109 protein-coding genes, 9 tRNA genes, 3 rRNA genes and 13 pseudogenes (2 of these 134 cut by a window edge) are annotated in these 115,343 nt (G+C 26.2%); 69 read left to right on the top strand and 65 right to left on the bottom strand.

All coding sequences use genetic code 4. The features are described 5' to 3' along the window. Position 1 carries a 1-nt sliver of an IS256 family transposase gene (locus AACL02_RS05340; protein ID WP_339043606.1) on the top strand. 1,238 nt of this gene lie to the left of the window's left edge, so just 1 of its 1,239 coding nucleotides falls inside the window; its start codon lies beyond the left edge, outside the window; its stop codon straddles the left edge of the window (only 1 of its three bases is visible, at position 1). Positions 2 to 123: 122 nt separating this feature from the next. Next, entirely contained in the window at positions 124 to 291 is a 168-nt protein-coding gene (locus tag AACL02_RS05345; RefSeq protein WP_339043248.1) for a hypothetical protein, read from the top strand. Between the two features lie 65 nt (positions 292 to 356). Here the strand turns inward: AACL02_RS05345 and glyA are convergent, their stop codons facing one another. The 10 genes from glyA to AACL02_RS05395 form a co-directional block, all read right to left on the bottom strand. Beyond that, a complete protein-coding gene (glyA, locus tag AACL02_RS05350; protein WP_339043250.1) occupies positions 357 to 1,658 on the bottom strand; it encodes a serine hydroxymethyltransferase in 1,302 nt (433 codons plus the stop codon). A gap of 111 nt (positions 1,659 to 1,769) precedes the next feature. Next, positions 1,770 to 2,462 carry an IS1595 family transposase gene (locus AACL02_RS05355; protein ID WP_339043437.1) on the bottom strand — a complete coding sequence of 231 codons (693 nt, stop codon included), beginning with the start codon at positions 2,460 to 2,462 and terminating at the stop codon, positions 1,770 to 1,772. A 180-nt stretch (positions 2,463 to 2,642) separates the two neighbouring features. Next, positions 2,643 to 3,086 (bottom strand): ribose 5-phosphate isomerase B, encoded by a 444-nt coding sequence (gene rpiB, locus AACL02_RS05360; protein WP_339043252.1) that lies wholly within the window; start codon positions 3,084 to 3,086, stop codon positions 2,643 to 2,645. Positions 3,087 to 3,589: 503 nt separating this feature from the next. After that, entirely contained in the window at positions 3,590 to 4,282 is a 693-nt protein-coding gene (locus AACL02_RS05365; RefSeq protein ID WP_339043608.1) for an IS1595 family transposase, read from the bottom strand. A 474-nt stretch (positions 4,283 to 4,756) separates the two neighbouring features. Beyond that, on the bottom strand, positions 4,757 to 5,995 hold the full coding sequence (locus AACL02_RS05370) for an IS256 family transposase (RefSeq protein ID WP_339043610.1): 1,239 nt from the start codon (positions 5,993 to 5,995) through the stop codon (positions 4,757 to 4,759). Between the two features lie 414 nt (positions 5,996 to 6,409). Beyond that, a complete protein-coding gene (locus AACL02_RS05375; protein ID WP_338975273.1) occupies positions 6,410 to 7,132 on the bottom strand; it encodes a YebC/PmpR family DNA-binding transcriptional regulator in 723 nt (240 codons plus the stop codon). Between the two features lie 12 nt (positions 7,133 to 7,144). Further along, a complete protein-coding gene (nadE, locus tag AACL02_RS05380; protein ID WP_338977649.1) occupies positions 7,145 to 7,891 on the bottom strand; it encodes an NAD(+) synthase in 747 nt (248 codons plus the stop codon). Between the two features lie 2 nt (positions 7,892 to 7,893). After that, the gene (locus tag AACL02_RS05385) at positions 7,894 to 8,985 is read right to left on the bottom strand and encodes a DNA recombination protein RmuC (protein ID WP_338974852.1); all 1,092 of its coding nucleotides are present in this window, start codon (positions 8,983 to 8,985) and stop codon (positions 7,894 to 7,896) included. 32 nt (positions 8,986 to 9,017) lie between these two features. Next, positions 9,018 to 10,295 (bottom strand): GTPase ObgE, encoded by a 1,278-nt coding sequence (obgE, locus tag AACL02_RS05390; protein WP_339043255.1) that lies wholly within the window; start codon positions 10,293 to 10,295, stop codon positions 9,018 to 9,020. Positions 10,296 to 10,639: 344 nt separating this feature from the next. Beyond that, positions 10,640 to 11,431 carry an IS1595 family transposase gene (locus AACL02_RS05395; protein ID WP_339043612.1) on the bottom strand — a complete coding sequence of 264 codons (792 nt, stop codon included), beginning with the start codon at positions 11,429 to 11,431 and terminating at the stop codon, positions 10,640 to 10,642. 285 nt (positions 11,432 to 11,716) lie between these two features. Between AACL02_RS05395 and AACL02_RS05400 the strand changes: the two genes are divergently transcribed. From AACL02_RS05400 to AACL02_RS05415, 4 genes are all read left to right on the top strand, one after another. Further along, positions 11,717 to 12,226, top strand: a complete 510-nt coding sequence (locus AACL02_RS05400; RefSeq protein WP_339043257.1) for a hypothetical protein — start codon at positions 11,717 to 11,719, stop codon at positions 12,224 to 12,226. 82 nt (positions 12,227 to 12,308) lie between these two features. Beyond that, on the top strand, positions 12,309 to 13,547 hold the full coding sequence (locus AACL02_RS05405; protein WP_339043614.1) for an IS256 family transposase: 1,239 nt from the start codon (positions 12,309 to 12,311) through the stop codon (positions 13,545 to 13,547). A gap of 79 nt (positions 13,548 to 13,626) precedes the next feature. Then, positions 13,627 to 14,163 (top strand): IS1595 family transposase, encoded by a 537-nt coding sequence (locus tag AACL02_RS05410; protein ID WP_339043259.1) that lies wholly within the window; start codon positions 13,627 to 13,629, stop codon positions 14,161 to 14,163. Between the two features lie 332 nt (positions 14,164 to 14,495). After that, positions 14,496 to 16,556 carry a PTS transporter subunit EIIC gene (locus tag AACL02_RS05415; protein WP_339043261.1) on the top strand — a complete coding sequence of 687 codons (2,061 nt, stop codon included), beginning with the start codon at positions 14,496 to 14,498 and terminating at the stop codon, positions 16,554 to 16,556. A gap of 227 nt (positions 16,557 to 16,783) precedes the next feature. Here the strand turns inward: AACL02_RS05415 and AACL02_RS05420 are convergent. Continuing rightward, positions 16,784 to 17,901: pseudogene (locus tag AACL02_RS05420) on the bottom strand (IS3 family transposase). A 197-nt stretch (positions 17,902 to 18,098) separates the two neighbouring features. Here AACL02_RS05420 and AACL02_RS05425 point away from each other — a divergent pair. Together AACL02_RS05425 and AACL02_RS05430 are read left to right on the top strand one after the other, a co-directional pair. Continuing rightward, positions 18,099 to 18,659: a hypothetical protein gene (locus AACL02_RS05425; RefSeq protein WP_339043263.1), complete on the top strand. Its 561-nt coding sequence runs from the start codon at positions 18,099 to 18,101 to the stop codon at positions 18,657 to 18,659. 28 nt (positions 18,660 to 18,687) lie between these two features. Beyond that, entirely contained in the window at positions 18,688 to 19,368 is a 681-nt protein-coding gene (locus tag AACL02_RS05430; protein WP_339043265.1) for a DNA alkylation repair protein, read from the top strand. On the opposite strand, the gene AACL02_RS05435 is transcribed toward AACL02_RS05430, so the two are convergent. Then, positions 19,355 to 19,513, bottom strand: coding sequence for a hypothetical protein (locus AACL02_RS05435; protein WP_339043267.1), 159 nt, complete (start codon positions 19,511 to 19,513; stop codon positions 19,355 to 19,357). The genes AACL02_RS05430 and AACL02_RS05435 overlap by 14 nt on opposite strands. Here AACL02_RS05435 and AACL02_RS05440 point away from each other — a divergent pair. Next, complete coding sequence (locus AACL02_RS05440; protein WP_339043269.1) at positions 19,459 to 19,830, top strand: hypothetical protein; 372 nt, start codon at positions 19,459 to 19,461, stop codon at positions 19,828 to 19,830. The genes AACL02_RS05435 and AACL02_RS05440 overlap by 55 nt on opposite strands. Positions 19,831 to 19,877: 47 nt before the next feature. Then, positions 19,878 to 21,118: pseudogene (locus AACL02_RS05445) on the top strand (IS256 family transposase). A 56-nt stretch (positions 21,119 to 21,174) separates the two neighbouring features. Here the strand turns inward: AACL02_RS05445 and AACL02_RS05450 are convergent. The 8 genes from AACL02_RS05450 to AACL02_RS05485 all read right to left on the bottom strand — a co-directional run bounded on the left by AACL02_RS05450 (position 21,175) and on the right by AACL02_RS05485 (position 29,079). Then, the gene (locus tag AACL02_RS05450; RefSeq protein WP_339043271.1) at positions 21,175 to 21,660 is read right to left on the bottom strand and encodes a hypothetical protein; all 486 of its coding nucleotides are present in this window, start codon (positions 21,658 to 21,660) and stop codon (positions 21,175 to 21,177) included. Between the two features lie 204 nt (positions 21,661 to 21,864). Further along, on the bottom strand, positions 21,865 to 22,869 hold the full coding sequence (argF, locus tag AACL02_RS05455) for an ornithine carbamoyltransferase (RefSeq protein WP_338974627.1): 1,005 nt from the start codon (positions 22,867 to 22,869) through the stop codon (positions 21,865 to 21,867). 152 nt (positions 22,870 to 23,021) lie between these two features. After that, positions 23,022 to 23,300, bottom strand: a complete 279-nt coding sequence (locus tag AACL02_RS05460) for a hypothetical protein (protein ID WP_281748602.1) — start codon at positions 23,298 to 23,300, stop codon at positions 23,022 to 23,024. Between the two features lie 371 nt (positions 23,301 to 23,671). Then, positions 23,672 to 24,487 (bottom strand): hypothetical protein, encoded by an 816-nt coding sequence (locus AACL02_RS05465; RefSeq protein ID WP_339043273.1) that lies wholly within the window; start codon positions 24,485 to 24,487, stop codon positions 23,672 to 23,674. Positions 24,488 to 24,540: 53 nt separating this feature from the next. Continuing rightward, positions 24,541 to 26,199, bottom strand: coding sequence for a DAK2 domain-containing protein (locus AACL02_RS05470; protein ID WP_339043275.1), 1,659 nt, complete (start codon positions 26,197 to 26,199; stop codon positions 24,541 to 24,543). 23 nt (positions 26,200 to 26,222) lie between these two features. Next, positions 26,223 to 26,516: a hypothetical protein gene (locus tag AACL02_RS05475; RefSeq protein ID WP_174481144.1), complete on the bottom strand. Its 294-nt coding sequence runs from the start codon at positions 26,514 to 26,516 to the stop codon at positions 26,223 to 26,225. A gap of 381 nt (positions 26,517 to 26,897) precedes the next feature. Next, positions 26,898 to 27,848: an IS30 family transposase gene (locus AACL02_RS05480; RefSeq protein ID WP_339040235.1), complete on the bottom strand. Its 951-nt coding sequence runs from the start codon at positions 27,846 to 27,848 to the stop codon at positions 26,898 to 26,900. A gap of 322 nt (positions 27,849 to 28,170) precedes the next feature. After that, positions 28,171 to 29,079, bottom strand: a complete 909-nt coding sequence (locus AACL02_RS05485) for a hypothetical protein (protein ID WP_339043277.1) — start codon at positions 29,077 to 29,079, stop codon at positions 28,171 to 28,173. Here AACL02_RS05485 and AACL02_RS05490 point away from each other — a divergent pair. The 6 genes from AACL02_RS05490 (at position 29,025) to AACL02_RS05515 (ending at position 32,333) form a co-directional block, all read left to right on the top strand. Further along, positions 29,025 to 29,252 carry a hypothetical protein gene (locus tag AACL02_RS05490; RefSeq protein ID WP_339043279.1) on the top strand — a complete coding sequence of 76 codons (228 nt, stop codon included), beginning with the start codon at positions 29,025 to 29,027 and terminating at the stop codon, positions 29,250 to 29,252. The two genes, AACL02_RS05485 and AACL02_RS05490, sit on opposite strands and share 55 nt — an antisense overlap. Beyond that, positions 29,164 to 29,844 (top strand): IS1595 family transposase, encoded by a 681-nt coding sequence (locus tag AACL02_RS05495; protein ID WP_339043281.1) that lies wholly within the window; start codon positions 29,164 to 29,166, stop codon positions 29,842 to 29,844. The genes AACL02_RS05490 and AACL02_RS05495 overlap by 89 nt, the downstream gene beginning before the upstream one ends. A gap of 232 nt (positions 29,845 to 30,076) precedes the next feature. Beyond that, on the top strand, positions 30,077 to 30,793 hold the full coding sequence (locus AACL02_RS05500; RefSeq protein WP_339043283.1) for an IS1595 family transposase: 717 nt from the start codon (positions 30,077 to 30,079) through the stop codon (positions 30,791 to 30,793). 285 nt (positions 30,794 to 31,078) lie between these two features. Continuing rightward, the gene (locus tag AACL02_RS05505) at positions 31,079 to 31,357 is read left to right on the top strand and encodes a transposase (RefSeq protein ID WP_339043285.1); all 279 of its coding nucleotides are present in this window, start codon (positions 31,079 to 31,081) and stop codon (positions 31,355 to 31,357) included. 138 nt (positions 31,358 to 31,495) lie between these two features. Next, a complete protein-coding gene (locus tag AACL02_RS05510; protein WP_339043287.1) occupies positions 31,496 to 31,741 on the top strand; it encodes an IS3 family transposase in 246 nt (81 codons plus the stop codon). Between the two features lie 52 nt (positions 31,742 to 31,793). Further along, a complete protein-coding gene (locus AACL02_RS05515) occupies positions 31,794 to 32,333 on the top strand; it encodes a hypothetical protein (RefSeq protein ID WP_339043289.1) in 540 nt (179 codons plus the stop codon). Here AACL02_RS05515 and AACL02_RS05520 read toward each other — a convergent pair. The 3 pseudogenes from AACL02_RS05520 to AACL02_RS05530 all read right to left on the bottom strand — a co-directional run. Further along, positions 32,330 to 32,656 (bottom strand): annotated as a pseudogene (locus AACL02_RS05520) (transposase); the annotation flags it as partial. The gene AACL02_RS05515 and the pseudogene AACL02_RS05520 sit on opposite strands and share 4 nt — an antisense overlap. Before the next feature lie 21 nt (positions 32,657 to 32,677). Continuing rightward, positions 32,678 to 33,794 (bottom strand): annotated as a pseudogene (locus AACL02_RS05525) (IS3 family transposase). Positions 33,795 to 33,859: 65 nt separating this feature from the next. Beyond that, positions 33,860 to 34,777, bottom strand: a pseudogene (locus tag AACL02_RS05530) (IS256 family transposase); the annotation flags it as partial. Positions 34,778 to 34,904: 127 nt separating this feature from the next. Between AACL02_RS05530 and AACL02_RS05535 the strand changes: the two are divergent. After that, the gene (locus AACL02_RS05535) at positions 34,905 to 35,291 is read left to right on the top strand and encodes a hypothetical protein (protein WP_339043295.1); all 387 of its coding nucleotides are present in this window, start codon (positions 34,905 to 34,907) and stop codon (positions 35,289 to 35,291) included. Here AACL02_RS05535 and AACL02_RS05540 read toward each other — a convergent pair. The 5 genes from AACL02_RS05540 to AACL02_RS05560 all read right to left on the bottom strand — a co-directional run bounded on the left by AACL02_RS05540 (position 35,277) and on the right by AACL02_RS05560 (position 38,824). After that, entirely contained in the window at positions 35,277 to 36,092 is an 816-nt protein-coding gene (locus AACL02_RS05540; RefSeq protein WP_339043616.1) for an IS1595 family transposase, read from the bottom strand. The two genes, AACL02_RS05535 and AACL02_RS05540, sit on opposite strands and share 15 nt — an antisense overlap. Before the next feature lie 99 nt (positions 36,093 to 36,191). Continuing rightward, the gene (locus AACL02_RS05545) at positions 36,192 to 36,971 is read right to left on the bottom strand and encodes an alpha/beta hydrolase-fold protein (RefSeq protein WP_339043297.1); all 780 of its coding nucleotides are present in this window, start codon (positions 36,969 to 36,971) and stop codon (positions 36,192 to 36,194) included. A gap of 16 nt (positions 36,972 to 36,987) precedes the next feature. Beyond that, positions 36,988 to 37,731: a hypothetical protein gene (locus AACL02_RS05550; protein ID WP_339043299.1), complete on the bottom strand. Its 744-nt coding sequence runs from the start codon at positions 37,729 to 37,731 to the stop codon at positions 36,988 to 36,990. A 206-nt stretch (positions 37,732 to 37,937) separates the two neighbouring features. Further along, positions 37,938 to 38,312: a hypothetical protein gene (locus AACL02_RS05555; protein WP_281748264.1), complete on the bottom strand. Its 375-nt coding sequence runs from the start codon at positions 38,310 to 38,312 to the stop codon at positions 37,938 to 37,940. A 158-nt stretch (positions 38,313 to 38,470) separates the two neighbouring features. Beyond that, positions 38,471 to 38,824: a hypothetical protein gene (locus AACL02_RS05560; RefSeq protein WP_339043301.1), complete on the bottom strand. Its 354-nt coding sequence runs from the start codon at positions 38,822 to 38,824 to the stop codon at positions 38,471 to 38,473. Between AACL02_RS05560 and AACL02_RS05565 the strand changes: the two genes are divergently transcribed. Beyond that, positions 38,770 to 39,576 carry an IS1595 family transposase gene (locus AACL02_RS05565; RefSeq protein WP_339043303.1) on the top strand — a complete coding sequence of 269 codons (807 nt, stop codon included), beginning with the start codon at positions 38,770 to 38,772 and terminating at the stop codon, positions 39,574 to 39,576. The genes AACL02_RS05560 and AACL02_RS05565 overlap by 55 nt on opposite strands. On the opposite strand, the gene AACL02_RS05570 is transcribed toward AACL02_RS05565, so the two are convergent. The 9 genes from AACL02_RS05570 to AACL02_RS05610 form a co-directional block, all read right to left on the bottom strand. Further along, complete coding sequence (locus tag AACL02_RS05570; RefSeq protein WP_339043618.1) at positions 39,573 to 40,811, bottom strand: IS256 family transposase; 1,239 nt, start codon at positions 40,809 to 40,811, stop codon at positions 39,573 to 39,575. The genes AACL02_RS05565 and AACL02_RS05570 overlap by 4 nt on opposite strands. A gap of 366 nt (positions 40,812 to 41,177) precedes the next feature. Further along, positions 41,178 to 42,295 (bottom strand): IS3 family transposase gene (locus AACL02_RS05575; protein ID WP_422397807.1). Its coding sequence is split into 2 segments (ribosomal slippage): positions 41,178 to 42,025 and positions 42,025 to 42,295, totalling 1,119 coding nucleotides; the frame shifts between segments, so codons are not numbered across the junction. A gap of 389 nt (positions 42,296 to 42,684) precedes the next feature. Beyond that, positions 42,685 to 43,848 carry a hypothetical protein gene (locus tag AACL02_RS05580; protein WP_339043305.1) on the bottom strand — a complete coding sequence of 388 codons (1,164 nt, stop codon included), beginning with the start codon at positions 43,846 to 43,848 and terminating at the stop codon, positions 42,685 to 42,687. 247 nt (positions 43,849 to 44,095) lie between these two features. Continuing rightward, complete coding sequence (gene nusB / locus AACL02_RS05585) at positions 44,096 to 44,500, bottom strand: transcription antitermination factor NusB (RefSeq protein WP_339043307.1); 405 nt, start codon at positions 44,498 to 44,500, stop codon at positions 44,096 to 44,098. Beyond that, entirely contained in the window at positions 44,466 to 44,834 is a 369-nt protein-coding gene (locus AACL02_RS05590; RefSeq protein ID WP_339043309.1) for a hypothetical protein, read from the bottom strand. Before AACL02_RS05590 ends, nusB begins: the two co-directional genes overlap by 35 nt. Positions 44,835 to 44,848: 14 nt before the next feature. Next, positions 44,849 to 45,412 (bottom strand): elongation factor P, encoded by a 564-nt coding sequence (efp, locus tag AACL02_RS05595; protein WP_338975581.1) that lies wholly within the window; start codon positions 45,410 to 45,412, stop codon positions 44,849 to 44,851. 2 nt (positions 45,413 to 45,414) lie between these two features. After that, entirely contained in the window at positions 45,415 to 46,491 is a 1,077-nt protein-coding gene (locus tag AACL02_RS05600) for an aminopeptidase P family protein (RefSeq protein WP_339043313.1), read from the bottom strand. Between the two features lie 83 nt (positions 46,492 to 46,574). Beyond that, the gene (gene rpmG, locus AACL02_RS05605; RefSeq protein ID WP_339043315.1) at positions 46,575 to 46,724 is read right to left on the bottom strand and encodes a 50S ribosomal protein L33; all 150 of its coding nucleotides are present in this window, start codon (positions 46,722 to 46,724) and stop codon (positions 46,575 to 46,577) included. Positions 46,725 to 46,897: 173 nt separating this feature from the next. Continuing rightward, complete coding sequence (locus AACL02_RS05610; protein WP_339043317.1) at positions 46,898 to 47,671, bottom strand: hypothetical protein; 774 nt, start codon at positions 47,669 to 47,671, stop codon at positions 46,898 to 46,900. A 191-nt stretch (positions 47,672 to 47,862) separates the two neighbouring features. On the opposite strand from AACL02_RS05610, the gene AACL02_RS05615 reads away from it, so the two are divergent. The 4 genes from AACL02_RS05615 (at position 47,863) to AACL02_RS05630 (ending at position 50,879) form a co-directional block, all read left to right on the top strand. Beyond that, a protein-coding gene (locus tag AACL02_RS05615) for an IS3 family transposase (RefSeq protein WP_339040217.1) occupies positions 47,863 to 48,983 on the top strand; the annotation gives its coding sequence in 2 pieces (ribosomal slippage) (positions 47,863 to 48,106 and positions 48,106 to 48,983; 1,122 coding nt in all). Positions 48,984 to 49,288: 305 nt separating this feature from the next. Beyond that, complete coding sequence (locus AACL02_RS05620; RefSeq protein ID WP_339043319.1) at positions 49,289 to 49,432, top strand: hypothetical protein; 144 nt, start codon at positions 49,289 to 49,291, stop codon at positions 49,430 to 49,432. After that, positions 49,425 to 49,730, top strand: a complete 306-nt coding sequence (locus AACL02_RS05625; protein ID WP_174480526.1) for a hypothetical protein — start codon at positions 49,425 to 49,427, stop codon at positions 49,728 to 49,730. The genes AACL02_RS05620 and AACL02_RS05625 overlap by 8 nt, the downstream gene beginning before the upstream one ends. Before the next feature lie 333 nt (positions 49,731 to 50,063). After that, positions 50,064 to 50,879 carry an IS1595 family transposase gene (locus tag AACL02_RS05630; protein ID WP_339043620.1) on the top strand — a complete coding sequence of 272 codons (816 nt, stop codon included), beginning with the start codon at positions 50,064 to 50,066 and terminating at the stop codon, positions 50,877 to 50,879. On the opposite strand, the gene AACL02_RS05635 is transcribed toward AACL02_RS05630, so the two are convergent. Continuing rightward, complete coding sequence (locus tag AACL02_RS05635) at positions 50,865 to 51,065, bottom strand: hypothetical protein (RefSeq protein ID WP_339043321.1); 201 nt, start codon at positions 51,063 to 51,065, stop codon at positions 50,865 to 50,867. The two genes, AACL02_RS05630 and AACL02_RS05635, sit on opposite strands and share 15 nt — an antisense overlap. Before the next feature lie 65 nt (positions 51,066 to 51,130). Here AACL02_RS05635 and AACL02_RS05640 point away from each other — a divergent pair, with 65 nt between their 5' ends. The 4 genes from AACL02_RS05640 to AACL02_RS05655 all read left to right on the top strand — a co-directional run bounded on the left by AACL02_RS05640 (position 51,131) and on the right by AACL02_RS05655 (position 53,601). Next, positions 51,131 to 51,316: a hypothetical protein gene (locus AACL02_RS05640; protein ID WP_339042287.1), complete on the top strand. Its 186-nt coding sequence runs from the start codon at positions 51,131 to 51,133 to the stop codon at positions 51,314 to 51,316. Positions 51,317 to 51,474: 158 nt separating this feature from the next. Further along, positions 51,475 to 51,711 (top strand): hypothetical protein, encoded by a 237-nt coding sequence (locus tag AACL02_RS05645; RefSeq protein WP_339042285.1) that lies wholly within the window; start codon positions 51,475 to 51,477, stop codon positions 51,709 to 51,711. 16 nt (positions 51,712 to 51,727) lie between these two features. Further along, positions 51,728 to 52,927, top strand: coding sequence for a hypothetical protein (locus AACL02_RS05650; protein WP_339043324.1), 1,200 nt, complete (start codon positions 51,728 to 51,730; stop codon positions 52,925 to 52,927). Between the two features lie 14 nt (positions 52,928 to 52,941). After that, positions 52,942 to 53,601 (top strand): hypothetical protein, encoded by a 660-nt coding sequence (locus AACL02_RS05655; RefSeq protein WP_339043326.1) that lies wholly within the window; start codon positions 52,942 to 52,944, stop codon positions 53,599 to 53,601. A 324-nt stretch (positions 53,602 to 53,925) separates the two neighbouring features. On the opposite strand, the gene AACL02_RS05660 is transcribed toward AACL02_RS05655, so the two are convergent. Then, positions 53,926 to 55,164 (bottom strand): IS256 family transposase, encoded by a 1,239-nt coding sequence (locus AACL02_RS05660; RefSeq protein ID WP_339043622.1) that lies wholly within the window; start codon positions 55,162 to 55,164, stop codon positions 53,926 to 53,928. A gap of 177 nt (positions 55,165 to 55,341) precedes the next feature. On the opposite strand from AACL02_RS05660, the gene AACL02_RS05665 reads away from it, so the two are divergent. The 17 genes and pseudogenes from AACL02_RS05665 to AACL02_RS05745 all read left to right on the top strand — a co-directional run bounded on the left by AACL02_RS05665 (position 55,342) and on the right by AACL02_RS05745 (position 77,853). Further along, a tRNA-Phe gene (locus tag AACL02_RS05665) sits at positions 55,342 to 55,417 on the top strand. A 132-nt stretch (positions 55,418 to 55,549) separates the two neighbouring features. Further along, positions 55,550 to 56,743: an N-acetylglucosamine-6-phosphate deacetylase gene (nagA, locus tag AACL02_RS05670; RefSeq protein WP_339043328.1), complete on the top strand. Its 1,194-nt coding sequence runs from the start codon at positions 55,550 to 55,552 to the stop codon at positions 56,741 to 56,743. Positions 56,744 to 56,770: 27 nt separating this feature from the next. Next, complete coding sequence (gene nagB, locus AACL02_RS05675) at positions 56,771 to 57,529, top strand: glucosamine-6-phosphate deaminase (protein ID WP_339043329.1); 759 nt, start codon at positions 56,771 to 56,773, stop codon at positions 57,527 to 57,529. 11 nt (positions 57,530 to 57,540) lie between these two features. After that, positions 57,541 to 58,290 (top strand): triose-phosphate isomerase, encoded by a 750-nt coding sequence (tpiA, locus tag AACL02_RS05680; protein ID WP_339043331.1) that lies wholly within the window; start codon positions 57,541 to 57,543, stop codon positions 58,288 to 58,290. 41 nt (positions 58,291 to 58,331) lie between these two features. Further along, a complete protein-coding gene (locus tag AACL02_RS05685) occupies positions 58,332 to 59,708 on the top strand; it encodes a hypothetical protein (protein WP_339043333.1) in 1,377 nt (458 codons plus the stop codon). A gap of 17 nt (positions 59,709 to 59,725) precedes the next feature. Further along, on the top strand, positions 59,726 to 61,261 hold the full coding sequence (gene gpmI, locus AACL02_RS05690; protein ID WP_339043335.1) for a 2,3-bisphosphoglycerate-independent phosphoglycerate mutase: 1,536 nt from the start codon (positions 59,726 to 59,728) through the stop codon (positions 61,259 to 61,261). Between the two features lie 190 nt (positions 61,262 to 61,451). Next, the gene (locus tag AACL02_RS05695; RefSeq protein WP_339043337.1) at positions 61,452 to 62,378 is read left to right on the top strand and encodes a hypothetical protein; all 927 of its coding nucleotides are present in this window, start codon (positions 61,452 to 61,454) and stop codon (positions 62,376 to 62,378) included. A 37-nt stretch (positions 62,379 to 62,415) separates the two neighbouring features. Beyond that, complete coding sequence (locus tag AACL02_RS05700) at positions 62,416 to 64,773, top strand: hypothetical protein (protein WP_339043339.1); 2,358 nt, start codon at positions 62,416 to 62,418, stop codon at positions 64,771 to 64,773. A 119-nt stretch (positions 64,774 to 64,892) separates the two neighbouring features. Next, positions 64,893 to 66,197 carry a phosphopyruvate hydratase gene (gene eno, locus AACL02_RS05705; protein ID WP_338975897.1) on the top strand — a complete coding sequence of 435 codons (1,305 nt, stop codon included), beginning with the start codon at positions 64,893 to 64,895 and terminating at the stop codon, positions 66,195 to 66,197. A gap of 106 nt (positions 66,198 to 66,303) precedes the next feature. Then, positions 66,304 to 67,356, top strand: a complete 1,053-nt coding sequence (locus tag AACL02_RS05710; protein WP_339043341.1) for an ATP-dependent 6-phosphofructokinase — start codon at positions 66,304 to 66,306, stop codon at positions 67,354 to 67,356. 18 nt (positions 67,357 to 67,374) lie between these two features. Then, positions 67,375 to 68,781, top strand: a complete 1,407-nt coding sequence (gene pyk / locus AACL02_RS05715) for a pyruvate kinase (RefSeq protein ID WP_339043343.1) — start codon at positions 67,375 to 67,377, stop codon at positions 68,779 to 68,781. 43 nt (positions 68,782 to 68,824) lie between these two features. Continuing rightward, the gene (thrS, locus tag AACL02_RS05720) at positions 68,825 to 70,759 is read left to right on the top strand and encodes a threonine--tRNA ligase (RefSeq protein ID WP_339043345.1); all 1,935 of its coding nucleotides are present in this window, start codon (positions 68,825 to 68,827) and stop codon (positions 70,757 to 70,759) included. A gap of 310 nt (positions 70,760 to 71,069) precedes the next feature. Then, positions 71,070 to 72,590 (top strand): 16S ribosomal RNA (locus tag AACL02_RS05725). Positions 72,591 to 72,781: 191 nt separating this feature from the next. Further along, positions 72,782 to 75,719 (top strand): 23S ribosomal RNA (locus AACL02_RS05730). A gap of 82 nt (positions 75,720 to 75,801) precedes the next feature. Further along, positions 75,802 to 75,908, top strand: a 5S ribosomal RNA gene (gene rrf, locus AACL02_RS05735). The 16S, 23S and 5S rRNA genes sit together here, the layout of an rRNA operon. Before the next feature lie 161 nt (positions 75,909 to 76,069). After that, a pseudogene (locus AACL02_RS12495) lies at positions 76,070 to 76,799 on the top strand (DNA alkylation repair protein); the annotation flags it as partial. Positions 76,800 to 76,890: 91 nt separating this feature from the next. Continuing rightward, entirely contained in the window at positions 76,891 to 77,853 is a 963-nt protein-coding gene (locus AACL02_RS05745; RefSeq protein WP_339043349.1) for a hypothetical protein, read from the top strand. Positions 77,854 to 78,056: 203 nt separating this feature from the next. Here AACL02_RS05745 and AACL02_RS05750 read toward each other — a convergent pair whose 3' ends face one another. Beyond that, on the bottom strand, positions 78,057 to 78,878 hold the full coding sequence (locus AACL02_RS05750; protein ID WP_281747836.1) for an IS1595 family transposase: 822 nt from the start codon (positions 78,876 to 78,878) through the stop codon (positions 78,057 to 78,059). A 34-nt stretch (positions 78,879 to 78,912) separates the two neighbouring features. Continuing rightward, positions 78,913 to 80,043, bottom strand: a pseudogene (locus tag AACL02_RS05755) (IS256 family transposase); the annotation flags it as partial. A gap of 212 nt (positions 80,044 to 80,255) precedes the next feature. Here AACL02_RS05755 and AACL02_RS05760 point away from each other — a divergent pair. After that, positions 80,256 to 81,206, top strand: a complete 951-nt coding sequence (locus tag AACL02_RS05760; protein WP_339040235.1) for an IS30 family transposase — start codon at positions 80,256 to 80,258, stop codon at positions 81,204 to 81,206. A 409-nt stretch (positions 81,207 to 81,615) separates the two neighbouring features. On the opposite strand, the gene AACL02_RS05765 is transcribed toward AACL02_RS05760, so the two are convergent. The 10 genes and pseudogenes from AACL02_RS05765 to AACL02_RS05810 form a co-directional block, all read right to left on the bottom strand. Beyond that, positions 81,616 to 82,011, bottom strand: a complete 396-nt coding sequence (locus AACL02_RS05765; RefSeq protein ID WP_339043351.1) for an IS1595 family transposase — start codon at positions 82,009 to 82,011, stop codon at positions 81,616 to 81,618. Between the two features lie 179 nt (positions 82,012 to 82,190). Continuing rightward, on the bottom strand, positions 82,191 to 83,429 hold the full coding sequence (locus AACL02_RS05770; protein WP_339043624.1) for an IS256 family transposase: 1,239 nt from the start codon (positions 83,427 to 83,429) through the stop codon (positions 82,191 to 82,193). 98 nt (positions 83,430 to 83,527) lie between these two features. Then, a pseudogene (locus tag AACL02_RS05775) lies at positions 83,528 to 84,454 on the bottom strand (IS256 family transposase); the annotation flags it as partial. 61 nt (positions 84,455 to 84,515) lie between these two features. Next, a pseudogene (locus AACL02_RS05780) lies at positions 84,516 to 85,633 on the bottom strand (IS3 family transposase). A gap of 453 nt (positions 85,634 to 86,086) precedes the next feature. Further along, entirely contained in the window at positions 86,087 to 86,653 is a 567-nt protein-coding gene (locus AACL02_RS05785; protein WP_339043353.1) for a hypothetical protein, read from the bottom strand. A gap of 217 nt (positions 86,654 to 86,870) precedes the next feature. Further along, positions 86,871 to 86,993, bottom strand: coding sequence for a hypothetical protein (locus AACL02_RS05790; protein WP_256468302.1), 123 nt, complete (start codon positions 86,991 to 86,993; stop codon positions 86,871 to 86,873). Between the two features lie 266 nt (positions 86,994 to 87,259). Continuing rightward, the gene (locus AACL02_RS05795) at positions 87,260 to 87,622 is read right to left on the bottom strand and encodes a hypothetical protein (RefSeq protein WP_339043355.1); all 363 of its coding nucleotides are present in this window, start codon (positions 87,620 to 87,622) and stop codon (positions 87,260 to 87,262) included. 22 nt (positions 87,623 to 87,644) lie between these two features. Further along, positions 87,645 to 88,064: an HIT family protein gene (locus tag AACL02_RS05800; RefSeq protein ID WP_339043357.1), complete on the bottom strand. Its 420-nt coding sequence runs from the start codon at positions 88,062 to 88,064 to the stop codon at positions 87,645 to 87,647. A 51-nt stretch (positions 88,065 to 88,115) separates the two neighbouring features. Further along, entirely contained in the window at positions 88,116 to 89,828 is a 1,713-nt protein-coding gene (locus AACL02_RS05805) for a hypothetical protein (protein WP_339043359.1), read from the bottom strand. A 16-nt stretch (positions 89,829 to 89,844) separates the two neighbouring features. Next, the gene (locus AACL02_RS05810) at positions 89,845 to 91,887 is read right to left on the bottom strand and encodes a hypothetical protein (RefSeq protein WP_339043361.1); all 2,043 of its coding nucleotides are present in this window, start codon (positions 91,885 to 91,887) and stop codon (positions 89,845 to 89,847) included. A 186-nt stretch (positions 91,888 to 92,073) separates the two neighbouring features. Here AACL02_RS05810 and AACL02_RS05815 point away from each other — a divergent pair, with 186 nt between their 5' ends. From AACL02_RS05815 to AACL02_RS05830, 4 genes are all read left to right on the top strand, one after another. After that, positions 92,074 to 92,889 (top strand): IS1595 family transposase, encoded by an 816-nt coding sequence (locus AACL02_RS05815; protein WP_339043628.1) that lies wholly within the window; start codon positions 92,074 to 92,076, stop codon positions 92,887 to 92,889. 250 nt (positions 92,890 to 93,139) lie between these two features. Further along, complete coding sequence (locus AACL02_RS05820) at positions 93,140 to 94,423, top strand: aminotransferase class V-fold PLP-dependent enzyme (protein WP_339043363.1); 1,284 nt, start codon at positions 93,140 to 93,142, stop codon at positions 94,421 to 94,423. Beyond that, positions 94,410 to 94,868: a Fe-S cluster assembly sulfur transfer protein SufU gene (sufU, locus tag AACL02_RS05825; protein ID WP_339043365.1), complete on the top strand. Its 459-nt coding sequence runs from the start codon at positions 94,410 to 94,412 to the stop codon at positions 94,866 to 94,868. The genes AACL02_RS05820 and sufU overlap by 14 nt, the downstream gene beginning before the upstream one ends. Continuing rightward, a complete protein-coding gene (locus AACL02_RS05830; RefSeq protein ID WP_339043367.1) occupies positions 94,852 to 95,412 on the top strand; it encodes a 5-formyltetrahydrofolate cyclo-ligase in 561 nt (186 codons plus the stop codon). The genes sufU and AACL02_RS05830 overlap by 17 nt, the downstream gene beginning before the upstream one ends. A gap of 61 nt (positions 95,413 to 95,473) precedes the next feature. Here the strand turns inward: AACL02_RS05830 and AACL02_RS12500 are convergent, their stop codons facing one another. The 3 genes and pseudogenes from AACL02_RS12500 to AACL02_RS05840 all read right to left on the bottom strand — a co-directional run bounded on the left by AACL02_RS12500 (position 95,474) and on the right by AACL02_RS05840 (position 97,413). Continuing rightward, a complete protein-coding gene (locus AACL02_RS12500; RefSeq protein ID WP_422397846.1) occupies positions 95,474 to 95,734 on the bottom strand; it encodes a transposase in 261 nt (86 codons plus the stop codon). A 12-nt stretch (positions 95,735 to 95,746) separates the two neighbouring features. Continuing rightward, positions 95,747 to 96,280: a DDE-type integrase/transposase/recombinase gene (locus AACL02_RS05835; protein WP_339043369.1), complete on the bottom strand. Its 534-nt coding sequence runs from the start codon at positions 96,278 to 96,280 to the stop codon at positions 95,747 to 95,749. A gap of 12 nt (positions 96,281 to 96,292) precedes the next feature. Further along, a pseudogene (locus AACL02_RS05840) lies at positions 96,293 to 97,413 on the bottom strand (IS3 family transposase). A 66-nt stretch (positions 97,414 to 97,479) separates the two neighbouring features. Between AACL02_RS05840 and AACL02_RS12505 the strand changes: the two are divergent. The 5 genes and pseudogenes from AACL02_RS12505 to AACL02_RS05870 form a co-directional block, all read left to right on the top strand. After that, a pseudogene (locus AACL02_RS12505) lies at positions 97,480 to 97,605 on the top strand (oleate hydratase); the annotation flags it as partial. A 40-nt stretch (positions 97,606 to 97,645) separates the two neighbouring features. Next, positions 97,646 to 98,467, top strand: coding sequence for an IS1595 family transposase (locus AACL02_RS05850; RefSeq protein ID WP_339043373.1), 822 nt, complete (start codon positions 97,646 to 97,648; stop codon positions 98,465 to 98,467). Positions 98,468 to 98,554: 87 nt separating this feature from the next. Beyond that, a pseudogene (locus tag AACL02_RS12510) lies at positions 98,555 to 99,570 on the top strand (oleate hydratase); the annotation flags it as partial. Between the two features lie 322 nt (positions 99,571 to 99,892). Next, on the top strand, positions 99,893 to 100,270 hold the full coding sequence (locus AACL02_RS05865; protein ID WP_281748327.1) for a S1 RNA-binding domain-containing protein: 378 nt from the start codon (positions 99,893 to 99,895) through the stop codon (positions 100,268 to 100,270). Between the two features lie 170 nt (positions 100,271 to 100,440). Next, entirely contained in the window at positions 100,441 to 101,751 is a 1,311-nt protein-coding gene (locus AACL02_RS05870) for a glucose-6-phosphate isomerase (protein ID WP_339043376.1), read from the top strand. A gap of 160 nt (positions 101,752 to 101,911) precedes the next feature. Here the strand turns inward: AACL02_RS05870 and AACL02_RS05875 are convergent, their stop codons facing one another. The 4 genes from AACL02_RS05875 to AACL02_RS05890 all read right to left on the bottom strand — a co-directional run bounded on the left by AACL02_RS05875 (position 101,912) and on the right by AACL02_RS05890 (position 104,257). Continuing rightward, positions 101,912 to 102,346, bottom strand: a complete 435-nt coding sequence (locus AACL02_RS05875; protein ID WP_338974693.1) for a hypothetical protein — start codon at positions 102,344 to 102,346, stop codon at positions 101,912 to 101,914. Positions 102,347 to 102,539: 193 nt separating this feature from the next. Beyond that, on the bottom strand, positions 102,540 to 103,166 hold the full coding sequence (locus AACL02_RS05880) for an isochorismatase family cysteine hydrolase (RefSeq protein WP_339043378.1): 627 nt from the start codon (positions 103,164 to 103,166) through the stop codon (positions 102,540 to 102,542). Between the two features lie 269 nt (positions 103,167 to 103,435). Next, the gene (locus AACL02_RS05885; RefSeq protein ID WP_281748497.1) at positions 103,436 to 103,972 is read right to left on the bottom strand and encodes an IS1595 family transposase; all 537 of its coding nucleotides are present in this window, start codon (positions 103,970 to 103,972) and stop codon (positions 103,436 to 103,438) included. Between the two features lie 6 nt (positions 103,973 to 103,978). Further along, entirely contained in the window at positions 103,979 to 104,257 is a 279-nt protein-coding gene (locus AACL02_RS05890; protein WP_339043380.1) for a hypothetical protein, read from the bottom strand. Between AACL02_RS05890 and AACL02_RS05895 the strand changes: the two genes are divergently transcribed. After that, positions 104,238 to 104,387: a hypothetical protein gene (locus AACL02_RS05895; protein WP_339043382.1), complete on the top strand. Its 150-nt coding sequence runs from the start codon at positions 104,238 to 104,240 to the stop codon at positions 104,385 to 104,387. The genes AACL02_RS05890 and AACL02_RS05895 overlap by 20 nt on opposite strands. A gap of 53 nt (positions 104,388 to 104,440) precedes the next feature. Here AACL02_RS05895 and AACL02_RS05900 read toward each other — a convergent pair whose 3' ends face one another. After that, on the bottom strand, positions 104,441 to 105,133 hold the full coding sequence (locus AACL02_RS05900) for an IS1595 family transposase (RefSeq protein ID WP_339043631.1): 693 nt from the start codon (positions 105,131 to 105,133) through the stop codon (positions 104,441 to 104,443). Positions 105,134 to 105,280: 147 nt separating this feature from the next. Here AACL02_RS05900 and AACL02_RS05905 point away from each other — a divergent pair, with 147 nt between their 5' ends. Continuing rightward, positions 105,281 to 105,463, top strand: coding sequence for a hypothetical protein (locus tag AACL02_RS05905; RefSeq protein WP_339043384.1), 183 nt, complete (start codon positions 105,281 to 105,283; stop codon positions 105,461 to 105,463). 19 nt (positions 105,464 to 105,482) lie between these two features. Here the strand turns inward: AACL02_RS05905 and AACL02_RS05910 are convergent, their stop codons facing one another. Beyond that, positions 105,483 to 106,031: a hypothetical protein gene (locus tag AACL02_RS05910; RefSeq protein ID WP_339043386.1), complete on the bottom strand. Its 549-nt coding sequence runs from the start codon at positions 106,029 to 106,031 to the stop codon at positions 105,483 to 105,485. 164 nt (positions 106,032 to 106,195) lie between these two features. On the opposite strand from AACL02_RS05910, the gene AACL02_RS05915 reads away from it, so the two are divergent. The 7 genes from AACL02_RS05915 (at position 106,196) to AACL02_RS05945 (ending at position 106,868) form a co-directional block, all read left to right on the top strand. Then, positions 106,196 to 106,271: transfer RNA gene (locus AACL02_RS05915), tRNA-Val, on the top strand. Positions 106,272 to 106,278: 7 nt separating this feature from the next. Next, a tRNA-Thr gene (locus AACL02_RS05920) sits at positions 106,279 to 106,355 on the top strand. Between the two features lie 11 nt (positions 106,356 to 106,366). After that, a tRNA-Tyr gene (locus tag AACL02_RS05925) sits at positions 106,367 to 106,451 on the top strand. 10 nt (positions 106,452 to 106,461) lie between these two features. Then, positions 106,462 to 106,536 (top strand) — tRNA-Gln (locus AACL02_RS05930). A 16-nt stretch (positions 106,537 to 106,552) separates the two neighbouring features. Further along, positions 106,553 to 106,627, top strand: a tRNA-Lys gene (locus tag AACL02_RS05935). Between the two features lie 6 nt (positions 106,628 to 106,633). After that, positions 106,634 to 106,721 (top strand) — tRNA-Leu (locus AACL02_RS05940). 65 nt (positions 106,722 to 106,786) lie between these two features. Next, a tRNA-Leu gene (locus tag AACL02_RS05945) sits at positions 106,787 to 106,868 on the top strand. A 73-nt stretch (positions 106,869 to 106,941) separates the two neighbouring features. On the opposite strand, the gene AACL02_RS05950 is transcribed toward AACL02_RS05945, so the two are convergent. Then, on the bottom strand, positions 106,942 to 107,970 hold the full coding sequence (locus AACL02_RS05950) for a hypothetical protein (RefSeq protein ID WP_339043388.1): 1,029 nt from the start codon (positions 107,968 to 107,970) through the stop codon (positions 106,942 to 106,944). A 247-nt stretch (positions 107,971 to 108,217) separates the two neighbouring features. Here AACL02_RS05950 and AACL02_RS05955 point away from each other — a divergent pair, with 247 nt between their 5' ends. The 5 genes from AACL02_RS05955 (at position 108,218) to AACL02_RS05975 (ending at position 111,742) form a co-directional block, all read left to right on the top strand. After that, positions 108,218 to 109,033, top strand: coding sequence for an IS1595 family transposase (locus AACL02_RS05955; RefSeq protein ID WP_339043633.1), 816 nt, complete (start codon positions 108,218 to 108,220; stop codon positions 109,031 to 109,033). Positions 109,034 to 109,404: 371 nt separating this feature from the next. Continuing rightward, entirely contained in the window at positions 109,405 to 110,949 is a 1,545-nt protein-coding gene (locus tag AACL02_RS05960; protein ID WP_339043390.1) for a sodium-dependent transporter, read from the top strand. A gap of 5 nt (positions 110,950 to 110,954) precedes the next feature. Next, positions 110,955 to 111,083: a hypothetical protein gene (locus AACL02_RS05965; RefSeq protein WP_281749467.1), complete on the top strand. Its 129-nt coding sequence runs from the start codon at positions 110,955 to 110,957 to the stop codon at positions 111,081 to 111,083. A 47-nt stretch (positions 111,084 to 111,130) separates the two neighbouring features. Continuing rightward, the gene (locus AACL02_RS05970; protein ID WP_339043393.1) at positions 111,131 to 111,589 is read left to right on the top strand and encodes a hypothetical protein; all 459 of its coding nucleotides are present in this window, start codon (positions 111,131 to 111,133) and stop codon (positions 111,587 to 111,589) included. 79 nt (positions 111,590 to 111,668) lie between these two features. Then, positions 111,669 to 111,742, top strand: a tRNA-Gly gene (locus tag AACL02_RS05975). Positions 111,743 to 111,795: 53 nt separating this feature from the next. Here AACL02_RS05975 and AACL02_RS05980 read toward each other — a convergent pair. Beyond that, the gene (locus AACL02_RS05980) at positions 111,796 to 111,993 is read right to left on the bottom strand and encodes a hypothetical protein (protein WP_281749520.1); all 198 of its coding nucleotides are present in this window, start codon (positions 111,991 to 111,993) and stop codon (positions 111,796 to 111,798) included. Then, entirely contained in the window at positions 111,993 to 112,220 is a 228-nt protein-coding gene (locus AACL02_RS05985; protein ID WP_174481002.1) for a hypothetical protein, read from the bottom strand. The genes AACL02_RS05980 and AACL02_RS05985 overlap by 1 nt, the downstream gene beginning before the upstream one ends. 916 nt (positions 112,221 to 113,136) lie before the next feature. Between AACL02_RS05985 and AACL02_RS05990 the strand changes: the two genes are divergently transcribed. Continuing rightward, positions 113,137 to 113,385: a hypothetical protein gene (locus tag AACL02_RS05990; RefSeq protein ID WP_339043395.1), complete on the top strand. Its 249-nt coding sequence runs from the start codon at positions 113,137 to 113,139 to the stop codon at positions 113,383 to 113,385. Positions 113,386 to 113,449: 64 nt separating this feature from the next. Here the strand turns inward: AACL02_RS05990 and AACL02_RS05995 are convergent, their stop codons facing one another. Both AACL02_RS05995 and AACL02_RS06000 read right to left on the bottom strand, forming a co-directional pair. After that, on the bottom strand, positions 113,450 to 114,688 hold the full coding sequence (locus AACL02_RS05995) for an IS256 family transposase (RefSeq protein WP_339043635.1): 1,239 nt from the start codon (positions 114,686 to 114,688) through the stop codon (positions 113,450 to 113,452). A 111-nt stretch (positions 114,689 to 114,799) separates the two neighbouring features. Continuing rightward, positions 114,800 to 115,102, bottom strand: a pseudogene (locus AACL02_RS06000) (IS3 family transposase); the annotation flags it as partial. A gap of 36 nt (positions 115,103 to 115,138) precedes the next feature. Here AACL02_RS06000 and AACL02_RS06005 point away from each other — a divergent pair. Next, on the top strand, positions 115,139 to 115,343 hold the 5' end (the start) of the coding sequence (locus tag AACL02_RS06005; RefSeq protein WP_339043397.1) for an IS1595 family transposase. Its footprint extends 617 nt past the window's final position; only the first 205 of its 822 coding nucleotides appear in the window; its start codon is at positions 115,139 to 115,141; its stop codon lies off the right edge, out of view.

The following is a 115,343-nucleotide window of genomic DNA, read 5'->3' on the forward strand; positions in this document are numbered from 1 at the left end:
GTACTTTATAAAACAAAGATACACAGATTATTAAAAAGCCTCGCTTTTAAAGTTGCATCTTGAATTGATTCAAAAACAATCCTTGATACTGCTGGAGCAGAAAAATTATTAGGTAAAGGCGATATGTTATTTTTAGCTCCAGGACAAAATAATATCAATCGCTTACAAGCACCATGAATTAGTGATGAAGATGTTTCGGAATTAATAAAGTTTATTAAAGAACAATCTTCGGTTAAATATGATAATAATTTTATTGAAAAAATAAAAGAAATTAAAGATTCAAAAAAATAAAATAAGTTTTCTGTTAATTAACAGAAAACTTATTTTCATATTCCAAATTTAAAATAATTATTTTATTATTGAGGTAATTTTATATCTTCATAAATGGGAAATTTATTTAAAAGTATATCAACTTTTTTTATTAATTCATGTAAACCATCATCATTAATACCCTTAGGTAATTTTCAAGCACTAATAATAATCTTTCCTAATTCAATAAACTGCTCTTCTTTAAAACCTCTCGTTGTCATTGCTGGACTACCAAAACGAACACCACTAGTAATAACAGCTGGTAAAGGATCAAAGGGAACACCATTCTTATTAGCAACAATATTAATCTTTTCTAAAATATCAACAGCTTCTTTACCATTTAAACCGTTAATATTAGTAACATTAACAGTTAATAAATGATTATCAGTTCCACCCGCCACTACATGAAATTTTGCATCAAGAAAAGTTTTTGCTAATGCTTGCGCATTTTTAATTACTTGCATTTGATAAGTTTTAAATTCTGGTGTTAATGCTTCATAAAAAGCTTGTGCTTTTGCTGCAATAATATGTTCCAATGGTCCACCTTGATTACCAGGAAATACCGCAGTATCAATTTTCTTTTTTAATTCTTCAGTGCAAAGAATAGCACCACCACGTGGTCCTCTTAATGTTTTATGAGTTGTTGTTGTTGTAATATCAGCATAACAAATAGGATTTTGATGTAATCCAGCAGCAATTAATCCAGCAATATGCGCCATATCAACCATTAAATATGCTCCAACAGTATCAACAATTTTACGAAACTTTGATCAATCAATAAGTCTTGAATAAGCACTAGCTCCTGCTACAATAATTTTTGGTTTACATTCTTTAGCAATTTTTAAAATTTCATCATAATCTAAATATTCATCCTTTTTACTTACACCATAATTAACACCGTGATAAATTTTACCAGAAAAATTAATTTTATAACCATGAGTTAAATGACCACCAGCATCAAGTTCCATACCAAGAATAGTATCACCTGGACGTAATATAGCAGCATATGCTTCAGCATTAGCTTGACTACCAGAATGAGGTTGTACATTAGCATGAAAATTACCTTTTTTACATTGACCTGGTTTATGACTACAATTAAATAATTGTTTAAAACGCTCTATTGCCAAATTTTCAATTTTATCAACATTTTCGCAACCATTATAATATCTTCTGCCCGGATAACCTTCTGCATACTTATTAGTTAATATTGTTCCAGCGAGTGTAAGTACAGCTGGTGATACATAGTTTTCTGAAGCTATTAATTCAATATGATTTTGTTGACGTTGTCATTCATCTTTCACAATTTTTTTTAATTCTGGGTCAAGACCTTTATTAAAAGATTTATCCATTTTTAAACATCCTCTCTTTAATAATTTAAGGCTTTTCTCCCTTTATGTACTATTTTAATTTTATCACATAAATGCTGAGAAAAGCCTATCTACGGACTTCTCCCCACATTTTTAAATCAAACATAGAATTACAGTTTCAAAACTAGGTATCTTGTTGAATTTATATGCAGCTTCTTTAGCATATAAATGAACATGATGTTTTGCAACTTTGATATGTGTTTTAAATGTTCTTCTTATATGTTTTCAAACTGATTCAATTTGGTTGGTATTTACACCAATTTTTGAAACATAGCCATCTTGATGGTTAACTGTTTCATGCTTAGTGAAAACTGATTTAAAATCGCAATATCCTTTTCAAGAATCAGTATATACAAGACATTTTGAAGAAATGTGGTTTTTTGCAAACTGCAAAAGATTTTTACTCTTTGCGTTTTTCAATACTTTCACAATTAAATTATTGGTTGTTTTTTGATAAATGCCAACAATCAAGTTTTTATTCACCAAGGATCTTCCTTGTTTTTTAAAACCCATATGTGAAAGATACATTTCATCAATTTGCACTGTACCTTCAACAATAAATTGAGGTTTTTGTTTTGCAATACGTGTTCTGATTTTATGAGTCATTCTTCAAGCAGTTTTCAAAGTCACTCCCAATTCTTTTGCAATATCTGTTGATGGAATTCCATGTTTGGTGTTTATTCATCTAAAGATAAGATAAAACCAAGATGTTAAAGATGTTTGTGACCTTGAAAATATGGTGCCTGTGAGAATGCTAAATGTTTGATTACATTTTAAACATCTCATTCTTTTTAAATCAGAAGTATTCAAATTAAAATTAAAACACCTAATACATTTGTTTTCTTTCAAATTTGCTATATATGCAAGACATTGCTGTTCAGTTTGAAAAGCATTTTTGAATTCATTCAGTTTCATTATTCCCTCCACAAGTACATGTGGGGAGAAGTCCGTAATTTAATAGTAAAATTATTTTAGTTTTGCAACTCTTAATTGATGTCTTTTTTCATCACTTGTTTTAGTATTTAAAAATAATTTCACAAGTTCTACTGCTTTATAATCAGAAATAATTCTAGCACCTAGTCCTAAAACATTAGCGTCATTATGAAGTCTTGCCAATCTTACTGTTTCTTCCTCATAGCAAAGAGCACAACGAACACCATTAATACGATTGGTAGCAATGCTAATACCAATACCAGTACCACAAATTACAATACAAAAATCTGCTTTTTTACTAACAATAGCATTTGCAACATTAAAACCAAAATTAGGATAATCAACAGGTTCACTGCTATTTGTTCCTAAATCTAAAATTTGATAGCCTTCTGTATGTAAAAATTTAATAATTGGTTGTTTAAATTCATAAGCGGTATGATCATTACCAATAGCAATTACTAAACCATTAGTTTTCAACTTTATCACTTCCTTAGTTTAAATATTAGTTTTATTATACCTATTAATTTTAAAATTAATATATTTTCTTTTTAAAATAATTTTGGCTTTTCTCAGCATTTATGTGATAAAACTAAAATAGTACATAAAGGGAGAAAAGCCTAAATTTATTTGAAAAAGGTCAATATTATGAATTAATTCATTTTTTACAATCATTAACCTTACAATATAAAAAATTAAAAATTGGTTATTTTATTAATGCAAAAGATGGTGTATTAAACCAAGCATTAGTTGAAAATATTGGTTGCTTTACTGAAACTAATATTAAACAAATTTTAAAGCATATGATTGGTGATAGAACTTATAATATTGATATGTATACAAAAATGGTTAATTTTAAATGATATCAAATAAATACAGCCATCCAGTTATTATAAATTAAGGCTTTTCTCCCTTTATGTACTATTTTAGTTTTATCACATAAATGCTGAGAAAAGCCTATCTACGGACTTCTCCCCACATTTTTAAATCAAACATAGAATTACATTTTCAAAACTAGGTATCTTTTTGAATTTATATGCAGCTTCTTTAGCATATAAATGAACATGATGTTTTGCAACTTTGATATGTGTTTTAAATGTTCTTCTTATATGTTTTCAAACTGATTCAATTTGGTTAGTATTTACACCAATTTTTGAAACATAGCCATCTTGATGGTTAACTGTTTCATGCTTAGTGAAAACTGATTTAAAATCGCAATATCCTTTTCAAGAATCAGTATATACAAGACATTTTGAAGAAATGTGGTTTTTTGCAAACTGCAAAAGATTTTTACTCTTTGCGTTTTTCAATACTTTCACAATTAAATTATTGGTTGTTTTTTGATAAATGCCAACAATCAAGGTTTTATTCACCAAGGATCTTCCTTGTTTTTTAAAACCCATATGTGAAAGATAGATTTCATCAATTTGCACTGTACCTTCAACAATAAATTGATGTTTTTGTTTTGCAATACGTGTTCTGATTTTATGAGTCATTCTTCAAGCAGTTTTCAAAGTCACTCCCAATTCTTTTGCAATATCTGTTGATGGAATTCCATGTTTGGTGTTTATTCATCTAAAGATAAGATAAAACCAAGATGTTAAAGATGTTTGTGACCTTGAAAATATGGTGCCTGTGAGAATGCTAAATGTTTGATTACATTTTAAACATCTCATTCTTTTTAAATCAGAATTATTCAAATTAAAATTAAAACACCTAATACATTTGTTTTCTTTCAAATTTGCTATATATGCAAGACATTGCTGTTCAGTTTGAAAAGCATTGTTGAATTCATTCAGTTTCATTATTCCCTCCACAAGTACATGTGGGGAGAAGTCCGTAAATTAAAATTAAAATTTTAAAATAAATGAAAAATAAAATAAAACTTATTAAAGATGCTTTAATAAGAATTTTTGTGTTATAAAAGTAAGTATTATTGTTGACTAATATTTTTCAAGTGTTAAGATTAACATACAATTGCATATTGAAGTCAAAATTATTCTCGTCTAACTTTATAATTTTAAGACAAATTTGAATATTATTGACAACATCGGTACGCTCCCTATTAATATAATAAAAATAGAATTTGAGTATGTAATTAATTTGTAGAGGCTTTTTAATAATCTGTGTATCTTTGTTTTACAAAGTTACTAATTTAGATTAATTCTGTCTTCAAATTTTATCATAAAATGAGCAATTGCTGTATTTCGATTTTGAATAGGCAATGTTCATTTTTTTGTTATATTTTCAATTGCCAAGTAAAATATTTTGAAAACTGCCATATCATTAGGAAAAACTTTTTTATTTCTGATGATTTTTCGTAATTGACTATTAACAGATTCAATAGCATTTGTAGTATAAATCACTCTTTTGATTTCTACTGGATAACTAATAAAAACCATTAAATTATCTCAATTTTTATATCAAGATTTAGTAATTTGAGGATATTGTTTATTTCATTTACTTTCAAACGATTCTAAAGCTTGCATTGCTTGTTCTTCACTACATGCACTATAAATTGGTTTTAAATCTGCAACTAGACCTTTTCGATGTTTGTATGAAACATATTTTAAACTATTTCTAATTTGATGAACAATGCATAATTGATGTTCTGTTTTAGGATAAACTGATTGTATTGCTTCTGACATGCCTGTTAAATTATCACTACAAGCAATAAGAATATCATTTAAGCCACGATTTTTCATTTCTGTGAAATTAGATAATCAAAACTTAGAACCTTCATTTTCACTAATTCATAATCCTAAAACATCTTTTTTGCCTTCTAAATCAACTCCTAATGCTATATAAACTGATTTGTTAATAATCCGTTTATCTTGTCGTACTTTAACTACTATACAATCAAAATAAACAATAGGATAAATACTTTCTAATGGTCGATTTTGTCATGCTTTAACATCATCAATAACATCATCAGTAATTTGACTAATAACACTTTCACTAATATCAGCACCATGATATAACTCTTGCAACTGCATTCTAATGTCAGATAATGTCATTTCTTTTGCATACAAGGAAAGAACTTGTTGATCAAAACCATCAAATCTTCTTTGCCTTTTAGGAACTATTACAGGAGTAAAATTACTATTGCGATCTCTTGGTACATCAATTTCAATTTTACCTTGTTGAGTTATTAATTTTTTTGAACTTGTACCATTACGAGCATTTTCAGTAGTACTATGTTGATTTTTTTCATATCCTAAATAATTTTGCATTTCAGAATTCAACATTTTTTCAACTAATCTTTTTGTTAATTCTTTATATAAACCGCCAGGTTTAAAAACTGTTGTTAAATCTTCAGTATTTTCTAGTAATAAATCTACTGCTTTTGATATTGGATCATTATTATTAAAGTTATCTTTTTTAGCCATCTGTAACTCACTCTTTCTATTCATTTAATTATATTTACTAGAATTAATTAAACATAGTTATTTTTGTAAGTTACACAGATTACTAAACATTTCCTAATAATCTTAAAGCAGTTTTTGGTCCAATATTACTAATATTAAGTAAGTGAATAAAAAAGGTTTTTATTGGTTTTGATACAAAACCAAAAAATTGTTCATAAGTTGGTTTTTGATGAAAATAAACATAAATTTTTACTTTAATATTTAATGGTAATGTTTGTAAATTAACACCTTCAATAATATATCCATGATCATTACATTCAAAAATAATTTTATTTTCATAAAATTCTTTAATAATACCTAAAAATATTCATCCATAACTTATTCCTCCTTTTCTATTCTTACTATTAATTAGATGAAAAAGAAAAATAAACCTTTTTATTTTTTAAAATTATGTTCAATTGAAAGCACATCATCATCATTTTCAATTGTTTCTAACAATATATCAATTAATTTAATTTGTTGTTGATCAGTAATGGTAATCAATTCATGGGGAATATTAACAATTTCATTACTAATAAAATCATTAATATTATTTTTTTCTAATAAATTAGTTACAGCATTTAACTGTTTAGGATTAACTTCAATATCAATAATATCTTCATTTTTTTCAATATTAAAAATTTCAAAATCAATTATTAACTCCAATATTTCTTCAACTGATAATAAACTTGAAAATTGAATTACCCCCGTTGTTTGAAATAAATATTGAACAGAATTAGTAGCAGCTAAATGACCACCCAATTTATTAAAATAACTTCGAATATTACTTGCAGTTCGATTTTTATTATCAGTTAAACAATGAATAATTATGGCAATATTACTTGGTCCATATCCTTCATAAGTGACTGCTTCATAATTAGTTGTTTCATTTTTATTACTAGCTTTATTAATAGCACGATTAATATTATCCTTTGGCATATTTATACGTCGTGCTTTTTCTAACATTAATTTTAATCGTGGATTATTTTCAACATTTGCACCACCTAATTTAACAGCAACATAAATTTCTCTTGATAATTTTTGAAAAATTTTACCACGTTTGTTATCTTGGGCATCTTTACGATGTTTAATATTTGCATATTGTGAATGTCCAGCCATATTCTCATTCCTTTATTTTTTTCTTGTTCATTTTGGAGCTTGCGGTACAGGTATTCTTTTGTGTGCACTATTCTGATGCATAAATTCAATTTTATTAATTACTGATGATGGTATTAATGATTTATTTCCTAGTAAATATTGATCTAATTGTTCATACTTAAATTGCATTTCCATTTCATCGGTTTGTCCATCTCATAAACCAGCAGTTGGCTTACGAATAATGATCTCTTCATTAACTTTTAATATCTTTGCTGCAGCAAAAACATCTTTTTTTAACAAATGAATAATTGGTAATAAATCAACACCACCATCACCATATTTAGTAAAATAACCAATGTGTCATTCGTCACTATTATCTGTTCCTACAACTAAATAATTATGATTTTGTGCATATGCATAAAGAGTATTCATTCTTAATCTAGCTTTTAAATTTCCTAAAATTAATTTTGATTTTTCTATATTAATTTCAGTTTCTAATGTTTTTTTAAAACTTAAAAAAACATTATTTAAATTAACTACTTTGGCATTTAATTTATGAATATTAACTAAATTATTTGCATATTCTAAATCAATATCTGGTGAAAAACAAGGCATAATTAATGCTAAATGATCATTAGGAAAAGCTTTTTTAATCAATAATGCTACTACTGCCGAGTCAACACCACCACTTAAACCAACAATTAAACCTTTGGCATTTGCTTTTTTTACTTCACTTTGTAAAAATTTAATAATTTCATCTAAATATTGTTCTAAATTCATAATTATTCACTCTCTTTTATTTCTTCAGACATTTCAAAAATATTGTTATAATGTCCAGCAATTTTATTATGGGTTTTATCTAAAGTTTCAATGGCTTTATTAGTTGTATCAAAACCAGACTTAACTTTTTCTCATCTATCAACCCAACGATCAAAATCATCTTTGAATAAACGTAATTTTTTTGCCATTTTTTCTAAATTTTTATTGAAATCAATGTCTTTACGATTTTTATCAACTGTAAATAAAACAGCAGATAAAGTAGTAGGAGAGGTAATTCAAACACGTTTCTTAAAAGCATATTCAACAATATCATCAGCAAATTGTGCGTAAATAAAAGCAAATATTTCTTCAGAAGGAATAAACATTACTGCGCTAGAAATCTTATTTTTAATATTAATATATTTTCCAACTTCATCAATTCGTTTACGAATATCATTACGAAAATCTTTTAAATAATTTTCTTTAACTTTAATATCTTCACTTACTAAATACCTTTGATAGTTATCAATTGAAAACTTTGAATCAATAGCAATTCCTTCTTTTTCAGAATCTGTTTTTACATAGGCATCAACAACTTTGCCATCAATTGTTTTATATTGTCGTTCTCATAATTTTTGATTTGAACCCAACATATTAGTCAAAATTTTTTCTAAAACAAATTCACCAACATTACCACGTTTTTTAGTATTAATAAAAACTTCTTGTAAACTTTGAATATTATCATTAATTTTTCCTAAAACAGTTGATGATTCTTGTAACTTTGCTAAATCTTTAATAACATCTACTACTTGTCTTTGAATGACATCAGCATTGCGTTTATAATCATCTTCTTTTTTATCTAAATTTTTTTGAAAATTATCAATATTACTCATTAAATTAATTAATTTTTCGGTTTTATCACGATCTGAACCATTTCATGATATTTTAAAATCATTTAATTGTTCTTTTAAAGTTTCTACTTGCATTTTTAAAAAATCTTGTGCAATTGGGTCACTAGTAACATTCTGACTTTTTTTAATTTGCATATAAATTATTAAGCCACCAATACTACTAATAATTAAAATAACTACCAATAAACTAATTACTATTTCCATTTCCTATTTTCCTTTGCCCTTTTTTATTCTTCTTATCAAATCATATCATAATTAAAAATCTTAACATGATCACCTTTTTTTATTCCTTGCTTTCTTAATTCATCATAAATTCCTAAATCTTGTAATTTAATTTTAAATAATAAAATATTATGATAATTATTTAAAGGATTTTTTTGATATATTACTTCAACGGTTTTACCAGAAATAGTTCATTGATTACTTGCAATTTTAGTAATAAAAACTTGTGGAACTTCTTCTTTATTAATATATTCATAAAGAATATGTTCTTCATTATTTTCATCATTATTAACTTGATGCAGTTGTTCTTTTTCAACAGCTTTAGCAATATCTTTAATTAATATATCCAAACTAATATGTTTCATAGCAGAAATTGCAATTATTGGTAATTTAATTTGTTCTTTTAATTTCTCTAAATTAGTTTCTGCATCTGGTAAATCAATTTTATTTGCAACAATTAAATGCGGTTTTTTTGTCAAATCTTTATTATAACTTTCTAATTCACTCATAATTAATTGATAATTTAAAAAATGATCTTGAGTCTTATCACTAATATCAATCATATGTACTAAAACTTGACAACGTTCAATATGACGCAAAAATTGTAAACCTAATCCTTTTCCTAAACTAGCTCCCGCTATTAATCCAGGCAAATCCGCCATAACAAAATTATTATTTTTATCAACTCTAACAACACCTAAATGCGGATTAAGAGTAGTAAAAGGATAATCAGCAACTGCTGGAGTTGAAGCAGAAATAGCTCCTAATAATGTTGATTTACCGGCGTTAGGCAACCCAACTAATCCGGCATTAGCCAATAATTTCAACTCACAAATTATTTCAAAATGTTGTCCAGGCATTCCTTTTTCACATATTTTAGGTACTCGATTTATTGCCGAAGCAAAACGAGCATTTCCTCGTCCACCAAGACCACCGGTAGCAATTATTATTTCTTGTTTATCTTTAATAATATCACCAAGAATATTTTGAGTTTTGTTATCTCTAATAATGGTACCCAATGGAACTTTTACATAAGTATTGGTTCCTTTACGTCCATGCATATTTTTGGGTGCACCATTTTTACCATCTTCAGCAGTTATCTCTTTATTTTTACGTAAGTCTAATAGAGTATTCATACCCGAATCACCAATAAAGATAATATTACCGCCTCTTCCTCCATCTCCACCAGATGGACCACCTTTGGCTACATAAAGTTCACGACGAAAAGCAACAACACCATCACCACCTTTGCCAGCAGTAACTTTTAATTTTGTTACATCTATAAAACGCATTTCTTACTCCTTTTTTATATTAATAATAACTCTTATTATATAGTGTTAACATTTTTGTGTAAAATACTATTTTATTTTTCATATAATTTTAGTATACAGATATTATTGTTAAAAAAATAATAATTTACTATATCTAGTTAATATTTTTTGTAAACCATTTTTGCTTTATGAAAATTAAAAAAACATTTTTTTAATGTTAAATATCATTTAAGTTATTTTCATATATGAAAAATTATATGGCTTTTCTCCCTTTATGTACTATTTTAATTTTATCACATAAATGCTGAGAAAAGCCTATCTACGGACTTCTCCCCACATTTTTAAATCAAACATAGAATTACAGTTTAAAAACTAGGTATCTTGTTGAATTTATATGCAGCTTCTTTAGCATATAAATGAACATGATGTTTTGCAACTTTGATATGTGTTTTAAATGTTCTTCTTATATGTTTTCAAACTGATTCAATTTGGTTGGTATTTACACCAATTTTTGAAACATAGCCATCTTGATGGTTAACTGTTTCATGCTTAGTGAAAAATGATTTAAAATCGCAATATCCTTTTCAAGAATCAGTATATACAAGACATTTTGAAGAAATGTGGTTTTTTGCAAACTGCAAAAGATTTTTACTCTTTGCGTTTTTCAATACTTTCACAATTAAATTATTGGTTGTTTTTTGATAAATGCCAACAATCAAGGTTTTATTCACCAAGGATCTTCCTTGTTTTTTAAAACCCATATGTGAAAGATACATTTCATCAATTTGCACTGTACCTTCAACAATAAATTGAGGTTTTTGTTTTGCAATACGTGTTCTGATTTTATGAGTCATTCTTCAAGCAGTTTTCAAAGTCACTCCTAATTCTTTTGCAATATCTGTTGATGGAATTCAATGTTTGGTGTTTATTCATCTAAAGATAAGATAAAACCAAGATGTTAAAGATGTTTGTGACCTTGAAAATATGGTGCCTGTGAGAATGCTAAATGTTTGATTACATTTTAAACATCTCATTCTTTTTAAATCAGAAGTATTCAAATTAAAATTAAAACACCTAATACATTTGTTTTCTTTCAAATTTGCTATATATGCAAGACATTGCTGTTCAGTTTGAAAAGCATTTTTGAATTCATTCAGTTTCATTATTCCCTCCACAAGTACATGTGGGGAGAAGTCCGAATTATATATTAAAATAAAACTTATAGGTGTTTTTATTAATTTGTTTAAAATCAAATAAATAGTTTTTTTATTTAGTTTTATCTTTGAAAAAATATATTGGATATTGTTTTTTTCACATATAAACTTTATTTGAGATTTATTTAAAGTAATTTAAAAAAATAAATGAAAATTTAATTAAAAATATTTTAATAAATCTCAATTATTAAAAATAAATATTTATATTTAAAAAGGGGTACTTTAAAAATGATAAATGATAAAGATAAAAATATAGTAAAAAAATCTGATGTTGATAGTTGATGAGGTATTACCACTAGCAATAAATGTGATAAAAAAATTGAGAAATTAAATAAAAAATTACAAGAAACATGTAATAAATTAGACGAAATAAGCAATCTTTATACAAAATCAGTAAAAGAAAACAAAAATTTTGAATATAAAGTTAAAGAACTAAAAGAAGAATTAAAAAAAATTCAAGATAAAAATACAAAATTAGAAACAGAATTAAATGATTCAAAAAACAATAAAAAAGAATTAGAAACACAATTAAAACAATTTCAAGACAGTAAAGAAAAACTAGAAACAGAACTTAAAGATTATAAGGATAATAATGAAAATTTAGAAGAAGAACTAAAAGCAACTCAAGATAAAAATACAAAATTAGAAACAAACTTAAAAGAAGCAACAGAAAGTATTGAACATTTACAAGAAATAATCCAAGATTATATGGATAATAGAGAAAAAGGAAATGTTTAGTAATCTGTGTAACTTACAAAAATAACTATGTTTAATTAATTCTAGTAAATATAATTAAATGACTAGAAAGAGTGAGTTACAGATGGCTAAAAAAGATAACTTTAATAATAATGATCAAATATCAAAAGCAGTAGATTTATTACTAGAAAATACTGAAGATTTAACAACAGTTTTTAAACCTGGCGTTTTATATAAAGAATTAACAAAAAGATTAGTTGAAAAAATGTTGAATTCTGAAATGCAAAATTATTTAGGATATGAAAAAAATCAAAATAGTACTACTGAAAATGCTCGTAATGGTACAAGTTCAAAAAAATTAATAACTCAACAAGGTAAAATTGAAATTGATGTACCAAGAGATCGCAATAGTAATTTTACTCCTGTAATAGTTCCTAAAAGGCAAAGAAGATTTGATGGTTTTGATCAACAAGTTCTTTCCTTGTATGCAAAAGGAATGACATTATCTGACATTAGAATGCAGTTGCAAGAGTTATATCATGGTGCTGATATTAGTGAAAGTGTTATTAGTCAAATTACTGATGATGTTATTGATGATGTTAAAGCATGACAAAATCGACCATTAGAAAGTATTTATCCTATTGTTTATTTTGATTGTATAGTAGTTAAAGTACGACAAGATAAACGGATTATTAACAAATCAGTTTATATAGCATTAGGAGTTGATTTAGAAGGCAAAAAAGATGTTTTAGGATTATGAATTAGTGAAAATGAAGGTTCTAAGTTTTGATTATCTAATTTCACAGAAATGAAAAATCGTGGCTTAAATGATATTCTTATTGCTTGTAGTGATAATTTAACAGGCATGTCAGAAGCAATACAATCAGTTTATCCTAAAACAGAACATCAATTATGCATTGTTCATCAAATTAGAAATAGTTTAAAATATGTTTCATACAAACATCGAAAAGGTCTAGTTGCAGATTTAAAACCAATTTATAGTGCATGTAGTGAAGAACAAGCAATGCAAGCTTTAGAATCGTTTGAAAGTAAATGAAATAAACAATATCCTCAAATTACTAAATCTTGATATAAAAATTGAGATAATTTAATGGTTTTTATTAGTTATCCAGTAGAAATCAAAAGAGTGATTTATACTACAAATGCTATTGAATCTGTTAATAGTCAATTACGAAAAATCATCAGAAATAAAAAAATTTTTCCTAATGATATGGCAGTTTTCAAAATATTTTACTTGGCAATTGAAAATATAACAAAAAAATGAACATTGCCTATTCAAAATTGAAATACAGCAATTGCTCATTTTATGATAAAATTTGAAGACAGAATTAATCTAAATTAGTAACTTTGTAAAACAAAGATACACAGATTATTAAAAAGCCTCTGGAATTCCATCAACAGATATTGCAAAAGAATTGGGAGTGACTTTGAAAACTGCTTGAAGAATGACTCATAAAATCAGAACACGTATTGCAAAACAAAAACCTAAATTTATTGTTGAAGGTACAGTGCAAATTGATGAAATGTATCTTTCACATATGGGTTTTAAAAAACAAGGAAGATCCTTGGTGAATAAAACCTTGATTGTTGGCATTTATCAAAAAACAACCAATAATTTAATTGTGAAAGTATTGAAAAACGCAAAGAGTAAAAATCTTTTGCAGTTTGCAAAAAACCACATTTCTTCAAAATGTCTTGTATATACTGATTCTTGAAAAGGATATTGCGATTTTAAATCATTTTTCACTAAGCATGAAACAGTTAACCATCAAGATGGCTATGTTTCAAAAATTGTTGTAAATACCAACCAAATTGAATCAGTTTGAAAACATATAAGAAGAACATTTAAAACACATATCAAAGTTGCAAAACATCATGTTCATTTATATGCTAAAGAAGCTGCATATAAATTCAACAAGATACCTAGTTTTGAAACTGTAATTCTATGTTTGATTTAAAAATGTGGGGAGAAGTCCGTAGATAGGCTTTTCTCAGCATTTATGTGATAAAATTAAAATATTACATAAAGGGAGAAAAGCCAAAATAAAAATATTAAGTGTTTTAAAATATTTACTATTTTTTTAATTACAATATACTATTAAAATTTATAGTAGTTATTAATAATATCTATATAGATTATAAAATTTCTCCGAAATTAATATTATAGTAGTAAAAAAATCGTTTTTATTTATTTTATTGTTGTTTTTACTATTATACTATATATAATATTTTTATCTGTATAGAATAAAATTCTCATCTGTATAGAACAATATAGAATGGAGGTGAGAAAATGAGTAAATTTTTTCATAGTAAACAAACATCTCCTGAGGATAAGAAAAATCCTAGTTTTACTTTTAAAGGAACTTTCAATAAATTAGGTGGCAAAATGTTTGGTAAAATGCAAAACTTATCAAGAGCCATTGTTTTACCAATAGCTACATTACCAATAGCTGGTTTATTGTTAGGAATTGGTGGTGGAGTTGCTAGTGCTTTAAAGCAATTGCCTAATCATGATAGTCTTGTTGCTATTATTAATATTTTTTCAATTATGCAATCATCCGGAAACGTTGTTTTTGCTAATTTAGGATTGATTTTTGCTATTTCTATTGCTTTTGGTTTTGCAAAAGCTAGTAAAGGTGTAGCTGCTCTTTCTGGATTTATTACTTTTATTGTTATGACTTCAGTTATTAGTGGCATGTTTTTTTGAAATCCTAAAACAGGAATGTTGGGGTTTGATCCATGAGGTTTAGGTGAAGGTGCAAAGATTACTCCAGAAAGTTGTAAATCTTCTGGTTTATTTTCTTCTGTCTTAGGATTATTTCCTACGTTTGATACTTCAGTTTTAGGTGGCATTCTTGTTGGTTGATTAGTATCAATTCTTCATAATCATTCATACAATATTCGTATGCCAAGAGTATTAGCTTTTTTTGGTGGTGAACGTTTTGTGCCAATTTTAGCTGTTTTTGTTGGAATAGGAATGGGATTAGCTTTTTTCTTTATTTGACCAATGTTATTAATTGCTTTTAGAGAAATTGGTAATGGCTTAGCAGCTGGTATGAATACAGGTCAACTTACTGATGGACAGTTAACTGGTGATAATTTTCATCCGACAGTTGGTGGAGCATTTATTGCAATGTTTTTTGGAATTACTGAGCGTTTATTAATACCAACAGGATTGCATCACGTTCAATATGCGCCTTTCTGATATACTGGAATTGGTGGAAATTGAATTAATGAATCTGGTGATCATTTTGTTGGAGCGTACAATATTTTCTTTGGACAATTTGCTTCTAATGCAGTAGGACACATGAATCAAACACCGGGAACAATGTTTATGAGTGGGCGATTTGCATATATGCAATATGGCTATCCCTTTGCAGCACTTGCTATGTGAATGTTAGCACGACCAGAAAATAAAAAAATGGTTGGTGGTATTTTAGGATCTGCTGCTCTAACTTCTTTCTTAACAGGAGTTACAGAACCATTATTGTTTTCATTCTTATTTGTAGCACCATTATGTTTTGTTTTCCATGCATTTATGGCAGGAATTAGTTTTATGATGGCTTATTTATTAAATATAGTTGTTGGTCAAGGTTTTGCTGCTGGATTTATTGATTTTTCTTTCTTTGGAATATTACCAAGTATTCTTGGTAAAGAAACAGGATTCTATTGAGTATTTGTTACTGGATTAATTATGGCACCTGCTTATTTCTTTGGGTTCTATTACATTATTAAGTGAAGAAATTACAAAACTTTAGGTCGTGAAGAAGGAGAATTAGCAACCAACTTAGCTTTACAAAGTGTTGAAAGTTCTTTAGATAAGTCTTCAAAAAAAGGTAGAACAAAAGTAGAAAATTTATTACTTGGACTTGGTGGAGCATTAAATATCATTGATGTTAACGCTAAAGATAAAGTATTAGTTGCAACTTTAAAAGATGCAAATATTTATTCAAAAGCTTTATTAAGATTAAGTGGAACTAAAAATATTAAAGTAATTGCCAATAAAGTTGAAATTACCTATCTTGATGGTGCAGAGTCTATTCATAAAACTTTACAAGCAGAAATGGCAAAGAAACAAACATTAACACCTGATACTAATAAAGATAAAAATAATGATATGTTAGAAAATATTTTTAAAGGTCTTGGTGGACGAAGTAATGTTAAATTATTAGACAATTGTGCTACAAGATTGCGTGTTACAGTTTTTGATGAAACTAAAATTGATGATAATATTTTAAAATCAACTGGTGCGGTTGGTATCTTTAAAAAAGGTACAGCTATTCAGGTAATTTATGGGCCACAAGTAGGTAATATTAAAAATGATTTATTAAAAACTTGAACTCCAAAATAAACTATTACTAAAATATAAAAATGAGCAACTTTTTGAGTTGTTCATTTTTTTAGTTTTAGTTACGGATAATGTTAAAATTATAATATAGGATGGAGGGAAAACTATGTTTTTTGATGATGAAGAAGAAAAGTTGGAATGGCAACCCTTTTTAGGACTATTTTTTGGTAGACATTTGTTTTTGATAATTAACTGGAGTTAAGTAGTTGGAATGGCAACCCTTTTTAGGACTATTTTTTGGTAGACATTTGTTTTTGATAATTAACTGGAGTTAAGTAGTTTAAAGTGCCGTGAATTCTTATGTTGTTATATCAATTGATGTAATCAAATAATTCTAATTTTAATTGGATTAATGATGTAAAATTTTTATCATTAATAAATTCGGTTTTGAAAGTTTTAAAGGTTGCTTCAGCAACAGCGTTATCATAAGGACAACCTTTTTTGCTTAAAGAGCGATTAACATTGAATGCTAGTAAAAGTTTATCAATAATTTTATTATTAAATTCATTACCGCGATCACTATGAAATATTTGAATATCTTTTAAACAGCGATTTGAGTGCATAAATGCTTGATATACTAATGATGCATCTTTTTTAGTACCTACACTATGTCCAATTATTTCGCGGTTAAATAGGTCAATTAATAAACAAATATAGTTTCACTTACCATTTACTTGAACATAAGTTAAATCACTAACAATAACTTAATTTTTAACTCTATTATTAAAGTTTCTATTAACAAGATTGGTTATTTGACTATCATTGACTTTATTATGATAATTTTTGAATGATAATTTAGTGTATTTTGATATTAAATTATGTTTATTCATAATTTCTTTAATTTTTCGTCTTGATAAATAAATTTCTTGGTTTTCTAGAATGACTTTTAATCTTCTAGTACCATAAACTTCTTTATTTTTTTTAAAAGCACTAATAACAGCTTGTTCATAAATATTATTTTGAATTTTATTTTTTTTCTTTAAATTAAAATAATATGTTGATTTAGAGAGTTTTAAAAAATGACACATTGTGCGAATTTTATATTTAGATTTATTATTTGCAATAATCTCTACTTTCTGCCTATTATTAGTGCTGCTTGCTTTAAAATATCATTTTCCATTCTTAATTGTTTTAATTCTTTTCTTAATTTAATTAATTCATTTTCTTCAACAGAACGATTATCTTTAGTTTTAAAACTACCTGAATTAGTAAATTGCTTAATTCAATTGTAAGTAGCTGCTCTTGTAACATTATATTATTTAACAAGGCAAGATACTGATTTGCCACTTTGATATAAAGCTACTATTTGTTTTTTAAATTCATCGGTATATGAGTTAATATTGGCCATAATTATAGTTCCTTTCTTTGTTCACTTGTCTATGTAATTAGTGTCCAATAAAGTTTAACCCATCCAAGTTAGAAGAAGCTAGGTATGAAGAAATACAAACAAATATACAAAATTTAACATTAACAATTGATGTTAATATTGTTGTTAAAGATTTATTTAAATATATTAAATTAAAATGTACACAAAAAATTATAATTATGGATATATTAGCATTGTTTTTATCAATATTTTCAATAATTCTTTCAATATTATTAACTGTTATTGATAAAACTGATCAAAAAATTAGTTTTGAACTTCGAAAATTATTGTATGCGGTAAATATATTTAAAGATTTAACAGTGGTAATGGTATTAGTAATTGCATTATTTATGATTATTTATGAGGTTAAATATTGAATTAAAAAAAATAAGCAATTCAAATCTTTTTATGCAGCAAATGCTGATTTTACACCAGAAGAAATTGTTTCGGAACTAATGGATCTTAATAATATTTTTAGTTTCAAGCATTGAAATGAAATTTCATTCCATATTAAATATTATAAAAAATGTAAATCATTTAAACGACATGCAATTTTAATCGCTATTTTGGATTATTATCAATTGCCAATTAATAAATGAAATTTAATGTATTTAAATCAAACAATTAGTTATTTAAATAAAAAACATTTTCGTCATATTATTAGATTATGCATATTTAGTTGTTTAGCAATAATAACGATTATTTTAATGAGTACTTTCCCTTCAATATTTTTAAGATAAAATATTTTATATAGATAGAAAGGTATATATGGAAAAATTTAATGAAGAAATAAAAATATTAACGACAATTTTTATTAATAATGCTAATATCAATACTAAAATTAAACAAGAAAAATTTTTAATTAATAATTTCAAATTTTATGGAATTTTAACTAGTAAACGAAAACCATTAGTAAGATTATTTTTAGATAAATGAAATAAAAATTTATCTTTAATAAGTAAAAAACAGTTATTTGAAACATTATATTTACAAAAAAATCGTGAATTTCAATATACAGCAATGGAATTTTTAAATCTTTGATGAAAGAAAAACTTAAGTTTTAATGACTTAGATTGGCTTTTATCGATAATTAAGCATAATATTTGATGAGATACTACTGATTATTTTGATAATATTATTGGTGTTCTTATATTTAGTAACAATAATATTAGTGTTAGAGATCAATATTTATTTAAGTTAATAAATGATAGTAATTTTTGAATTCAAAGAATAGCAATTCAATCACAATTAATGTTTAAAGAAGATACTGATTTTAATTTACTATTTGCATTAATTAAGCCATTGTTATTAACAACAAATTTTTATCTAATACGTTCTATTGGTTGAGCATTGCGTAATGCTAAACGAGTTAATTCACAAAAAATTAATGATTTTATTAAAATTAACAATGTTAGTAAAAAAATAATTGTTGTTATTAATGAACATTAAAAATAAATGAAGGTTTTATATTAATATTAAAAATAAAATTGCTTATAAATAATATCGGACTTCTCCCCACATGTACTTGTGGAGGGAATAATGAAACTGAATGAATTCAACAATGCTTTTCAAACTGAACAGCAATGTCTTGCATATATAGCAAATTTGAAAGAAAAAAAATGTATTAGGTGTTTTAGTTTTAATTTGAATACTTCTGATTTAAAAAGAATGAGATGTTTAAAATGTAATCAAACATTTAGCATTCTCACAGGCACCATATTTTCAAGGTCACAAACATCTTTAACATCTTGGTTTTATCTTATCTTTAGATGAATAAACACCAAACATGGAATTCCATCAACAGATATTGCAAAAGAATTGGGAGTGACTTTGAAAACTGCTTGAAGAATGACTCATAAAATCAGGAAATGTTTAGTAATCTGTGTAACTTACAAAAATAACTATGTTTAATTAATTCTAGTAAATATAATTAAATGACTAGAAAGAGTGAGTTACAGATGGCTAAAAAAGATAACTTTAATAATAATGATCCAATATCAAAAGCAGTAGATTTATTACTAGAAAATACTGAAGATTTAACAACAGTTTTTAAACCTGGCGGTTTATATAAAGAATTAACAAAAAGATTAGTTGAAAAAATGTTGAATTCTGAAATGCAAAATTATTTAGGATATGAAAAAAATCAACATACTACTACTGAAAATGCTCGTAATGGTACAAGTTCAAAAAAATTAATAACTCAAAACAAGGTAAAATTGAAATTGATGTACCAAGAGATCGCAATAGTAATTTTACTCCTGTAATAGTTCCTAAAAGGCAAAGAAGATTTGATGGTTTTGATCAACAAGTTCTTTCCTTGTATGCAAAATGAATGACATTATCTGACATTAGAATGCAGTTGCAAGAGTTATATCATGGTGCTGATATTAGTGAAAGTGTTATTAGTCAAATTACTGATGATGTTATTGATGATGTTAAAGCATGACAAAATCGACCATTAGAAAGTATTTATCCTATTGTTTATTTTGATTGTATAGTAGTTAAAGTACGACAAGATAAACGGATTATTAACAAATCAGTTTATATAGCATTAGGAGTTGATTTAGAATGCAAAAAAGATGTTTTAGGATTATGAATTAGTGAAAATGAAGGTTCTAAGTTTTGATTATCTAATTTCACAGAAATGAAAAATCGTGGCTTAAATGATATTCTTATTGCTTGTAGTGATAATTTAACAGGCATGTCAGAAGCAATACAATCAGTTTATCCTAAAACAGAACATCAATTATGCATTGTTCATCAAATTAGAAATAGTTTAAAATATGTTTCATACAAACATCGAAAAGGTCTAGTTGCAGATTTAAAACCAATTTATAGTGCATGTAGTGAAGAACAAACAATGCAAGCTTTAGAATCGTTTGAAAGTAAATGAAATAAACAATATCCTCAAATTACTAAATCTTGATATAAAAATTGAGATAATTTAATGGTTTTTATTAGTTATCCAGTAGAAATCAAAAGAGTGATTTATACTACAAATGCTATTGAATCTGTTAATAGTCAATTACGAAAAATCATCAGAAATAAAAAAGTTTTTCCTAATGATATGGCAGTTTTCAAAATATTTTACTTGGCAATTGAAAATATAACAAAAAAATGAACATTGCCTATTCAAAATTGAAATACAGCAATTGCTCATTTTATGATAAAATTTGAAGACAGAATTAATCTAAATTAGTAACTTTGTAAAACAAAGATACACAGATTATTAAAAAGCCTCACCATTCTTTCCAATTATCATTGAAACATTAATGGTTTTTCTTTATTTTGTAATTCTTCTTTTTTATTATTCAATTTTGTTAATATTTCTATTAAGCTAACTGTACTATTTTCATTTCAGTTATTATTTATATTTACAAAATCATTTCTTAAATTTTCAATTTCACTAATAGTTTTATTTATATACCTTGCTTCTGCTCTCTTCTCATATCATTCAGGAAATAATTTTTTGTGTACAAATGGTCCCATAGTAAATAATACTAATAATGAACTAGTAACAGCACCCATTAGCATTAGAATTGGTAATGAAAATAAATTTTCATTACTACCAAGTGCTTTAACAATTTTTTCATTACATAAATATGTTATACCAATTCCTGGTATTGTACTAAGCAAAAACCCACTACCAATAATACTCACTTTTTTTCATATATTTAATCCTTGATAATTATATATTAATTGTTGTCTACTATCTTCTGATATTCCTTCTTGTCTTATCATAATTTAATCCTATTTTTTAATTTGAGTTAATAAAATTAATTACTAATATCTTAACATAAAAACTAACATTAATATTTTAATAAACAATTAATTAATATATTTAATATTCTAAAATAAAAATAATAAAAACTAATTAATGGAAATAAGTTTATTAAATAATAAAATAATTAAAACTTCTTTTCATTTTTAATATAATCTCATATATTATCCTTTCAAAGTTGCTAACATTACAGCTTTAATAGTATGTAAACAATTTTCTGATTGTTGAAATACCTTTGATGCAGAAGATCGAAATACTTCATCAGTAACTTCTAATTCACCTGTTCCACCATATTGTTTAACAATATCTTGAGTAATTTGTGTATTACCATCATGAAAACTTGGTAAAGAATGTAAAAATATAACATCTGATTTTGCAATTTTCATTTTTTCATTATTAACTTGATATGGCATTAATTCTTTAATTCGTTGTTTTAATAAAACTTTATCTTCAGATACAGATGTTCAAACATCAGTAGCAACTACGTCAGCATCTTTACTTGCTGTTTTATAATCTTCTGTTAAAATAATAGAGCCACCCGTTTCTTGAGCAATTTCTTGACATTGTTTTAATAGTTGAGGATATGGTCATAAATTTTTATTAGCACAGATTACTAAATTCATTCCTAATTTTGCACTAATAATCATATAACTATTAGCCATATTAAAACGAGCATCTCCAAAATAAACAAATTTAATACCTTTAACATCTTTATTTTTTTTACACTCTTGAATTGTCATAATATCGGCTAGCATTTGTGTTGGATGATATAAATCAGTTAAGCCATTTCATATTGGAACACCGGCATTTTCAGCTAATTCTTCAACATCAGTTTGTTTATATCCACGAAATTGAATACCATTATAAATTCTACCAAGAAATTTAGCGGTATCAACAATTGATTCTTTAATTCCTAATTTACTACTAGTTGGATCAAAATATGTTGAATGCATTCCTAAATCACAAGCAGCAACTTCAAACGCGCTTCTTGTTCGTAATGAATCTTTTCGATATAATAAAGCAACACTATAGCCTTTTAACGGCTGTTTTTCTATTCCTTTTTGTTTTGCAATTTTTAAAGTAGCAGCTAATTCTAATAAGTAATAAATTTCTTCTGAAGTAAAATCTAATAAACAAATAAAATTTCTGCCTTTTAAATTAATAGCCATGATATGTTTTCTTCCTTTCAGTTCCTAATATCTTTATTTAATTTAACATTGATATACAATATGGGCAACACTCTGGCCACATGACAATTCAGAATTAGTAATTTCATAAACATGGATATGTATTATTATATTTAATTTTTAACTCAAATTTATTAACAGCAAGTAATTATTTTGTTAATAAATTGTTGAACTGAAAGTTGTTTTAAATATTTTTCTAGTGAAATAATATATTCTTTTTTAGAATTCCATTCTTTCAAAATTTGATTGATTAAGTAAGAACATATTTTTTTATCTTGGATAATACTCGTTACAACAAACTTTTTAATATAAAATACTCCAATACCATTTCTGATAAAAATTTTAGCAAGTAATAAAACTATTTTTAATTTATTAATTTTTGAATATATATTAATAGCAGACTTACTTTGCATTCAGTATTCTCCTTAACTTAAAATATTCTTTTTTCTCTCTCATAGTTAACATTTAAAATCTTTTTTTATATTTTTGCAATACATATACAAAAAATTACTAATGAATATATATATATATATATTAAATTAATAAGTTTATTTTATTGTATATTTAAAATTTAAAACTATCAAAATAAAATTTTAAATATACAATAATAAATGAAAATGAAAAATATTGGTTTAGTAATTAAATGTAAAATTAAAAAAACAAAACTTTAAAACTTACTAAAATAGAATATTTTATAAAAGTTTTGAAAATAATGTTTTATCAATAAAACTTAATATAATTTTAAATTTAAAATTTGTACCTAAATTATAGGTACAAATTTTTATTATTTCTCATTTTGCTGTGTATACATCACAATACGTAAAATAAGTTGTAATATTTCATAAATCATACGAATCAAGTAATAAATAAACTTAATTTGGAAAATTCAACTAATAGCACGTATTTCTTTTTCATTTAAAATACCAACAAGATTTTGACAAATTTCTTTTCTTGATTTAGCATAAAAAATCATTTGCATTGAAGAAAAAAGAATTAATAAAATACTACCTAAAATTGATAAAACAATTGAAAGTATATTGGCGCTCGCTGCTGATAAAGTAATTCAAGAATTAGCAGGTGAAAGAGCAAATAGAATAGCAAGTGCAAAAGGAATTAAAACAAAAAATAATGTTATTTTACGAGAAAAATCTCATCAAAAAGTATTAAAACGACTACTATTTGAACTACTTACTGCCCAAGTACTTTCCATTGCCATTGCTAAAGTATAAATAGAACGACGGTGATAAGTTCATGGTAATAATCTTAAAGTAAAATTACCATTATTAAATAAATATGGCATTAAATAAAAAAACCTAGGTTCAACAGTAATACTATTAATATTACCAAATCCCTTAAATTTTATTCTTTTTGCATTAATACCGTATGTTTTTAAATATTTTTGAGATAACTCGCCACCAGTTAAATTAGCACTATTTTCAAGATGGAATCAAGAATACTTAATTCAAGTGAAAAATCAAATCATAGTAACAACAAACAAAATTATACCAACAATAGCCACTAAGCTTGCTAAAACAATTAAACTAGTTGATCAAGTCTTTGGATCATTTGGATTAACTGAGGATAATAATAAATTAGTCATAATCTTCTCCTTTCTAACTATTTGAATAGAGTCTACAATATTATAACATAGTATTATTCCACCACGAAAAGAAAGTTATAAACTTCTTGATCACCATCAACAATTTCATATTCAATATCATAATCTTCATCTAAAATTTTTTTCATAAAATTAATTTGATCTTTTGAATAACCTTTACCTTTAAAAATAGTAATTATTTCTGCACCATCTCAAATTAATTTAGTAAACAATACTTTAATTACATTAAATAAATTTTCATTTGAAGCAATAATTTTTTCTTTACCATCTTTATTACGAAAACTAACAGCAGAAAAAAAGTGTTTTTTTCCAATTTTAATACCATCTATTTCAACATCACGATCAGCAACTGTTATATAACCAAAAGCAGCATATTTAATTTCACTTCATATATTTTTATTATTTTCTTTTGCACTTAATTCAGGATTAAAATTTAAAGCAGCACGCATACCTTGAGCAATATTTTTAGCAGGTAATACAAAAACTTTTGATTTTTTTTCTAATTTTCTTGCTTGTTCTGCTGCTAAAAATAAATTACTATCATTTGGTAAAATAAAAACATTTTTTGCATCGACAATTTCAATTGCCTTTAAAAAGTCATCTGTTGATGGATTAATTCTTTTTGAATACATAATAATATTATTAACCTTTAATTCATCTCTAAAAAAGGTTTCAATTCCTCTACCGGGAACAGCAGCAATTAAAGCAAATTTATTATTTAATTTACGAATTGGTTTAATAGTTTGTGTATGTGCTTTTGCCTGTTCCGTCATATTTTCAATTTTTACTTTTAAAATTTCACCAAATTTCTGAAAATAATTTAAAATTTGACCCGGTTTTAAAGTATGAACATGAACTTTAATTAAATCTTCATCATCTACTAAAACTATTGATTGACCATCCATTGTTTCTAAATCAGTTCGTGTTTTGCTTAAATTAAAATCTAACTTACTAACTTTATTTAGTTTTACAATAACTTCTGAACAATAACCAAAGTTTTCTTGATTTAAAACCATTTCTAATTTTGCTGTATCTTGTTGTTCTAATTTTTTCTTTGGTGAAATAGCTTTACCATGCTTTAAACCATACACCATACCTTCAACAATATAAACTAAACCAGCACCACCCGAATCAACAACTCCTACTTTTTTTAAAATTGGCAATAAATCAGGTGTTCTTTTTAACGATTCATTCATTCCTTCTAGTAATTTTTCAAAAATATAAAGCGAATCTTTGCCTGTTATTTCTAATTCATTAATATAACTAGCACCATCTTTAATAATAGTAAGAATAGTACCTTCTACTGGTTTCATAACTGCACGATATGCATAATCTTGTGCACTTTTTCAAGATTTTAATAAATCCTCATTAATAATGAAATCATTTTTTAAATCTTTTGTTTTTATAGTTTGAAAAAAACCACGAAAAATTTGAGATAAAATAACTCCAGAATTACCACGCGCACCCATCATTAAACCACGAGAAAAAGTAGTAGCAAATGTTTTTAAACTATCATATTCTTTGCCATTTAATTCTTTTATACCATTCATCATTGTTAAATTCATATTTGTTCCAGTATCACCATCAGGTACGGGGAAAACATTTAATTTATCAACTTCAAAATGATGATTATAAAGATTATTAGCACCGCTAATAAGCATAACTTTTAAGGTTTTAATATCAATTTTTTTCATTTAATTTCACCTTATATTTTCTTTTATTCTTCAATTAAATCATGAACAAAAATGTTAAGTACTATATAGTCTTGATGTTTAATAATCTTTTCAACAATATATTTTAAATTTTTCTGAGTTTGATTCATAATATTTCAAATATTATTATTAAAAAAACAAACTATATTAATATCAATAATTCAACCTAAATCAGACTTGTTAACTTTAATTCCATAATTATTATCTTTTTCATAAATATTGGCAACACCTGGTACAGATAAAATACTTTCTGATAATGCTTTTTTAATAATGTTCATAATATCTTTATCTTTTTCCACATAATCACCCCTATTATATTAATAATAAATTAAATTTATATAAAATAAAATCTCTTATAATTTTTATAGTCTCTTACATTATACCTAATATAATATATCAAGACAATAATAATCTTAAAGATAAAGATATTATATATTGATAATGGTTTTTTCTATATAAAAACATAATTAAGAAAAACTAAACTACCTAATTATTAAATATAAAATACTATCTATAATTTTAAAAATTAATATTAATACAATAATAATTAAATAATTACTTATTCTTAACTGTCTTATTTTTATACTTAAACATTATATAATAGAAAATAATAAAATTTAAAATATATAAAATACTATCTAACCAAAAGTATAATTGCTAAATTGTAAAGGTAAGTGCAACTAAATTATTTTTCTATCCAAATATTCTATCGGTGAAAGATAATTTAGTATTTTTCTTGGTCTTTGGTTTAAAGACAATATAAATTTATGAACTTCATTTTTACAAGTTTTTGAAAAATTAAATTTTTTAGGAAATTTTTCTCTAATTAAACCATTAGTATTTTCATTAGTACCTCTTTGTCAAGGTGAATATGGATTTGCAAAATAAATTTTCACATCTAAATTTTTTTCAAGTTGTTGTCAATTTGAAAATTCTTTACCACGATCAAAAGTAATGGTTTTAACAATATTTTTAGGAAGAATTGATAAATAATGGCTAATATTTTTGTTAATAACTTTAGTAGTTCTGTTTTTAACTAATATTGCTAAAGTAAATCGTGATACTCTTTCAACTAAAGTTATTAAACATTTTTTACTTTTGCCTCGTGATGATACTATAGTATCTCCTTCTCAATGACCAAGTGTTATACGATCATTAATATTAAGATCTCTTTCTTTAATTGATTTGCTATTGAATTTGCCACGATTTTCTTGAGATTTGCGTTTTTTGCCTTTTCTTCTTAAATTTTTACTAGTAACTTGATCAAGCAATCCAGAATAAATTCAATTGTAAATTGTTTTAAAACTAATAACTCATTGTTTATGAAAATTTTTAATTCTGCCATAAATTTGTTCAGGTGATCAGCCTAATAATAGTTTTTGTTGCACATATTTTACTAAATCTTTATTTTTAAACTTATGAAAAAAAATATGTGATTGTTTTCTATTTTCAGCTTTATTTTGTGCAATCAATGAAAAATAATTACTATTATCTTGATTTCTATTAATTTCTCGAATAATAGTACTAATATTTCGATTAAGATTTTTAGCTATTTCACTAATTTTAACTTTAAATTTCAATTGATTCTCAATATAAATTCTTTCATCTACGCCAAGATGTTTATAACTCATATAAAAACTCCTTACTTTTTTTATAAAATAAATTTAGCATTATGAAATTTTTATATGAGAATTTTTTTGCAATTTTATTTACTTGCACTTACAAGTATAATTCAGCTAATTAATAATTAAACTATACTTCAAAAATTTACTATATAAATTTTAGGCATTTTTGCGTTTTTAATCGTAATCTTATTTTTTGCAAAAATTGCAAATACAATTTTCATAATAATAATTACATATTTCAATCAAGTATATAGGGACTTCGTCCCTCGCCACTACGTGGCTCACCCAAATTATAGTCCCAGTAGGTTCACTGGGACTATAATCATTTTTATTTATCTTTATTTTTAGGTTTATCTTTTTTCTTTAAAATATTATCCAATTTATCCAATCCAGCAGACTTAATATCGCTATAAGTCATATCAATACTACTTGCTTCTTTAAGGTATTTTTTAGGTGACAATTCACTTTTAAGTTCATGCACATAATGTAAAGCACGTGAATTATACCTTTTTAACCAGTGTCTAGGAAAAAATAAAGTCATAGCCATTGCTTCACCACTATAACTTGGAGGCATAATACCTCTTTTAATCATTTTCTTTGTTCTACGACGTGAAAATACTACTTTATTATAATCCTCAATATTAGTATATAAATTAAGATTAAATATAACAATAAAACCCAAAAAACGCATACGTTTAACTTGAACAACATACTCAACTTTTTCTCTTGCTTGTACTGGTATTCTATTAGGGTGTTGTTCAATCAAATACATTGTACCATTAAACATGTTACCTATTAACTTACAAAATTGTCCTAAACTTTCTTGTTGATTTTTAAACTGTACTCCTAAATCATTAGAATTTATTTTTAATGCTAATTCATCTAAAATTATTAAATCTTGTTCCTCAAAAGCATAATTACTTGCTAACTGATTAAAAGTAAAAACATCGTTATAATTAACCAAATAAGAATAACCAGTCTTTAACTTAATAGGGAAAGGACTAACTACTCGTTTCTTATGAGTTTGTGCTAAACAACAAGCAAGGGCAGATTTGCCAGTCCTTGGAGGTGCTGAAATAATATAACTACCAACTCGTTTTAAAATTTTAACATTACGAATAGTTATAAGAATTGGATAAATAATTATCGGACTTCTCCCCACATGTACTTGTGGAGGGAATAATGAAACTGAATGAATTCAAAAATGCTTTTCAAACTGAACAGCAATGTCTTGCATATATAGCAAATTTGAAAGAAAACAAATGTATTAGGTGTTTTAATTTTAACGGACTTCTCCCCACATGTACTTGTGGAGGGAATAATGAAACTGAATGAATTCAACAATGCTTTTCAAACTGAACAGCAATGTCTTGCATATATAGCAAATTTGAAAGAAAACAAATGTATTAGGTGTTTTAGTTTTAATTTGAATACTTCTGATTTAAAAAGAATGAGATGTTTAAAATGTAATCAAACATTTAGCATTCTCACAGGCACCATATTTTCAAGGTCACAAACATCTTTAACATCTTGGTTTTATCTTATCTTTAGATGAATAAACACCAAACATGGAATTCCATCAACAGATATTGCAAAAGAATTGGGAGTGACTTTGAAAACTGCTTGAATAATGACTCATAAAATCAGAACACGTATTGCAAAACAAAAACCTCAATTTATTGTTGAAGGTACAGTGCAAATTGATGAAATGTATCTTTCACATATGGGTTTTAAAAAACAAGGAAGATCCTTGGTGAATAAAACCTTGATTGTTGGCATTTATCAAAAAACAACCAATAATTTAATTGTGAAAGTATTGAAAAACGCAAAGAGTAAAAATCTTTTGCAGTTTGCAAAAAACCACATTTCTTCAAAATGTCTTGTATATACTGATTCTTGAAAAGGATATTGCGATTTTAAATCAGTTTTCACTAAGCATGAAACAGTTAACCATCAAGATGGCTATGTTTCAAAAATTGGTGTAAATACCAACCAAATTTAATCAGTTTGAAAACATATAAGAAGAACATTTAAAACACATATCAAAGTTGCAAAACATCATGTTCATTTATATGCTAAAGAAGCTGCATATAAATTCAACAAGATACCTAGTTTTGAAACTGTAATTCTATGTTTGATTTAAAAATGTGGGGAGAAGTCCGTAGATAGGCTTTTCTCAGCATTTATGTGATAAAATTAAAATAGTACATAAAGGGAGAAAAGCCAATTTTAATTTGAATACTTCTGATTTAAAAAGAATGAGATGTTTAAAATGTAATCAAACATTTAGCATTCTCACAGGCACCATATTTTCAAGGTCACAAACATCTTTAACATCTTGGTTTTATCTTATCTTTAGATGAATAAACACCAAACATGGAATTCCATCAACAGATATTGCAAAAGAATTGGGAGTGACTTTGAAAACTGCTTGAAGAATGACTCATAAAATCAGAACACGTATTGCAAAACAAAAACCTCAATTTATTGTTGAAGGTACAGTGCAAATTGATGAAATGTATCTTTCACATATGGGTTTTAAAAAACAAGGAAGATCCTTGGTGAATAAAACCTTGATTGTTGGCATTTATCAAAAAACAACCAATAATTTAATTGTGAAAGTATTGAAAAACGCAAAGAGTAAAAATCTTTTGCAGTTTGCAAAAAACCACATTTCTTCAAAATGTCTTGTATATAATGATTCTTGAAAAGGATATTGCGATTTTAAATCAGTTTTCACTAAGCATGAAACAGTTAACCATCAAGATGGCTATGTTTCAAAAATTGGTGTAAATACCAACCAAATTGAATCAGTTTGAAAACATATAAGAAGAACATTTAAAACACATATCAAAGTTGCAAAACATCATGTTCATTTATATGCTAAAGAAGCTGAATATAAATTCAACAAGATACCTAGTTTTGAAACTGTAATTCTATGTTTGATTTAAAAATGTGGGGAGAAGTCCGTAGATAGGCTTTTCTCAGCATTTATGTGATAAAATTAAAATAGTACATAAAGGGAGAAAAGCCATAATTATAATCAAACCTATAACTAATAACACATAACCATATCAAGGCATAATAAACTCCTAACCTATAATTAAACTAATTGCTCTAACAAATAATCATAAAGGTATAATATTTTCTATTCCACTAACAATATCAACTGGATGGGTTACACTTTATTGGACACTAATTACATAGACAAGTGAACAAAGAAAGGAACTATAATTATGGCCAATATTAACTCATATACCGATGAATTTAAAAAACAAATAGTAGCTTTATATCAAAGTGGCAAATCAGTATCTTGCCTTGTTAAAGAATATAATGTTACAAGAGCAGCTACTTACAATTGAATTAAGCAATTTACTAATTCAGGTAGTTTTAAAACTAAAGATAATAGTTCTGTTGAAGAAAATGAATTAATTAAATTAAGAAAAGAATTAAAACAATTAAGAATGGAAAATGATATTTTAAAGCAAGCAGCACTAATAATAGGCAGAAAGTAGAGATTATTGCAAATAATAAATCTAAATATAAAATTCGCACAATGTGTCATTTTTTAAAACTCTCTAAATCAACATATTATTTTAATTTAAAGAAAAAAAATAAAATTCAAAATAATATTTATGAACAAGCTGTTATTAGTGCTTTTAAAAAAAAATAAAGAAGTTTATGGTACTAGAAGATTAAAAGTCATTCTAGAAAACCAAGAAATTTATTTATCAAGACGAAAAATTAAAGAAATTATGAATAAACATAATTTAATATCAAAATACACTAAATTATCATTCAAAAATTATCATAATAAAGTCAATGATAGTCAAATAACCAATCTTGTTAATAGAAACTTTAAGGCTTTTCTCAGCATTTATGTGATAAAATTAAAATAGTACATAAAGGGAGAAAAGCCATATATTATTAAGCGTTATTCATAAACCTGACTTGGTTATTTTAGATGAAGTATCAACTGGTTTAGATATTGAAGTTAAGGAAGAAATATTTGATTTTTTACAAAAAAATATTGTTGAAAAAAATGTAGCAATGATTTTAGTTACTCATAACATGAGTGAAATTGAACATTTCTGTACACGTATCATTTATATGCACGATGGTGACATTATTGAAAAACGGACTGTTAAAGAGGTTGTTAAAGAATATGGTTCAGTTCATAACTATACATCTCAACAATTTCAAAAATATAAAAAACCTACTATTGCTGCAGAAAAAGAAGCATTATCTAAGAAAAAAGGTCAGCAAGATCCAAACAAAATTGTAAATGCCGCAAAAACACGCTCTTCTAAACAAATACCGTTATTGAATTTAATGTTTAAATATTATCTAAAAGGCTTCTTTGTCCCATTTTTTCTAATTGTTTATCCAATTCTAATCTTGGGAATTCAAGGAGAATCAATACGGCATACTGGTGCTGATGTTGCGAGGCTTTTTAATAATCTGTGTATCTTTGTTTTACAAAGTTACTAATTTAGATTAATTCTATCTTCAAATTTTATCATAAAATGAGCAATTGCTGTATTTCAATTTTGAATAGGCAATGTTCATTTTTTTGTTATATTTTCAATTGCCAAGTAAAATATTTTGAAAACTGCCATATCATTAGGAAAAACTTTTTTATTTCTGATGATTTTTCGTAATTGACTATTAACAGATTCAATAGCATTTGTAGTATAAATCACTCTTTTGATTTCTACTGGATAACTAATAAAAACCATTAAATTATCTCAATTTTTATATCAAGATTTAGTAATTTGAGGATATTGTTTATTTCATTTACTTTCAAACGATTGGAATGGCAACCCTTTTTAGGACTATTTTTTGGTAGACATTTGTTTTTGATAATTAACTGGAGTTAAGTAGTTTAAAGTGCCGTGAATTCTTATGTTGTTATATCAATTGATGTAATCAAATAATTCTAATTTTAATTGGATTAATGATGTAAAATTTTTATCATTAATAAATTCGGTTTTGAAAGTTTTAAAGGTTGCTTCAGCAACAGCGTTATCATAAGGACAACCTTTTTTGCTTAAAGAGCGATTAATATTGAATGCTAGTAAAAGTTTATCAATAATTTTATTATTAAATTCATTACCGCGATCACTATGAAATATTTGAATATCTTTTAAACAGCGATTTGAGTGCATAAATGCTTGATATACTAATGATGCATCTTTTTTAGTACCTACACTATGTCCAATTATTTCGCGGTTAAATAGGTCAATTAATAAACAAATATAGTTTCACTTACCATTTACTTGAACATAAGTTAAATCACTAACAATAACTTCATTTTTAACTCTATTATTAAAGTTTCTATTAACAAGATTGGTTATTTGACTATCATTGACTTTATTATGATAATTTTTGAATGATAATTTAGTGTATTTTGATATTAAATTATGTTTATTCATAATTTCTTTAATTTTTCGTCTTGATAAATAAATTTCTTGGTTTTCTAGAATGACTTTTAATCTTCTAGTACCATAAACTTCTTTATTTTTTTTAAAAGCACTAATAACAGCTTGTTCATAAATATTATTTTGAATTTTATTTTTTTCTTTAAATTAAAATAATATGTTGATTTAGAGAGTTTTAAAAAATGACACATTGTGCGAATTTTATATTTAGATTTATTATTTGCAATAATCTCTACTTTCTGCCTATTATTAGTGCTGCTTGCTTTAAAATATCATTTTCCATTCTTAATTGTTTTAATTCTTTTCTTAATTTAATTAATTCATTTTCTTCAACAGAACGATTATCTTTAGTTTTAAAACTACCTGAATTAGTAAATTGCTTAATTCAATTGTAAGTAGCTGCTCTTGTAACATTATATTCTTTAACAAGGCAAGATACTGATTTGCCACTTTGATATAAAGCTACTATTTGTTTTTTAAATTCATCGATATATGACTTAATATTGGCCATAATTATAGTTCCTTTCTTTGTTCACTTGTCTATGTAATTAGTGTACAATAAAGTGTAACCCATCCAGATTCTAAAGCTTGCATTGCTTGTTCTTCACTACATGCACTATAAATTGGTTTTAAATCTGCAACTAGACCTTTTCGATGTTTGTATGAAACATATTTTAAACTATTTCTAATTTGATGAACAATGCATAATTGATGTTCTGTTTTAGGATAAACTGATTGTATTGCTTCTGACATGCCTGTTAAATTATCACTACAAGCAATAAGAATATCATTTAAGCCACGATTTTTCATTTCTGTGAAATTAGATAATCAAAACTTAGAACCTTCATTTTCACTAATTCATAATCCTAAAACATCTTTTTTGCCTTCTAAATCAACTCCTAATGCTATATAAACTGATTTGTTAATAATCCGTTTATCTTGTCGTACTTTAACTACTATACAATCAAAATAAACAATAGGATAAATACTTTCTAATGGTAGATTTTGTCATGCTTTAACATCATCAATAACATCATCAGTAATTTGACTAATAACACTTTCACTAATATCAGCACCATGATATAACTCTTGCAACTGCATTCTAATGTCAGATAATGTCATTCCTTTTGCATACAAGGAAAGAACTTGTTGATCAAAACCATCAAATCTTCTTTGCCTTTTAGGAACTATTACAGGAGTAAAATTACTATTGCGATCTCTTGGTACATCAATTTCAATTTTACCTTGTTGAGTTATTAATTTTTTTGAAATTGTACCATTACGAGCATTTTCAGTAGTACTATGTTGATTTTTTTCATATCCTAAATAATTTTGCATTTCAGAATTCAACATTTTTTCAACTAATCTTTTTGTTAATTCTTTATATAAACCGCCAGGTTTAAAAACTGTTGTTAAATCTTCAGTATTTTCTAGTAATAAATCTACTGCTTTTGATATTGGATGATTATTATTAAAGTTATCTTTTTTAGCCATCTGTAACTCACTCTTTCTAGTCATTTAATTATATTTACTAGAATTAATTAAACATAGTTATTTTTGTAAGTTACACAGATTACTAAACATTTCCGATGTTTCTGGCACCATTACTGTCGTTAAACAAATGATTGCTGGTATTGCGATTGTTAATATTATTTCAGTTGGAATATTTATTATTCCTCAAACAATTATTGAATTTAAATTATCTGTATTACTAAAAAGAATTGGTGCAACTAATATTCATCCCTTATTTTTTGTTACTGCTGTAATTATCATCGGTGTATTTGCTTCAATAATTTCTTTCTTATGAACATTATTATGAGGTGGCATTTACTTTGGTGGTACGTATGGCTGAAGTGTTATTGCTCTTCCTACTCAAATTGGTGCTTCGATTCCATGAATTATTATTATTTTGGCTTTTCTCCCTTTATGTACTATTTTAATTTTATCACATAAATGCTGAGAAAAGCCTATCTACGGACTTCTCCCCACATTTTTAAATCAAACATAGAATTACAGTTTCAAAACTAGGTATCTTGTTGAATTTATATTCAGCTTCTTTAGCATATAAATGAACATGATGTTTTGCAACTTTGATATGTGTTTTAAATGTTCTTCTTATATGTTTTCAAACTGATTCAATTTGGTTGGTATTTACACCAATTTTTGAAACATAGCCATCTTGATGGTTAACTGTTTCATGCTTAGTGAAAACTGATTTAAAATCGCAATATCCTTTTCAAGAATCATTATATACAAGACATTTTGAAGAAATGTGGTTTTTTGCAAACTGCAAAAGATTTTTACTCTTTGCGTTTTTCAATACTTTCACAATTAAATTATTGGTTGTTTTTTGATAAATGCCAACAATCAAGGTTTTATTCACCAAGGATCTTCCTTGTTTTTTAAAACCCATATGTGAAAGATACATTTCATCAATTTGCACTGTACCTTCAACAATAAATTGAGGTTTTTGTTTTGCAATACGTGTTCTGATTTTATGAGTCATTCTTCAAGCAGTTTTCAAAGTCACTCCCAATTCTTTTGCAATATCTGTTGATGGAATTCCATGTTTGGTGTTTATTCATCTAAAGATAAGATAAAACCAAGATGTTAAAGATGTTTGTGACCTTGAAAATATGGTGCCTGTGAGAATGCTAAATGTTTGATTACATTTTAAACATCTCATTCTTTTTAAATCAGAAGTATTCAAATTAAAATTAAAACACCTAATACATTTGTTTTCTTTCAAATTTGCTATATATGCAAGACATTGCTGTTCAGTTTGAAAAGCATTGTTGAATTCATTCAGTTTCATTATTCCCTCCACAAGTACATGTGGGGAGAAGTCCGTATTTTAATTCTAAAAATTAATAATATTTTTAGAAAAAAAGAAAAACCATAGTTTCAATTAGATAATAAGAATTAAAGGATTTTCATTAATATATTTAATTCATCATTTAAAACCATGAGCACCATTTTCATCAATTACTAGATTAGTAGTAATTTTTCTATTAGTTAATATTTTTTTTAATTCAATAGTATTACTTTCATAATTTGTTACTAATTTGCCTTCAAAAAACTTTGGTTCTTTTTTTCCTACCCATAGTTCAACTATTAAAGGTTGATTATTATTTAAAACTTTAGTTTTTAAATCTTCAATAATTTGTGAATTAAATCAAATTGCTGGCGAAAATAATAATAATTTTGTAAATTGTAATTTTGATAAATATAACATTTGTAAACAAAAATATGCCCCCAAAGAACAACCAATGGCATTTAAATTTTTAATTTTTAAATTAAACTTTTTAATAACAAATGGTATAACCTCATTAATAATAAATTCTAAGTAATTTTTACCATTACCACCAAGAAAATCAATGTTACTTTTTTTTAATTCAGGAAAATATTTTGTCATTAATATTTTTACATCATCATTGGTATAAGTTGCTAAATCATTAAAACGAGTCATATTATTGGTACTACCAATACCAATAAAAATACAATTACTATTATTTTCAAATAAAATATTACTATTACTATTAAGTAACATATCTTTACCATCAAAAACTAAATAAACTTCATAAGCAATATTTTGATCATAAATAGAAGGTAAAGCAATAATAATATCTTTATTAATATTTAAAAATTTACTTTTAATATTATCAACTTTTACATCATAATTATTCATATTTTTTATCCTTAATTTATTGATAATTTCCTAACAAAGAATAATTCATTATTCTAATATAAAAATTAAAATTAGTTTGTTCTAAGCGCATAGCGCATTTAACCAATTCATCTAAAATTATCAACTTATTAGTAAATAAAGTTTCATATGAAAAAAAAGCTTTTAAATTTAAATCAGTAATATCTTTTGTCAGCAATGTTTTTCTGGTTTCTAAATCCAACAAATAAAATAACATTAATAAACTTCCAAACTCATAATTATTTTTTATGTTTGTTTCATTCTTAGTTAAATTAATAAAAATATTACCACTAATATTTACCAATCTTTTAATTATTAGCAAACTTTCTTTTTTCAAATTAGAATTATTTATCAAAAAATCAGGTAATACTACTTTTGAAGTATCATCAAACCAAACTTTTATTTGATCTTTACATCCAAGTAATAATAAAAGTTCCTTGGCATTTTGATAATCATCTAACTGTTTTTCTTGACGCTTAAAAGTAGGAATTAAAGCAGAAATAGTTAATATAAAATTTGCAACTAATCTTAAATATTCTTTATAAGAAATTTTATTGAAATATAAATAAACACTTATTATTTTCATAAACATTAAATTTTGATTACTATTAAATATTAAGTTATAAGTATTACGATAATCTTTTGCTTTTAAATGACCTATTTTTTTTTTAATTTCGCGCTTAAAAAAATAATTACTTTTTAAAAGCAAAAGATGGTTAAATAATCGATATTCGGGAATCATTTTTTACTTCCAATCTAATTATATATTTTTAAATTTAATCTTAAAATAATTATAACATTGAAATAAATAAGTACATAATGTTACTTATTTATTATATTTAATTGCCAATAATATCATTGATAATTAATTATATTTAATATATAAATTTAAAAAGTTATTTTAAATAATAACTTTTTAAATCCATTCTTAACTAAAATCTTTTTTTCTTATAAAGAATTTATTAATCTCAAAGAAGAACTTAATTTTTCTTCTGCTTTATCTTCATTTGGCAAACTAAAACAAGATTGATTTTTTTCAATATCTGTTTCAAAACCAAGATCACTATATTGACTATTAACTCTTGAAATTAATTCTTTTTTACTAGAAAAAGGATTCTTTTCATCAAATTGCTTTGATATTTCATTTTCTGAAATTAAATTTAATTTATCAAAAATTTCTTCATTTTTTTCATTTGTAATTTTATTAATCAAACTGACTTGTAAATTAATAATATTTTCAAAAATATTTAATTTTAAAACTTTAAGTGGTTTAATATTTTTTTCATTTTCATTTATTTCTTCTCTTAAATTTCTTGTTTTCAATTTTATTTCTTTAATTTCTTTATTAACTTTTTTGTTTCTAACATATTTAAAAATACCAAAACTAATAGTATTTACAAAAGTTATTTGTCAATTTTTTTCTGCTTTTTTTATCTTAAATCTTGAATATCACGTTCAAGTAAATCAATTTTATCTAATATTTATTTATTTTTTTCTTCAAAATCAAATATTTTTTGTTCTAAATCCTTAATTTGAATTGCTGAGAAACTAATACTATCAAATAATTCTGTATCACCATCTTCTTCAAAAGGATTTTTCTTAGATGGATATATAGAATTTTCTAATTCTTCAAAGTTTTTATTTTTTAAAATAAAATCTAATTGTTCAAATATTTCTTTATATCTATTAACTTTATTTTCATATAACTGACCTTGTAAATCAATAATTTCTTTTAAAATATTTAACGGACTTCTCCCCACATGTACTTGTGGAGGGAATAATGAAACTGAATGAATTCAAAAATGCTTTTCAAACTGAACAGCAATGTCTTGCATATATAGCAAATTTGAAAGAAAACAAATGTATTAGGTGTTTTAATTTTAATTTGAATACTTCTGATTTAAAAAGAATGAGATGTTTAAAATGTAATCAAACATTTAGCATTCTCACAGGCACCATATTTTCAAGGTCACAAACATCTTTAACATCTTGGTTTTATCTTATCTTTAGATGAATAAACACCAAACATGGAATTCCATCAACAGATATTGCAAAAGAATTGGGAGTGACTTTGAAAACTGCTTGAAGAATGACTCATAAAATCAGAACACGTATTGCAAAACAAAAACCTCAATTTATTGTTGAAGGTACAGTGCAAATTGATGAAATGTATCTTTCACATATGGGTTTTAAAAAACAAGGAAGATCCTTGGTGAATAAAACCTTGATTGTTGGCATTTATCAAAAAACAACCAATAATTTAATTGTGAAAGTATTGAAAAACGCAAAGAGTAAAAATTTTTTGCAGTTTGCAAAAAACCACATTTCTTCAAAATGTCTTGTATATACTGATTCTTGAAAAGGATATTGCGATTTTAAATCAGTTTTCACTAAGCATGAAACAGTTAACCATCAAGATGGCTATGTTTCAAAAATTGGTGTAAATACCAACCAAATTGAATCAGTTTGAAAACATATAAGAAGAACATTTAAAACACATATCAAAGTTGCAAAACATCATGTTCATTTATATGCTAAAGAGAGGCTTTTTAATAATCTGTGTATCTTTGTTTTACAAAGTTACTAATTTAGATTAATTCTATCTTCAAATTTTATCATAAAATGAGCAATTGCTGTATTTCAATTTTGAATAGGCAATGTTCATTTTTTTGTTATATTTTCAATTGCCAAGTAAAATATTTTGAAAACTGCCATATCATTAGGAAAAACTTTTTTATTTCTGATGATTTTTCGTAATTGACTATTAACAGATTCAATAGCATTTGTAGTATAAATCACTCTTTTGATTTCTACTGGATAACTAATAAAAACCATTAAATTATCTCAATTTTTATATCAATATTTAGTAATTTGAGGATATTGTTTATTTCATTTACTTTCAAACGATTCTAAAGCTTGCATTGCTTGTTCTTCACTACATGCACTATAAATTGGTTTTAAATCTGCAACTAGACCTTTTCGATGTTTGTATGAAACATATTTTAAACTATTTCTAATTTGATGAACAATGCATAATTGATGTTCTGTTTTAGGATAAACTGATTGTATTGCTTCTGACATGCCTGTTAAATTATCACTACAAGCAATAAGAATATCATTTAAGCCACTATTTTTCATTTCTGTGAAATTAGATAATCAAAACTTAGAACCTTCATTTTCACTAATTCATAATCCTAAAACATCTTTTTTGCCTTCTAAATCAACTCCTAATGCTATATAAACTGATTTGTTAATAATCCGTTTATCTTGTCGTACTTTAACTACTATACAATCAAAATAAACAATAGGATAAATACTTTCTAATGGTCGATTTTGTCATGCTTTAACATCATCAATAACATCATCAGTAATTTGACTAATAACACTTTCACTAATATCAGCACCATGATATAACTCTTGCAACTGCATTCTAATGTCAGATAATGTCATTCCTTTTGCATACAAGGAAAGAACTTGTTGATCAAAACCATCAAATCTTCTTTGCCTTTTAGGAACTATTACAGGAGTAAAATTACTATTGCGATCTCTTGGTACATCAATTTCAATTTTACCTTGTTGAGTTATTAATTTTTTTGAACTTGTACCATTACGAGCATTTTCAGTAGTACTATGTTGATTTTTTTCATATCCTAAATAATTTTGCATTTCAGAATTCAACATTTTTTCAACTAATCTTTTTGTTAATTCTTTATATAAACCGCCAGGTTTAAAAACTGTTGTTAAATCTTCAGTATTTTCTAGTAATAAATATACTGCTTTTGATATTGGATCATTATTATTAAAGTTATCTTTTTTAGCCATCTGTAACTCACTCTTTCTAGTCATTTAATTATATTTACTAGAATTAATTAAACATAGTTATTTTTGTAAGTTACACAGATTACTAAACATTTCCGCTAAAGAAGCTGCATATAAATTCAACAAGATACCTAGTTTTGAAACTGTAATTCTATGTTTGATTTAAAAATGTGGGGAGAAGTCCGTAGATAGGATTTTCTCAGCATTTATGTGATAAAATTAAAATAGTACATAAAGGGAGAAAAGCCATATTTAATTTTGAATTTTTAAATGGTTGTGCATTTTTTTCATTTTCATCAATTTCTTCTATTAAAGTTTTTATATTTAATTCTGTTTTTTTAATTTGTGGAATGGCAACCCTTTTTAGGACTATTTTTTGGTAGACATTTGTTTTTGATAATTAACTGGAGTTAAGTAGTTTAAAGTGCCGTGAATTCTTATGTTGTTATATCAATTGATGTAATCAAATAATTCGAATTTTAATTGGATTAATGATGTAAAATTTTTATCATTAATAAATTCGGTTTTGAAAGTTTTAAAGGTTGCTTCAGCAACAGCGTTATCATAAGGACAACCTTTTTTGCTTAAAGAGCGATTAATATTGAATGCTAGTAAAAGTTTATCAATAATTTTATTATTAAATTCATTACCGCGATCACTATGAAATATTTGAATATCTTTTAAACAGCGATTTGAGTGCATAAATGCTTGATATACTAATGATGCATCTTTTTTAGTACCTACACTATGTCCAATTATTTCGCGGTTAAATAGGTCAATTAATAAACAAATATAGTTTCACTTACCATTTACTTGAACATAAGTTAAATCACTAACAATAACTTCATTTTTAACTCTATTATTAAAGTTTCTATTAACAAGATTGGTTATTTGACTATCATTGACTTTATTATGATAATTTTTGAATGATAATTTAGTGTATTTTGATATTAAATTATGTTTATTCATAATTTCTTTAATTTTTCGTCTTGATAAATAAATTTCTTGGTTTTCTAGAATGACTTTTAATCTTCTAGTACCATAAACTTCTTTATTTTTTTTAAAAGCACTAATAACAGCTTGTTCATAAATATTATTTTGAATTTTATTTTTTTTCTTTAAATTAAAATAATATGTTGATTTAGAGAGTTTTAAAAAATGACACATTGTGCGAATTTTATATTTAGATTTATTATTTGCAATAATCTCTACTTTCTGCCTATTATTAGTGCTGCTTGCTTTAAAATATCATTTTCCATTCTTAATTGTTTTAATTCTTTTCTTAATTTAATTAATTCATTTTCTTCAACAGAACGATTATCTTTAGTTTTAAAACTACCTGAATTAGTAAATTGCTTAATTCAATTGTAAGTAGCTGCTCTTGTAACATTATATTCTTTAACAAGGCAAGATACTGATTTGCCACTTTGATATAAAGCTACTATTTGTTTTTTAAATTCATCGGTATATGAGTTAATATTGGCCATAATTATAGTTCCTTTCTTTGTTCACTTGTCTATGTAATTAGTGTCCAATAAAGTGTAACCCATCCATTTTTTTAATTTTTTTAATTTTTTTAAACGTTTAATTTTATTTTCTAAAGATTCAATTTGCTCAACTATTTCTTCACTTTTTTTCTCAATAAAAAATATTTCTTTATCCAATTCTTCTTTTGCTTTTTTTAATATATTAATTTTTTCGATTAACATTTTTTTCTCCTTTAAAAATTAAAAAAACCCATTTACTTATAAATAAAGCAATAGGTTAAAAACTATATTTAGTTTATATATTTAGTTTATAAATTAAATTATACTTACTTTTTTATTTTTAATTATTATTTTTATTTTTTTCACTAATATGTTTTAAAAAAAGTATTTTAACTAGTTAAAATACTTTTTTGTAAAATAGGAGGTACTGTAGAAAAACTTTTCGCGAAATTGTTTATTAAATTTTGACTAAAACAACAATTTCCAAATATTTTAGCATCTTCTTCTTCCACTGATTTAGAAAGTACTTCAATATCACTGCCGTCATCATCTTCATTAAAACTACTATCCTTACTTGAAGATGTTATTGTAATTTCTTCTTCTGGTATATCTGATAATTGTCTTTCAAAATTGATAGTGCTTGACTTTGAATATATTTTTACATTATCATTTTCTTGTTCTAACTCAGAAAGTACTTCAATATCACTATCATCATCTTCATTAAAACCACTATCTTTACTTAAAAATATATCATCTTCTTGCTCGGATTCAGAAAGTACTTCAATATCACTATCATCATCATTAAAATTTAATTTATTAACAGTAACATCTACTTCTATTTCTTCACTAAAGATACTTTTTTTATTTAAAGATATTTTTAAAATATCATCTTTTTTCTCAGATTCAGAAAGTACTTCAATATGACTATCATCATCACTATTATATCCAGAAGAATTTTGTTCTAATGAAGAATCATTATTAATAGGATCTACTATTTTTGCTATTTGATTTTTTAAATTATCTAACTGTTGAAAAAATTCTTTATTAATTTTAATTAATCGATTGTTAACAAAAAATAAGTTTTTTAAAAAAATATTAGTTTTTTTAATAATTTTTAATTTTTGAATTTTTAACAATTTAATAATATTTTTATTATTATTTATCGTTTGTTTCAAACATTCTCTCTTAATTTTTATTTCTTTAATTTGCTTATCAATATTTTTGTTTTTATAATATTTAAAAATACCAAAAGTAAATACATTTAAAAAAGTTAGTTTTCAATTTTTTTGGTTTTTTTGTTTTTCTAGAACTTTAATATTTTTTTCTAATACTTTAATTTCTCCTATTAATTTTATATTTTTATCTTCTTCATCAAATATTTGTCCAGTTAATTCATTGATTTCTTCATCTAATGTAAAAAATTCCTCCTCTTCGATTAATGAAATATTTAATTTTAATTCTGTATTTTTTTTATCAATATAAGATATTTTTTCATATAATTTATTAATTTCTTTATCTAATAGTAAAAAAGATTCTTCTTTAGTTAATGGCATATATACTTCTCCTTTTTAAAAACAAAAGAACCCATTTGCTTTAAAAAAACAATGGGTAAAAACTTATATTAAGTTTATTAAAATATATTATACTTTATTTTTTTATTTTTTAACTATTAATTTTTAAAAAATAGTTACATTGAACAAAAATATTACATTATAACATAAAAAATATCTTTAAAATAAGATAATATATTTATATTAGAAATATAGTTATTAACTAAATTCAATCATATACTAGTTATAATTACTTATTTATTTTATCTAAAACACCATTAATGTATTTATAAGCATCATTTGGACAATAAGCTTTAGTTATAATAATAGCTTCATTAATAATAATTTTTTTATCTGTTTTAGTATGGACAATTTCATACACTGCTAAAATTAAAATTGCTTGTTCAATTGGTTTTAAATTTTCAAAATCTCATCCTTGTTTTAAATTTTTATTAATTAAATCTATTAAATCATATTCATAATCAATTATTTTATTTAATATCTCACATTGTTCAGTAATTAAACTCTTACCTTCTTTTTCAAAAAGAAATTGTTTAAATGCTTGTTGTGATTGGCCTTCAAGGAAATATTGATATAATACTTCCATCATGCCAATTCTTTTATGATGCTGGGTTATCTTCTTTTGTTCTTGCATTGTTGATTTCTACTTCCTTAGTTTTAGCAATAAATATTATATGAATATTTAATAAAAATAAATTTAAAGCTGATTCAGTACGTCTTAAAATTAAATTATTAATTTTATTTTTTAAATTTACTAAATCTTCATTTGGATTAACAATTAATTTTATTCGCACAACAATATTATTATTAATAGCAGTAATATCATTTGTTTCTAACATTAGAACTTCAACATCTTCTAATATTAATTGATAGTTATCATTAATTAATAACATATAAATAAATTTTTTAATAACTAACGAAGATAATTTTAATGTTCCAACTTTACTTTCTTCAATAAGTATTTCCATAATATTCACCTTTCTTAAGCGCGAGTTTTGTATTTCCCTTCATCTGTACTTACTACAATTTTATCACCATTATTAATAAACATTGGTACTTGTAATTGTAAACCATTTTCTAAAATAGCTGTTTTTGTCGTATTAGAAACACTATTTCCCTTGACTCCTGGTGGAGCATCAACAACCGCTAATACTACCGAAGGAGGTAAATCAATACCTAATATTTCTAAATTTTTATAAACCCTTAATGATACTTCATTACCAGGAACTAAAAATTTTTTTTCTCATGATAAGCGTGATTGATCAATCCTAATTTCATTATAATCTTCATTATCCATAAAAACTGAATACATACCATCATCATAACTATAAATTGCTGGTCGTTTATCAATAATAGCTGGATAAACTGTATCACCACCGGTAAAAGTAATACTAATAATAGCTTGTGTCCTTAAATTTTTTGCTTTTACCTTCACATGCGCTTGTCCACGTCCACTTTTAGAATGTGCTGATTCAATAACTATTAAAATATCAGTTTTATTATGTAAAAAAGTAATTCCTGGTTTAAAATCATTAACGTTAATCATTTTTATTTTTTCTCCTTTCAAATGTCAATTTCACGAGATGATTTTGTTAAAATTTGATAACCATCTTTGGTAACTAAAATATCATCTTCAATTCTAACAACACCTAAATTAGGAATATAAATACCTGGTTCAACAGTAATAACCATTCCCGGAACTAAAATAGTAGATTCATTTTTAATAACTCAAGGCGATTCATGAATTTCAATACCAAGTCCATGACCAGTACCATGAGTAAAATATTGTTCATAACCCTTTTCTTTAATATATTCTCTACAAATCTTATCAATTTCACCAATATCTATACCTGGTTTTACAGCCTTAATTCCTGCCATTTGTGCTGATTTAACTATTTCATGAATTTCAATTAATTTTGGATTAACTTTACCAATCGCAAAAGTTCTAGTCATATCTGAACAAAAACCTTCATATACACAACCAAAGTCACAAGTAATTAACTCATTATTGCCAATTTTTTTATTACTAGCTTTACCATGAGGCATTGCTCCTCTTTCTCCAGAAGCAACAATAGTATCAAATGATGCTTTTGTTGCACCATTTTTAACAAATGAACGTAATATTATATCTTCAACATCTTTTTCACTAACACCAGGTCGGATAAAGCTTAAAACTTCATTAAAAGCCAAATCACAAATAGCACAAGCTTTTGCAATTCGTGCAATTTCGATTTCATCTTTAATCATTCTTAATGAACTAACATAAATTGGAACAAATTCAATATCTTTAATTTCTTGCTTTCAACTTTCTAATTGAGCAATAGTAATATATTCTGCTTCAAAACCAATTTTTTTAATTTTTTGTGATTTTAATAAATCTTTCAACGAAGAAAAAATATTACTAAATTGAATGCATTTAACATTTTTGGCATTTTCTTTTCCCTCAGTAATATATCTTCCATCTAATAATAAATTTGCATCATTTTTGCTAATCAATAAATAACCTAACGTTGAAATAAAATCACTATATCAAAAGCGATTTTCGGGAGAGTAAAATAACATAGCATCTATTTTATTTTTGGTTAATATTGTTTCAATAATTTCTTTTTTATTTAAATTTTTCATTTTAAATTCAATCCTTTTAATAAATCATTAATTAATAACTAAGTATATTGTACTGCAAATTAAAGAAAAGAAATAAGTAAAACTTATTTCTTTTCTTTATGTAGTGTATGTTGATTACAACGAGAACAATGTTTTTTTGTTTCTAATTTTTCAGGGTTAGTTTTTTTATTACGATCAGCAATATAATTTTCTTCTTTGCAAACTTCACATCTTAAAGTTAATCCATCACGCATTGTGCGCCTCCTTAATAATAATTGAGTTATATACAATACAATATTATTGCATAATTAAATAGTTAGTTCAATTAAATAAAGGAATTATTTTTAAACTTCCTTATATGAAAAAATGTTACTAATATTAAAAATACAAAATATCAGTAACTAGGTAATTATTTAAATAATATTATTTAAAATACTTGATATCAATATAAGTCATCAGTTTTATACTGTGTAAAAATACTAACTGTTTTATTATATCTATTAATTTCGCCATTCATTCCATCAGGAATACTTTTAGTATTAACTTCTAAATTCTCAATTTTGTTTATATTTGCATCAATATTAAGAACATAATTTGGATTATTTAATTTTTTAACGAAAAAATTAGTTGAAGATTTACCCTTATTTTCTTGATTATTTAATAATTTTATTTCACTTATTTCATTAGTTAAATTTATTGTTTTTAATACAACTAATTCATTTTCAGAATTAAGATTTCTCTCAATTATTCTAACTGTCATTTTTTGTTGTCGATCAAATAAAAGTAATAATTGACTATTAATATTCAATAAATCATAATCATCAGAAATTTCAAAATTATATTTTCCTTTAATAACTTGACCTGATGAATCAATAATTTGAATATTTTTACTATCTTCTTTTAAAATATATGTTTTACTATTTAATCTAATAATATCAATTCCATAAAGATCTAATTCAGAATATGTATTACTTACATAATCATAAATTAATACTTGATTATTATCATCTTTAATTACTCAAACTTCTCTATTAGTTTTAAAAAAATATTTTGCTGTTCACGATAATTTATTAATAGTAAAATCGGAATTACTTACTAAAAGACTATAGTCTCCATTATCTGACTTAATAATAACTTCATCATCACGAATATAGTTAATTTCTTTTATTGTATGAAATAAAGAAACAAATTTTAATGGCATTAATTTTTGATCTTTTATTTCTCCAAGAGTAAGTATAGTGTGATTTAAAATTTTTGTTTCAATTAAAAATTTTGTATTACTTGGAATGGCAACCCTTTTTAGGACTATTTTTTGGTAGACATTTGTGGATGGGTTACACTTTATTGGACACTAATTACGTAGACAAGTGAACAAAGAAAGGAACTATAATTATGGCCAATATTAACTCATATACCGATGAATTTAAAAAACAAATAGTAGCTTTATATCAAAGTGGCAAATCAGTATCTTGCCTTGCTAAAGAATATAATGTTACAAGAGCAGCTACTTACAATTGAATTAAGCAATTTACTAATTCAGGTAGTTTTAAAACTAAAGATAATCGTTCTGTTGAAGAAAATGAATTAATTAAATTAAGAAAAGAATTAAAACAATTAAGAATGGAAAATGATATTTTAAAGCAAGCAGCACTAATAATAGGCAGAAAATAGAAATTATTGTCAAAAATAAAGTTAAATATAAAATTCGCACAATGTGTCATTTTTTAAAAATCTCTAAATCAACATATTATTTTAATTTAAAGAAAAAAGAAAATAAAATCAAAAATAATATTTATGATGAAGCTGTTATTAGTGCTTTTAAAGAAAATAAAGAAGTTTATGGTACTAGAAGATTAAAAGTCATTCTAGAAAACCAAGAAATTTATTTATCAAGACGAAAAATTAAAGAAATTATGAATAAACATAATTTAATATCAAAATACACTAAATTATCATACAAAAATCATAATAACAAAGTTAACGATAGTCCAATAAACAATCTTGTTGATAGAAACTTTAATAATAGAGTTAAAAATGAAGTTATTGTTAGTGATTTAACTTATGTTCAAGTAAATGGTAAGTGAAACTATATTTGTTTATTAATTGACCTATTTAACCGCGAAATAATTGGACATAGTGTAGGTACTAAAAAAGATGCATCATTAGTATATCAAGCATTTATGCACTCAAATCGCTGTTTAAAAGATATTCAAATATTTCATAGTGATCGCGGTAATGAATTTAATAATAAAATTATTGATAAACTTTTACTAGCATTCAATATTAATCGCTCTTTAAGCAAAAAAGGTTGTCCTTATGATAACGCTGTTGCTGAAGCAACCTTTAAAACTTTCAAAACCGAATTTATTAATGATAAAAATTTTACATCATTAATCCAATTAAAATTAGAATTATTTGATTACATCAATTGATATAACAACATAAGAATTCACAGCACTTTAAACTACTTAACTCCAGTTAATTATCAAAAACAAATGTCTACCAAAAAATAGTCCTAAAAAAGGTTGCCATTCCATATTAAACAAAAACGATGAAATTATAGTAACTGGTCAAATCTTTAATACTTTAAATATTCCTAAAAATCGTGCATTTTGTTCAATAAATGTTAAATGATTTAAAAAATGAAAAGAGTAAAAAATGATATTATGAAAAATTTTATTAATAGTACCAATATTAATAACAAGCATAACACTAATAATATTTTTAATATTTATTAGTAAAGAATTAAAAAATGAATATAAAGTATTAAAAATATTAAGTGAAATTGCTAATCAAATTGAAAATAAGGAGAAATAATATGAAATATGAAGATAAATGTTCTATGTGCAATAAAGTAAAAGAAAACTTTTTATCCAATAACTGTAATAGTTGTTGATTAGAATCAGTTAATAAATGAAATAGAAGAAGTTGAAGAAATTTAGGAGACATTGATAATGAATAAAGAAAATATACCATGTTGTTTTAGTGAAGTTAATGAACTTGGTAAACATATAACAAATTGTAATAATTTACCAACAAAATTAGATAAAGATAATGTTCAAGTAAGATATTTTTGTGATAAACATATGATAAAAGTTGAAAATATAAGAAGAAAAATTGCCCAAAAATATATTAATGAATATAAAGAAAAATTAATTTTAGATATCGATGAAATTATAAATGATAAAAATCCACATAGAACTTATACAGAGTATGTCTTTTCTTTAAAAGAAAGAATTGAAAATGGAGAATTTGACTAATGATAATATTACCTACTTTGTTTGAAAATAAAGATGAAATTGAAATATTATCACCATTTCCAAAGCAATTCATACAAGTAATGATATTAGAGCAATTATTTTAAGACAATATCCAAATGTTAAATCCAAACACATAATTGTTTCGGACCCAGAAAGTAATGTTGCATTAATAGTTGGTGATAATGATGTTTATCAAGGTTGAATTAAAGTAACAATTAAAAAATTAGAAAATTAAAGGAGAATAAAATGCCAAATATAGAAAATCAATCAAATTATACTTTAATTAAATTAACGGACTTCTCCCCACATGTACTTGTGGAGGGAATAATGAAACTGAATGAATTCAACAATGCTTTTCAAACTGAACAGCAATGTCTTGCATATATAGCAAATTTGAAAGAAAACAAATGTATTAGGTGTTTTAATTTTAATTTGAATACTTCTGATTTAAAAAGAATGAGATGTTTAAAATGTAATCAAACATTTAGCATTCTCACAGGCACCATATTTTCAAGGTCACAAACATCTTTAACATCTTGGTTTTATCTTATCTTTAGATGAATAAACACCAAACATGGAATTCCATCAACAGATATTGCAAAAGAATTGGGAGTGACTTTGAAAACTGCTTGAAGAATGACTCATAAAATCAGAACACGTATTGCAAAACAAAAACCTCAATTTATTGTTGAAGGTACAGTGCAAATTGATGAAATGTATCTTTCACATATGGGTTTTAAAAAACAAGGAAGATCCTTGGTGAATAAAACCTTGATTGTTGGCATTTATCAAAAAACAACCAATAATTTAATTGTGAAAGTATTGAAAAACGCAAAGAGTAAAAATCTTTTGCAGTTTGCAAAAAACCACATTTCTTCAAAATGTCTTGTATATACTTATTCTTGAAAAGGATATTGCGATTTTAAATCAGTTTTCACTAAGCATGAAACAGTTAACCATCAAGATGGCTATGTTTCAAAAATTGGTGTAAATACCAACCAAATTGAATCAGTTTGAAAACATATAAGAATAACATTTAAAACACATATCAAAGTTGCAAAACATCATGTTCATTTATATGCTAAAGAAGCTGCATATAAATTCAACAAGATACCTAGTTTTGAAACTGTAATTCTATGTTTGATTTAAAAATGTGGGGAGAAGTCCGTAGATAGGCTTTTCTCAGCATTTATGTGATAAAATTAAAATAGTACATAAAGGGAGAAAAGCCTTAATAATTATTGGAACAAGTGTTGGAACATTAATTTGCAGAGAAATTATTGTTTTATTAAAAAAATTTATTACAACTCCAAAACATGTTAGAGCAAATAACAAAATTATAAAACATCAAAAAAAATTAGCAAAATTAAATGAAAAGATTAATAAAGGAGAAAAATAATATGACAAAAATTGAATTTAATGAAAAATATAGAAAACAAGATATTAGTATTGATAGATATTTTGATTTACATATTGATAATTGTTTTAAATTTTCTGATATTGATACATTAGAAAATGCAGTTAATGATTATAAAAAATTAATAAGTGAAATGCCACAATTAGTTAAAGATTGATTATTGGGATAAGATTAGGAGAATATTAAATGTTAGAAAATGAAAATAATGTTCAACAAACAACTGAACTTTTAACTGAAAATAATGCTTCTTCACAATAAATAGAAAATAAAGTTAATGAAGCAGAAAATAAGTTAAATAAACTTAATCAAGAAATTAAAGAAAAAGAAATGATTAATATATTTAAAAAATATCAAGTTAAAACTGAATTTTATGATTATTTAAAATTTAAAACTAATAATTTAGAAAATTCAAAAATTGAAGAAACTATTAAAAAAATGATTAAAGAACAACCAGTATTTAAAGAAACAATTAATACAGGTGGCAAACCACAAACAATAATAACAAATCAACCAAATTCAATAAAAAATGCTTTATTGGATTATAAAAATAAAAATAAATTATAAGGAAGGAAAATAAAAAATGGCAGTACCATTCAAACAAAATTTAGATAATACCGAAAAATTAGTAGAAGCACCAGAATTTATAGAATTTTTTAAACAATCAAATAGTCCATGGGCAAGTTTTTTTCCTATCGAAATGGTTAATTCAACAAGAATTGAATTTATAGTTAAAAAACCAAAAGACCCAAAAGTTAAAGTTCTTCAATGAAATGATAAGAGTAAAAGAATAGATTTCGGATATGCTGATACAGATAAAATTATTAAAGAAATTACAGAAGAAGCTGTTGCTGGCGAAACAATTGCAGCAAAAGATTTATTAGCAGAAAATGGACAAAATTTATTACAAAGTATGCAATATGAAGTTGCTAATGATTTAGCAGATTATTTAGCTAATAACAATACTAATGTAATTGCAAAATATGCAATTAAATTTATGATTGAAAAATCAACAGAACCAAAATCACAAGCAATTAAATATGTAGAAGCAATGTTGGGGGCATGAAATACATTATTTCAATATAGAAATATTGCAAATTGTAGATTCTTTATTACTAATGCTCTTTATGATAGTATAGTTTACTTGGCAGATAATAAAGGTTTAATTACTGATAATGAAATTGCACAACAATTAAGATTAAATGGTAATGATTTATATATTAAAGGTGTATTATGTCAAATTGTAATGGATGACTATATGACTTTTAAAAATGATAAAAATGATGATGAAATTATGTCATTTGTTTTAGCAACGCCAAGAGCAATGAAAAGATATATGTTGCAAGATACAATTATTTATGTTCAAGAAGTGGCAGATGGTAAAGTTGGAAGAATGTATTTAGTTTGTGGAGAAGTTACAGGTCAAGCAATACCTTATATTTCTAATAATGAAACAACATCACGTTGAATGGCATGTGGAATTATTAATACTGATAAAACTGATTTAAAAACTAAAATTACAAGTTTAACAACTGATATTACTGCAAATGTTAATAACAATAATAGTGAATTAAATACACAAATAAAAAGTACTAATGAACTTAAATCATTAAATCCTAATTTAACAAATCCAAATATTAAATATTTTAGTGATGCACAAGGAAAAACTAATGTAAGTAATCAAAAACAAAAAGCAGGTGACTTATACATAACTATTACTGCTAATGTTAATGACTTAAATTATAAAGGAACAACAAATCTGATTAAAATAACTCTTAAATAAAGAAAATTAATATCATGCCAATCGGTACAACTAGTACAGCAATACTTTTAAACATAAATAAACCAAAACATACTATAATAATTAACCAACAAGAAAATAAAAGTTTTTGATGAGAAATTTTAGAAATGATTGGTGGAGAAGTTATAGCAGTAGCACTTGCTCCTTTTACTGGTGGATTAAGTGAAAGTGTAGCCCTTGGATTAGGTGCAAGTGATTTAGTTGCTAGTATTAGTGCTGTTCGTATAGAGTTTTTAACTGATTTTACTATTAATCAAGTTTATGATTATTTAAAAGGAAATGTAACACCATTAAATACTTTTTTTAATATATTACCAGCATTTGCTGGACTTAATAAAATTAGTCGTGGTTATCGTACAACTAAATTTATTAAGTTAGCACAAAAAACTAAAACATTAGAACAAGTTGGTATTAAAGAAGCAAAAAAATTACAAGAAATTATTAGTCAAGTAAGTGGAAAAGAAATTTTAACAGATAAAATTATTGGTAATAAACGTTATTTAATGAATTATAGTTTTGCTCCCAATCGTGAAACAATAATACAAAATTTAGGATATGTTGCTGAAAGAGAATATAAGAACAATTTTCAAAAATTAGAAGCACAAGAGTTAAAAGATTATTTATTATGGCTTTTCTCCCTTTATGTACTATTTTAATTTTATCACATAAATGCTGAGAAAAGCCTATCTACGGACTTCTCCCCACATTTTTAAATCAAACATAGAATTACAGTTTCAAAACTAGGTATCTTGTTGAATTTATATGCAGCTTCTTTAGCATATAAATGAACATGATGTTTTGCAACTTTGATATGTGTTTTAAAGAGGCTTTTTAATAATCTGTGTATCTTTGTTTTACAAAGTTACTAATTTAGATTAATTCTGTCTTCAAATTTTATCATAAAATGAGCAATTGCTGTATTTCAATTTTGAATAGGCAGAGGCTTTTTAATAATCTGTGTATCTTTGTTTTATAAAGTACTAGTTTAGATTAATTCTATCTTCAAATTTTATCATAAAATGAGCAATTGCTGTATTTCAATTTTGAATAGGCAATGTTCATTTTTTTGTTATATTTTCAATTGCCAAGTAAAATATTTTGAAAACTGCCATATCATTAGGAAAAACTTTTTTATTTCTGATGATTTTTCGTAATTGACTATTAACAGATTCAATAGCATTTGCAGTATAAATCACTCTTTTGATTTCTACTGGATAACTAATAAAAACCATTAAATTATCTCAATTTTTATATAAAGATTTAGTAATTTGAGGATATTGTTTATTTCATTTACTTTCAAACGATTCTAAAGCTTGCATTGCTTGTTCTTCACTACATGCACTATAAATTGGTTTTAAATCTGCAACTAGACCTTTTCGATGTTTGTATGAAACATATTTTAAACTATTTCTAATTTGATGAACAATGCATAATTGATGTTCTGTTTTAGGATAAACTGATTGTATTGCTTCTGACATGCCTGTTAAATTATCACTACAAGCAATAAGAATATCATTTAAGCCACGATTTTTCATTTCTGTGAAATTAGATAATCAAAACTTAGAACCTTCATTTTCACTAATTCATAATCCTAAAACATCTTTTTTGCCTTCTAAATCAACTCCTAATGCTATATAAACTGATTTGTTAATAATCCGTTTATCTTGTCGTACTTTAACTACTATACAATCAAAATAAACAATAGGATAAATACTTTCTAATGGTCGATTTTGTCATGCTTTAACATCATCAATAACATCATCAGTAATTTGACTAATAACACTTTCACTAATATCAGCACCATGATATAACTCTTGCAACTGCATTCTAATGTCAGATAATGTCATTCCTTTTGCATACAAGGAAAGAACTTGTTGATCAAAACCATCAAATCTTCTTTGCCTTTTAGGAACTATTACAGGAGTAAAATTACTATTGCGATCTCTTGGTACATCAATTTCAATTTTACCTTGTTGAGTTATTAATTTTTTTGAACTTGTACCATTACGAGCATTTTCAGTATTAGTATGTTGATTTTTTTCATATCCTAAATAATTTTGCATTTCAGAATTCAACATTTTTTCAACTAATCTTTTTGTTAATTCTTTATATAAACCGCCAGGTTTAAAAAATGTTGTTAAATCTTCAGTATTTTCTAGTAATAAATCTACTGCTTTTGATATTGGATGATTATTATTAAAGTTATCTTTTTTAGCCATCTGTAACTCACTCTTTCTAGTCATTTAATTATATTTACTAGAATTAATTAAACATAGTTATTTTTGTAAGTTACACAGATTACTAAACATTTCCAAATATATATTTAAATAAATTAAAAAATAAGTTTTAACCCCTTGTTATTTTTTACTTTTATATGCTATTATTGTATAGGTAACGGCTCGGTAGCTCAGTTGGTAGAGCATTCGCCTGAAGAGCGAAGTGTCAGTGGTTCGAATCCGCTTCGAGCCACCATTATTTAAAATATAGGCAATTAAGCCTTTTTTTTAATTATTTTTCTTAGATTTAGGTTTAAGTTAAAATTTTAGGTATAATAGTGTCATTAGCAATTTTAAACAATTAATAATTCTAGAAAGAAGGGTATTAGTGTCTAAAATTTTAGTTTTAAATAATGCGAAAATAATTAGCATTAAGAAAATAATAAATAATGGTTTTTTAGTAATTAAAGATAATTTAATTTTCCAAGTTAATGAAGGAAAGTATAATTATGAATTTCAAGATGCTCAGGTTATTGATTGTCATAATCAAACAATAATACCTGGTTTTATTGATTTACATGTACATGGAGGTTATGGCTATAGTTTAATGGATGGTACCATTGAATCAATTAATAATTTTGCAAAATTAGTTCCAAAAGAGGGAGTAACAAAGTTTTGTTATGCAACAGTTACTGCCAGCAAAAAAGAAATTGATAATGTTCTTTCAGTATTTGCTAAGTATATGAAAACAGAAAATAAAGGTAAAAAGGCACGAATTATTGGTGCATATTTAGAAGGACCTTTTATCTCAGAATTACAAAAAGGAGCACATACTCCGTCATTACTTCATGTTCCTGATCTTAATTTAGTAAAATCTTGAAATATAATTAGTAACAAAAATTTAAAATTTATTGTTTATGCTCCTGAGATAGATCCTAATTTAAATAATAAAAATTCAAATTTTATTTCTTCATTAATTAAAAATAACATTATTCCTAGTGTTGGTCATAGTAATGCTACTTTTAAAGAAATAACTAAAACTGTTGAATATGGTTTAACGCATATTACCCATCTTTATAATGCAATGAGCCCCTATAATCATCGTGATCCTGGTGTTGTTCCGGCATCATTATATTATGATCAATTAGTTACTGAGTTAATTTGTGATGGAATTCATGTTGATATTGATATTTTAGCAATAACATATAAAATTAAAGGTGCCGATGGAATTTGTATGATTACTGATGCCATGAGTGCGAAAGGACAGCCTGATGGTAAGTATTTATTGGGACCATTACCTGTCATTAAAAGTAATAATAAGGTTACTGTTGAAGCAACCGGAAAATTAGCAGGCAGCATTGCAACAATGATTGCTAGTTTTAAAAATTTATTAAAAATTACTAATAATAATTGACAAGATTGCATCAAAATGGCTTCTTATAATAGTGCTAAACAATTAGGAATTGCAAATAAAACGGGTGATATTGTTATTGGTAAATTAGCAGATATTATTGTATTAACTAAGAATAATGATATTTTTTTAACAATATGTGAAGGAAAAATTGCATATCAGCAAGAATAAGTAAGTAATGTAAGGGGTTTTTAAATTATGAAATTAATTATTTTAAAAGATAAAACTGAGGTTGCTCAATTATTAAGTAAAATTATTATTGATATTATTAAAGTTAAACCAAATGCTATTTTAGGATTGGCAACGGGAAGTAGTCCAATTGAAACATATGATTTATTAATAGCAGATGCAAAAAATAACAAAAGAGATTGATCAAAAGTCGTAACATTTAATTTAGATGAATATGTTGGTTTAACTCCAGATCATGTAAAAAGTTATCGTTATTTTATGAATCATCAATTATTTAATCATATTAAAAGTCTTAATTTAAAAAATACGTATGTTCCTAAAGGTATTGGTGATTTAGACCAAAATGTGGAAGAGTATGAAAAATTATTAAAAGAAAAAGGACCAATTGATTTACAAATATTGGGCTTAGGTACTAATGGTCATATTGCTTTTAATGAACCAGGTACTCTTGCAAGTAGTAAAACACATGTTGTTAATTTAACTAAAGAAACAATTGAAGCTAATAAAAGATTTTTTTCTAAAGTTGAAGATGTACCAACCAAAGCTGTTACGATGGGTATTCATACTATTTTACAAGCTAAATTGATTGTTTTAATTGCTACAGGAACTAATAAAGCACAAGCTATTCGAGAGTTAGTTGAAGGTAAAGTTTCTCCAAATTATCCATGTACTTTTTTACAAAATCATGATGATGTTACAATTATTATTGATGAAGAAGCAGCAACATTATTAAAGCCAACTATATCAAAAAAAAAAAAAATAACTTAAAGGAGAAACAAATGGAACGTAAAAAGATTATTATTGGAAATTGAAAAATGTATAAAAATATAGAAGAAACTCAATTTTTTTTAAATGAATTTAATAAATTATTAAAAACTAAAACTATTAAATATGATTATGGAATAGCAGCTAGTTTTACTAATTTACCTTTATTAAAAATTAATAAAAATTCTGCTTTAATTATTGCAGCTCAAAATTGTCATTATGAAACCGAAGGTGCATATACTGGTGAAATTTCAATTAAGATGCTAAAAGATATGATGGTTAGTCATGTTATTATTGGTCATTCTGAACGCAGAATGTATTTTAATGAAGTAGATGAAACAATAAATAAAAAATTACATTCACTATTTAATGCTAATATTATACCAATTTTATGTTGTGGTGAAACTTTAAACCAATATGAAAATAAAAAGACTAATGAAGTAATTAAAAATCAAATTAAGTTAGCATTAAAAAATATTAAAGCAGAAAATATTGCTAAGTTAGTAATTGCCTATGAGCCAATATGAGCAATTGGTACTGGTAAAACAGCAACAGCTCAACAAGCTCAAACGGTTTGTAAAATGATTCGTGAATTTATTAGTGAATTATATAATAAAAATGTTGCAGAACAAGTACGTATTCAGTATGGTGGTTCAGTAAAACCCGATAATATTAAATTAATACTTTCTGAACCTGACATTGATGGTGCATTAGTTGGAGGTGCTTCATTAGTACCACAATCTTTTTTTGATTTACTAATTTAACTCTATTTAAATTACTAATAAAAATAAGGAGTTAACTAAACATGGAATTATCAAAGATACAAATTAAAAGTATGTGAACAAAACTAACAAAAAAAATTAAACATCGTGCCTTTCCGGCAACCACTTTTGTCAATGCTTTTAGGAATAAGTCAGAAATTTTAGCATTGTTTAGTAAAAATGGTGAAGACACTAATCAATTAGAACAAATTGGCTTTATTATTTGTACTAAAACTATTTTTGCTTCTAGTAGTGATAGTATTGTTAGTGACAAAGGTATTATTACTAATGAATATTTTACTGGTGAAGTAATTGATGTTAATAATACTCTTATTCCTAATACTTATATTCATTTAGTTAAAGTTAATAGTGGACCAATCGTTATTAACGATATTCCATTATATTTAACCATCAATGAAAGTCATCATCAATCATTAGTTAATAATAAAATTGGTGCTAAATTATTTACAAATAGTTTGATGAAACAATTAAATTATAAAACTTCTAATTTTAGTTCTATTTCTATTACTGAACAAAATTTTATTGTTGTTCTTAATAATTTAAAGATAAATAGAAAACAAATATTGCAAAGTGAATGTATCATTAATTCTTTATTAGAACAAAAATTATCATTAGAACAGTTAATTTTATTGCAAAATAAAAAAGAATATAGTTATTTAAAAAAATTTAATGAAGTTGAATTACAAGAAATTATTAATTTGCAAAAAATAGCAGTTGTTGCTATTAAAACTAATAAAGATCAGCGAAAAATAACATTAATAGCAGGTAATAAACAACGAATTGAAAACTTTTTTATTAATGCTAAAAAACCAATCATTATTGCTATTAATGCTATTAATAAAAAAATTAGAGCAATTAATCAGCCTGAAAATATTCAACCAATAGCACCGATAACTAATATTACTAATTATCAAGATTTATGACAATTACAAAAAATTCATAAAGAACTATTGAAGTCATTTTCAAAATGGCGGATAGTATCTCAAGATATATTAGAAAATTTATCGCAGACTTTTGCTTATGGTTATTATTCAGAAGTCATTGATAATTTGAAAATTACTCATTATTCTTTTAATAATGATTTATTAGATTATAATTTAATGGAAATTAAAGGACACAATTTATTAGCTAATAGTAGTAATACTATTTTATTTCTTTCTAATAATATTAGTGATAATCCTAGTATGGTTATTTTATTAAGTCAAGATTTAAAATCAATTTGTGATTTAAAAACAATAATTACTAAAATTACTAAAAAGCAATCTATTAAAATAGTCTTTAAAAAAGATATTGTTATTTTGAGTAATGTTCATTATCAATGTATTACTGATTTTATTACTAAAATGATTACTATTTTTAAATCTGATAATTTTAAACATCAGTTGCAAGTTATTAAATAAAATATGAGGTGAAATTTATGAAAACAAAACAACCAATATTACTATGTATTTTAGATGGTTTTGGTATTGCAAAATCTAGTGCAACTAATCCCATTAGTTCTGCAACAAAACCTAATTTGGATTATTTATTAAAAACTTATCCGCATACTGAAGTTTCAGCTTCTGGCCTTGCAGTTGGTTTACCAGAAGGACAAATGGGCAACTCTGAAGTTGGACATTTACAAATTGGTGCCGGTAGAGTAATTTATCAGTCATTAACATTAATTAATAAGTCAATAAATGATAAAACATTTTTTAAAAATGAAACAATATTGTCAGCAATTAATCATGCCAAAAAGAATAATAGTAATGTTCATATTATTGGTTTACTAAGTGATGGTGGAGTACATGCTCATATTAATCATATTTTGGCATTATTAGAAATTGCTAAACAACAAAATTTTAAGAATGTTTATGTTCATGCTATTTTAGATGGTCGTGATACAAAAGCTGATATTTCTAAAATTTATATTGAACAGTTATTAAAAACTATGAAACAATTAGGTGTTGGTATGCTTGCTACTATTTCAGGAAGATATTATGCTATGGATCGCGATAAACGTTGAGATCGTTTAAAAATAGCATATGATGTAATAGTTAATCATGAAGGCGCTTCATTTATTGATCCTATTGCTTATGTTAATGCAGAATATAGTGCTGGTCGTAATGATGAATTTATTATGCCTGCTTATAATTCTGAAATTAATAATGGCAATATTACTAATAACGATAGCATTATTTTTGCTAATTTTCGTCCTGATCGTGCAATTCAATTAGCATCAGCATTAACAAATAATAAATATGATTTTAATATTAGTATGAAAATACCAACATTAAAAAATACTTTTTTTATTTCAATGATGGAATATGCTAAAAGTGTTAAACCACAAGGTGTTATTTTTCCACCTATATCAATGCTTGATGCTTTAGGGGAATGATTAAGTAAAAATCAATATCATCAATTACGAATTGCTGAAACTGAAAAATATGCACACGTAACTTATTTTTTTGATGGTGGTGTTGATGTTGAATATCCACTATCAACAAGAATTTTAATTCCTTCACCAAAAGTAGCAACTTATGACTTAAAACCAGAAATGAGTGCTCGCGAAATTACTACTCGTTTAGAAAGTGAAATTTCTAAAAACATATATGATGTTATGGTTTTAAATTTTGCTAATCCAGATATGGTTGGTCATACTGGTGTTTTAAATGCTGCCATTGATGCGATTGATGTTATTGATGAATGTCTTGGAAAATTGTATCAAGCAATAAAAAAAGTGAATGGTATTTTAATGATTACTGCTGATCATGGTAATGCTGAAATCATGATTGATAAAGAGGGTAATCCTAATAAAAAACATACATCGCAACCAGTACCATTTATTATTTGTAAAACAGGATTAAAATTAAAATCAGGTGGTTGCTTAGCAAATATTGCTCCAACGCTATTAGACTTTTTGGGTTTAGTTAAACCAACTGTTATGACAAGTGAGTCTTTAATTATTAAATAAAAATATATTGATTTTTTCTTTTTATTGATAAGTGCTTGTTTTAAGAATATAAAAGTATTAAAATATAGGCATATGAATTAAATATAGTGTTTCCCCTTTTATTTTTTTTAAATAAATATAAGGGGTTTATTATATTTAGCTTTTATATTTTGGAAATTTATACATTTATTAAAAATTATGGAGGTAGAGTATGCCATTATCAGAGACAGTAGAATATCGAGAACTTAATGATTTTGTACAAAAATCATTAAGTTCTAAAAAAGATGAATCATCACCCAATATAACTTTAAATAGTTTGGAAGTTAAGATTGATGATATAAAAACACAATTGGATAGTAGTTTAAAAGAATATATTATTGAACTTGTATATGTAGATGAAAAGGGACGTTTAGTAAAAAAAACTAATGATGAAAACGTTAGTATTATTCAACAACCACCTTTAGTAATTAATAGTGATCAATTACAACAACTAGTAATAGTAAAAGAAAAATTAGATAGTTCTCTAGTACATTTATATCGAACTAAAAAAGAAAATGATAAGATTATTCTTGAATATTTAGGTAAAAAAGAATTACCAGCATTATTATTAAAAACTGAATCAGAATCCAATAATTTAAATAATGAAGAATATAAAGAAGAGTTAGATGATCTTAATGTTAATATTATAAAAAGATCTGAAGAGCCTATGAAATTATCATTTGCTGAAAATGGAACGTGTTATTTGTTTATTGATAATAAAAACAAAACAATTGTTCCTGTAGATGTAAATGATGCTAAGGAATTTAAAAACTTTGTAGCCAAAAAATGTCCTCGTAATGGTAGTATAAATATTGAAGTTGATAAAAATGGAAAGATTTTGTTTGCATATATTATTGATAACCAGACTCATAAGAGGAAAGATATAAAAATTGCTGAAAAATTAATTGATACTTTTGAAAGAGTAATTAGTACAGCCTCTTCTTTACATTCACAACATTCACAAAATAATTCTGTTGCACCTAAAAAAGAAGTACAAAGTAATAATTCTTTTCCTGCAAAGGAAGTTAATGGTACTGAACCACCATCAAAACCAGTAGAACAAAGTGTTAAGTCATTTTTATCTACACCAACACCATAAATGTAATAATTAAAGGAGAAAAATAAAAATGCCACTAATGAAAAATTTTAAATGATTTACAAACATTATGAGAAATATATATCAATCAGAAATAAGTGATGTTGAAGATATTGCTATTGAAGTAGAGGATGACCTATATTCAAAAAAGAATACACTTAATATTTTAAAGAATTCTTCTTTCAAGATTAATCCATTAAAAGTAAAAAAAATAGTTAGTTTAAATCAAGATGTAAAATTTGTTGTTGATAGTGGTTCATTAGTTAATACTATATTTATTAGTGATGAATCATTAACTCAAAATGATCAAAGTTTATTTAAAAAAGACCAATTAGTTTTCGTTGAAGATGAAAATGACAATACTAAAATTAAAATATATAAAATTTTATTTGATGAATCTGAAGGTGAAATAAGACCTGAATTAGGATTATTAGGAAGTATAAAATTATCAGAATTTAATGGAATTTTTATAAATTCTGGACTGTTTAAAGAAAATGATGTTTTAAATGATGTTTTAAATGATGTTTTAATTAATCAAAAGATTAATAATTTATTAGATGCTCCACAGTTGCGAAATCCATTTGAACAACCAAACCCAGTTTGAGATGTGGAACACTATAAAATTAATGATTATTCTTCAAATAGTACAATGATTGAAAATTTTAAAAAACATTTAAACTTAGTGAATGTTGAAAAAGACTATTTTATTTATCGTCAAGGAAATGAAATTTTTATTAAAAATGTTACTGATCCAAATGATACTTTTATAATCTCAACAACTGCTCAAAATATTACTGATAATGATATTTTTTATTTAAATAAAAAGATTAACGAAAATGGAGAAACTTTTTGAGAAACCTATAAAATAACAAAAAAACCTGTTCTAGGATGGTTATATGATAATGTAAAATATCAAGCATATGAATTTAATCCTTTAACCGACCAGCAATTTGATGATTTAAAAGCATTAAGTATTACTCCACAATTAGGATTTACTATAGAACCAACAATTAATAATGGATTAGCATCTCTTCTTAAAGAAGAGCAACAAGAAATTGATTTAGTTGCTATGCGTTTTTTAGTAAATGCACCAGAAGTGTTACCAGAAGATTTACCTGAACCTTTACAGATTGCAAATAATATCTCTGAAACATTGCAAAATAATAGCATAGAAGGTTTGTATAGTTTAGTAATAGAAGATGGTAAAATAAAAATATCAGATGCTAAATCAGATCCAGAAAATGTAATTTTTGAACAAGAACTTTCTCAAGAAAATAAAAATATATGAAATAATGATATAGAAGTTGCTGGTAAGTATCAAAAAGTATACTTTGCGAAAAACCCAAGTAATAATTTAGTAGAAAAATGAGTAGTTATTGCTGATCAAAATCAACTACAATGTATTGGAACAATTTCTTTATCGGAATTAAGAAAAAGTTTTGCAAATAATAATTTATTTCTTGATGGATTAAAGGGTATTCACTGTGGAGAAAATGGAGCACAAGTTAAAGTGGCAAGAACTGCTGCTGAACAGGTAATATCACCAAAACCATCAGCTACAAAATTATCTCCAGTTATCGTTAAAAATGTTATTAATTTAAAATGAGATGATAGTAGAAAATTATGAGATTTAAATATAACAACTGATGAGCAAACATTGGATAAAAAATTAAAATTAGAAAAAAATGAAAATGATATTTTGAATAATTTAATAGAACAAAATAAAAAAGCAAATACTGTTATTTTATTTAATAAGTGTGATGGTAAATTTTTAAGAGCATATTATTTTGATGAAAATAATAAGAAAGTAAATTGCTCTAATAAGTTAAGTGATGAAGATAAAGAACAACTTAGTACCATAAATCAAAAAGCAAAAGCAAGAGTATTAGAAGCAAGAACAGTAACACCAATACTTGATTTAAAATCAAACTTATTTTTAAAAAATACTAAAACTTTTAATTTTAATATTTTTAATGGAAAATGTTATGTTTTATGTAATGATGAACTTGGAATTCCATTAAAAGCAGAAGTGAAACTTAGTCCTGAACAAATTCGTGCATTATCATATTTAGCTAAAAATGAAGTTGATTTTTCTTTAACTTTTGATAAAGATGATAATTTTAAAAGTATAAGTTATACCTTTTATAGAGATGAAGTAAAACAAAATGTAACTATTAATAGGAAAGATTTATCTGATAGTAATAATTTTAATCAAAAAAGGATTGAAACTGATGAATTAATGGAAACAATAGTTACTGCTCTTAATAATCCTGAAAGTTTAATACCAGAAGATGATGGAGTAACTCCAAAACCATGAAATAGTGATACTGCTGCTAAAGTTAATGGAGCATCATTACCAAGTAGTACAACTCAACATCCACAACAACAACAAATGTAATTAAATCATCATTATTTTAGAAGCACAAATAAAAAATATTTGTGCTTTTTTGATTCTAAACAATATTTTTTTCTGTATAATAATTAGTGAAATATTAAAGAAAGAAGGAATTAACAAATATGTCTTGCATTATTGATATTAGAGCACTACAAGTAATAGACTCAAGAGGAAATCCAACTATTCAAGTTGAATGTTGAACTGAAGATGGTGGATACGGGCTTGCTTTAGTGCCATCAGGTGCTTCAACAGGTACTAGAGAAGCTTTAGAACTACGAGACAAAGATACTAAAGTTTATGGTGGACTTGGTGTTATGAAAGCCATTAAAAATATTAATGAAAATATTGCCGAAGCTATTATTGGTTTGGAAGTTACTAATCAAAGATTAATTGATCAAACAATGATTAAGTTAGATGGAACAGAAAATAAAACAAAATTAGGTGCCAATGCTATTTTAGGGGTATCATTAGCAGTTGCTAAAGCTGCCGCTGATGAATTATATGTGCCCTTATATACATACTTAGGTGGTACTAATGCTTGTCAGTTGCCAGTCCCAATGTTAAATGTAATTAATGGTGGTGCTCATGCTGATAATAATATTGACTTTCAAGAATTTTTAATAATGCCAGTTGGTGCTAAAACATTTTCAAAGGCAATCCAAATGGCTGCCGAAACTTTTCATGCTTTAAAAAGTATTTTAAAAGGTAAGGGTTTAGTTACTGCAGTTGGTGATGAAGGTGGTTTTGCTCCTAATTTAAAATCAACCGAAGAAGCATTAGATTTAATTGTTGAAGCTATTAAAAAAGCGGGTTATACTCCAAATAAAGATATAAAAATTGCTATGGACTGTGCATCATCAGAGATTTATAAAAATGGTAAATATGTTTTTGGTAATAAAGATGGTAAAAGTAAAAATACTGAAAAATTATTAACTTCAGCGCAACTAGTAGATTATTTAGTTGATTTAACTAAAAAATATCCAATTATTTCAATTGAAGATGGTTTGGCTGAAGGTGATTGAGAAGGATTTAAATTATTATTAGAAAAATCAGAAGGTAAATTCCAAGTTGTTGGTGATGATTTATTCGTTACTAATCCAAAAATTATTAAAGAAGGAATTATTAAAAACGTTGCTAATTCAGTATTAATTAAATTAAATCAAATTGGAACATTAACTGAAACTATGGAAGCTATTGAAATGTGTCAAAAAGCTGGGTGAACGGCAGTAGTATCTCATCGTTCTGGGGAAACTGAAGATACAACGATTGCTGACTTAGCAGTAGCTTTTAATACTGGACAAATTAAAACAGGTTCAATGTCAAGAACTGATCGTGTTGCAAAATACAATCGTTTATTAACAATTGAAGCTGATTTAGCAGATCAAGCTAAATTTTTAGGTGACGATGTATTTTATAATATTAATTAATTAAAATCATATTTTATGGTTAAATTTACTGATATCCTTTTTAATTTTAAACAAATTATAATAATTATCACTAAAATAATGTAATTAGAAGAGAGGATGACTAAATATGCAAGAATTAAATAAAAGAAGAATTGGAATCTTAACTTCTGGTGGTGATTCACCAGGTATGAATAATGTTATTAATGCAGTATATAAGACTTTTCGTGGTATAAATCATGAAAATAGTAAAATTGCTACTGCTGATAAAAGACCATTTGAATTAGTTTTAATAAAAAATGGTTATAAAGGAATAATGACAAATGACATTCATGTTATTGATAACAATTGAGCAAATTTAATTGATCTAGGGACTGAGATGGGGGGAACAATCATTGGGTCTGCTCGTTTTAGAGAATTTGAGCAAGAAGAAACTCGTAAAAAATGTATTGAAATTTTAAAATCTAAAAAAATTGAAGGTTTAATTGCTATTGGTGGTGATGGCACATATAATGGTTTGCAAAAATTAAGTAATGAAGCAGCTATTCAATGTGTGGGTATTCCAGGTACTATTGATAATGATATTAGTTCAAGTGAGTTTACTATTGGTTTTGATACCGCTCTTAATACAATTGTTGAAAATCTTGATAAAATTCGTCAAACCGCTAATTCTCATGGAAGAATTATGATTGTTGAAGTAATGGGTCGTAATTGTGGTGACCTTGCTCTTCATAGTGCTGCTGCTGCAAATTGTGATTTAGTTGCAACTAAAGATTTAGGAATTGGAGAACAGTCATTGATTGATATTATTAAACAGTTGTACACTAAAAAACAATGTCGTTCATTAGTAATAGTAGTAACTGAACGTCAATATGATGTTAATAAAATAGCTAAAATCATTGAAAAAGATACTGATTGTGAAACAAGAGCAGTAATATTGGGTCAAATTCAACGTGGGGGAACACCAAGTGCATTTGATCGTTATTTAGCAACAATGATGGGTATTTTTGCTGCCGAAAGATTTGCAAATAGTAATAAATCTAGTATTTGTATTGGATTACAAGATAATAAATTATTAGCTATTGAAATTCAAGATGCATTAAACACACCTTCAATAAATAAAAATAACGTTGCTAATAAAATTTTACGTTTGTCAGGAGTTATTTTTAAAAAAAATACTTAATAAAAAGAGGTGAATAATTTGATATCAATTATAAAAAGAACTAAATGTGTAACTACTTTAGGACCTGCTTCAAATTCTGCTGATGTTATTAAACAACTAATAGAAAATGGCTCAATTTGTGGGCGTTTAAATTTTTCTCATGGTACTCATGATGAACATTTAGCAAGGGTTTTAATGATTAGAGAAGTATCTAAACAATTAAATGTACCAGTTGCTATTATGTTAGATACTAGAGGTCCAGAAGTTAGAACACATACCTTTACAAATGGTAGTGTAGAAATCAAAAAAAATGAAATTATTACGATAATTGATAATAAAGAGATTATTGGTACTGCCGATAAGTTTTCTGTAAATTATGGTAATTTAGCAAAGGATATTAAAGTTAATGATAATTTACTAGTAGATGATGGTAAATTAACATTAAAGGTTACAGCGGTTAAAGATCATACTGTTATTTGTCAAGCTTTAAATACACATACTATTAAAGATCGTCGTGCTATTAATATTCCAAATGTTAAATTGTCTTTACCTTTTATTTCTGAAAAAGATAGAGCAGATTTAATTTTTGGTTGTCAGCAAAAAGTAGATTATGTTGCTGCATCATTTGTTTGTTCAGCAGCTGATATTAAAGAAATCCGCAAAGTTTTAGATGATAATGATGGTAAACATATTCAAATCATTGCTAAAATTGAATCACAATTAGCAGTTAATAATTTTGATGAAATTTTAAAAGAATCAGATGCTATTATGGTTGCTCGTGGTGATTTAGGAGTTGAAATTCCTTTTGAAAAAGTTCCTTTTTTAGAACGTGAATGAATTAAAAAATGTCGTACTGTTAACAAACCGATAATTGTTGCTACGCAAATGCTAGATTCAATGATAGATAATCCTCATCCAACACGCGCTGAAGTTACTGATGTTTGGGTTGCTATGGATTGGGGAGCAACATGTACAATGTTATCGGGTGAATCTGCCAATGGTAACTATCCTGTGTTATCAATTGCAACAATGAGTAAAATTCTTGTTGATGCTGAAAGTCATCAAGAACAGAGTAAAATTGCTACTGATTTATTGCATACAAAAGATCAATTAGTTGCTAAAACTATTAAAAAAATTATTGAAGAAAAACCACAATATTTAATTACTAATAGTCAAGATAGTAATTATATTAGAACTATTGCTAATGCTCATTTGCCAGTTTATATAATTCCTATTGTTAATAATGTTATTGATTATAATAAATTTGCAATAAACTTTGGAATTTATACTTTTTTAGCAGTTGAAGGAATTCCAGTAGAATTAAGTAATTCTTCGCAATTAGTTAAAAGCATTAGTAGCACTTATATAATCGCTACTAAATCAAAATTATTAGTAGTAGATATTAATAATAATACTAATCCTTTTACAACTTTTATTGTCAAATAACCTATTACTACTGAGGTAAATTAGAAAAGGAATTAGGTAAAACATGAAAATTAATGTAATTAAATTAAATGGCAAAACGATGACTTATAATATTGAAAATCCAATTACTGGTTATCAATTATTAAAACAGGAAAATGAAAATATAGATTCTTCAATTATTGCTTTTACTCTGAATGGACAATTAAAAGATTTATATTGAGAAATTAAAGAAGATGCTGAAATCAAGTTTATTAAAAAAGATGATGCTTTAGGATGAACTATTTTAAATTATGGATGTGCTATGATTTTAGCTCATACTATTAAATTAATGTATCCACAAGCGTTAATTACGATTGCTAATACTAATGATAATGGTTTTTATTTAGATTTTGATTATGAAAAGCGAATTTCTAATTATGAATTAATTAAAATTGAAGAGAAAATGCGTGAAATTTTAATAAAAAATATTGAAATTAAAAGAGTTTGTCAAACTAAAGAAGAATCTTTAAAAACTCATAAAGACAATCCTTTTGCTTTAGAATATATTAAATTAAATCATGTTAATGGATTAAAATGCTCTTATTTAGTTGATAATAAGACTTTAGTAGTGGCATCGGGTGTTGCTATTAATAATTCTTCATCAATAAAAGATTTTAAATTATTAAGTATTACTGGTGCATATTGATTAGGAAATGATAAAAATAAACAATTACAGCGCATTTCTGGTATTTGTGATTATTCAAAAGTAAAATTAGTAGATAAACTTAATGAACTTGAAGAACGAAAAAATCGTGATCATCGCAAACTAGGTAAAGAATTAAATATTTTTACTTTTAATGATGATTGTGGTAAAGGATTACCTATATTTTTACCAAATGGTATGGTTATTAAAAAAGTTTTGCAGAAATATTTGAGAAAACAAGAATTTATGTGAGATTATCAAGAAGTATCAACACCAGTTTTAGGTTCTGTTGAATTATATAAAAAAAGTGGTCATTGAGATCATTATCGTGAAAATATATTTACTCCAATTAAAAAAGAAGAAGAACAATTGGTATTAAGACCAATGACTTGTCCTCATCACTGTATGATTTATAAAAGTGCTCTTCGTAGTTATAAAGATTTACCTTTGCGTTTAAGTGAGCATGCTTTATTATATCGTTATGAAGCAAGTGGTGCTTTAACTGGTTTAGAACGAGTAAGAAGTATGGAATTAACTGATTCTCATATTTTTGTTAGATTTGATCAAATGAAAACAGAATTTAAACGTTGTTATCAGTTAATTGCTGAGGTTTTAAAAACTTTAAATATTAAAATTGATTATTTATCATTATCTTTACGAGATCCTGCTGATAAAGAAAAATATTTTAATGATGATAAAATGTGAAATCAATCAGAAACAGCATTACGTGAAGTATTAGATGAATTACAATTAGAGTATAAATCAATGATTGGTGAGGCTGCTTTTTATGGACCAAAATTTGATGTTCAAATTAAAACAGCATTAGGTCATGAAATTACAATATCTACTATTCAATTCGATTTCTTATTACCGAAAAAGTTTAATTTAACTTATATTGATGAAAATAATAATGAAACAAATCCAGTTATTGTTCATCGAGGATTAATTGGTACATATGAACGTTTTATTGCCACATTATTAGAACAAAATAAAGGCGTTTTTCCACTATGATTAGCACCAAGGCAAATTGCAATTTTACCAATAAATGAAAAAGAAAAAACCTTAGAATATGCTAATAAATTATTGCAAACTTGTAAACAACATAATTTACGAACTGAAATTATTAGCAGTGGAACTATTGGCAAACGTATTGTTGAAACACAAACTCAAAAAATTCCTTATCAAATTATTATTGGTGATAAGGAAATAGAAAATAATAATTTAAGTTATCGTCAGTATGGTCAAAAAGAAAGTAAAATTGTTACTTTATCAGAATTTTTAAAATTATTAACAAAACAAGTTGAGAATAAAATATAACTATAAAAATTAAAAAACCATTTAAGGTTCTAATTCTTAAATGGTTTTTTAGTTAATTAAGCAATTTAATTTTACTAAGTATATTAGTAAAATTTAAACCATTTTTTTATACGAAAAAAATATTTATATTTTTACTATTATTTTCATTGACATTGGGTTTTGTTTTCTGTAAGATACTTATTGTTCCCGAAAATAAATGGGTTACAAACTAGAAAAAACGATCTTTGAAAACTAAATAAAACAAGAATTAATCCGTCAATTTTTTATTAAAAATTAAATAAGTCAGACATCATCTTTTAACAAAAACAATTTTATTGAGAGTTTGATCCTGGCTCAGGATTAACGCTGGCGGCATGCCTAATACATGCAAGTCGAACGAAAGTAGCAATCTTTAGTGGCGAACGGGTGAGTAACACGTATCTAACCTACCATTTAGTGGGGAATAACTGTTGGAAACGACAGCTAATACCGCATATGTTATTTATTTGCAATGATAAATAATGAAAGGAGCATTTGCTTCGCTAATTGATGGGGATGCGGCGCATTAACTAGTTGGTAAGGTAATGGCTTACCAAGGTAACGATGCGTAGCCGATCTGAGAAGATGAACGGCCACATTGGGACTGAGACACGGCCCAAACTTCTACGGAAGGCAGCAGTAGGGAATTTTTCACAATGGGCGAAAGCCTGATGGAGCAATGCCGCGTGACTGATGAAGGTCTTCGGATTTTAAAGGTCTGTTGTAAGGGAAGAAGTGCTAGAATAGGAAATGATTTTAGTATCGACCATACCTTACCAGAAAGCCACGGCTAACTATGTGCCAGCAGCCGCGGTAATACATAGGTGGCAAGCGTTATCCGGATTTATTGGGCGTAAAGCGTGCGTAGACGGTTTTGCAAGTCTGAGGTTAAATTTAGGGGCTCAACCCCTGACCGCCTTGGAAACTACATTACTAGAGTATAGGAGAGGTTAGTGGAATTTCATGTGTAGCGGTGGAATGCGTAGATATATGAAGGAACACCAGTGGCGAAGGCGGCTAACTGGCCTATTACTGACGTTGTGGCACGAAAGCGTGGGGAGCAAATAGGATTAGATACCCTAGTAGTCCACGCCGTAAACGATGAGTACTAAGTGTTGCCATGAGGCAGTGCTGTAGCTAACGCATTAAGTACTCCGCCTGAGTAGTATGCTCGCAAGAGTGAAACTCAAAGGAATTGACGGGGACCCGCACAAGCGGTGGAGCATGTGGTTTAATTCGAAGCAACGCGAAGAACCTTACCAGGTCTTGACATACCTTGCGAAGCTATAGAGATATAGTAGAGGTTAACAAGGATACAGGTGGTGCATGGTTGTCGTCAGTTCGTGTCGTGAGATGTTTGGTTAAGTTCAGCAACGAACGCAACCCTTGTCCTTAGTTGCCATCATTAAGTTGGGGACTCTAAGGAGACTGCTAGTGTAAGCTAGAGGAAGGTGGGGACGACGTCAAATCATCATGCCCCTTATGACCTGGGCCACACACGTGCTACAATGGCTGATACAAAGAGTCGCTAAACCGCGAGGTCAAGCAAATCTCAAAAAGTCAGTCTCAGTCCGGATTGAAGTCTGCAACTCGACTTCATGAAGTCGGAATCGCTAGTAATCGCGAATCAGCAATGTCGCGGTGAATACGTTCTCGGGTCTTGTACACACCGCCCGTCAAACCACGAGAGTTGGCAATGCCAGAAGTCGGTGTCCTAACCGCAAGGAGGGAGCTGCCAAAGGCAGGGTTGATGATTGGGGTTAAGTCGTAACAAGGTATCCCTACCGGAAGGTGGAGATGGATCACCTCCTTTCTATGGAGTTTAGTTTCTAATAAGAAACCAAGACAACAAGAAAAATTAGATGGATGATTTATTGGATTACTTCTTTTGTTCTGTTTAGTTTTCAGGGATTGTTTTCTCTGAGCAATTGTTCTTTAAAAACTGGATAATAGACATCTTTTAAAAAAATAAGATAATTTTTATCTTGCAATAGGATATTCTAAAAATAAATTATTAAGAGCGTATGGTGGATGCCTTGGAATTGGAAGACGATGAAGGACGCGATTACCTGCGATAAGCTTCGGGGAGCTGGAAATAAGCTTTGATCCGGAGATGTCCGAATGGGGAAACCCACTATCTTTAATCAGATAGTACTGTACAATGAATTCATAGTTGTGCAGAGTGATACCTAGAGAATTGAAACATCTTAGTACCTAGAGGAAAAGAAAGCGAATGCGATTCCCTTAGTAGCGGCGAGCGAAAAGGGAGCAGCCTAAACCAGTCGTCAGACTGGGGTTATAGGACTGTCTATTAGGTTCGACATATGAAGAGTTACAAAATTTATATATAGCAGAAGTTGTTGGGAAGCAACGCCATAGATGGTGAAAGCCCAGTATGCGAAATGTATAAATCTCTTGACAGTATCCTGAGTACGGCGAGGCACGTGGAACCTTGTCGGAATTTGCGCAGCCCACTGCGTAAGGCTAAATACTAACCAATTACCGATAGTGAACCAGTACCGTGAGGGAAAGGTGAAAAGTACCCCGAGAGGGGAGTGAAATAGTTTCTGAAACCATATGCTTACAACAAGTCGGAGCCCGTTAATGGGTGACGGCGTGCCTTTTGTAGAATGAGCCGGCGAGTTACGATTACATGCAAGGTTAAGTTGAAAAGACGGAGCCGAAGTGAAATCGAGCCTGAATAGGGCGTTTAGTATGTGGTCGTAGACCCGAAACTAGGTGATCTAGCCATGAGCAGGTTGAAGTTAATGTAACAGTTAATGGAGGACCGAACCAACGTTCGTTGAAAAGACCGTGGATGACTTGTGGCTAGCGGTGAAATTCCAATCGAACCTGGAGATAGCTGGTTCTCCCCGATATAGTTTTAGGACTAGCGTCAGAATTAGTGCAATGGAGGTAAAGCTCTGAATGTATGATGGCCCCACCTCGGGGTACTGAATGCAATTAAACTGCGAATGCCATTGTTACATATCTGGCAGTCAGTCTATGGGTGATAAGGTCCATGGACGTGAGGGAAACAGCCCAGATCATCAGCTAAGGTCCCCAAATCAATGCTAAGTGGAAAACGATGTGGAATTGTTCAGACAGCTAGGAGGTTGGCTTAGAAGCAGCCATCCTTTAAAGAGTGCGTAACAGCTCACTAGTCGAATGATTCTGCGCGGAAAATGTACCGGGGCTAAGCATTGTACCGAAGCTATGGGTCTATATATATGTTTACATATATTGTGGGCGGTAGGGGAGCGTTCTAATCTGCGACGAAGTTAGACCGGAAGGACTAGTGGAGCGTTTAGAAGTGAGAATGCCGGCGTGAGTAACGATTGAAGGTGAGAATCCTTCATGCCGATTGACCAAGGTTTCCTGGGCTAGGTTCGTCCACCCAGGGTTAGTCAGGACCTAAGGCGAGGCCGAAAGGCGTAGTCGATGGATAACAGGTTGATATTCCTGTACCACCATGGTGACTGATGGAATGACGGAGAAGGCTAAAATGTCCCAGTGGTTGGTAGTGCTGGGCTAAGTACAAAGAGGGTTGTGTAGGCAAATCCGCACAACGTTAACCTTGAAGTACGATGGGGAGTGAACGGTTCGCTTAGTAACGAAGCATTTGATGCCATACTTCCAAGAAAAGTTTCTAAAGACATCACCATGGTGCCTGTACCGAGAACGGACACACGTGGTCAAGGAGAATATCCTAAGGCAAGCGAGATAACTATAGCTAAGGAACTCTGCAAAATAACCCCGTAAGTTAGCGAGAAGGGGAGCTCATAGCAATATGAGTCGCAGTGAAGAGGTCCGGGCGACTGTTTAGCAAAAACACAGCTCTCTGCTAAGTCGTAAGACGATGTATAGGGGGTGACGCCTGCCCAGTGCTGGAAGGTTAAAGAGATTTGTTAGCGTAAGCGAAGCTTTGAACTGAAGCCCCAGTGAACGGCGGCCGTAACTATAACGGTCCTAAGGTAGCGAAATTCCTTGTCAGGTAAGTTCTGACCCGCACGAAAGGCGTAACGATCCGGACGCTGTCTCGGCTATAGACTCGGTGAAATCTTAGTACCTGTGAAGATGCAGGTTACCCGCGATTAGACGGAAAGACCCCGTGGAGCTTTACTACAACTTGATATTGAATTTTGGTGTATTTTGTACAGCATAGGTGGGAGACGTTGATATGCAGACGCTAGTAGGCATGGAGTCACCATTGGGATACCACCCTTTCTATATTGAAATTCTAACTTGAGCCCATAATCTGGTCTAAGGATAGTGTCTGGTGGGTAGTTTGACTGGGGCGGTCGCCTCCTAAAAAGTAACGGAGGCGCCCAAAGGTACCCTCAATATGAATAGAAATCATATGTAGAGCGCAAAGGTAAAAGGGTGCTTGACTGCGAGACATACAAGTCGAGCAGGAACGAAAGTTGGGCTTAGTGATCCGGCGGTGCTGTGTGGAAAGGCCGTCGCTCAACGGATAAAAGTTACCCCGGGGATAACAGGCTAATCTCTCCCAATAGTTCATATAGACGGGGAGGTTTGGCACCTCGATGTCGGCTCATCGCATCCTGGAGGTGTAGTCGCTTCCAAGGGTTGGGCTGTTCGCCCATTAAAGCGGTACGCGAGCTGGGTTCAGAACGTCGTGAGACAGTTTGGTCCCTATCTGTCGTGGGCGCAAGAAATTTGAGGAAAGCTGTTCCTAGTACGAGAGGACCGGAATGGACCTACCTCTGGTGCACCAGTTGTCACGCCAGTGGCACAGCTGGGTAGCTATGTAGGGCATGAATAAGCGCTGAAAGCATCTAAGCGCGAAGTCAGTTCCAAGATGAGATTTCTCATTCGAAAGAAGTAAGATCCCTTGAATACTACAAGGTTGATAGGTCAGGTGTGTAAGCATAGTGATATGTTCAGCTTACTGATACTAATAGATCGAAGATTTATTGAAGAATATATTCTCTATTGCAAATCAAAAGTAATCAAATTTAAAGATGTCTGTTTCTAGTTTTTAGGGAGCAATTGCTAAACTATTTGGTGTCCATGGCGGAGTGGTCACACCTGTTCCCATCTCGAACACAGCAGTTAAGCACTCCAGCGGCGAAAATACCAGCAATGGGAAAATAGCACGATGCCAAATTTTTTTTATTGTTAATCTTAATGTAAAAATTAAGATTTTTTTAATTTTTACATTAAAATAAGTAAATAATTTTATTTTTAATTTATGATTGTTTTAAACCACTTATACACTCTGCTATTGATAAATCATTTTTTATTCATCAATATTATTAAACGCTTGCTTGATCTAAGCATGATAATGAGCATGTGCGACGACTTGCTAGTGAAGGTTGTCGTCCTCAATTACCATGAGGACAAGCATTAACAAATTTTAAAAAAACCCATATCCAATCCTTAAAATTTTACAACAATTAAAAGCCGATCCCTCTTTTTATGTTCGTAAAAGTGTAGCAAATAATTTAAATGATATTTCTAAAACACATCCTGACTTGGTTACAAAAATTGCAAAGGAATGATATGGTAAAAACAATCATGCTGATTGGATTGTAAAGCACGGTTGTAGGACCCTTTTGAAAAAAGGCAATATGGAGGTAATGAAAATCTTTGGTTTTACCAATATTGATTGTGTAAATGTGATTGATTTTGCTTTAGGTGCTGAATTTGTTTCTATTGGAGAAAATATGACTTTTTCTTTTAAGATTGAGACAAAAAAAGCAATCAAGGTACGATTAGAATATAGTATTGATTATGTGAAAGCAAGTGGTAAACGGAATCGTAAAATATTCCAAATATCAGAGATATATTTAAAGGAAAATGTGAAGAAATTTTACGCAAAAAAAATTGCTTTGCAGATATAAGTACAAGGATTACAGGAACTCATTCAATTTCACTTATTGTGAATGGTACTACTTGAGATACATTAATTTTAAGATGTTGGCTATTAAATAGTCTAATTAATTATTTAATTAACCTACATATCAATTTAATTAGAATTACAAAGTTGGAAAATTAAAAGATTTGTATTTTATTTTAAAAGTCTTAATATATATTATATATATTGTATACTATAAAAAACTATTAGTAGTATCAAAAAGGGGGTACTTATGAAAACATTAATAAAAACATTAAGTGTTTTAACACTTGCAACAACAACAGGAAATTTAACTAATGTATTAAACACAATTGAAGAAAAAACTAATATTGCAACTAATTATATTCAAAATAAAAAAAGTTTAGAAAATAAACATAGTGCAATTAACTTAGCAGATATAATAGTAAATAATAATTTAGGACTTATTAATAGTGGGAAGGATTTAGCACCATCTAAAATGAGTTTACTAATAGGTATTATTGAAGCAAATCATGCAATTAAATCATTAACTATTAATGATTTTGATATTAAAAGACAAGATAATAGTACTGCTACAATTATTGGTAAAGGTGATTATATAGGAACAGTTAATTTGTATTATAGTATTACTAATTTTGTTTCTCAAAAATTAACAAATGGAAACATTTATGATTTAGGTGTTGATTCACAAGGTAATATTTTTAGAGCACAAGAAGATAAGGTTTATAAGATTACTCCAACAGGATTAGAAATTTTAATGGCAGGATTAGAAGGATATTGGGCAGTTAGAGCCTTAGTAATTGATAATGAAGATAATGTTTATGTTGGTAGTGATAATGGTTTTGTTTATAAGAGTGATGGTGTACGTAGTTTTGAAAAAATTATAATAGCAGGACCAAAAAACTGAATTTGAGCTTTAACATTTGATAAAAATACTGAAACTGTTTATGTTGGCAGTAATAATGGTGTATGCAAAATCAGTAAAAATGGAAGCACTAGTTTAATGCAAGGAACAAATGGTGATCATATTCATAGTTTAGCAGTTGGTTCAGATGGCTCAATTTCTGCTGGTGATGATGATCGTGGAATAATTTATAAAAATGATAAAATAAGTCAAACTTTTGGAATATTTCAACAAATAAACGATGGGCATCAAATTGATAGTTTAGTAGTTGACAAGAGGCTTTTTAATAATCTGTGTATCTTTGTTTTATAAAGTACTAGTTTAGATTAATTCTATCTTCAAATTTTATCATAAAATGAGCAATTGCTGTATTTCAATTTTGAATAGGCAATTTTCATTTTTTTGTTATATTTTCAATTGCCAAGTAAAATATGGCTTTTCTCCCTTTATGTACTATTTTAATTTTATCACATAAATGCTGAGAAAAGCCTATCTACGGACTTCTCCCCACATTTTTAAATCAAACATAGAATTACAGTTTCAAAACTAGGTATCTTGTTGAATTTATATGCAGCTTCTTTAGCATATAAATGAACATGATGTTTTGCAACTTTGATATGTGTTTTAAATGTTCTTCTTATATGTTTTCAAACTGATTCAATTTGGTTGGTATTTACACCAATTTTTGAAACATAGCCATCTTGATGGTTAACTGTTTCATGCTTAGTGAAAACTGATTTAAAATCGCAATATCCTTTTCAAGAATCAGTATATACAAGACATTTTGAAGAAATGTGGTTTTTTGCAAACTGCAAAAGATTTTTACTCTTTGCGTTTTTCAATACTTTCACAATTAAATTATTGGTTGTTTTTTGATAAATGCCAACAATCAAGGTTTTATTCACCAAGGATCTTCCTTGTTTTTTAAAACCCATATGTGAAAGATACATTTCATCAATTTGCACTGTACCTTCAACAATAAATTGAGGTTTTTGTTTTGCAATACGTGTTCTGATTTTATGAGTCATTCTTCAAGCAGTTTTCAAAGTCACTCCCAATTCTTTTGCAATATCTGTTGATGGAATTCCATGTTTGGTGTTTATTCATCTAAAGATAAGATAAAACCAAGATGTTAAAGATGTTTGTGACCTTGAAAATATGGTGCCTGTGAGAATGCTAAATGTTTGATTACATTTTAAACATCTCATTCTTTTTAAATCAGAAGTATTCAAATTAAAATTAAAACACCTAATACATTTGTTTTCTTTCAAATTTGCTATATATGCAAGACATTGCTGTTCAGTTTGAAAAGCATTGTTGAATTCATTCAGTTTCATTATTCCCTCCACAAGTACATGTGGGGAGAAGTCCGTAAAATATTTTGAAAACTGCCATATCATTAGGAAAAACTTTTTTATTTCTGATGATTTTTCGTAATTGACTATTAACAGATTCAATAGCATTTGTAGTATAAATCACTCTTTTGATTTCTACTGGATAACTAATAAAAACCATTAAATTATCTCAATTTTTATATCAAGATTTAGTAATTTGAGGATATTGTTTATTTCATTTACTTTCAAACGATTCTAAAGCTTGCATTGCTTGTTCTTCACTACATGCACTATAAATTGGTTTTAAATCTGCAACTAGACCTTTTCGATGTTTGTATGAAACATATTTTAAACTATTTCTAATTTAATGAACAATGCATAATTGATGTTCTGTTTTAGGATAAACTGATTGTATTGCTTCTGACATGCCTGTTAAATTATCACTACAAGCAATAAGAATATCATTTAAGCCACGATTTTTCATTTCTGTGAAATTAGATAATCAAAACTTAGAACCTTCATTTTCACTAATTCATAATCCTAAAACATCTTTTTTGCCTTCTAAATCAACTCCTAATGCTATATAAACTGATTTGTTAATAATCCGTTTATCTTGTCGTACTTTAACTACTATACAATCAAAATAAACAATAGGATAAATACTTTCTAATGGTCGATTTTGTCATGCTTTAACATCATCAATAACATCATCAGTAATTTGACTAATAACACTTTCACTAATATCAGCACCATGATATAACTCTTGCAACTGCATTCTAATGTCAGATAATGTCATTCCTTTTGCATACAAGGAAAGAACTTGTTGATCAAAACCATCAAATCTTCTTTGCCTTTTAGGAACTATTACAGGAGTAAAATTACTATTGCGATCTCTTGGTACATCAATTTCAATTTTACCTTGTTGAGTTATTAATTTTTTTGAACTTGTACCATTACGAGCATTTTCAGTAGTAGTATGTTGATTTTTTTCATATCCTAAATAATTTTGCATTTCAGAATTCAACATTTTTTCAACTAATCTTTTTGTTAATTCTTTATATAAACCGCCAGGTTTAAAAACTGTTGTTAAATCTTCAGTATTTTCTAGTAATAAATCTACTGCTTTTGATATTGGATCATTATTATTAAAGTTATCTTTTTTAGCCATCTGTAACTCACTCTTTCTAGTCATTTAATTATATTTACTAGAATTAATTAAACATAGTTATTTTTGTAAGTTACACAGATTACTAAACATTTCCCTAAAATAATTTGCTGAATTATACTTGTAAGTGCAAGTAAATAAAATTGCAAAAAAATTCTCATATAAAAATTTCATAATGCTAAATTTATTTTATAAAAAAAGTAAGGAGTTTTTATATGAGTTATAAACATCTTGGCGTAGATGAAAGAATTTATATTGAGAATCAATTGAAATTTAAAGTTAAAATTAGTGAAATAGCTAAAAATCTTAATCGAAATATTAGTACTATTATTCGAGAAATTAATAGAAATCAAGATAATAGTAATTATTTTTCATTGATTGCACAAAATAAAGCTGAAAATAGAAAACAATCACATATTTTTTTTCATAAGTTTAAAAATAAAGATTTAGTAAAATATGTGCAACAAAAACTATTATTAGGCTGATCACCTGAACAAATTTATGGCAGAATTAAAAATTTTCATAAACAATGAGTTATTAGTTTTAAAACAATTTACAATTGAATTTATTCTGGATTGCTTGATCAAGTTACTAGTAAAAATTTAAGAAGAAAAGGCAAAAAACGCAAATCTCAAGAAAATCGTGGCAAATTCAATAGCAAATCAATTAAAGAAAGAGATCTTAATATTAATGATCGTATAACACTTGGTCATTGAGAAGGAGATACTATAGTATCATCACGAGGCAAAAGTAAAAAATGTTTAATAACTTTAGTTGAAAGAGTATCACGATTTACTTTAGCAATATTAGTTAAAAACAGAACTACTAAAGTTATTAACAAAAATATTAGCCATTATTTATCAATTCTTCCTAAAAATATTGTTAAAACCATTACTTTTGATCGTGGTAAAGAATTTTCAAATTGACAACAACTTGAAAAAAATTTAGATGTGAAAATTTATTTTGCAAATCCATATTCACCTTGACAAAGAGGTACTAATGAAAATACTAATGGTTTAATTAGAGAAAAATTTCCTAAAAAATTTAATTTTTCAAAAACTTGTAAAAATGAAGTTCATAAATTTATATTGTCTTTAAACCAAAGACCAAGAAAAATACTAAATTATCTTTCACCGATAGAATATTTGGATAGAAAAATAATTTAGTTGCACTTACCTTTACAATTTAGCAAAACATAATATTATTCCTGTAATTCTTCTAATTTTCATACATTACCTTTTAAATTACCTTTTCCAGTATAAATAGTAATCCATTTTGCATGTTGAACTGATAAAACTACTATATTAGCACTATCATTAAAGGTTTGTATTTGTACACCAGCAATTTTTTTAGGCTTTTCTCCCTTTATGTACTATTTTAATTTTATCACATAAATGCTGAGAAAAGCCTATCTACGGACTTCTCCCCACATTTTTAAATCAAACATAGAATTACAGTTTCAAAACTAGGTATCTTGTTGAATTTATATGCAGCTTCTTTAGCATATAAATGAACATGATGTTTTGCAACTTTGATATGTGTTTTAAATGTTCTTCTTATATGTTTTCAAACTGATTAAATTTGGTTGGTATTTACACCAATTTTTGAAACATAGCCATCTTGATGGTTAACTGTTTCATGCTTAGTGAAAACTGATTTAAAATCGCAATATCCTTTTCAAGAATCAGTATATACAAGACATTTTGAAGAAATGTGGTTTTTTGCAAACTGCAAAAGATTTTTACTCTTTGCGTTTTTCAATACTTTCACAATTAAATTATTGGTTGTTTTTTGATAAATGCCAACAATCAAGGTTTTATTCACCAAGGATCTTCCTTGTTTTTTAAAACCCATATGTGAAAGATACATTTCATCAATTTGCACTGTACCTTCAACAATAAATTGAGGTTTTTGTTTTGCAATACGTGTTCTGATTTTATGAGTCATTCTTCAAGCAGTTTTCAAAGTCACTCCCAATTCTTTTGCAATATCGAGGCTTTTTAATAATCTGTGTATCTTTGTTTTACAAAGTTACTAATTTAGATTAATTCTGTCTTCAAATTTTATCATAAAATGAGCAATTGCTGTATTTCAATTTTGAATAGGCAGAGGCTTTTTAATAATCTGTGTATCTTTGTTTTACAAAGTTACTAATTTAGATTAATTCTGTCTTCAAATTTTATCATAAAATGAGCAATTGCTGTATTTCAATTTTGAATAGGCAATGTTCATTTTTTTGTTATATTTTCAATTGCCAAGTAAAATATTTTTAAAACTGCCATATCATTAGGAAAAACTTTTTTATTTCTGATGATTTTTCGTAATTGACTATTAACAGATTCAATAGCATTTGTAGTATAAATCACTCTTTTGATTTCTACTGGATAACTAATAAAAACCATTAAATTATCTCAATTTTTATATCAAGATTTAGTAATTTGAGGATATTGTTTATTTCATTTACTTTCAAACGATTCTAAAGCTTGCATTGCTTGTTCTTCACTACATGCACTATAAATTGGTTTTAAATCTGCAACTAGACCTTTTCGATGTTTGTATGAAACATATTTTAAACTATTTCTAATTTGATGAACAATGCATAATTGATGTTCTGTTTTAGGATAAACTGATTGTATTGCTTCTGACATGCCTGTTAAATTATCACTACAAGCAATAAGAATATCATTTAAGCCACGATTTTTCATTTCTGTGAAATTAGATAATCAAAACTTAGAACCTTCATTTTCACTAATTCATAATCCTAAAACATCTTTTTTGCCTTCTAAATCAACTCCTAATGCTATATAAACTGATTTGTTAATAATCCGTTTATCTTGTCGTACTTTAACTACTATACAATCAAAATAAACAATAGGATAAATACTTTCTAATGGTCGATTTTGTCATGCTTTAACATCATCAATAACATCATCAGTAATTTGACTAATAACACTTTCACTAATATCAGCACCATGATATAACTCTTGCAACTGCATTCTAATGTCAGATAATGTCATTCCTTTTGCATACAAGGAAAGAACTTGTTGATCAAAACCATCAAATCTTCTTTGCCTTTTAGGAACTATTACAGGAGTAAAATTACTATTGCGATCTCTTGGTACATCAATTTCAATTTTACCTTGTTGAGTTATTAATTTTTTTGAACTTGTACCATTAAGAGCATTTTCAGTAGTAGTATGTTGATTTTTTTCATATCCTAAATAATTTTGCATTTCAGAATTCAACATTTTTTCAACTAATCTTTTTGTTAATTCTTTATATAAACCACCAGGTTTAAAAACTGTTGTTAAATCTTCAGTATTTTCTAGTAATAAATCTACTGCTTTTGATATTGGATCATTATTATTAAAGTTATCTTTTTTAGCCATCTGTAACTCACTCTTTCTAGTCATTTAATTATATTTACTAGAATTAATTAAACATAGTTATTTTTGTAAGTTACACAGATTACTAAACATTTCCTTATCTTTCAATTTTTATATCAAGATTTAGTAATTTGAGGATGTTGTTTATTTCATTTACTTTCAAACGATTCTAAAGCTTGCATTGCTTGTTCTTCACTACATGCACTATAAATTGGTTTTAAATCTGCAAATAGACCTTTTCGATGTTTGTATGAAACATATTTTAAACTATTTCTAATTTGATGAACAATGCATAATTGATGTTCTGTTTTAGGATAAACTGATTGTATTGCTTCTGACATGCCTGTTAAATTATCACTACAAGCAATAAGAATATCATTTAAGCCACGATTTTTCATTTCTGTGAAATTAGATAATCAAAACTTAGAACCTTCATTTTCACTAATTCATAATCCTAAAACATATTTTTTGCCTTCTAAATCAACTCCTAATGCTATATAAACTGATTTGTTAATAATCCGTTTATCTTGTCGTACTTTAACTACTATACAATCAAAATAAACAATAGGATAAATACTTTCTAATGGTCGATTTTGTCATGCTTTAACATCATCAATAACATCATCAGTAATTTGACTAATAACACTTTCACTAATATCAGCACCATGATATAACTCTTGCAACTGCATTCTAATGTCAGATAATGTCATTCCTTTTGCATACAAGGAAAGAACTTGTTGATCAAAACCATCAAATCTTCTTTGCCTTTTAGGAACTATTACAGGAGTAAAATTACTATTGCGATCTCTTGGTACATCAATTTCAATTTTACCTTGTTGAGTTATTAATTTTTTTGAACTTGTACCATTACGAGCATTTTCAGTATTAGTATGTTGATTTTTTTCATATCCTAAATAATTTTGCATTTCAGAATTCAACATTTTTTCAACTAATCTTTTTGTTAATTCTTTATATAAACCGCCAGGTTTAAAAACTGTTGTTAAATCTTCAGTATTTTCTAGTAATAAATCTACTGCTTTTGATATTGGATGATTATTATTAAAGTTGGAATGGCAACCCTTTTTAGGACTATTTTTTGGTAGACATTTGTTTTTGATAATTAACTGGAGTTAAGTAGTTTAAAGTGCCGTGAATTCTTATGTTGTTATATCAATTGATGTAATCAAATAATTCTAATTTTAATTTGATTAATGATGTAAAATTTTTATCATTAATAAATTCGGTTTTTAAAGTTTTAAAGGTTGCTTCAGCAAAAGCGTTATCATAAGGACAACCTTTTTTGCTTAAAGAGCGATTAATATTGAATGCTAGTAAAAGTTTATCAATAATTTTATTATTAAATTCATTACCGCGATCACTATGAAATATTTGAATATCTTTTAAACAGCGATTTGAGTGCATAAATGCTTGATATACTAATGATGCATCTTTTTTAGTACCTACACTATGTCCAATTATTTCGCGGTTAAATAGGTCAATTAATAAACAAATATAGTTTCACTTACCATTTACTTGAACATAAGTTAAATCACTAACAATAACTTCATTTTTAACTCTATTATTAAAGTTTCTATTAACAAGATTGGTTATTTGACTATCATTGACTTTATTATGATAATTTTTGAATGATAATTTAGTGTATTTTGATATTAAATTATGTTTATTCATAATTTCTTTAATTTTTCGTCTTGATAAATAAATTTCTTGGTTTTCTAGAATGACTTTTAATATTCTAGTACCATAAACTTCTTTATTTTTTTTAAAAGCACTAATAACAGCTTGTTCATAAATATTATTTTGAATTTTATTTTTTTTCTTTAAATTAAAATAATATGTTGATTTAGAGAGTTTTAAAAAATGACACATTGTGCGAATTTTATATTTAGATTTATTATTTGCAATAATCTCTACTTTCTGCCTATTATTAGTGCTGCTTGCTTTAAAATATCATTTTCCATTCTTAATTGTTTTAATTCTTTTCTTAATTTAATTAATTCATTTTCTTCAACAGAACGATTATCTTTAGTTTAAAAACTACCTGAATTAGTAAATTGCTTAATTCAATTGTAAGTAGCTGCTCTTGTAACATTATATTCTTTAACAAGGCAAGATACTGATTTGCCACTTTGATATAAAGCTACTATTTGTTTTTTAAATTCATCGGTATATGAGTTAATATTGGCCATAATTATAGTTCCTTTCTTTGTTCACTTGTCTATGTAATTAGTGTCCAATAAAGTGTAACCCATCCAGTATCAAGTATTATTTTAGTATTACACATATTATTATTACAAGAACCAAAATATGCTTCTCCTGACATATTTATTTTTAGACTGTTCTCACAATTTTTGATCTAATTCAATTTTTTCTAACATTTTAAAAACATTATTTTTTCCATATAATTGAGCTAAAATATTATAAAAACGACATATTGCTGTTTTTAATTCATCAATGTTTGCATTTATATGATAATTACTAATTGTTTTAATAAATGATTAAAAATCAATTTTGCCATCAAATAAAAGATGATGATCATTAAATTGTTTTTTTAAATCTTCAAAATTTTCAAAATTATCATTATTATTTTCCAACTTTTTAAAAGCATTATTTGATTCTTCATTTGCTTTAAATTTAACTTGTTAATTTAAAATATTAATAAAATCATTTATAGCAGGTAAATTTTTAAATTCATTATCATTTAAAATATTATTTTTTCCAAATAAAATTTCTTGATGATGTTGATAAGAATAAGTAGGAACTTGTTCATCTCTTATATTCAAATCAGGAACAATATAATCTAACGTTACAAAAGATCTATTAGGACTATATTTAAGCTTTACTGTTCCAATATAAATATCTTCATTTATTGAAGTAATTATTGCTTGATTTTGGTTATTAACAATTTTAATTTCCAAACTAGTTACATCTATATTATATTTATTACTAAAAATATCTATAATTTCTTTTTTTACTTTTTCATCATCATTTATAGCAGTTATGTTTTGTCCAATATAAATTTTACCTAAATTTCTTTTTCCTTTAGGAAAAATTATTTCTAAGTTTTTTTTCTTTTCAATTTCAATTTCTTCTTCAATATTTTCTTCCATTTCAGAATTATATAAAATACCAGTAGTTGCACCACTAATTAAAACCGCAGAACTAATTATTCCGGCAATAATTTTTGAATTTTTATTTTTTTTAGACATATAATACTCCTCCATATTTTGATTTCAAAAATAAGTTATTTATATTCTTGCCTTTGATATCAATAGATATAGACTAGTATTGTTTTTATTTATAATTTGTTTTATTAACAATTAAGATGAAAATTGTTTTAGAAATCTAAAACAATCAGTAAAAATTTTTAAAATTAGTTGATAAGGACTATTGATAATAATATAAATTTTATTAATAATAAAAAAATTATTGATTAGCACACTCTGGGCATTTCATAATTTTTCTTGCTGTTTTTGAGTTTGAAGCTAAATCATTACCATTAATTTCTTTATTACAACTTGAACAATGTAATACTTTTCTTTTTTTCATATCTCAATCTCCTTTATTTTTTTATTAATGCTTAAAATTATAGCATCATTAATAAAAAATGCTTTTTTGATGAAAACAAAAAGGTAGTTATGCCACTCATCAATTAATAATTTTTATAAAATTTGATAATTAATAACTATTATAATATTTTTTTCTTATTATTTATGTTGAAAATAAACTCTAAAAATATTATTAATTATTTATTAAAAATTGGTTTAATACTATTTTCAACCAATATTTTAAGTTATTAATAATTATTTTATGACTTATTTACTATTAAATATTCATAAAATAGAGCCAAACGCCATGATAATATGTGGTAAAGCATTAATATAAGTTCATGTTGACTTATAATCTACATCTTTGCCAACAAATAAACCAATAACTATTATAACTGAAAGAAATGATATAAATAGTGCTCATAGTCTTGATCATAATCCAGGTTTAACTGAAAATGGTATTAGAATATAAATAATACCTATTATAACTAATGTAGCTCCATTTTCATTTCAGCCATAGAAACTATAAGTTATAAATCCCGCTGCATACAATAAACTAAAAACAATAATTCATACAGCACCAATTAGCATTAATATTTTAGGTAAAGTTAATAACTTAAGACTTTTCATTTTTTTCCTCCTTAAATATTTTTTACATTAATTGTGATTTTAGTATTTTTTTAATATTATTAATATCATCAATTTTAACATTTTCTTTTGTCCTATTAATTAAAAACCCTTTTTCACGAATATATTTTGGAATAATATGAACATGATAATGAAACACTTCTTGAAATGCTTCGCTACCATTATTAGTTAAAATATTAAATCCTTTAATTTCGGGAATAGTTTTTATTAGCAAATTAGCAATTTTATGAGTTGTGATACTAACATCACTCACTATTTTGGGTGTAGTATCAATAAAAGTTTCAAAATGCTGCTTTGGAATTACTAGAATGTGTCCTTTAGTTACGGGATTGATATCCATGAATGCTGCTGTATTTGTATCTTCAAAAATTAAGTTATTTGTATCTTTAATAATTGTACAAAAAATGCATGCTTTATTTGTCATATATTTCACCTCAAATTACTTTATAAGTATAAATTAAAATATTAAGTATTATTATGGATAAAACTCTTTTACCTTATTTCAAAATCCTTCTTCATATATATTATTTTTTGGAATATATGTTGGAAATAAATTTTGAGCAGCGATTTTAAAGTTTTCAGCTACTGGTGAATCGTTAGTTGCAGAATCACTAGCAGATATAGAATATAACATTTGTCAAAATATATTTCACTTTGTTTCTTGGGTAATAGTGCTTTCGTTAGCATCACCCCTTATATACTTAGAGAAATCTGTCTCAAGACTAGCATTACCACTATTGTTTCATGAATGAATTAAATTACTAATTTCTGGAACTCAGCCTTTGTTTTTATTATTTAAAAAACTAAAATCTAAATTTTGTAAAAGGTTTAGGAAATAAATAGGAGCAGAGTAAGTAAATGTAGCAATATTATTATTCGTAGTGTAATGTAATCCACCATTAGTTACTCAACTTGCAGCTTCTTGGGTAGTAGTAGCAGTACTTAAGAAACCATTAGCACCAAAATTAGGATCAATTTCACTAATAGTTGAGGCATTACCGCTTGTTAATTGAGTAAAAAAATCAGAATTTAAAGTTTTTTCTTTTCCTGAATCATCATTTTTAACAATCGACTCTCACTTTGGAGATTCAGAAGGACTACTATTTCATTTTTGATCAATGCTTTGCGCATTTGCTAAATCAGTAGTAAAGTTTCAATTTACATTATAGTTACTCTTTTGTCAACCAGTAGTATCTTGTAATTGACTTATGTAAAGGTTATTTGTTTGGGTTGAAATTATAGGTTTACCTGCTTCATTATCTTTAATATCAACAATATTGTCTAAAATATAAGACATTGTAAATAAAGTTTGATTTAATTCTGGTAAAATTTGATATTGATAATATTGTTGATAACGAAAACGTAATAATCATTGGAAACGTTTTAAATATTTTGAATAAGTTGGAATATCAGTACCAGAAAGACCTTTTTGTGTTTTATTAATACCAGCACTACTATTTCATTTTTTAGCATCATTTGGTAATAATTTACCAATTTCATTACTATAATTGTCATCTGGATGTTTAGCAATGGCAGCTAATTGTTCATCAAAAGCAGCATCTTTATCACCATAATCTTTATATAAACTATCAGGAGTAAATATTTGATCAGGATCATTAACTTTATCAGTATCTTTATTTTTTTCTTTATAAAATTCTACATTTTGATAATTAAATTTACTTGTACCATCCTGATGTCAACTTTGATTTTGAAATAATAACTCATTATTATCTGCTGCTGATACTTTATCTAGTGAATTAGCTTTATTAATACCACTTAAGTACTTTTGAGTTAATAAATTTAATCCTAAATCATCTTTAAGTTTTATAAAAGCTTTATTGGCTTCTCCCATTGTAGTAGTACCATTTGCATTTTTTGTGTCTTCACTATAATGAAGTTTCTTATGAAAAAATTCATAAAATTTTTGCTGAGCAATTGTTCCTTCAACATCTTTTAAAATAAAATCAAGACCTTGTGAATAAGTATTCTTAAACTGAGCAGAAATCGTTTCATTAAAGTTTACTCCTAAAAAATTAAATAATACACGATTTTTATAATCATCAGGAATTTTACCACTAGGTAAATTACTCATATCACGTTCATTATCACAAGCAACTAATAATAATACAGGGCCAGATAAAAGAGTAACTGAAGTTAATAATGGTAAAATCTTTTTTATCTTTTTCATTTTTTATACCTCCCGTCTAAGAACTAATGATACTTGGATCATATCATCATAATGTTCGTTTCCCAACAACATCTAGATAATTAGCAATATTAGTATCCATACGAGCAACTGGTGCATCTTGTGTAAAGCCATCTCATGTATTATTAGTTTTTATAATATTATCCTTAAATGTTGCATTAATATTAATACCTTGTCTATTGTTTCAACGATTTTCTTTAGTTTTATCAAATCAACTTTTCATTTTTTCAACAAAGTCATTAATTTTCTTATCAGTTGGATCAAGAGGACTTGAACCAAATATATCCTGTAAATTTCAATGAATTAAACTTGAGTTATTATTAAAGTATAAATTATAATCTCATCAAGTTGCATCACCAATGCTACCAGTACCTCCAGTACCTCCAGTAAAGGCTGTTAATGCATCATTTAAATTAAAAGTAGGAGTTGTATTTGGAGTATATTTTTGTAATAAAAAACCAGTTTGTAAATAATCAAGATAAGGAGAATCAGATAATCCACCTGGACGCTCAGATAACGGTGCTAAGTCTTTTCACTGATAAGTATCTTTTCTATGATTTTTAAATGTTTTAATTATATTATAAGTTAATTCATCGCTTTTAGGTTTGTCTTGCTGTTGATATGTGATACCTGGCGTTTGAATAAAATGAATACCACCAGTATCAATAAAAATGCCAACTCCAGGTCCATTATTAACTGCAGCATCAGGAAGTTGTGGTCCTTTTATATCTTTCATATAAACTAAATCATTATATTGACTAGTACCATCTTTACCTTTATCTTTAATACTATCGCGGTCTATATAAGGAATTAAGTCATCTAAACCCTTTTCCTTGTCAGTTGGTGAAGTAAATTGTGTTAATTTATATGGTTGAATACCATCAACATTTTTACCAACACCTTCAGCACTAGTTACATAACGATATAAGTAATAATAAAAAGGACTATTCTCTTGTGAAGATTTAGTAATATCCATTAATCCTAAATCACCAGTTTTACTAACATCAGTAATAGCGGCCCCTTTTTCTTCGGTGAATGTTTGATCGAAACCATTGGTTCTAATATTGTTTAAAATTTCATTAATTTTAGTTTTATTTTGAGAAAACTGAGAAGCATTAATCTTTTCTTGTAAAGGTTTAGCAGTATAGTCAAAAGGAATAACAATTTGACGAGTTCAAATTAATTCTTGATTTCTTAACATTACTTTAGCTATTTTAGATTGATTATCACTTAATAAGCCATCAATAGTATTGTATGAATCTGTTTCATAATTACTATCATTCTTATCATCACTAGTTTTTACAACAGGAAGACTAATATTAACACCAGTTCATGTTTTAGCAATTTTGACATTATCGTTTAATTTTGCAATAGCATCTGATTCTGAATTATTAGCATTAGCAACAATTCAAATTTTGCTAGAATATTTACCAAGAGCGATACTACCTGCTTTACCATTAATGTATTCTTGTACACTATCATAAGTACCATTTGGATTGTTTTCGCTCTTTACTTGTTCTCATAAATCCTTTAATCAAATATTAATTTCATTTTGATTGTAGTATTTATAATCCTTATAATTACTAGTAACATAACTACGTTGAATAATACCTAAAGCACTCTTTTTTAAAATATTATCAATGTAAGTATTAACATCATCATCGCCCAATACTTTCTTTCATTGTTTTTCTCATGAACGACCATATTTTGCTTGTAATGATTTTATTTTATTTTCCATTTCAGATTGAGCTGCTGTCAAAGCAGCAAGATAATCATCTTTATATTCTGGAGTATTTTTTAAAATTGAAAGATTAATATATTGATTAATATCAGTATATAATGTTTTACCTCATCCACTGTTGGGATTATTTAATAAGTAATTAAAAAAGGTGTCAGTCGTAGTACTTGTATCTATAAAAGCACTATTTCAGTCGAAAACATTAGTTGTGCCTCTTTCATTTGAATTATTACAAGCTATAATAGACATAGTTGATGTTGATGATAACGTGAAAGCTGCAACTAAGGCAAGAATATTGCGCACTTTATTCACTCCTTTTAATTAAATCTATAGCAAAAAAAGATTTTTTAATTTATTTTACTAAGATATCTTAACATAAAATTTATATTTAAGGGATAGTTTTTTCTAATTAATTTTAAAATGAAATAACTAATTACCAATTATTTATCGGACTTCTCCCCACATGTACTTGTGGAGGGAATAATGAAACTGAATGAATTCAACAATGCTTTTCAAACTGAACAGCAATGTCTTGCATATATAGCAAATTTGAAAGAAAACAAATGTATTAGGTGTTTTAATTTTAATTTGAATACTTCTGATTTAAAAAGAATGAGATGTTTAAAATGTAATCAAACATTTAGCATTCTCACAGGCACCATATTTTCAAGGTCACAAACATCTTTAACATCTTGGTTTTATCTTATCTTTAGATGAATAAACACCAAACATGGAATTCCATCAACAGATATTGCAAAAGAATTGGGAGTGACTTTGAAAACTGCTTGAAGAATGACTCATAAAATCAGAACACGTATTGCAAAACAAAAACCTCAATTTATTGTTGAAGGTACAGTGCAAATTGATGAAATGTATCTTTCACATATGGGTTTTAAAAAACAAGGAAGATCCTTGGTGAATAAAACCTTGATTGTTGGCATTTATCAAAAAACAACCAATAATTTAATTGTGAAATTATTGAAAAACGCAAAGAGTAAAAATCTTTTGCAGTTTGCAAAAAACCACATTTCTTCAAAATGTCTTGTATATACTGATTCTTGAAAAGTATATTGCGATTTTAAATCAGTTTTCACTAAGCATGAAACAGTTAACCATCAAGATGGCTATGTTTCAAAAATTGGTGTAAATACCAACCAAATTGAATCAGTTTGAAAACATATAAGAAGAACATTTAAAACACATATCAAAGTTGCAAAACATCATGTTCATTTATATGCTAAAGAAGCTGCATATAAATTCAACAAGATACCTAGTTTTGAAACTGTAATTCTATGTTTGATTTAAAAATGTGGGGAGAAGTCCGTAGATAGGCTTTTCTCAGCATTTATGTGATAAAATTAAAATAGTACATAAAGGGAGAAAAGCCTTATTTATTTTAAAAAATTTAAAATATTATTTTTTTTAAATATTATTACTTTATAGTGCACAAATAATATTTTATTCATTTTTTAATTTTAAGAAAATTAGCACAAAATTAAGTGTATAATCATTAGTATAAGTATATTATATTTGGTGTAATGATATAGGAGTAAATATGAATAAAAAAATAAACATTAATGATAATATCTTTAAAAATGATTTTCCCTTTTTTAAAAATAATCCTGATTTAGTTTATTTAGATACAGCCGCTTCTTCACTAAAACCACAAATAGTTATTGATGCTGTTAGCGATTATTATGAAAAATATTGTATTAATCCACATAGTCAAGATTATCAACTTGCTGTTAAGGGAAATGATATATTTGAAGATACTAGAAAAACAATTAGTAAATTTATTAATAGTAACGAAAACGAAATAGTTTTTTGTCCTTCAGCAACTTTTGCTTATAATCAAATTGCTTTTGGCTTAGAAAAATATTTACAAGAAAATGATGAAATTTTATTAACCACTTTAGAACATAGCTCATTACTCTTACCATTTTATCGTTTGATACAAACTAAAAAAATTAAAATAAAATTTATTGAAACAAATAAACAAGGATTCATTACTGTTGAAAGTTTAAAAAAAGTTTTAACACCTAAAACCAGAATAGTTGCTTTTGCAAATATTAATAATTCTTTAGCAATAGAAAATGATACTGAAACATTAACTAATTTTATTAAAGAATATGGTAAAAAAAATGTTAAAAGTGATAATTGAATTTTTAAAAATATTTTAGTAATAATAGATGGTGCACAATCAATAGGACATATAAAAAATGATGTTAAAAATTGAAATATTGATTTTTTTGGATTTTCTGGTCATAAAGTTTTTGGTCCAACTGGAATCGGTGTCTTTTGAGGAAAAAACGAATGATTAAATATGCTAGATCCACTAATATTGGGCGGAGGCATGAATGGTGATATTTATGAAAATGGGAAATTTAACTTATTAAATAGTCCTTATCGTTTTGAAGGTGGAACACAAAATATTGCGGGTGTATTTGGGCTAGGTGCAGCTATTAAGTATTTATTAAACATTGGTATTGAAAATATTAGAAATCATGAAATTTTACTAAAAAAATACGCAATTGAACAATTAACAGCGCATTTAGGAAATAATATTGAAATTTATAATATTGATGGCAATAGTAGTAACATAATATTTAATATTAAAAAAGTATTTGCACAAGATGTTGCTAATTTTTTAGGAACACAAAATATATGCGTACGCAGTGGAACTTATTGTGCTAAATTATTACCTAATATAATTAACGCTGAAGTAACAATTCGTCTTAGTTTTTACATATATAATTGTAAAAAAGATATTGACTTATTAGTAATATCTTTAAAAAAAGGGATTAATGAAGGAGGAGATTTTTTAAATGAATTCTTTTAATAACAATCAAGACTATTATCGCAAACTAATTGTTGAACACTATAGTAATCCAAAAAATAAAAGTTTTAAAAATTTACCAAATAGTTTGAAATATCATCAAAACAATGAATCATGTGTTGATAATTTTCATGTTGAAATTTCTATTAAAAATAAAGTTATTAATAGCGCACGCTTTACTGGAATTGGGTGTGCTATTTCAACTGCAGCAACCGATCTTTTTTGTATTTTAATTGAAGGTAAAACAATATCACAAATAAAAGAAATTATTATTAATTATCAAGCAATGTTATCAGAAAAGCAATTTAATGATAAAATAATTGAAAATATGATTGCTTTTAAAAATGTACCAAGACAGCGTAATCGAATTAAATGTGCCCTTATTGGTATTAATGGTATTAATAAAATAATTGAGAAAGAATGTGAAAAAAATGGAAATGGAAATTAAGGATAAAATTAGTTTAAGAACCATTTATTTAAAAAAATTAAAAAATGTTTCTAAAAATAATTATCAAAAGTGAAATAAAATTATTTTCAATAAATTTAATGAATCACATTATTTTAAACAAAATAATGTATTTGCTCTTTATAATTCCTTACCATATGAAGTAGAAACTAAAGAAATTATTGAATTATTATGAAAAAATCTAAAACAAGTTTGTTTACCAAGAATGAATGGTGAACATTTGGAATTTTACTTTATTAATAGTTGAAACGATATCGTATTTGATAATGATTTTAAAATTGGACAACCAAGTTTAAATTGCCAAAAAGTTATAGGAAGTCAAATTTATTGTATGTTAGTACCATTAATTGCCTTTGATAAAGATTATTACCGTATTGGTTATGGTAAAGGTTTTTACGACCGTTATTTATCTAAAAATAAATTTAACTTTAGTAAAATAGGACTTGGTTTTGCTATTCAAAAAATTCATTATATAATTAATCACGATAATTGAGATATACCATTAGACTATATTTTTACTAATTAATATTTTAATCTAAAATTAAATACATTAATCAATAAATATGGAATGGCAACCCTTTTTAGGACTATTTTTTGGTAGACATTTGTTTTTGATAATTAACTGGAGTTAAGTAGTTTAAAGTGCCGTGAATTCTTATGTTGTTATATCAATTGATGTAATCAAATAATTCTAATTTTAATTGGATTAATGATGTAAAATTTTTATCATTAATAAATTCGGTTTTGAAAGTTTTAAAGGTTGCTTCAGCAACAGCGTTATCATAAGGACAACCTTTTTTGCTTAAAGAGCGATTAATATTGAATGCTAGTAAAAGTTTATCAATAATTTTATTATTAAATTAATTACCGCGATCACTATGAAATATTTGAATATCTTTTAAACAGCGATTTGAGTGCATAAATGCTTGATATACTAATGATGCATCTTTTTTAGTACCTACACTATGTCCAATTATTTCGCGGTTAAATAGGTCAATTAATAAACAAATATAGTTTCACTTACCATTTACTTGAACATAAGTTAAATCACTAACAATAACTTCATTTTTAACTCTATTATTAAAGTTTCTATTAACAAGATTGGTTATTTGACTATCATTGACTTTATTATGATAATTTTTGAATGATAATTTAGTGTATTTTGATATTAAATTATGTTTATTCATAATTTCTTTAATTTTTCGTCTTGATAAATAAATTTCTTGGTTTTCTAGAATGACTTTTAATCTTCTAGTACCATAAACTTCTTTATTTTTTTTAAAAGCACTAATAACAGCTTGTTCATAAATATTATTTTGAATTTTATTTTTTTTCTTTAAATTAAAATAATATGTTGATTTAGAGAGTTTTAAAAAATGACACTGGAATGGCAACCCTTTTTAGGACTATTTTTTGGTAGACATTTTTTTTTGATAATTAACTGGAGTTAAGTAGTTTAAAGTGCCGTGAATTCTTATGTTGTTATATCAATTGATGTAATCAAATAATTCTAATTTTAATTGGATTAATGATGTAAAATTTTTATCATTAATAAATTCGGTTTTGAAAGTTTTAAAGGTTGCTTCAGCAACAGCGTTATCATAAGGACAACCTTTTTTGCTTAAAGAGCGATTAATATTGAATGCTAGTAAAAGTTTATCAATAATTTTATTATTAAATTCATTACCGCGATCACTATGAAATATTTGAATATCTTTTAAACAGCGATTTTAGTGCATAAATGCTTGATATACTAATGATGCATCTTTTTTAGTACCTACACTATGTCCAATTATTTCGCGGTTAAATAGGTCAATTAATAAACAAATATAGTTTCACTTACCATTTACTTGAACATAAGTTAAATCACTAACAATAACTTCATTTTTAATTATATTATTAAAGTTTCTATTAACAAGATTGGTTATTTGACTATCATTGACTTTATTATGATAATTTTTGAATGATAATTTAGTGTATTTTGATATTAAATTATGTTTATTCATAATTTCTTTAATTTTTCGTCTTGATAAATAAATTTCTTGGTTTTCTAGAATGACTTTTAATCTTCTAGTACCATAAACTTCTTTATTTTTTTTAAAAGCACTAATAACAGCTTGTTCATAAATATTATTTTTTATTTTATTTTCTTTTTTCTTTAAATTAAAATAATATGTTGATTTAGAGATTTTTAAAAAATGACACATTGTGCGAATTTTATATTTAGATTTATTATTTGCAATAATCTCTACTTTCTGCCTATTATTAGTGCTGCTTGCTTTAAAATATCATTTTCCATTCTTAATTGTTTTAATTCTTTTCTTAATTTAATTAATTCATTTTCTTCAACAGAACGATTATCTTTAGTTTTAAAACTACCTGAATTAGTAAATTGCTTAATTCAATTGTAAGTAGCTGCTCTTGTGACATTATATTCTTTAACAAGGCAAGATACTGATTTGCCACTTTGATATAAAGCTACTATTTGTTTTTTAAATTCATCGGTATATGAGTTAATATTGGCCATAATTATAGTTCCTTTCTTTGTTCACTTGTCTATGTAATTAGTGTCCAATAAAGTTTAACCCATCCATACTGATTAAATAAAGAAGATCCAAATTATTCTAAGTGTCGACTTATTCATCAACAAGGGAAAAGAACAGAAGATGATGGTAAGTTTACTTTAAATGAAGAGGCTTGTAAAAAAATAATTGAATTATTTTTCGGACTTCTCCCCACATGTACTTGTGGAGGGAATAATGAAACTGAATGAATTCAAAAATGCTTTTCAAACTGAACAGCAATGTCTTGCATATATAGCAAATTTGAAAGAAAACAAATTTATTAGGTGTTTTAGTTTTAATTTGAATACTTCTGATTTAAAAAGAATGAGATGTTTAAAATGTAATCAAACATTTAGCATTCTCACAGGCACCATATTTTCAAGGTCACAAACATCTTTAACATCTTGGTTTTATCTTATCTTTAGATGAATAAACACCAAACATGGAATTCCATCAACAGATATTGCAAAAGAATTGGGAGTGACTTTGAAAACTGCTTGAAGAATGACTCATAAAATCAGAACACGTATTGCAAAACAAAAACCTCAATTTATTGTTGAAGGTACAGTGCAAATTGATGAAATGTATCTTTCACATATGGGTTTTAAAAAACAAGGAAGATCCTTGGTGAATAAAACCTTGATTGTTGGCATTTATCAAAAAACAACCAATAATTTAATTGTGAAAGTATTGAAAAACGCAAAGAGTAAAAATCTTTTGCAGTTTGCAAAAAACCACATTTCTTCAAAATGTCTTGTATATACTGATTCTTGAAAAGGATATTGCGATTTTAAATCAGTTTTCACTAAGCATGAAACAGTTAACCATCAAGATGGCTATGTTTCAAAAATTGGTGTAAATACCAACCAAATTGAATCAGTTTGAAAACATATAAGAAGAACATTTAAAACACATATCAAAGTTGCAAAACATCATGTTCATTTATATGCTAAAGAAGCTGCATATAAATTCAACAAGATACCTAGTTTTGAAACTGTAATTCTATGTTTGATTTAAAAATGTGGGGAGAAGTCCGTAGATAGGCTTTTCTCAGCATTTATGTGATAAAATTAAAATAGTACATAAAGGGAGAAAAGCCTTTCAGAAAATGAACATAATGAAAAAATTGCAAAAAAAATCATTTTTCAAAAAAAGAATAAAGAACAACAAATAATATTAAAAGAAAATGATTTCGTTTTTGTAACTAATGGCAGTATTACTGAAAGTACAACATACGGCGATCATAATACTCCAGCACCAATTAGTGAACAACTCCAATTAGGTGGAAGTTGAGAATTATGAGAAAATTTGGCAAAGCAAAGTGAAGATTTTGGAAAACCAGAAAAATTTTATGCAAATTTACCAAAAGAAAGTTGATTTATCTCAGCAACATTAACAACTATAGATAAAAAAATGGCACCTTATATTGAAAAAATTAGTAAAAGAGATCCATATGCTAAAAAAGTTGTAACTGGTGGAATTGTTACAGCTATCGATTCCAGTTGAATTTTAAGTTATACCTTAAATCGTCAACCACACTTTAAAAGCCGCCAATCAGATGATCAATTAGTTGTTTGAATCTATGGATTACTTTCAAATAAGGAAGGAGATTATATTAAAAAAGTATTACTGAATGTTCTGGCATGGAAATAGCTCAAGAGTGATTATATCATATTGGTGTTCCTGAAGAAGAAATCTTTTAACTTGCTAAAAACTCATGTAATGTGGTACCAGTTTATATGCCATTTATTACCTCATATTTTATGCCAAGAGAAATTGGTGATCGTCTTTTAGTAGTTCCAGAAGGTTCAAAAAATTTAGCATTTATTGGTAATTTTAGTGAAACTGAAGATGATACAGTTTTTACAACCGAATATTCAGTGAGAACTGCTATGGAAGCCGTCTATAAATTATTAAACGTTGATAGAGGAATACCAGAAGTTTTTGCTTCAGCATATGATATTAGAGTACTATTGAATTCAACTCATATTTTATGAGATAAGAAAAAAATTAATGATATACAAGTTCCTCTCATCTTAAAAATTTTCCGTAGAGGTGCATTAAAAAAAATCAAGGGAACTTTTCTAGAAGAATTACTTGAAAAATCTGGATTACTATAATAAATTCCAATATTTTTAATAATATTTATAAAATAAAAATATTTATTTTAAATTACCGTTTTAAGTATAAAATAAAGAAAAATATTAAAAAAAATTAGTGATATTGTTACAAATAACATTCATTTCTTTAAAAACAAACAAGTTGCTAACAAATTTAATATTCTAATAATCTTTAAATTTAAAATCAATTAATAATTTCTCATTCTAATGTTTAGAAATTCATAAAATTAATATTATTAATTTTAACTTCAAGATTAAATATAATGTTATAATATTTTTATGTATTATTAAATTATACAAAAGAAAGAGGAATTAACTTATTATGAGTACAATTATTAAAAATGAAGAAAATGAATCAAATGTTCAACAATTTCAAGTTGGTGACATTATTACCGTAACTCCAACTGGAATAAAGGAATTTGGAGTTTTTTGTAAGTGTCCAAATGGATTTTCTGGTTTAATTCACATTAGTCGTATTACCCCTAAATTTGTTAAAAATGTTAGTGATTATTTTACAATTGGTACATCAGTTAAAGCAGAAATAACAGGTATTGATCATACTAAACAACAATTAAGTTTAAGTACAAAAGAACAAGGATTAGTGGCAAACAATAATTCTTCAATTGAAGAAAATGGTAAAGGATTTGCACCAATAAGAGAAACTGTTGATAATTGATTTAAAAAAGAAGAAAATAATTAAAATACTATTTTTCTTCCAAATAATAAAAAATATTGCCATTAAATAGCAATATTTTTTATTTTTTTCTTGCAATCTAAAATTTTTACAACTATATTTTTATTATAAATATTAAATAGTATTATTACGAATTAATATTTTAATTTTAAATACTATAAGGAGGTTATAGAATAGTGATAAAAACTAATTTAAAGTTTACTAATTTAGATATGAAAGAATTATCAACTTTATATCAAGAAAAAGTAACGGCGATTAACGCCGAACTGGAAAGTAATGCTAAAAATGAAGATGGTTGATTAGGATGAATTGATTTTCCATTTGCATACCAAAAAGACATTACTTTTCAAGAGTCTTGAAAGCGAATGAAAACTCTAGCATTGAAACTACAAAAAGAAATACAAGTTTTAGTAGTAATTGGTATTGGTGGATCATATTTAGGTGCTAGAGCAGGAATTGATATGGTGCAAGGTTTATTTAATAATACTGCTCCTGTTAAAGTAATTTATATGGGTAATAATATGAGTTCAACTTATGTTCACCAAGTTTTATCATATTTAAAAGATAAAGAATTTGCCATTAATGTTATTTCTAAATCAGGAACTACTACTGAACCAGCAATTGCCTTTCGTTTGTTAAAAGAACTATTAATTAAACAAAAGAAAAATAAGAATATTGTTAATAACAGAATTATCGCTACTACTGATAAAACAAGAGGAGTACTCCATGATTTGGCAAAAGAAGAAGGATATGAAAGCTTTGTTATCCCCGATAATATCGGTGGTAGATACTCTGTTTTAACTCCTGTTGGTATTTTTCCGATGATGGTAGCAGGAATTAACTGTGAAGAAATTATTGCTAGTGCACAATTAGCAGCAAAAGAATGTAAAAGTGATAAAATTGATGTTAATAATGCTTATTTATATGCAGTTTCTCGCTATCATTTACATAAAACTAATAATAAAGCAGTTGAAATTTTAGTAAGCTATGAATTACAAATGCAAATGTTATGTGAATGATGAAAACAATTATTTGGTGAATCAGAAGGTAAGGATGGCAAAGGATTATTACCAGCTAGTGTTGTTTTTTCAACTGATTTACATTCAATGGGCCAATTTATTCAAGAAGGTTCAAAAATGTTTTTTGAAACAGTAATAAAAATCAAAAAACCTAATGAAGATATCAAAATTCCACTTGATAAAGAAAACAATGATCAATTAAACTATTTAACAAAACATTCTTTACATGAAATTAATAATATTGCCTTACAAGGAACTATTGAAGCTCATAGTGATGAAATAGTAGGAAAAACTCCAAATATTTTATTAGAATGGGATACAATGGATAGCAAAATGTTTGGTTATGCTAGTTATTTCTTTATGAAGGCTTGTGCTGTTAGTGCAAAATTATTAGGTGTTGACCCATTTAACCAACCTGGTGTTGAAGTATACAAAAAGAAAATGTTTACATTATTAGGTAAAAAATAATTTCCTAATAATAAATTTAATAAAACATTAAAATATAGTTATATAAAAACCATTCTGAAAAGAATGGTTTTTATATAATTTACTTAGTTGTTTTTCACTTATTAATTTACAATATTATATTATGACATTTTTTTGCAAATAATAATCTAAATAAATGTAATTATAAGTTAAGTTGTATTTTAAATGATGGTAAATGATATATACCAGTACTAGTTGATGGTGCATTTATAAAATCAAATTGATTTATTTCATTTACCATTTTTTGTTCTTGTTCTTTAATTAAAAAACTTTCTACTATATGCTTAGTTATTTGTTCTTGAATAGAATATTGTGCTTTTTCTTCAGAAAAACCTTGATTAATACATTCAATAAAAATGAAAGATAATTTTTCATTTATTTCATTATTCTTAATAATCTCTTGATAAACATCATTAAATTCATTATTTAATAATTTTATATTTAATATTAATAAATCTTCATAACTCATATTTATAAAATTTAAATTAAATTCAAATTTTTCAAAAATATTTATTATTAATTGTTGATTTTCAAGTTCTTGATACTCACTTTCTGATTGGATTACTTTACTAGCCATCTTTTAATCTTCCTTTTCTAATATTTTAATTTAATAAAACCTAATATAGATTAATTTCTATATTAGTTATAAACATTTATTAAATTATTTTATTATTTTATCATAATTTCTATTCTAAATATAAAAATTATTAAATAATATGGATAAAATTTATTATTTATATAAATTTATTTTATTTAAAACTCTACTTTAATTAAATAACATCCTTAACAATAGTAATGCCATTTTTAAGCATTGAATATCATGCATATTGATTTAAAATATGAGCTGGATGCTCTGGTTGATCATAAGTATTTGTCATTGTCATTGGAACAATAACATTTACTTCTTTATTGTGCTGATTAAATCAAGTTTTACAACTAATAGCAAATTGATAAATACAAATATCAGTACAACAACCAACAATAATAATGTTATCCCATTGTAAATTTGGCTTAAAATCAAAAGCAAAAAAACCATTAGTACTATTTTTTTTAATAATCTTAATATTGTCAAATTTTAATTCTTCTACTAAATCTGATTCAATAGTATTTTCCAAACAATGACTAGGAAAATTATGGAATTCGGGACTATGTTCATTATGAGCATCATTAAAAGCAATAACTTTGGTTTCATTAGTATTTACTTTTGCTAATAAATTTTTAATTGGTTTAATAATTGAATTAATATTAGGTGAAAATAAATTTCCTTTTTTAGCAAAGCCATTAACCATATCAACAATAAATATAATATTATGACCTTTTAAAGTTTTAAAATCTAAATTAACTGTTTTATCCAAAGTTTTATTTATCATTTCAATAAATGAATCATTATTTTTCATTATTCACCTCTATTTTTTAAAAATTAATCTTTTAATAATAAATCAAATTATACTACAGCCAGAACAAATTGGCATTAAGAAAATAGTAAAAATAATTCCTACTTTTAAAAAGAAAATATCTACTGTTATTCCTTGACTACTTTGATAGGTTAAACTATCAATTACACCATTTATATAAATAAAATTAGGCTTTTCTCCCTTTATGTACTATTTTAATTTTATCACATAAATGCTGAGAAAAGCCTATCTACGGACTTCTCCCCACATTTTTAAATCAAACATAGAATTACAGTTTCAAAACTAGGTATCTTGTTGAATTTATATGCAGCTTCTTTAGCATATAAATGAACATGATGTTTTGCAACTTTGATATGTGTTTTAAAGGTTCTTCTTATATGTTTTCAAACTGATTCAATTTGGTTGGTATTTACACCAATTTTTGAAACATAGCCATCTTGATGGTTAACTGTTTCATGCTTAGTGAAAACTGATTTAAAATCGCAATATCCTTTTCAAGAATCAGTATATACAAGACATTTTGAAGAAATGTGGTTTTTTGCAAACTGCAAAAGATTTTTACTCTTTGCGTTTTTCAATACTTTCACAATTAAATTATTGGTTGTTTTTTGATAAATGCCAACAATCAAGGTTTTATTCACCAAGGATCTTCCTTGTTTTTTAAAACCCATATGTGAAAGATACATTTCATCAATTTGCACTGTACCTTCAACAATAAATTGAGGTTTTTGTTTTGCAATACGTGTTCTGATTTTATGAGTCATTCTTCAAGCAGTTTTCAAAGTCACTCCCAATTATTTTGCAATATCTGTTGATGGAATTCCATGTTTGGTGTTTATTCATCTAAAGATAAGATAAAACCAAGATGTTAAAGATGTTTGTGACCTTGAAAATATGGTGCCTGTGAGAATGCTAAATGTTTGATTAAATTTTAAACATCTCATTCTTTTTAAATCAGAAGTATTCAAATTAAAACTAAAACACCTAATACATTTGTTTTCTTTCAAATTTGCTATATATGCAAGACATTGCTGTTCAGTTTGAAAAGCATTGTTGAATTCATTCAGTTTCATTATTCCCTCCACAAGTACATGTGGGGAGAAGTCCGTAAAATTAAATCCATTAAAAATATCTATTTTAATACTTAATAACATAATTAACCATAATAATAAAAGGCTTTTCTCCCTTTATGTACTATTTTAATTTTATCACATAAATGCTGAGAAAAGCCTATCTACGGACTTCTCCCCACATTTTTAAATCAAACATAGAATTACAGTTTCAAAACTAGGTATCTTGTTGAATTTATATGCAGCTTCTTTAGCATATAAATGAACATGATGTTTTGCAACTTTGATATGTGTTTTAAATGTTCTTCTTATATGTTTTCAAACTGATTCAATTTGGTTGGTATTTACACCAATTTTTGAAACATAGCCATCTTGATGGTTAACTGTTTCATGCTTAGTGAAAACTGATTTAAAATCGCAATATCCTTTTCAAGAATCAGTATATACAAGACATTTTGAAGAAATGTGGTTTTTTGCAAACTGCAAAAGATTTTTACTCTTTGCGTTTTTCAATACTTTCACAATTAAATTATTGGTTGTTTTTTGATAAATGCCAACAATCAAGGTTTTATTCACCAAGGATCTTCCTTGTTTTTTAAAACCCATATGTGAAAGATACATTTCATCAATTTGCACTGTACCTTCAACAATAAATTGAGGTTTTTGTTTTTCAATACGTGTTCTGATTTTATGAGTCATTCTTCAAGCAGTTTTCAAAGTCACTCCCAATTCTTTTGCAATATCTGTTGATGGAATTCCATGTTTGGTGTTTATTCATCTAAAGATAAGATAAAACCAAGATGTTAAAGATGTTTGTGACCTTGAAAATATGGTGCCTGTGAGAATGCTAAATGTTTGATTACATTTTAAACATCTCATTCTTTTTAAATCAGAAGTATTCAAATTAAAATTAAAACACCTAATACATTTGTTTTCTTTCAAATTTGCTATATATGCAAGACATTGCTGTTCAGTTTGAAAAGCATTGTTGAATTCATTCAGTTTCATTATTCCCTCCACAAGTACATGTGGGGAGAAGTCCGTAATAAAAATATAAAACCAGAAAAAAATAAAATAGTAATTATTTTTTCATCAATTTTTAGTTATCATTATTATCACCTATTTTTTTTAATTATATCATTGTTATATTACTGCTATAAAATAAATAAAAAAATTCTTACTTTAATGTGAAAAATAAGAATTTTTTAAAATTAATAAATTGCTATTTTTACTTTTTTACTACTTTTAAATAACAACTGTATCCAAAAATAATAATACTTGTAAACAATAAGATTGGAGTAGCAATAACCGATAAGATTAATCCTGTTTGTAACTGTTCTGCTGTACCTGTTAAAGTTGCAGTTCCACCTAATGCAGCAACTGCAATTTTTAATTTATCAAAATAATCAGTTAATGACATAGTAACACCAAAATTAGTTATACTACCCTTAATAAAATCTCCAATAGTTCAAGGATGAGAATTTCTTAAAATTCAAAACCCATCATGACTTTCTGCCACTTTAGGTCCTAGAGGTTTAACTGTTCAAGATACTGTTCCAATTAAAATTAATCCTAAAATCATTACTATTAACATAGTTATAAATACGTAAAAACTAATTTTATCTAACTTTGATAATTTTTTTCAAATTTTTTGCATAAATTTTCTCTTTCTTTTAATATAAATATGGCTCAAAAAAATTGTAGCAAACTCTAAAAAAATATTATATTTAAAATATATAAAAACTGAAAATAGGTATAAAATAGTAATATTTAACATAAAATTACTTTTTTTGGTTTTTTCTCTTAAGTTTTCTTTTAAAAAATAATTAAAAATAAAATAATTTTACATTATCTTTAAAAAATAATTGTAAATGTGAAAAATATCTATTATAATGATTAAGGTTTTTTAAGAATAAATAATTCTAATAAAACAAAAAATAAGGAGTATTAGCTCAGCTGGGAGAGCAATTGCCTTACAAGCAATAGGTCGGCGGTTCAAGTCCGTCATACTCCACCATTTACCTGCTGATGTGGCTCAATCCGGCAGAGCAACGGTTTTGTAAACCGTAGGTTGCAGGTTCGATTCCTGTCATCAGCACCATTATTATTTATGGAGGGGTAGCAAAGTGGCCAACTGCACCTGGCTGTAAACCAGATCTCTTCGAGTTCGGGGGTTCGACTCCCTCCCCCTCCACCATATTACTTATTGGGGTGTAGCCAAGCGGTAAGGCAACGGCCTTTGACGCCGTCATGCGTTGGTTCAAATCCAACCACCTCAGCCATATATTTTATTAATTTGTCCTCGTAGCTCAGCGGTAGAGCACTCGGCTTTTAACCGAGGTGTCGCAAGTTCGATCCTTGCCGGGGACACCATTTGATGCCCAGGTGGTGAAATGGCAGACACGTCGGGCTTAAGATCCGATGACTTTTACAGGTTGTGCGAGTTCGAGTCTCGCTCTGGGCACCATTTTATATATTTATTAATGACGAAGAAGTATTCCTCATTTTTTATAAATAAGTAAACTATATTTTGCCCAGATGGCGAAATGGCAGACGCAGTAGACTCAAAATCTACCGAGAAATCATGCGGGTTCGAGTCCCGCTCTGGGCACCACTAATATTAAATTATTAGTATAAAAAGGTATTCTTTTAAGAATACCTTTTTATTTTTATAACATTAAATATTATTAAACTGATAATCGACGTTCTGAAGATCGTTGTTTAATAGGCAAACGTTCTTCAGAATTTAATGTTGCTATATTAAGTGGTTTAGGATCAGGTATTTCAACAACATGAGAAGTTGACATGACTGATTGTGTTTCCTCTCCATTATTAATTTTTTCTGGATTAAAAGATTTATTTAATAATGAAGTATTATCATCACTATCTTCAGAACTTGATGATGATGGCGAAGATGTACTGCTAGAAACATTTTCATAAGTATCTTCTTCATCAAAATTATTAACATCCGCACATCAATTTTCATATAATTCCATTCCAGTATTTATTAATAAACCAGTACCAACTGTTGCAAGACCAGCTATTGTTTCTCAAAAAGCAATTGATCTTTTTTTATAAAATGGTTGATCATCATCATTATTATTTGGATTACTTAATTCATGATATGCAAAAAGACTAACACCAGTAATTGCACTAGCAATAGTTATTGGTGCTAATAAACTTGCTGCTGTATTACCTATTTTTTGTCATATATTACGTTGTTGATTTATTACATTTTCTTCATTATTAGGTGCACAACATTCTGATATTTTTTTACTGATTGTCACTATGTGATTTAAACTTGAAGCTGCTGCTGCTGTAATAAAAGCATATGTAACAGGTAATGTATCTGGATTGGGTGTTGGTCAGTTAAGTCAAGCTACTGCTAGTGGTAATAATGGTGCTGTTGCAAAACTTACTCCTGTTAATAAATTATTAATCCTTACATTATTAATATTTCGATATCTTAATATTAAATTAGTTAACGAAATTTTTGAATTAACTGCGCCTTCCACCATAAAACATAATGCTGGTACTAGTGATAATACTCCATCTTGATATAATAAATAGTTACCCCCAGTTACCATTGAATTACCAATAGTAAGTAATACATCTCTTATAGTAGGTGCTACCCTATTTCTATTATTAGTTGATATTAAATCATTTGGTAATAATTGTTCTGTAGAAGAATAACTTCTTGCTGGTGATGAATCCATATTTTTCATCCTTTCTAAAAAATAATTTAAAGTAATAAAATTAATATAAAAACACCCATATTAAGAATTACAATCCTTAAATATGAGCTAAACTCTAGTCTTTATTTATTACTTCTTGTATTATAACCCTATATTAAATAAATGAAAGTAATATAATCATTAATATTAAAATTATGAAAAATAATTTTAAAAACTTAAATAATTAACGGACTTCTCCCCACATGTACTTGTGGAGGGAATAATGAAACTGAATGAATTCAACAATGCTTTTCAAACTGAACAGCAATGTCTTGCATATATAGCAAATTTGAAAGAAAACAAATGTATTAGGTGTTTTAATTTTAATTTGAATACTTCTGATTTAAAAAGAATGAGATGTTTAAAATGTAATCAAACATTTAGCATTCTCACAGGCACCATATTTTCAAGGTCACAAACATCTTTAACATCTTGGTTTTATCTTATCTTTAGATGAATAAACACCAAACATGGAATTCCATCAACATATATTGCAAAAGAATTGGGAGTGACTTTGAAAACTGCTTGAAGAATGACTCATAAAATCAGAACACGTATTGCAAAACAAAAACCTCAATTTATTGTTGAAGGTACAGTGCAAATTGATGAAATGTATCTTTCACATATGGGTTTTAAAAAACAAGGAAGATCCTTGGTGAATAAAACCTTGATTGTTGGCATTTATCAAAAAACAACCAATAATTTAATTGTGAAAGTATTGAAAAACGCAAAGAGTAAAAATATTTTGCAGTTTGCAAAAAACCACATTTCTTCAAAATGTCTTGTATATAATGATTCTTGAAAAGGATATTGCGATTTTAAATCAGTTTTCACTAAGCATGAAACAGTTAACCATCAAGATGGCTATGTTTCAAAAATTGGTGTAAATACCAACCAAATTGAATCAGTTTGAAAACATATAAGAAGAACATTTAAAACACATATCAAAGTTGCAAAACATCATGTTCATTTATATGCTAAAGAAGCTGCATATAAATTCAACAAGATACCTAGTTTTGAAACTGTAATTCTATGTTTGATTTAAAAATGTGGGGAGAAGTCCGTAGATAGGCTTTTCTCAGCATTTATGTGATAAAATTAAAATAGTACATAAAGGGAGAAAAGCCATAATTAAATTAATAACACTAAAAAATAAATTTTTATTATTTCCTTATATAAGGAAAAGTTTTATTTTTTATTAATCTTTTTTAAAATTTACTCAAAACCCTTGTTTTTGTCTTATTATTTATTTTTAATAATATCATTTTATTTAATAAAATAAAATTTTGATTTTCTATATATTTTTCAATACACATTATTAATAAATAACATCGCAAAATTTTATTTACTGAAATTGCTTTTAATAAAATATTTTTTTTGTATAATTAACTGTTATAAAGGAGGTCATTTATTAATATGAAAAAACAACGCTTAAATATCTCAAAATTAGGATTCTTACTTTCAGTAATGGGTTCGGCAGTAGGATTAGGTGGTATTTGAGGATTTACAACTCAAATGTATAACCATCATGGTGCTTTTCTAATCCCTTTTTTAATATGTATGGTAATTTGTGCAATACCAGTTTTATTTATTGAAATGACAATTGGTAATAAATATCGCAAAAATCATATTGAATTTTTTAGTGAGGTTGGAGGTAAAAAAGGTGCTTTTTTCTCTTGATTGCATTCAACAACCGTTATTTTACTAAGTACTTATTATAGTGTTTTAGTAGGATGAACTTTAATTAATATTATTATTAGTTTTACTTCTAATTTAAATAAAGGTTCTTATTTTTATCATAATATTTTACAAAAAACAAATGATCAAGATATTAGCAATTTAAATAGCCTAGGTAACTTAAATTGAATGATTTTACTTGCAACAATTGGTGTATGAATTATTTTGGGTATCATTCTATTAGGTGGTGTTGAAAAAGGAATTGAAAAAGCCAATAAAATTATGATTCCATTTTTATTTTTAATGATTATTATTTTAGCAATTTATACTAGTACATTATCGGGTGCTAAACTTGGATTAAATGTAATGTTTGATTTAGATGCTAAAGAATTATTAAATCCTGGATTATGAAAAGATGCTTTTGGTCAATCATTCTTTATGTTATCAACATGTACAGGAACCATTTATATTTATGCAGCTCATGCTCCCGAAAAACAAGATAGTACTAATCAAGCTTTTGTAGTAGCCTTTGGTACTAGCGTTATTGGTATATTAACAACAATTATTGTTTTTAATTCAATAGGTGCAATTGCTCAAAATCAAGGTAAAACTGATATTAAAGATGTATTTCAAGCAGGTCCTGCTTTGATTTTCCAAGTAATACCAAAATTATTTGCTATTATTAATAATCAAGTTCCTATTTTAGGAAATATTTTAGCAATATTATTTTTTGTTACACTTTTCTTTGCGGGTATGTCCTCACTAATTGGTCAAGTTGAATCAATGGTAAATGGTCTAGAATATGAAATTCATTTAAAGCGCAAACAAGCATTAGCAATATCATTATTAGGAGCAATGGCAGTATCAGTATTATTTACCTTTAGTAATTCACCAGCGCTGTTTAATGGGCTAGCAATCTGAGTAGCACAAATTTGATTACTAATAATTGGGTTTATTTTATTAATTGGTATTAGTCCATATGGCTGAAAATTATATGATACATTAAAATTATATAATAATGAAAATTCATGAATGAAATGAACAAAAGGATATAAAATAGTAATTTTAATTATCGCACCAATTTTAATTTTAATTAATATTGCTACTGGTATCTATGATTTTATTATTAATATTATCAATGCTAATTTTGTCTATGGTACAGTTGGTCTAACACTTGGTGTTGGATTAGTTTTACTTTTAACTTTTATCTTAACTTATCATAAAAATATTCATAATGGTTTTAATAAATTATTTAAAATAAAAACAAAAACTGAAAGAGGTTAAAAAACATGGATGTTGGAGCAATTATTTTAATGGTAATTTCTTTAGTAAGTATTATTGGTCTTTTTATTTTCTTTGTCATAATGGATTTTAAAAGTCATAAAAAACAAAAAAGAAAAGAAAATAACAAAGAATAATATTTTTTAAAATATTTTAGTATACTTATTATTAAATGGTGAGTGAAATGGAAAAAAATAAATTAAAACAAATTTTATTAATTAGCAAAATAACTTTAACAATTGCTTCTTTATTTTTATTTTTAGTTTGACTAATGTTTATGACTAATAATTTTTTTCCTAAATCTCAAAACTCATTTGTTGCCAAAATTATGAATAATTCAATTCAAATTATGATTTGACCAATTACTAGTATAATTCTATTTATTTTTATTATGCCAATATGAGTTACTAATAAAAAAGAAATTTTATTATTATTTTTAACATTGTCACTAATTATCACAATATTGTGTTCAACTTTTCTTTTCAGTTTAAATATTAATAAATTCTGAATTATATGATTAATTGCTCATTTTTTTGCTATAGCTTCAATTATTTTTGTATTTTTTTCTTTTTTCTTTAAAGAAAAACTTCTTTTATTTAAAAAGAAAAAAAATAAACATATTGAAAAAAAGATTAAAAAATAATTTTTTTTAACTTGTTTATCAAAAGTAGTTGACTTTAATTTTAGTAATATGATATAAATACATGGTGGTTAACATAACTGCGGGTGTCGTATAATGGTATTATTACAGCCTTCCAAGCTGAAGACGTGGGTTCGATTCCCATCACCCGCTCCATTATAAAATAAAAAAAGGCGTATTAATTACGGCTTTTATTATTTTATAATGGTTTATATTTTAGGACCTTTTTTAGTTTGTAGTACTACTGCTGTTTCTTCATCACTAGAATTACTGCAAGCACATTTATTAACTATTTCTGCTCATGAATTTACTGGATACATAACTAAAGACATTCCATTAGTTCTTTCTGGTAATGATTCTAAATATTTTATTTTATTATTTGTGCATTCTTCTAAATTAATTTTCATTAGTTATCCCCTACTTCTTTTAAAATTCGACTATTAAAAGCATCTGCTAAGAACTTATAAACTTTTACTTCAGAAATATTTTTTAAATCATAACAATTAATGATATCAGTTAATTTTAAAATCACATCATGATATTTTATAAAATAAGTTTTATTTTCAACATTTGCTCACTTTTCTAAATTCATTGCATAATAAATTATTCCATCTCTATAAAATTGTGATTTCATATTTCTCACTCCTTTAAACGATATAATAAAACAAAAAACCTAATTTAAATACAAAAATTTAAACGAGGTCTATAAAAAAACCAAAATATTTTGTTCCAAAGTTCCTTTAAAACTTTAATACAATTGTAACTCATTTACAAGAAATTCCAAGTAAAATCAATAAAAAAAATTAATAACTTAAAATTAATATAAAGAGATAAATAAAGATTGCAAATGCAATCTTTATTTATAATTGTCCTGAAATTGTTTTTAAAACAAAATTTTTTATATTCACTGATTGGAAATTCAGTTTTATTTATTAAATCACTCACTTGTTTTTGTCATTTTTTAACTAAGTTTTTCATCTCTACATAGTCAGGTGTAACAATAGAAACAAAAATAATCATTTGTTTCATAATTTGTAACTCAACCTCACAATGTTTCTTATTGACTAATCTGGCGTCTCAAGCATAAGCAAGAACTGTTCTATTGCTTACTGCTACTTTAATTAATTTGTTTTAGTTTTATCTTTAGGAATTTCTTTTAATCTTTTTTTTCCTTTTCTTTAAAACTTTAATTTAATAAAAATCCTAACATAGAAATATATCTATATTAGGACTGAACAGTTATTAAATTATGAATATATAATAACATAAAAAATAATACTTTTGATTAAAATTATAATTAACACTTATATAAGTATTAATATTTAATTTCCTATACATGTATTTTTTATAAATAATTAAATTATAAAACTTCTAAGGAAATAACTATTTCTAATTAAACAATAGTTATCTAATACAAGAATAAATGAAAAATATCTATATTAAATATAGATACTATGATATAATTTTTCTAAAATTAATATAAGTTTTTACCTATTTACTTTTATTTTAAAGTAAATAGGTTTTTAATTTAAAAAAGGAGATATTTAGAAGTGCTATATAGTAAAAAAACAGAAAATCTTATAACAGAAAAAGAAAAACAAGTTTTTAAAGAAAAAACAACAACAAATTCAAGAAAAATTAAACCACAATTACCAATAACAACATCTCTTGCTGAAATATTACTAAATAATAATGAAAAGCTTGTTGGTACTATTACTAGTGATCAGTATCTTAATAAAGATAACAAACAAGTACCATTATATAAAGTAATTAAAACTTCAGAACCAAATAAAAAATAAACATTAAAGTGGAATGGCAACCCGAGGCTTTTTAATAATCTGTGTATCTTTGTTTTATAAAGTACTAGTTTAGATTAATTCTATCTTCAAATTTTATCATAAAATGAGCAATTGCTGTATTTCAATTTTGAATAGGCAATGTTCATTTTTTTGTTATATTTTCAATTGCCAAGTAAAATATTTTGAAAACTGCCATATCATTAGGAAAAACTTTTTTATTTCTGATGATTTTTGGTAATTGACTATTAACAGATTCAATAGCATTTGTAGTATAAATCACTCTTTTGATTTCTACTGGATAACTAATAAAAACCATTAAATTATCTCAATTTTTATATCAAGATTTAGTAATTTGAGGATATTGTTTATTTCATTTACTTTCAAACGATTCTAAAGCTTGCATTGCTTGTTCTTCACTACATGCACTATAAATTGGTTTTAAATATGCAACTAGACCTTTTCGATGTTTGTATGAAACATATTTTAAACTATTTCTAATTTGATGAACAATGCATAATTGATGTTCTGTTTTAGGATAAACTGATTGTATTGCTTCTGACATGCCTGTTAAATTATCACTACAAGCAATAAGAATATCATTTAAGCCACGATTTTTCATTTCTGTGAAATTAGATAATCAAAACTTAGAACCTTCATTTTCACTAATTCATAATCCTAAAACATCTTTTTTGCCTTCTAAATCAACTCCTAATGCTATATAAACTGATTTGTTAATAATCCGTTTATCTTGTCGTACTTTAACTACTATACAATCAAAATAAACAATAGGATAAATACTTTCTAATGGTCGATTTTGTCATGCTTTAACATCATCAATAACATCATCAGTAATTTGACTAATAACACTTTCACTAATATCAGCACCATGATATAACTCTTGCAACTGCATTCTAATGTCAGATAATGTCATTCCTTTTGCATACAAGGAAAGAACTTGTTGATCAAAACCATCAAATCTTCTTTGCCTTTTAGGAACTATTACAGGAGTAAAATTACTATTGCGATCTCTTGGTACATCAATTTCAATTTTACCTTGTTGAGTTATTAATTTTTTTGAACTTGTACCATTACGAGCATTTTCAGTAGTACTATGTTGATTTTTTTCATATCCTAAATAATTTTGCATTTCAGAATTCAACATTTTTTCAACTAATCTTTTTGTTAATTCTTTATATAAACCGCCAGGTTTAAAAACTGTTGTTAAATCTTCAGTATTTTCTAGTAATAAATCTACTGCTTTTGATATTGGATCATTATTATTAAAGTTATCTTTTTTAGCCATCTGTAACTCACTCTTTCTAGTCATTTAATTATATTTACTAGAATTAATTAAACATAGTTATTTTTGTAAGTTACACAGATTACTAAACATTTCCGGCAACCCTTTTTAGGACTATTTTTTGGTAGACATTTGTTTTTGATAATTAACTGGAGTTAAGTAGTTTAAAGTGCCGTGAATTCTTATGTTGTTATATCAATTGATGTAATCAAATAATTATAATTTTAATTGGATTAATGATGTAAAATTTTTATCATTAATAAATTCGGTTTTGAAAGTTTTAAAGGTTGCTTCAGCAACAGCGTTATCATAAGGACAACCTTTTTTGCTTAAAGAGCGATTAATATTGAATGCTAGTAAAAGTTTATCAATAATTTTATTATTAAATTCATTACCGCGATCACTATGAAATATTTGACGGACTTCTCCCCACATGTACTTGTGGAGGGAATAATGAAACTGAATGAATTCAACAATGCTTTTCAAACTGAACAGCAATGTCTTGCATATATAGCAAATTTGAAAGAAAACAAATGTATTAGGTGTTTTAGTTTTAATTTGAATACTTCTGATTTAAAAAGAATGAGATGTTTAAAATGTAATCAAACATTTAGCATTCTCACAGGCACCATATTTTCAAGGTCACAAACATCTTTAA

It is taken from the genome of Spiroplasma endosymbiont of Apeira syringaria (assembly GCF_964020205.1).
Lineage (GTDB): Bacteria > Bacillota_I > Bacilli_A > Mycoplasmatales > VBWQ01 > Spiroplasma_E > Spiroplasma_E ixodetis_A.